The 115,343-nt window shown below is 70.5% G+C and carries 92 protein-coding genes, 8 pseudogenes and 1 riboswitch (2 of these 101 only partly in view); of the genes and pseudogenes, 50 read left to right on the top strand and 50 right to left on the bottom strand.

Annotated features, from left to right (window positions below):
- The 3 genes in view from OG390_RS43450 to OG390_RS43440 are tightly spaced (at most 13 nt apart) and all read left to right on the top strand, a layout consistent with a single transcriptional unit that may run on beyond the window.
- A protein-coding gene (locus OG390_RS43450) for a toxin-antitoxin system, toxin component (RefSeq protein ID WP_406178222.1) crosses the window boundary here: on the top strand, nt 1–498 show its 3' portion. The gene continues 33 nt to the left of window position 1, outside the view; only the last 498 of its 531 coding nucleotides appear in the window; the start codon falls outside the window, past its left edge; it ends in the stop codon at nt 496–498.
- A gap of 13 nt (nt 499–511) precedes the next feature.
- Nucleotides 512–1,747 (top strand): MAB_1171c family putative transporter, encoded by a 1,236-nt coding sequence (locus tag OG390_RS43445; RefSeq protein WP_406175682.1) that lies wholly within the window; start codon nt 512–514, stop codon nt 1,745–1,747.
- Nucleotides 1,731–3,209: an FAD-dependent oxidoreductase gene (locus OG390_RS43440; RefSeq protein ID WP_406175680.1), complete on the top strand. Its 1,479-nt coding sequence runs from the start codon at nt 1,731–1,733 to the stop codon at nt 3,207–3,209. Before OG390_RS43445 ends, OG390_RS43440 begins: the two co-directional genes overlap by 17 nt.
- Nucleotides 3,210–3,284: 75 nt before the next feature.
- On the opposite strand, the gene OG390_RS43435 is transcribed toward OG390_RS43440, so the two are convergent.
- Nucleotides 3,285–4,328, bottom strand: a complete 1,044-nt coding sequence (locus OG390_RS43435; RefSeq protein ID WP_406175678.1) for an alpha/beta fold hydrolase — start codon at nt 4,326–4,328, stop codon at nt 3,285–3,287.
- A gap of 238 nt (nt 4,329–4,566) precedes the next feature.
- Between OG390_RS43435 and OG390_RS43430 the strand changes: the two genes are divergently transcribed.
- Nucleotides 4,567–4,803: a hypothetical protein gene (locus OG390_RS43430; protein WP_189190971.1), complete on the top strand. Its 237-nt coding sequence runs from the start codon at nt 4,567–4,569 to the stop codon at nt 4,801–4,803.
- Between the two features lie 181 nt (nt 4,804–4,984).
- Here the strand turns inward: OG390_RS43430 and OG390_RS43425 are convergent, their stop codons facing one another.
- Entirely contained in the window at nt 4,985–5,674 is a 690-nt protein-coding gene (locus tag OG390_RS43425; RefSeq protein ID WP_406175676.1) for a 4'-phosphopantetheinyl transferase, read from the bottom strand.
- The gene (locus tag OG390_RS43420; protein WP_406175674.1) at nt 5,622–6,530 is read right to left on the bottom strand and encodes a metallophosphoesterase family protein; all 909 of its coding nucleotides are present in this window, start codon (nt 6,528–6,530) and stop codon (nt 5,622–5,624) included. Before OG390_RS43420 ends, OG390_RS43425 begins: the two co-directional genes overlap by 53 nt.
- Before the next feature lie 298 nt (nt 6,531–6,828).
- On the opposite strand from OG390_RS43420, the gene OG390_RS43415 reads away from it, so the two are divergent.
- The 3 genes from OG390_RS43415 to OG390_RS43405 all read left to right on the top strand — a co-directional run bounded on the left by OG390_RS43415 (nt 6,829) and on the right by OG390_RS43405 (nt 10,915).
- Nucleotides 6,829–7,968 (top strand): ATP-grasp domain-containing protein, encoded by a 1,140-nt coding sequence (locus OG390_RS43415; protein ID WP_406175672.1) that lies wholly within the window; start codon nt 6,829–6,831, stop codon nt 7,966–7,968.
- A 167-nt stretch (nt 7,969–8,135) separates the two neighbouring features.
- On the top strand, nt 8,136–9,824 hold the full coding sequence (locus OG390_RS43410; RefSeq protein WP_406175670.1) for a carbohydrate binding domain-containing protein: 1,689 nt from the start codon (nt 8,136–8,138) through the stop codon (nt 9,822–9,824).
- Nucleotides 9,825–9,928: 104 nt separating this feature from the next.
- Nucleotides 9,929–10,915 (top strand): D-cysteine desulfhydrase family protein, encoded by a 987-nt coding sequence (locus tag OG390_RS43405; RefSeq protein WP_406175668.1) that lies wholly within the window; start codon nt 9,929–9,931, stop codon nt 10,913–10,915.
- Between the two features lie 4 nt (nt 10,916–10,919).
- Here OG390_RS43405 and OG390_RS43400 read toward each other — a convergent pair whose 3' ends face one another.
- From OG390_RS43400 to OG390_RS43385, 4 genes are all read right to left on the bottom strand, one after another.
- Nucleotides 10,920–11,789 carry a sulfotransferase family protein gene (locus OG390_RS43400; protein WP_406178220.1) on the bottom strand — a complete coding sequence of 290 codons (870 nt, stop codon included), beginning with the start codon at nt 11,787–11,789 and terminating at the stop codon, nt 10,920–10,922.
- Nucleotides 11,790–11,988: 199 nt separating this feature from the next.
- A complete protein-coding gene (locus tag OG390_RS43395) occupies nt 11,989–15,045 on the bottom strand; it encodes an alpha-mannosidase (RefSeq protein ID WP_406175667.1) in 3,057 nt (1,018 codons plus the stop codon).
- A gap of 28 nt (nt 15,046–15,073) precedes the next feature.
- Nucleotides 15,074–16,411 carry a 6-phospho-beta-glucosidase gene (locus OG390_RS43390; protein WP_406175665.1) on the bottom strand — a complete coding sequence of 446 codons (1,338 nt, stop codon included), beginning with the start codon at nt 16,409–16,411 and terminating at the stop codon, nt 15,074–15,076.
- Nucleotides 16,412–16,463: 52 nt separating this feature from the next.
- Nucleotides 16,464–17,213 (bottom strand): DeoR/GlpR family DNA-binding transcription regulator, encoded by a 750-nt coding sequence (locus OG390_RS43385; protein WP_406178218.1) that lies wholly within the window; start codon nt 17,211–17,213, stop codon nt 16,464–16,466.
- A gap of 126 nt (nt 17,214–17,339) precedes the next feature.
- Between OG390_RS43385 and OG390_RS43380 the strand changes: the two genes are divergently transcribed.
- The 8 genes and pseudogenes from OG390_RS43380 to OG390_RS43345 form a co-directional block, all read left to right on the top strand.
- Nucleotides 17,340–18,386 carry a carbohydrate kinase family protein gene (locus tag OG390_RS43380; protein WP_406175664.1) on the top strand — a complete coding sequence of 349 codons (1,047 nt, stop codon included), beginning with the start codon at nt 17,340–17,342 and terminating at the stop codon, nt 18,384–18,386.
- 72 nt (nt 18,387–18,458) lie between these two features.
- The gene (locus OG390_RS43375; protein ID WP_406175662.1) at nt 18,459–19,742 is read left to right on the top strand and encodes an ABC transporter substrate-binding protein; all 1,284 of its coding nucleotides are present in this window, start codon (nt 18,459–18,461) and stop codon (nt 19,740–19,742) included.
- Complete coding sequence (locus OG390_RS43370) at nt 19,742–20,704, top strand: carbohydrate ABC transporter permease (RefSeq protein ID WP_406175660.1); 963 nt, start codon at nt 19,742–19,744, stop codon at nt 20,702–20,704. Before OG390_RS43375 ends, OG390_RS43370 begins: the two co-directional genes overlap by 1 nt.
- 12 nt (nt 20,705–20,716) lie before the next feature.
- A complete protein-coding gene (locus tag OG390_RS43365; protein WP_406175658.1) occupies nt 20,717–21,553 on the top strand; it encodes a carbohydrate ABC transporter permease in 837 nt (278 codons plus the stop codon).
- A complete protein-coding gene (locus OG390_RS43360; protein ID WP_406175656.1) occupies nt 21,553–24,570 on the top strand; it encodes a glycoside hydrolase family 2 TIM barrel-domain containing protein in 3,018 nt (1,005 codons plus the stop codon). The genes OG390_RS43365 and OG390_RS43360 overlap by 1 nt, the downstream gene beginning before the upstream one ends.
- Before the next feature lie 70 nt (nt 24,571–24,640).
- A complete protein-coding gene (locus tag OG390_RS43355; RefSeq protein ID WP_406175654.1) occupies nt 24,641–25,246 on the top strand; it encodes a LamG-like jellyroll fold domain-containing protein in 606 nt (201 codons plus the stop codon).
- 28 nt (nt 25,247–25,274) lie between these two features.
- The gene (locus OG390_RS43350) at nt 25,275–26,942 is read left to right on the top strand and encodes a histidinol-phosphatase (protein ID WP_406175652.1); all 1,668 of its coding nucleotides are present in this window, start codon (nt 25,275–25,277) and stop codon (nt 26,940–26,942) included.
- Nucleotides 26,926–27,504 (top strand): annotated as a pseudogene (locus tag OG390_RS43345) (hypothetical protein); the annotation flags it as partial. The gene OG390_RS43350 and the pseudogene OG390_RS43345, both read left to right, overlap by 17 nt.
- A 116-nt stretch (nt 27,505–27,620) precedes the next feature.
- On the opposite strand, the gene OG390_RS43340 reads toward OG390_RS43345, so the two are convergent.
- On the bottom strand, nt 27,621–28,778 hold the full coding sequence (locus OG390_RS43340; protein ID WP_406175650.1) for an RNA-guided endonuclease InsQ/TnpB family protein: 1,158 nt from the start codon (nt 28,776–28,778) through the stop codon (nt 27,621–27,623).
- Nucleotides 28,779–28,996: 218 nt separating this feature from the next.
- Between OG390_RS43340 and OG390_RS43335 the strand changes: the two are divergent.
- Nucleotides 28,997–29,284, top strand: a pseudogene (locus tag OG390_RS43335) (hypothetical protein); the annotation flags it as partial.
- Between the two features lie 3 nt (nt 29,285–29,287).
- On the opposite strand, the gene OG390_RS43330 reads toward OG390_RS43335, so the two are convergent.
- The 4 genes from OG390_RS43330 to OG390_RS43315 are packed head-to-tail and all read right to left on the bottom strand — an operon-like array spanning nt 29,288 to nt 33,119.
- Nucleotides 29,288–29,743 (bottom strand): MaoC family dehydratase, encoded by a 456-nt coding sequence (locus OG390_RS43330; RefSeq protein ID WP_406175648.1) that lies wholly within the window; start codon nt 29,741–29,743, stop codon nt 29,288–29,290.
- Complete coding sequence (locus tag OG390_RS43325; protein WP_406175647.1) at nt 29,740–31,266, bottom strand: acyl-CoA synthetase; 1,527 nt, start codon at nt 31,264–31,266, stop codon at nt 29,740–29,742. Before OG390_RS43325 ends, OG390_RS43330 begins: the two co-directional genes overlap by 4 nt.
- 51 nt (nt 31,267–31,317) lie before the next feature.
- Nucleotides 31,318–32,190, bottom strand: a complete 873-nt coding sequence (locus tag OG390_RS43320; RefSeq protein ID WP_406178216.1) for an amidohydrolase family protein — start codon at nt 32,188–32,190, stop codon at nt 31,318–31,320.
- A gap of 11 nt (nt 32,191–32,201) precedes the next feature.
- On the bottom strand, nt 32,202–33,119 hold the full coding sequence (locus OG390_RS43315) for an SDR family NAD(P)-dependent oxidoreductase (protein WP_406175645.1): 918 nt from the start codon (nt 33,117–33,119) through the stop codon (nt 32,202–32,204).
- A 319-nt stretch (nt 33,120–33,438) separates the two neighbouring features.
- Between OG390_RS43315 and OG390_RS43310 the strand changes: the two genes are divergently transcribed.
- From OG390_RS43310 to OG390_RS43290, 5 genes are all read left to right on the top strand, one after another.
- Nucleotides 33,439–33,867, top strand: a complete 429-nt coding sequence (locus OG390_RS43310) for a MarR family winged helix-turn-helix transcriptional regulator (protein WP_406175643.1) — start codon at nt 33,439–33,441, stop codon at nt 33,865–33,867.
- A complete protein-coding gene (locus tag OG390_RS43305) occupies nt 33,864–34,631 on the top strand; it encodes an IclR family transcriptional regulator (protein ID WP_406175641.1) in 768 nt (255 codons plus the stop codon). Before OG390_RS43310 ends, OG390_RS43305 begins: the two co-directional genes overlap by 4 nt.
- A gap of 85 nt (nt 34,632–34,716) precedes the next feature.
- Nucleotides 34,717–35,979, top strand: coding sequence for a sensor histidine kinase (locus OG390_RS43300; protein WP_406175639.1), 1,263 nt, complete (start codon nt 34,717–34,719; stop codon nt 35,977–35,979).
- A complete protein-coding gene (locus OG390_RS43295; protein WP_399090695.1) occupies nt 35,976–36,644 on the top strand; it encodes a response regulator in 669 nt (222 codons plus the stop codon). Before OG390_RS43300 ends, OG390_RS43295 begins: the two co-directional genes overlap by 4 nt.
- A 390-nt stretch (nt 36,645–37,034) precedes the next feature.
- The gene (locus tag OG390_RS43290; protein ID WP_406175637.1) at nt 37,035–39,230 is read left to right on the top strand and encodes an MMPL family transporter; all 2,196 of its coding nucleotides are present in this window, start codon (nt 37,035–37,037) and stop codon (nt 39,228–39,230) included.
- A 155-nt stretch (nt 39,231–39,385) separates the two neighbouring features.
- On the opposite strand, the gene OG390_RS43285 is transcribed toward OG390_RS43290, so the two are convergent.
- A complete protein-coding gene (locus OG390_RS43285) occupies nt 39,386–42,067 on the bottom strand; it encodes an FAD/NAD(P)-binding protein (protein ID WP_406175635.1) in 2,682 nt (893 codons plus the stop codon).
- 305 nt (nt 42,068–42,372) lie between these two features.
- Between OG390_RS43285 and OG390_RS43280 the strand changes: the two genes are divergently transcribed.
- From OG390_RS43280 to OG390_RS43270, 3 genes are all read left to right on the top strand, one after another.
- The gene (locus OG390_RS43280) at nt 42,373–43,659 is read left to right on the top strand and encodes an Ig-like domain-containing protein (RefSeq protein ID WP_406175634.1); all 1,287 of its coding nucleotides are present in this window, start codon (nt 42,373–42,375) and stop codon (nt 43,657–43,659) included.
- Nucleotides 43,660–43,897: 238 nt separating this feature from the next.
- Nucleotides 43,898–45,310 carry a glycoside hydrolase family 16 protein gene (locus OG390_RS43275; RefSeq protein ID WP_406175632.1) on the top strand — a complete coding sequence of 471 codons (1,413 nt, stop codon included), beginning with the start codon at nt 43,898–43,900 and terminating at the stop codon, nt 45,308–45,310.
- Nucleotides 45,311–45,325: 15 nt separating this feature from the next.
- Entirely contained in the window at nt 45,326–46,852 is a 1,527-nt protein-coding gene (locus OG390_RS43270) for a glycoside hydrolase family 64 protein (protein ID WP_406175630.1), read from the top strand.
- Between the two features lie 76 nt (nt 46,853–46,928).
- Here OG390_RS43270 and OG390_RS43265 read toward each other — a convergent pair whose 3' ends face one another.
- Nucleotides 46,929–47,816 carry an AraC family transcriptional regulator gene (locus OG390_RS43265; protein ID WP_406175628.1) on the bottom strand — a complete coding sequence of 296 codons (888 nt, stop codon included), beginning with the start codon at nt 47,814–47,816 and terminating at the stop codon, nt 46,929–46,931.
- Nucleotides 47,817–47,962: 146 nt separating this feature from the next.
- Between OG390_RS43265 and tkt the strand changes: the two genes are divergently transcribed.
- From tkt to OG390_RS43225, 8 genes and pseudogenes are all read left to right on the top strand, one after another.
- Entirely contained in the window at nt 47,963–50,050 is a 2,088-nt protein-coding gene (gene tkt, locus OG390_RS43260) for a transketolase (protein ID WP_406175626.1), read from the top strand.
- A 19-nt stretch (nt 50,051–50,069) separates the two neighbouring features.
- Nucleotides 50,070–51,239: a transaldolase gene (tal, locus tag OG390_RS43255; RefSeq protein WP_406175625.1), complete on the top strand. Its 1,170-nt coding sequence runs from the start codon at nt 50,070–50,072 to the stop codon at nt 51,237–51,239.
- A gap of 242 nt (nt 51,240–51,481) precedes the next feature.
- Entirely contained in the window at nt 51,482–53,047 is a 1,566-nt protein-coding gene (gene zwf / locus OG390_RS43250) for a glucose-6-phosphate dehydrogenase (RefSeq protein ID WP_406178214.1), read from the top strand.
- The gene (gene opcA, locus OG390_RS43245; RefSeq protein WP_406175624.1) at nt 53,044–53,979 is read left to right on the top strand and encodes a glucose-6-phosphate dehydrogenase assembly protein OpcA; all 936 of its coding nucleotides are present in this window, start codon (nt 53,044–53,046) and stop codon (nt 53,977–53,979) included. The genes zwf and opcA overlap by 4 nt, the downstream gene beginning before the upstream one ends.
- A complete protein-coding gene (gene pgi, locus OG390_RS43240) occupies nt 53,972–55,621 on the top strand; it encodes a glucose-6-phosphate isomerase (protein ID WP_406175623.1) in 1,650 nt (549 codons plus the stop codon). Before opcA ends, pgi begins: the two co-directional genes overlap by 8 nt.
- A gap of 16 nt (nt 55,622–55,637) precedes the next feature.
- A complete protein-coding gene (gnd, locus tag OG390_RS43235; protein WP_406178213.1) occupies nt 55,638–56,516 on the top strand; it encodes a phosphogluconate dehydrogenase (NAD(+)-dependent, decarboxylating) in 879 nt (292 codons plus the stop codon).
- A 5-nt stretch (nt 56,517–56,521) separates the two neighbouring features.
- A complete protein-coding gene (locus OG390_RS43230; protein ID WP_406175621.1) occupies nt 56,522–57,127 on the top strand; it encodes a histidine phosphatase family protein in 606 nt (201 codons plus the stop codon).
- A gap of 115 nt (nt 57,128–57,242) precedes the next feature.
- Nucleotides 57,243–57,416: pseudogene (locus tag OG390_RS43225) on the top strand (TerB family tellurite resistance protein); the annotation flags it as partial.
- Nucleotides 57,417–57,467: 51 nt separating this feature from the next.
- Here OG390_RS43225 and OG390_RS43220 read toward each other — a convergent pair.
- The 3 genes from OG390_RS43220 to OG390_RS43210 all read right to left on the bottom strand — a co-directional run bounded on the left by OG390_RS43220 (nt 57,468) and on the right by OG390_RS43210 (nt 60,297).
- Nucleotides 57,468–57,758 carry a hypothetical protein gene (locus tag OG390_RS43220; protein WP_406175620.1) on the bottom strand — a complete coding sequence of 97 codons (291 nt, stop codon included), beginning with the start codon at nt 57,756–57,758 and terminating at the stop codon, nt 57,468–57,470.
- 81 nt (nt 57,759–57,839) lie between these two features.
- Nucleotides 57,840–58,802 (bottom strand): hypothetical protein, encoded by a 963-nt coding sequence (locus tag OG390_RS43215; protein ID WP_406175618.1) that lies wholly within the window; start codon nt 58,800–58,802, stop codon nt 57,840–57,842.
- Between the two features lie 10 nt (nt 58,803–58,812).
- A complete protein-coding gene (locus tag OG390_RS43210) occupies nt 58,813–60,297 on the bottom strand; it encodes an APC family permease (RefSeq protein ID WP_406175616.1) in 1,485 nt (494 codons plus the stop codon).
- Between the two features lie 799 nt (nt 60,298–61,096).
- Between OG390_RS43210 and OG390_RS43205 the strand changes: the two are divergent.
- Nucleotides 61,097–63,247 (top strand): annotated as a pseudogene (locus tag OG390_RS43205) (TIM-barrel domain-containing protein); the annotation flags it as partial.
- A 17-nt stretch (nt 63,248–63,264) separates the two neighbouring features.
- Here the strand turns inward: OG390_RS43205 and OG390_RS43200 are convergent.
- A pseudogene (locus OG390_RS43200) lies at nt 63,265–64,331 on the bottom strand (4-hydroxyphenylpyruvate dioxygenase family protein); the annotation flags it as partial.
- Between OG390_RS43200 and OG390_RS43195 the strand changes: the two are divergent.
- Nucleotides 64,330–64,602, top strand: a pseudogene (locus OG390_RS43195) (hypothetical protein); the annotation flags it as partial. The pseudogenes OG390_RS43200 and OG390_RS43195 sit on opposite strands and share 2 nt — an antisense overlap.
- On the opposite strand, the gene OG390_RS43190 reads toward OG390_RS43195, so the two are convergent.
- The gene (locus tag OG390_RS43190) at nt 64,518–64,958 is read right to left on the bottom strand and encodes a PPOX class F420-dependent oxidoreductase (RefSeq protein WP_406175615.1); all 441 of its coding nucleotides are present in this window, start codon (nt 64,956–64,958) and stop codon (nt 64,518–64,520) included. The pseudogene OG390_RS43195 and the gene OG390_RS43190 overlap by 85 nt on opposite strands.
- Before the next feature lie 75 nt (nt 64,959–65,033).
- Between OG390_RS43190 and OG390_RS43185 the strand changes: the two genes are divergently transcribed.
- Genes OG390_RS43185 through OG390_RS43175 form a run of 3 tightly spaced genes read left to right on the top strand, consistent with a single transcriptional unit; the run spans nt 65,034 to nt 68,279 of the window.
- Complete coding sequence (locus tag OG390_RS43185) at nt 65,034–65,612, top strand: TetR/AcrR family transcriptional regulator (RefSeq protein WP_406175613.1); 579 nt, start codon at nt 65,034–65,036, stop codon at nt 65,610–65,612.
- Entirely contained in the window at nt 65,609–67,021 is a 1,413-nt protein-coding gene (locus tag OG390_RS43180) for an MFS transporter (RefSeq protein WP_406175611.1), read from the top strand. Before OG390_RS43185 ends, OG390_RS43180 begins: the two co-directional genes overlap by 4 nt.
- Nucleotides 67,022–67,052: 31 nt before the next feature.
- Nucleotides 67,053–68,279, top strand: coding sequence for a serine hydrolase domain-containing protein (locus OG390_RS43175; RefSeq protein ID WP_406175609.1), 1,227 nt, complete (start codon nt 67,053–67,055; stop codon nt 68,277–68,279).
- Nucleotides 68,280–68,288: 9 nt separating this feature from the next.
- Here OG390_RS43175 and OG390_RS43170 read toward each other — a convergent pair whose 3' ends face one another.
- Genes OG390_RS43170 through ribA form a run of 3 tightly spaced genes read right to left on the bottom strand, consistent with a single transcriptional unit; the run spans nt 68,289 to nt 71,175 of the window.
- Nucleotides 68,289–69,461, bottom strand: coding sequence for an NAD(P)/FAD-dependent oxidoreductase (locus OG390_RS43170; RefSeq protein ID WP_406175607.1), 1,173 nt, complete (start codon nt 69,459–69,461; stop codon nt 68,289–68,291).
- Nucleotides 69,458–70,471 (bottom strand): ornithine cyclodeaminase family protein, encoded by a 1,014-nt coding sequence (locus OG390_RS43165; RefSeq protein ID WP_406175606.1) that lies wholly within the window; start codon nt 70,469–70,471, stop codon nt 69,458–69,460. The genes OG390_RS43170 and OG390_RS43165 overlap by 4 nt, the downstream gene beginning before the upstream one ends.
- Nucleotides 70,468–71,175, bottom strand: a complete 708-nt coding sequence (gene ribA, locus OG390_RS43160; RefSeq protein WP_399090785.1) for a GTP cyclohydrolase II — start codon at nt 71,173–71,175, stop codon at nt 70,468–70,470. Before ribA ends, OG390_RS43165 begins: the two co-directional genes overlap by 4 nt.
- Nucleotides 71,176–71,214: 39 nt before the next feature.
- Here ribA and OG390_RS43155 point away from each other — a divergent pair, with 39 nt between their 5' ends.
- Nucleotides 71,215–72,024, top strand: coding sequence for a creatininase family protein (locus OG390_RS43155; protein WP_406178211.1), 810 nt, complete (start codon nt 71,215–71,217; stop codon nt 72,022–72,024).
- 137 nt (nt 72,025–72,161) lie between these two features.
- Here the strand turns inward: OG390_RS43155 and OG390_RS43150 are convergent.
- The 5 genes and pseudogenes from OG390_RS43150 to OG390_RS43130 all read right to left on the bottom strand — a co-directional run.
- A pseudogene (locus tag OG390_RS43150) lies at nt 72,162–73,046 on the bottom strand (lysylphosphatidylglycerol synthase transmembrane domain-containing protein); the annotation flags it as partial.
- Nucleotides 73,047–73,399: 353 nt separating this feature from the next.
- A complete protein-coding gene (locus OG390_RS43145) occupies nt 73,400–74,353 on the bottom strand; it encodes a class I SAM-dependent methyltransferase (protein WP_406175605.1) in 954 nt (317 codons plus the stop codon).
- Entirely contained in the window at nt 74,350–75,552 is a 1,203-nt protein-coding gene (locus OG390_RS43140; protein ID WP_406175604.1) for a glycosyltransferase family 4 protein, read from the bottom strand. Before OG390_RS43140 ends, OG390_RS43145 begins: the two co-directional genes overlap by 4 nt.
- Nucleotides 75,549–75,947, bottom strand: a complete 399-nt coding sequence (locus OG390_RS43135) for a 6-pyruvoyl trahydropterin synthase family protein (protein ID WP_406175602.1) — start codon at nt 75,945–75,947, stop codon at nt 75,549–75,551. Before OG390_RS43135 ends, OG390_RS43140 begins: the two co-directional genes overlap by 4 nt.
- Before the next feature lie 136 nt (nt 75,948–76,083).
- The gene (locus tag OG390_RS43130; RefSeq protein ID WP_406175600.1) at nt 76,084–77,064 is read right to left on the bottom strand and encodes a zinc-binding alcohol dehydrogenase; all 981 of its coding nucleotides are present in this window, start codon (nt 77,062–77,064) and stop codon (nt 76,084–76,086) included.
- Between the two features lie 106 nt (nt 77,065–77,170).
- Here OG390_RS43130 and OG390_RS43125 point away from each other — a divergent pair, with 106 nt between their 5' ends.
- Nucleotides 77,171–77,944, top strand: coding sequence for a CDP-alcohol phosphatidyltransferase family protein (locus OG390_RS43125; RefSeq protein WP_406175599.1), 774 nt, complete (start codon nt 77,171–77,173; stop codon nt 77,942–77,944).
- On the opposite strand, the gene OG390_RS43120 is transcribed toward OG390_RS43125, so the two are convergent.
- Nucleotides 77,901–78,374, bottom strand: a complete 474-nt coding sequence (locus tag OG390_RS43120) for a hypothetical protein (RefSeq protein ID WP_406175598.1) — start codon at nt 78,372–78,374, stop codon at nt 77,901–77,903. The genes OG390_RS43125 and OG390_RS43120 overlap by 44 nt on opposite strands.
- Nucleotides 78,369–78,515, top strand: a riboswitch (SAM riboswitch). It overlaps the preceding gene by 6 nt.
- Before the next feature lie 401 nt (nt 78,516–78,916).
- On the opposite strand from OG390_RS43120, the gene OG390_RS43115 reads away from it, so the two are divergent.
- The 6 genes from OG390_RS43115 (at nt 78,917) to OG390_RS43090 (ending at nt 83,686) form a co-directional block, all read left to right on the top strand.
- A complete protein-coding gene (locus OG390_RS43115) occupies nt 78,917–79,108 on the top strand; it encodes a hypothetical protein (protein ID WP_406175596.1) in 192 nt (63 codons plus the stop codon).
- 375 nt (nt 79,109–79,483) lie between these two features.
- Complete coding sequence (locus OG390_RS43110; RefSeq protein WP_406175595.1) at nt 79,484–79,801, top strand: glutathione S-transferase family protein; 318 nt, start codon at nt 79,484–79,486, stop codon at nt 79,799–79,801.
- 175 nt (nt 79,802–79,976) lie between these two features.
- A complete protein-coding gene (locus OG390_RS43105; RefSeq protein ID WP_406175594.1) occupies nt 79,977–80,855 on the top strand; it encodes a DNA-3-methyladenine glycosylase family protein in 879 nt (292 codons plus the stop codon).
- 292 nt (nt 80,856–81,147) lie between these two features.
- Nucleotides 81,148–82,308: an ABC transporter ATP-binding protein gene (locus OG390_RS43100; protein WP_406175592.1), complete on the top strand. Its 1,161-nt coding sequence runs from the start codon at nt 81,148–81,150 to the stop codon at nt 82,306–82,308.
- Nucleotides 82,305–83,015 carry an ABC transporter permease gene (locus tag OG390_RS43095; RefSeq protein WP_406175590.1) on the top strand — a complete coding sequence of 237 codons (711 nt, stop codon included), beginning with the start codon at nt 82,305–82,307 and terminating at the stop codon, nt 83,013–83,015. Before OG390_RS43100 ends, OG390_RS43095 begins: the two co-directional genes overlap by 4 nt.
- A complete protein-coding gene (locus tag OG390_RS43090; RefSeq protein WP_399090842.1) occupies nt 83,012–83,686 on the top strand; it encodes an ABC transporter permease in 675 nt (224 codons plus the stop codon). Before OG390_RS43095 ends, OG390_RS43090 begins: the two co-directional genes overlap by 4 nt.
- Before the next feature lie 50 nt (nt 83,687–83,736).
- Here the strand turns inward: OG390_RS43090 and OG390_RS43085 are convergent, their stop codons facing one another.
- Genes OG390_RS43085 through OG390_RS43070 form a run of 4 tightly spaced genes read right to left on the bottom strand, consistent with a single transcriptional unit; the run spans nt 83,737 to nt 87,952 of the window.
- Nucleotides 83,737–84,348, bottom strand: a complete 612-nt coding sequence (locus tag OG390_RS43085) for a GTP-binding protein (protein WP_399090845.1) — start codon at nt 84,346–84,348, stop codon at nt 83,737–83,739.
- On the bottom strand, nt 84,299–84,730 hold the full coding sequence (locus OG390_RS43080; RefSeq protein WP_406178210.1) for a DUF742 domain-containing protein: 432 nt from the start codon (nt 84,728–84,730) through the stop codon (nt 84,299–84,301). The genes OG390_RS43085 and OG390_RS43080 overlap by 50 nt, the downstream gene beginning before the upstream one ends.
- 58 nt (nt 84,731–84,788) lie before the next feature.
- A complete protein-coding gene (locus OG390_RS43075) occupies nt 84,789–85,262 on the bottom strand; it encodes a roadblock/LC7 domain-containing protein (protein WP_399090928.1) in 474 nt (157 codons plus the stop codon).
- 2 nt (nt 85,263–85,264) lie between these two features.
- Nucleotides 85,265–87,952, bottom strand: coding sequence for an ATP-binding protein (locus OG390_RS43070; protein WP_406175588.1), 2,688 nt, complete (start codon nt 87,950–87,952; stop codon nt 85,265–85,267).
- A 342-nt stretch (nt 87,953–88,294) separates the two neighbouring features.
- Here OG390_RS43070 and OG390_RS43065 point away from each other — a divergent pair, with 342 nt between their 5' ends.
- A complete protein-coding gene (locus tag OG390_RS43065) occupies nt 88,295–89,254 on the top strand; it encodes an ABC transporter substrate-binding protein (protein WP_406175586.1) in 960 nt (319 codons plus the stop codon).
- A 257-nt stretch (nt 89,255–89,511) separates the two neighbouring features.
- Here OG390_RS43065 and OG390_RS43060 read toward each other — a convergent pair whose 3' ends face one another.
- A complete protein-coding gene (locus OG390_RS43060) occupies nt 89,512–90,939 on the bottom strand; it encodes an MFS transporter (protein ID WP_406178208.1) in 1,428 nt (475 codons plus the stop codon).
- A 157-nt stretch (nt 90,940–91,096) separates the two neighbouring features.
- Entirely contained in the window at nt 91,097–91,225 is a 129-nt protein-coding gene (locus OG390_RS43055; protein ID WP_406175585.1) for a hypothetical protein, read from the bottom strand.
- Nucleotides 91,226–91,267: 42 nt separating this feature from the next.
- Between OG390_RS43055 and OG390_RS43050 the strand changes: the two genes are divergently transcribed.
- A complete protein-coding gene (locus OG390_RS43050; RefSeq protein WP_406175583.1) occupies nt 91,268–91,711 on the top strand; it encodes a PAS domain-containing protein in 444 nt (147 codons plus the stop codon).
- A gap of 192 nt (nt 91,712–91,903) precedes the next feature.
- Here the strand turns inward: OG390_RS43050 and OG390_RS43045 are convergent, their stop codons facing one another.
- The 12 genes and pseudogenes from OG390_RS43045 to OG390_RS42990 all read right to left on the bottom strand — a co-directional run bounded on the left by OG390_RS43045 (nt 91,904) and on the right by OG390_RS42990 (nt 105,874).
- Nucleotides 91,904–93,055: an Mrp/NBP35 family ATP-binding protein gene (locus OG390_RS43045; protein WP_406175581.1), complete on the bottom strand. Its 1,152-nt coding sequence runs from the start codon at nt 93,053–93,055 to the stop codon at nt 91,904–91,906.
- A gap of 53 nt (nt 93,056–93,108) precedes the next feature.
- Nucleotides 93,109–94,239: a 2-oxoacid:ferredoxin oxidoreductase subunit beta gene (locus OG390_RS43040; protein WP_406175580.1), complete on the bottom strand. Its 1,131-nt coding sequence runs from the start codon at nt 94,237–94,239 to the stop codon at nt 93,109–93,111.
- A complete protein-coding gene (locus OG390_RS43035) occupies nt 94,236–96,152 on the bottom strand; it encodes a 2-oxoacid:acceptor oxidoreductase subunit alpha (protein ID WP_406175579.1) in 1,917 nt (638 codons plus the stop codon). Before OG390_RS43035 ends, OG390_RS43040 begins: the two co-directional genes overlap by 4 nt.
- Before the next feature lie 242 nt (nt 96,153–96,394).
- A complete protein-coding gene (locus OG390_RS43030; RefSeq protein WP_406175577.1) occupies nt 96,395–97,234 on the bottom strand; it encodes a hypothetical protein in 840 nt (279 codons plus the stop codon).
- A complete protein-coding gene (gene fdxA, locus OG390_RS43025; RefSeq protein WP_406175576.1) occupies nt 97,231–97,569 on the bottom strand; it encodes a ferredoxin in 339 nt (112 codons plus the stop codon). Before fdxA ends, OG390_RS43030 begins: the two co-directional genes overlap by 4 nt.
- Nucleotides 97,570–97,626: 57 nt before the next feature.
- Nucleotides 97,627–98,409 (bottom strand): ABC transporter ATP-binding protein, encoded by a 783-nt coding sequence (locus OG390_RS43020; protein WP_406175574.1) that lies wholly within the window; start codon nt 98,407–98,409, stop codon nt 97,627–97,629.
- Nucleotides 98,406–99,302 (bottom strand): ABC transporter permease, encoded by an 897-nt coding sequence (locus OG390_RS43015; protein ID WP_406175572.1) that lies wholly within the window; start codon nt 99,300–99,302, stop codon nt 98,406–98,408. Before OG390_RS43015 ends, OG390_RS43020 begins: the two co-directional genes overlap by 4 nt.
- Nucleotides 99,303–99,323: 21 nt before the next feature.
- Entirely contained in the window at nt 99,324–100,736 is a 1,413-nt protein-coding gene (locus tag OG390_RS43010; protein ID WP_406175570.1) for an ABC transporter substrate-binding protein, read from the bottom strand.
- Nucleotides 100,737–100,746: 10 nt separating this feature from the next.
- The gene (locus tag OG390_RS43005) at nt 100,747–100,974 is read right to left on the bottom strand and encodes a ferredoxin family protein (protein ID WP_175436735.1); all 228 of its coding nucleotides are present in this window, start codon (nt 100,972–100,974) and stop codon (nt 100,747–100,749) included.
- 92 nt (nt 100,975–101,066) lie between these two features.
- Nucleotides 101,067–103,771 (bottom strand): annotated as a pseudogene (locus OG390_RS43000) (fumarate reductase/succinate dehydrogenase flavoprotein subunit).
- A gap of 5 nt (nt 103,772–103,776) precedes the next feature.
- Nucleotides 103,777–104,574 (bottom strand): GntR family transcriptional regulator, encoded by a 798-nt coding sequence (locus OG390_RS42995; RefSeq protein ID WP_406175567.1) that lies wholly within the window; start codon nt 104,572–104,574, stop codon nt 103,777–103,779.
- Nucleotides 104,575–104,965: 391 nt separating this feature from the next.
- A complete protein-coding gene (locus OG390_RS42990; protein ID WP_406178207.1) occupies nt 104,966–105,874 on the bottom strand; it encodes a LysR family transcriptional regulator in 909 nt (302 codons plus the stop codon).
- Between the two features lie 132 nt (nt 105,875–106,006).
- Here OG390_RS42990 and OG390_RS42985 point away from each other — a divergent pair, with 132 nt between their 5' ends.
- The gene (locus OG390_RS42985) at nt 106,007–107,098 is read left to right on the top strand and encodes a YeiH family protein (RefSeq protein WP_406175565.1); all 1,092 of its coding nucleotides are present in this window, start codon (nt 106,007–106,009) and stop codon (nt 107,096–107,098) included.
- 683 nt (nt 107,099–107,781) lie between these two features.
- On the opposite strand, the gene OG390_RS42980 is transcribed toward OG390_RS42985, so the two are convergent.
- The 3 genes from OG390_RS42980 to oxc form a co-directional block, all read right to left on the bottom strand.
- Nucleotides 107,782–108,507, bottom strand: a complete 726-nt coding sequence (locus OG390_RS42980) for a hypothetical protein (RefSeq protein ID WP_406175563.1) — start codon at nt 108,505–108,507, stop codon at nt 107,782–107,784.
- 260 nt (nt 108,508–108,767) lie between these two features.
- Complete coding sequence (gene frc, locus OG390_RS42975) at nt 108,768–110,024, bottom strand: formyl-CoA transferase (RefSeq protein ID WP_406175562.1); 1,257 nt, start codon at nt 110,022–110,024, stop codon at nt 108,768–108,770.
- 56 nt (nt 110,025–110,080) lie between these two features.
- The gene (gene oxc, locus OG390_RS42970) at nt 110,081–111,835 is read right to left on the bottom strand and encodes an oxalyl-CoA decarboxylase (protein ID WP_406175560.1); all 1,755 of its coding nucleotides are present in this window, start codon (nt 111,833–111,835) and stop codon (nt 110,081–110,083) included.
- Nucleotides 111,836–112,090: 255 nt separating this feature from the next.
- Here oxc and OG390_RS42965 point away from each other — a divergent pair, with 255 nt between their 5' ends.
- On the top strand, nt 112,091–113,686 hold the full coding sequence (locus OG390_RS42965) for a FadD7 family fatty acid--CoA ligase (RefSeq protein ID WP_406175559.1): 1,596 nt from the start codon (nt 112,091–112,093) through the stop codon (nt 113,684–113,686).
- Nucleotides 113,687–113,702: 16 nt separating this feature from the next.
- Here the strand turns inward: OG390_RS42965 and OG390_RS42960 are convergent, their stop codons facing one another.
- Nucleotides 113,703–114,635 carry a LysR family transcriptional regulator gene (locus OG390_RS42960; protein WP_406175557.1) on the bottom strand — a complete coding sequence of 311 codons (933 nt, stop codon included), beginning with the start codon at nt 114,633–114,635 and terminating at the stop codon, nt 113,703–113,705.
- Nucleotides 114,636–114,688: 53 nt separating this feature from the next.
- Here OG390_RS42960 and moaA point away from each other — a divergent pair, with 53 nt between their 5' ends.
- A protein-coding gene (gene moaA / locus OG390_RS42955) for a GTP 3',8-cyclase MoaA (protein WP_406175555.1) crosses the window boundary here: on the top strand, nt 114,689–115,343 show its 5' portion. 467 nt of this gene lie beyond the right edge of the window; 655 of the gene's 1,122 nt are visible here — the first part of the coding sequence; it begins with the start codon at nt 114,689–114,691; the stop codon falls past the right edge of the window.

Raw genomic sequence — 115,343 nt, 5'->3', positions numbered from 1 at the left:
CTCTCGCTCCCGGCGCCGGCGGAACCCGCCGACCTCTACGCGGCGCTGTGCGACGCGATGAGCAGACGCCGCGGCCGTCCCGTCCAGTTCCGTACGGCCGCGTTCCCGCCGGGCACCGCCAGCGGGCTGTGGCTCGACATGGCCGAGCAGGACCTCGTCGTCATCGAGGAACGCACCGCGCCCGACCACCAGTTGGTGATCCTCGGCCACGAGCTGTGGCACATGAAGGCCGGGCACTGCAGTCATCACGTCGAGGGCGCGGCCGTCGCGGCCCGCTTATTGAGCGACAGCGCGGATCTGCAGGCGACTGTACTGAAGGTGGCCGCGCGCACCCGCTTCGACCTCTCCGACGAGAAGGAGGCCGAGAGCTTCGGTCTGCTGCTCGCCAGCAAGTGCCGTACCTGGCTCGCCGGTTCGTCGCTGCGCGGGCCGGTGCAGCGGGAGGGTCTGGCCGGCCGTATCGAGGCGTCCCTGGGCTACCGCGGCCCGCAGGGCTGAAGGTCTCGAGGACATGGACGGATCGAGCTACTACTTCCCTGCCGTCGCCATGGGCGCAGCCATCGCCTTCAAGGGGCCCGCCCTGATTCGCGGCCGGCGCGACCCGCTGATGCGTTCCGTGGGCGTGCTCCTGGCGCTCGCGGGCCTGGTGTTCCTCTTCGCGGCCCCGCCGACCATCGCCGAGGTCAACGAACTCACCGGGGTCCCCAACATCTCGGCGCCACTGGTGTATTGCCTGCTCAGCGCCTTCAGTGCGTCCTGTCTTGTGCTGATCATCAACTGGCGCGGCGGGCCGCCCGAGGTGACCCGCCGGCTCTCGCGCCGCTGGATCGCCGGGTACAGCGTGGTGGGCGTGGCGCTGATCGTGTTCTTCGCCCTGGGAGACGCCCCCGAGGAACGCCTGAGGGACCTCGACACCTACTACGCCAACACCCCCTTCATCCGCGAGATGATCGCGCTCTATCTCGTGTCGCTCACCGTCGCGGGCGTCGCGATGAACGTCATGTGCTGGCGCTGGGCGGTCCAGGTGCACGGCTGGCTGCGGGCCGGCCTGCTGATCATCGCGTTCGGCTCGCTGTGCAACATCCCTTACGCGGCGGCCAAGTTCACCGCCGTGGTGGCCCGCTGGAACGGCGGGAACCTGGACGCTCTGAGCACCAATGTGGCGCCCGTGCTGGCCTCTGTCGGGGCACAGATCACCGCGGTCGGCTTCTGTGTCCCGCTGGCCTGCCAGCGCCTCGGGGACAGCTGGAACACCTGGTCGACGTACCGCCGGCTCGGGCCGCTGTGGCGCGAGCTGAAGCCGGTCTCCGCGCACCTGGACCGGGCGGTGCGGATCTCCTGGTGGTCCCCCGCCGAACTCCAGGTCACCCAGCGGGAGTCCGACATCCACGACGGCATGCTCAGCCTGTACCCCTACTTCGACTCCGCGGTGCGCACCCACGCCTATGACGCGGCCGTGGCGGCCGGTTCCTCGCCCGCCCAGGCGCAGGCCGAGGCGGACGCGGCGATGGTGACGGCGGCGGTGCGGGCCAGGGCCGCCGATCCCGAAGGCAGGGTCATCAGCTCGGCGGAGGCAGCCACCGCCGCGCCGGCGGCGGATGGATCCGCCGCCGCGTACGCGTACACCGATGGCCCGCGCGACCTCGTGCGGATGTCCATCGCGCTGCGTCAGTCACCCGTCGTCGCGGCTGCTCGAGGGCAGGCCCCGACCAGGTCAGAGAGCGACTTCCATGAACGAACCAGCTAGCGCCTCCCGGGACTCGGCTTCACCGGACAGATCCGCCGACGCCGCACACCATCCGGAGCCGGGCGGGGCCGCCCGGCATGCCGTCGTCGTCGGCGGCGGGCTGGCCGGCCTGCTGGCCGCGGCCGCCCTGCACGAGTACGCCGACGTCTCCGTCGTCGAGCGCGACGCGCTGCCCGAAGGGCCCGAGCCGCGCAAGGGCCTCCCCCAGGCCCGCCACGCCCACCTGCTGTGGTCCGGCGGTGTCCGCGCGATGGAGGACCTGCTGCCCGGGGTCACCGAGGCCTGGCTCGCCGCGGGCGCCCGGCGCATCCCGTTGCCGACCGGCCTCGTCTCCCTGTCGGCGCAGGGCTGGCTGCGGCGCTTTCCCGAGATGCAGTTCATGATCGCGTGCAGCCGGGATCTGCTCGACTCCGTCCTGCGCGCGCAGCTCGCCAAGAAGGAGCGCGTCACCGTTCTGCAGCGCACCGAGCTCCTCGGCCTGGAGGGCGGAGCCTCCCGGGTGACGGGCGTACGGGTGCGGACGTCCGACGGCGAGGAGCTCGTCCTGGACGCCGATCTGGTGGTGGACGCCTCGGGGCGCGGCTCACGGGCGAGCACCTGGCTCGACGCGCTGGGCGTGCCCGCGGCGCCGATGGACGAGGTGGACTCCGGCCTCGCGTACGCCAGCCGGATCTTTCGCGCGCCCGCGGGCACCGAGGACTTCCCCGTGGTGAACGTGCAGCCCGACGCGGCGCAGCCGGTGCCGGGCCAGTCCGCGACGATCGTGCCCATCGAGGGCGGCCGTTGGCTGGTGACGCTCTCCGGCACGCGCGATGGTCAACCGACGACTTCCGCCGAGGAGTTCGAGACGTTCGCGCGTGGCGTCAGACATCCCGTCGTGGGTGAGCTGATCGCGCCCGCGGAGCCACTGACGGACGTCGTGCTCAGCCGCAGCACGGTCAACCGGCGGCGCTTCTTCGAGAAGGTGAAGGACTGGCCGGAGGGGTTCGTCGCACTCGGCGATGCCGTCGCCACGTACAACCCGGTCTACGGGCACGGCATGTCGGTGGCGGCGCAGGGCGCCGTGGCGCTGCGCGGGCTCGTGGCCGAGCACGGGCTGAGGGCACCGGGGCTGGCGCGGCGGGCACAGCGTGCGGTGTCCCGGCCGGTTTCCGTGGCGTGGGACCTCGCGACGGGCACGGACATCCGTTACCCGGGAGCGATCGGCAAACAGCCCGGGGGCGCGCAGAATCTGCTCGGCCGCTATGTGAACCGGCTCATGCTGACGGCGACCGGACGCCCGCTGGTCACCCAGGCCCTGCTCACCGTGATGACGCTGTCCGGGCCGCTCCCCGCTCTCTTCAAGCCCGAGGTCGCCTTCGCGGTACTCCGCGGACCTCAACGCCCGCCGCTGGCCGGACCTCCGTTCACGGACCAGGAACGGGCCATGGTCCGCACCGAGGAGTCACCCGCCAGAGGCTGACACCGCATCGTGGGAGCGAGTGGACCTAAGAGCTGGTGTCACATCCCTGCCCGGGCACGGATGTGACACCGGCTCTCACGTCGCACTGCGTTCGCTCGCCTCCCGCAGGTCCCGTTCCACCGCGCGGTTCTGGGCGGTGTCCGGTCGGCCGGCCGCAGTGCCGGGGCGGCCGGCACGCAGCAGCTCCCGCCAGTGCTCGCGGCTCCAGTCGGCGGGGTGGGTGGTGCCGGTGAACTCCTCCACCAGGGCCAGGAAGCGCGCCGGGTCGCTGTGGAAGGGGAAGTGGCCGGCGCCCTCGAAGATCTCCAGGCGGCTGCCCGGCATCGCCTGGTGGGCCCGGTAGGCGTGGCGCACCGGCACCACGCTGTCCCGGTCGCCCCAGAGCAGCATCGTGGGCATGCCCTCCGTCAGATAGCAGCGGTCGAGCATGGTGACCGCCTGGCCGCGCCAGTCGACCACGGCGCGCAGGGTGCGGATGAAGGCGCTGCGGGAGGTCGCGTCGGGCAGCGCGTCGACGAGGGTCAGCAACTCCGGTGCGTCCTGGCCGAGATCGGTGTCGAGAAGTCTCATCAGGCGGGCGAACAGACCCACTTGGAAGCGCATTCCGGGCAGCCGCAGCATGGACAGCATGAGGTGCGCGCCGGGCAGCGAGACGGCCCGCAGTACGGGGTTGACCTCGCCCCCGACACCGCCCGCGCTGACCAGGATGAGCCGCTCGGTGCGCTCGGGGAACTGGTAGGCGAACTGCATGGCGACTCCACCGCCGAGCGAGTGCCCGACCAGGGTGGCGGACTCGATGTCGAGCGCGGCCAGCAGATCGCGTACCCCGTTGGCGTACGCGGCCACCGAGTAGTCGGCCCGCGGTTTGTCGGAGGCTCCGTGGCCGAGGAGGTCGGGCGCGATCACCGTGTGGGTGCGGGCAAGATCGGGAATCAGCTCCGCCCAGGTCGCCGAGGAGTCGCCGATGCCGTGGATCAGGACGAGCGCCGGGCCCTCGCCCGCCATCCGGTAGGCGCGCCGGTAGCCGTGCACGACGCGGTGGTGCAGGCGCAGTTCCCCGTCGCCAACCGAGCGCAGCCGAAGGGTGCGCCGCGGACGCCGAGGCGGTACGTCGACCACGGGCCCACCTCCCGTTCACCGGCCGCCGTGAAGGCGGCCCCAGCATTTCCTTCCAGCTTAGGGCCGCTGTCCCACAAGGGATTTCCGTGAGGTTTCGCCTCCGCTAAGCGGGCGAACCGACGGGCACCGAAACGGGATTGTCAGTGGCAGACGGCAAGCTGGAGTCACGTACCGCCATGCACCACTCCTTGTACCGCCATGTACCGCTTCGACAAGCCGACCCGGGGAGAGCCGTCCGATGCCGACCGCCGTACTGACCGACCACGAACGCGCCGCCGTGCAGGCCTACCTCCGTCTCCTGCAGACCGTACGAGCCGCCTTCGACAGCCCGCCGGACGGGCGCCGACCACCCATGGTGCCGCCCGCCGCGCTCGCCGAGGCGGAGCGCGCACTGGCGGCGGCCGGGCTCGCGGGCAACGAGGAGGCGTTCTTCCGGCTGCTGCACACCTGGTGCCCGGAGCCGACTCAGGCGTGAGACACGGCGATCACGACCGGACTCCGACGTGCAGCACGACGATCACAACCGGACCCCGGCATCCGGCACACCGCCCACCGCCGGACCCCGACGTGCAGCACGACGATCACAACCGGACCCCGGCATCCGGCACACCGCCCACCGCCGGACCCCGACGTGCGGCACGGTGCCCAGGGCGTACTCAGGCGTGAGGCACCGTGACCACCGTCGCGACCAACCCTCGCCGGACGGTCCAGCGGCCGTCGAAGGCTTCGACGCGCTCGCCGTCCACCAGTGGTCCCGGCACCAGGAGTCGGGCGTGGAAGCGCCCTGACCGGACGGGGCCGCCGGACGTGGGCCCCTGGACGATGTCGATGTCCGCCTCGGAGAAGTCCAGCCACTTCTTGGTCAGCGGGAACCACGCCTTGTAGACCGACTCCTTGGCGCTGAACAGCAGCCGGTCCCAGTGGATGTCGGGGATCTCGGCGCCGAGCCGGTCGAGCCTGCCCACCTCGGTGGGCAGGGCGACGGCGTCGAGGACCCCCGCCGGGAGCGCCAGGTGGGGTTCGGCGTCGATGCCGAGGGAGGCCAGATCAGAGGCGCGGGCGAGCGCGGCGGCGCTGTAGCCGTCGCAGTGCGTCATGCTGCCGATCAGGCCCGACGGCCACTGCGGCGCTCCGCGTTCGCCCGGCAGCACGGGCCCCGGGGGCACCCCGAGCTTCTCCATGGCCCGCCGGGCGCAGGTGCGCACGGCGGTGAACTCGCGGCGCCGCTTCTGTACGGCGCGCGTCAGGAGCGCCTGCTCCTCGGGGTACAGGGTCGCCCCGTCGGCCCCGTCGTCACCGTAGCTCTCCACGGCCACGACCGACTCCGGGAGCAGCTCCTCCATCACCGGCTCCGACCTCCATCGGCAGAATGCGGCGCAGCGTGCCCGGTGTTCCCGTTCGTCTGCGCCATTCACGGGGGTAACCCACCGAGACCTCTTCGAACCGGACGCCCTCGTGCCAGGTGGTCCGCGGGATGTGGAGATGACCGTAGACCATGGCCTCGACACGGAACCTGTGGTGCCAGTCGGCGGTCAGCGCGGTGCCGCACCACATCGCGAACTCGGGGTAGCGCAGGATGTCCGTCGGGTGACGGTCCAGCGGGTAGTGATTGACCGGGATCGTGGGCAGATCGTCCGGCAGTTCGGCAAGCCTGCGCTCGGTCTCGGCGACCCGGGCCCGGCACCAGGCCTCGCGGCTGGGGTAGGGGTCTGGGTGCAGCAGGTGCTCGTCGGTGCAGATCACCCCGGTGCCGTGGGCATGGGTCAGCCCCTGGTCCTTGGTCACGCAGCCCTGCGGCAGGAACGAGTAGTCGTAGAGGAGGAAGAGCGGCGCGACGACCGCCGGGCCGCCGGGTCCGTCCCAGACCGGATAGGGATCCTCGGGCGTCGTGACGCCCAACTCCCGGCACAGAGCCACCAAGTGCTCGTAGCGGGCGACCCCACGCAGCTCCACCGGATCCTTCGGGTGTGTCCACAGCTCGTGGTTTCCGGGCACCCAGATCACCTTGCGGAAGCGGCCGCTGAGCGTCTCCAGGGCCCATCGGATGTCGGCGACGACCTCCCCGACGTCACCGGCGACCAGGAGCCAGTCGTCGTCCGTCTCGGGGCGCATCTTCTCGACGATGGCGCGGTTCTCGGCGTATCCGATGTGCAGATCGCTGATGGCCAGCAGATTCCCGTGACCGCTGCCTGTCGACCGCACCCGTGACACCCCCGAAGAAGACGAATGGAAACACAAGAACACATCCGCCCCCCACGGGACAAGAACGGCCCGCCGCCGACCCGACCCGCTTCGGTTCCCGACGTCCATGACCTCTTGTCGAGCACTTCCGAAATCCGTAACACGCCCGTAGCAGCACAGGGGCCCCACGCCCCCTATGATCGCCCCAACACGGCCGCCAGGAACCTCCTTTGGCGTACGGCGGCTTGGTGTTCCTCCCACTCCCCTGGCCGGGCACGGCCTGCTCCGCCGTGCCCGCGAACCGTGAAAGGTGGCCTGCATGGGCTCTCGCGTACGCGTCTGGCTCAACCGCACGTACGCGGAGAACGTGTTCTTCATGGATCAGCTGCGAAGTAATCCGCAGCATCGCGCGGTCGAGATCCATGCCACCCACGGCGACCCCGACTCTCCCGTGCTGGCCGCCGCCGACGTGGCCTCCATGGAGCCCGAGGGGCTGTCGCCCCGCGCGTATGTCGAGTACGCCCTCGACCACTGCACTCGCCACTGTATCGACGTGTTCGTGCCGGTGCTGCACCAGGCCGCCGTCGTGGCGCAGCGCGCCGAGTTCGCCGCGGTCGGCACGGCACTGCTCGCTCCGCCCACCGAGGCCGTGGCTGTCTTCCAGGACAAGGTCACCGCCTATGAGGCGGTCCGGGAGGTGGGCGTGCCGGTGCCGCCGTGGTGGCGGGTGCGCACCGCGGAGGAGCTGGTCGCGGCGGTCGAGGCGCTGGAATCCGCGGGCCACAAGGCGTGCTTCAAGCCGGCGGCGGGGGCGGGCGGAGTGGGCTTCCGCGTGATCACGCGCGCCCCCTTCTCGCTCATGCACCTCAACGGATTTCCCAGCCCTTACGTGCCGCTGGATCTGGTCGTGGACGCGCTGCGCGACGCCGACCACCCCGTCGACTGGCTGGTGATGCCGCGCCTGGAGCAGCCGGAGGTGTCCGTCGACTGCCTCACCGGGCCCGACGGGCGGGTCCGTATGGCGGTGGGCCGCACCAAGAACGGGCGCCGCCGCGGGTTCACCCTCCACCCCTCGTGGATCGAGCCCGCGCGGCTGCTCGCGGAGGCCTTCGGACTGCACTATCTGACGAACATCCAGTTCCGCATGTACGGCGACGAACCGGTGCTCATGGACGTCAACACCCGTCCAGCGGGCGGACTGCACCAGCTCGCACAGTGTGGCATCAACGCCCCCTGGGCCGCAGTGCAGTTGGCGCTCGGCGAGGAGACGGGCGAGGTGGTTCCGCCGTTCCTCGGGCAGGACTACACCGTCGTCTCGGGCCCCCGTCCGGTACGCGCGGTGTCGCTGCCGCAGCAGCGGACCGACACACCCGCGGCCTCACTGCCCGACACGCCCGCGGCGACGCTGCCCGCCGCGCCCGCGCCGGCCACGGAACCCGCGCCTTCCCTCGCCACGTAACCCGCACCCGCACCCGCGACCGCGGCCATCGCACCGGCCTGACCCACCCTCGCCTACCGGTCTGGACCAATTCCCGCTCAGCATCTTGACAGCGAGATTGGTCCATACCAACTTGGTTGCACACCTCTCAGCACTCCCGAACATCCCCATTTCTTCAGGGAGATCGCGTGCGCATCACACACCTCAGACGTTCCAGACATCGCTTCTTCGCTCTGCTCGGCACCGCCGCGCTGGCCCTGGCCGGGGCGGTCGCCCTGCCCGGTACGGCCCAGGCGGCCAACATCCTGACCAACCCCGGCTTCGAGTCGGGCAGCCTCTCCCCCTGGACCTGCACCGGGAACCTGGGCTCGGTCGTCTCCAGCCCCGTCCACGGCGGCTCCAAGGCCCTTGCGGGGGCGGCGAGTTCGAGCGACAACGCCCAGTGCAGTCAGACCGTCTCGGTCCAGCCGAACACGACGTACAGCCTCTCCGGCTGGGTGCGCGGCAGCTACGTCTACCTGGGCGTGGACGGCGGTGCCTCGACCTGGACGACGTCCCCGTCGGCGTACAGCCGGCTGACTGTGTCCTTCACTACCGGTGCCTCGCAGACCAGCGCCAAGATCTATGTCCACGGCTGGTACGCGCAGGGCACCTACTACGCCGACGACATCAGCCTGGACGGGCCCGGCGGCGGCGGTGGCTCCGACACCCAGGCGCCGACGGCTCCGACGAACCTGACCTCCACCGGCAAGACCTCTTCGAGCGTGTCGCTGTCGTGGGGCGCGTCGAGCGACAACGTCGGCGTGAGTGCGTACGACGTCTACAGCGGCTCGAACCAGGTGCTCAGCGTGTCGGGCACCAGCGCCACGGTCAGCGGGCTGTCGCCGAGCACCGCCTACACGTTCACCGTCAAGGCGCGGGACGCGGCCGGGAACACCTCGGCGGCCTCCAACTCCGTGAGCGTCACGACGAACGCGGGCGGTGGCGGCGGCACCGGCTTCAAGCAGGCGGCGCCCTACCTCTACCTCGGCTGGGGCGATCCGCCGAGCGCGACCTCGGTGATGAGCTCGACCGGGATCAAGTGGTACACGATGGCGTTCATGCTCGACTCGGGCGGCTGCAACCCCGCCTGGGACGGCAGCAGGCCGCTGACCGGCGGCAACGACCAGACCGTCATCAACCAGATCCGTTCCGCGGGCGGTGACATCGTCCCGTCGTTCGGCGGCTGGCAGGGCAGCAAGCTCGGCGCCAACTGCTCGTCGGCGAGCGCACTCGCCGGTGCGCTGCAGAAGGTGATCGACGCCTACAGCCTCAAGGCGATCGACATGGACATCGAGAACACGGACGAGTTCGAGAACGAGGCCGTCCAAGCGAAGATCCTGACCGCGCTGAAGACCGTCAAGGCCAACAATCCCGGCCTGAAGACGATCGTCACCTTCGGCACCTCGACTACCGGCCCGACCTACTACGGAAACCGCCTCATCGAGCAGGCGCAGTCGCTGAACGCGGGCATCGACGTCTTCACGATCATGCCCTTCGACTTCGGCGGCGGCTCCGACATGTACGGCAACACCGTCAACGCCACCGAGGGGCTCAAGACCAAGCTGAAGTCGACCTTCGGGTGGGACGACGCGACGGCCTACTCCCACATCGGCATCTCCGGCATGAACGGTCTGTCCGACCAGCAGGAGAACACCACCCCGGCGATCTGGACCCAGATCAGGGACTGGGCGAACTCCCACCACATCGCCAGGCTCGCCTACTGGGCGGTCAACCGCGACCGGCCCTGCCCCGGCGGCGGCGTGGTGAGCAACTGCTCCGGTATCAGCCAGAGCAACTGGCAGTTCACCTCCATCACGGCCGGCTTCACGGGCTGAGGTACGGCTGACGGCACGACCGTGCGGTGGGCCGTCCGGGACTCCCGGACGACCCACCGCACCACCCGGTCCGCCCCAAGGACCGCGGCGGTCATACTCACGAGGTGACGACGACGCCTTCCGATCAGAGCACCCCGCCGCGCGCCCGACTGGGCAGCTGGCCCACCCCGCTCGAACCCGCTCTCCGACTGGCCCGCGCACTCGGTCTCGGCGCGGGCGACCTGTGGGTCAAGCGCGACGACCTCACCGGACTGGGCGGCGGCGGCAACAAGATCCGCAAGCTGGAGTGGACGTGCGGGGCCGCCCTGGCGGAGGGCGCCACCACCCTGGTGACCACCGGCGCGCAGCAGAGCAACCACGCGCGGCTGACCGCGGCCGCGGGCGCCCGGCTGGGACTCCGTGTCGTCCTCGTGCTCGCCGGAGCGGCGGGATCGTCGGCCTCCGGCAACCTCGCGCTCGACGGGCTCTTCGGCGCCACCGTCGTCTGGGCGGGCGACGGCGAGGCACTGGAGTCCCGGGCGCGGCAGGTGGTCGAAGAGCTGCGGCGGCGGGGCGAGGTCCCGGCGCTGATCCCCTTCGGAGGGTCCAGCGCGCTCGGGGCCCGCGGCTACGTGGAGTGTGCACGCGAACTCCTGGGACAGGCACCCGACGTGGCGAACGTCGTCGTCGCGCTCGGCTCGGGCGGCACCATGGCCGGGCTCGTCGCCGAGCTCGGCGGCGCACGCGTGCTCGGCGTGCACTGCGGCGCTGTCGCCGACCCCGCCCGGACGGTGTCGGACCTGACCGCCGCGCTGACCGGCAGGCCCTGCGCGCCGCAGGCGCTGCGGATCGGGCTCGAACAGGTCGGAGACGGGTACGGCACGCTCACCGAACCGGTGATGAGCGCCCTGACCCTGGCCGCGCGCACCGAGGGCATCGTCCTCGACCCGATCTACACCGGACGCGCGATGGCGGGGCTGGTCGCGGCCGTCGAGGACGGCGACATCACCGCGGGGCAACGCACCGTCTTCCTGCACACCGGTGGTCTGCCCGGACTCTTCGGCCACCCCACGACGCTCGCGCGAGCGGAGGCCACCCTGCTCGACGGGTGACCGGTCAGCCCGCCTGATATCCCCAGGCGCGCGCCAATTCCTCCAGCCGGGGCGGCAGTTCAACCTGGGGATCGGCGCCGCGGGCGGGCTGCACGCGGCCCGACCTGATGGTGTCGCTCCAGTCGCCGAGCTGGGGGCGGAAGGTGCCGTGGTCGTGGGTGCCGTAGTCGAGCATGCCGCTCTCCCAGGGGACGCCGAGATAGTCGCAGACGCCGCGGGTGGTCGGCTCGGGGTCGGCCGTGAGCCGTTCGTACGTGATCACATGGGCGTCGAGGTTCTGGCGGGCCTCTTCCAGCTTCTCGCTGTAGTCGAGGACCTCCGCGGTGATGGCCTCGTGGTCGGGGTCCGAGCGGCGGTCGGTCAACGAGGTGATGACCGCGCCCGGGTGGCGGAGCAGGACGATGTAGCGGGCGTTGGGCCAACATCGGTGCAGGCGGGGCCAGACGAGGGTGTTCGGCGGGGTCTTGTCGACGATGATCCGCTTGCCGCTGCGGGTGAGTTCGAGATGCAGCAGCCGGTCCCACAGGGCGTGTTCCAGTTCGTCCTTGTCGAGTTCGAGCGCCTTCATGGCATCCACGGTGAAGTCACGGGACAAGTGGACGTGGACGGTGCGCAGATGCATCTCGTGCGGGGCCCGGATCTGGCTGTGGCTGTTGAGCAGGACCCGCAGCAGCGTCGAGCCGGAGCGCACGGAGGAGAGCACGAAGACGGGCGAGTCCACCAGGCGCGGGGCGCGCGGGGCGACGTACGACCGCTCGTCGGGAGTCCCGGAACCCCGGGGCGACGGGACGCCGTCCAGGATCCGCCGCGGCGGGCGCACCGCCTCGGCCATCAGCCTCCCCCTGCGCCTCAGTCCCTTGCCGATCGCGGCCATACGCGGGTCCTGCACGGTGGCACCTCTCTTCTCTCGCGTCTCTCGCGTCTCCCCCGCATCACAGGGGGGAAGGGAGAACTCCAGGTGTCGCGCAGGAAACGTGCCGTGGTCACGGCGGGTGGCACACCCGCCGTGACCAGGCCTCTTACCGCTTTCTTAATTCTTCGTGGGAACAGCGGTCACGTTCACGGCAGCACGCTCACTTCTTCTCCACGGCCAGGCGCAGTGTCTGCACTTCAAAGGGACGCAGCGTGACCGGGAACGCGTTCCCGTCGGTGTCCGCATCCGAGAGCGGGCGCTCCAGGAGGTCGGTCACCCGAGCCCCGGCGAGCGGGAAGCCGGTGCGCAGGGTGCCGGTGGCGCGGCCGCCGCGGGACTCGTAGAGGCGTACGACGACATCGCCCGAGGCGTCGTCGGCGAGCTTGACCGCCTCGATCGTCACGCCCTCGCCGTCGACGGAGACCACCGGCTCGGCGGGACCGGCGGAATCGGCCACCCGCAGCGGCAGGTTGAGCGCGTAGCCCTCCGCGACCGCGTCCTCGATACTCGCTCCCGGGAGGAGTGCGTACGTGAAGCGATGCTTGCCCTGGTCCGCCCCCGGGTCGGGCACGCGCGGGGCGCGCACGAGCGACAGCCGTACGGTCGTCGTCGTACCGCCGTCCTCGCGGACCGTGCGGGAGACGTCGTGGCCGTACGTCGAGTCGTTGATGACCGCCACGCCGTAGCCCGGTTCGCCGATGTGCACCCAGCGGTGGCCGTACACCTCGAAGCGGGCCGCCTCCCAGCTCGTGTTGGTGTGGGTGGGGCGCTGGACGTGGCCGAACTGGATCTCGGCGGAGGAGTGCGGGGCCCTGATGTCCACCGGGAAGGCGGCCTTGAGGAACTTCTCGGCCTCGTGCCAGTCGATCTCCGTCTCGACGTCGATACGGGGGCTGCCGGCCCGGACGGTGATCGTCTGGACGATCTTCGAGCCCTTGTCGAACGACCGCTCCACGCGGATCGCGCCGAGCAGCGGGTCCTGGTCGACGACCGTGATCGAGTCGGCGTCCAGGAGGTCCGTGTAGCGGTTCTTGTAGTGCTTGTCGACGTCCCAGGCGTCCCAGTAGTTGGGCAGGTCGGTGTGCAGACGCAGCAGGTTGCCCTTGTCGGCCAGGACTTCGCGGTTCGCCGTGAGGTCGCGGACCGAGGCGAGGGTTCCGTCTTCGGCCAACTCGACGCGGACCAGGCCGTTTTCGAGGGTGCGGCCCACGACCTTCACGGGGTGCGGGGACTGTCCCGTGCCGAGGGGGGCGCTGCCGTTGGCGGGGACCTCGGTGTAGGCCAGGGTGCCGTCCGGGGCGCGGACGACCTCTGCGCGTCGACAGGGGCTGGTGTTGAAGACAAAGGCGCCGCTACCGGCGGTGGCTGCGAGCGCGGTCACCGCCTCCTGGGTGAGCACCTCCAGCTCCTGCGCCACCCGCGCGTACTCCGCCTCCGCCTCCCGGTGCACCCACGCGATCGACGACCCCGGCAGGATGTCGTGGAACTGGTGGAGCAGGACCGTCTTCCAGAGCCGGTCGAGCTTCTCGTACGGGTAGGTGTAGTCCGGCGCCTGCAGCGCGGCGGTCGTCGCCCACAACTCGGCCTCGCGGAGCTTGTGTTCGCTGCGCCGGTTGCCCTGCTTGGTGCGGGCCTGGGAGGTGTACGTGGCGCGGTGCAGCTCCAGGTAGAGCTCGCCGACCCAGACGGGGGCGTCCGGGTACTCCTCCCGGGCCTTCGCGAAGAACGCGTCGGGGTGCTCGACCACCACCTTGGGCGAGCCCTCCAGGTCGGCCAGCCTGCGCGCCCGTTCCATGATCTCGCGGGTCGGGCCGCCACCGCCGTCGCCCCAGCCGAAGGGGGCCAGGGATCTCGTGGCGGCGCCCTTCTCCTGGTAGTTGCGCGTCGCGCGGGCCATCTCCTCGCCACTGAAGCGGGCGTTGTAGGTGTCGACCGGCGGGAAGTGGGTGAAGATACGCGTGCCGTCGATGCCCTCCCACCAGAACGTGTGGTGCGGGAACTTGTTGGTCTGGTTCCAGGAGATCTTCTGCGTCAGGAACCAGTCGTTGCCGGCGAGCTTGGCGAGCTGCGGGTAGGCCGCGTTGTAGCCGAAGGAGTCGGGCAGCCAGACGCCCTTGGTCTCGATCCCGAAGTGCTCGATGAAGAACCGCTTGCCGTGGATGAGCTGGCGGGCGATCGCCTCGCCGCCTGGCAGGTTGCCGTCGGCCTCGACCCACATGCCGCCGACCGGCGCCCACTGCCCCTTCTTCACGGACTCCTGGATGCGGGCCCACACCTGCGGGTAGTTGTCGCGCACCCACGCGTACTGCTGGGCCTGCGAGCAGGCGAAGACGAACTCCTCGTACTCGTCGGCGAGCGCGGTGACGTTGGAGAACGTGCGGGACGTCTTGCGCTTGGTCTCGCGGATCGGCCACAGCCAGGCGGAGTCGATGTGGGCATGGCCCACGCCGGAGATCCGGTGGGCGCTGGCATGCGCGGGCCTGGCCAGGGCCGGGGCGAGGATCTCGCGGACAGCCGCCGCGCTGCCGGGGATGTCGTCCAGGTCCAGCGCATCGAGCGCGCGGTCCAGGGTGTGCGTGATCTCGTGGCGGCGCGGGTCGTGCTCGCCGAGTTCGAGCATCAGCTCGCGCAGCACCTGGACGTCCAGGTCGAGGTGCCAGACCTCCTCGTCGAGGATCGCGACGTCGGCCCGCTTGAAGACGTACAGCGGCTTGTCGCCGGCGGTCAGGACGTCGCCGAGCGGGGTCGGGCGCGCGAAGTCGCCTGCGAGGATGTCGGGGTTCGAAGCCGCCTCGACGAGGTAGTCGACCGATTCCCCTCCCACCACCGGGTTGCCGATCGGCACGTAGTGGTTGAGCGGGTTGACCGCCTTGAGCGGCGTGCCGTCCGTGCGGTGGACGAGGGCCTCGGCCTGGTTGCCCGGCCAGTCGCCGACGAAGCCCAGGTCGATGACTGCCTCGACACGCTTCCCCGCCCACTCGGCCGGGACCCGGCCGCGCATCCTGAACCAGGTCGTACCCCACGGCGGACCCCACGGGGTGTCCATCGCGAAGGGCTTGTAGGAGGCGGCCGCCGCCTCCTCGAACGGGACGGGCTCGCCGGGGGCCTGCCAGGCCTCGACCTCGAAGGGTACGGACGCGGCGTATATCGCGGGCTTGACGCGCTGGTCATGGATGCGCTCTACGCGCTCCTCGATCCGGCGGCGTTCGTCGTGCATAAGAAGTCTCCAGGGAGGTGGAAAGCGCTTACTCAAGGTACGTCAGGCCAGGGTGGACCGAGGTGTATCCATCGACGAGTCTGCGTGCCACGTTCACGGAGTCCACGAGCGGATGCAGGGCGAAGGCCTTCACCGCGGTCGTGCGCGAGCCCGACTCGGCCGCGGACAGCACTTCGCGCTCCACCGCCTTGACCGCGCACACCAGCCCGGTCGCGTGGTCCGGCAGCGGGTCCACCGCGACGGGATGCGCGCCGTTGGCGTCGACGAGGCACGGCACCTCGATGACGGCCTCCGTGTCGAGGACGGAGAGGGTGCCGCGATTGCGGACGTTGAGGATGAGGGTGGTGCGCTCGTCACGGGCGATGGCCCGCATCAGGGCGAGGGCGACCTTCTCGTAACCGCCGGAGAGGTCGTCCGCGTCGCGTTCGCCCGCGCCGGCCGCCTCCCGGTTCTCGGACATGTACGTGGCCTCGCGCTCGGCGCGGGTCCGGTCCCAGGCGGTCAGCGCGGCGGCGTCCGGGCGCTTCATCTCGTCGTAGAACCGGGCCTGCTGGTCGCGCAGGAACGCGCCGCGGGTCTTCTCCGCCTCCTGGTAGGCGCGCACGGCTTCGCGGTTGAAGTAGTAGTAGTGCAGGTATTCGTTCGGGACCGCACCCAGGGCCTGGAGCCACTCGGGGCCGAAGAGCTTGCCCTCCTCGAAGGAGCCGAGCAGCTCCGGGTCCGCGAGCAGCCGCGGGAGTTCGTCGCGACCCGCGACACGCAGCCCGCGCACCCAGCCGAGGTGATTGAGGCCGACGTAGTCGATCCAGGCCTCGCGCGGACTGGCGCCGAGGACCTTGGCGATACGGCGGCCGAGGCCGACCGGCGAGTCGCAGATGCCGATCACACGGTCGCCGAGGTGGCGGGACATGGCCTCGGTGACCAGACCCGCGGGGTTGGTGAAGTTGATGACCCAGGCCTCGGGGGCGAGGCGGGCCACCCGCTGTGCGATGTCGACGGCGACGGGCACCGTGCGCAGCCCGTACGCGATACCGCCCGCGCCGACCGTCTCCTGCCCGAGGACACCCTGGTCCAGGGCGACCCGCTCGTCCGCCGCGCGCCCCTCGAGACCGCCGACCCGAATCGCGGAGAAGACGAAGTCGGCGCCGCGCAGGGCCTCGTCGAGGTCGGTGGTGACGGTCACCTCGGGCGCGCCGGGCACGCCGGCCGCCTGCTCGGCGAGGACGCGGGCCACGGCGGAGAGCCGTCCGGCGTCCAGGTCGTGCAGCACGACCTGGGTGACGCGACCCTCGGCGCGGTCCCCGAGGAGCGCCCCGTACACGAGCGGGACGCGGAATCCGCCGCCGCCCAAAATGGTCAGCCTCACGCAATTACCACCTTTGCAGTTCGTGCATTGACGCAGGACGCGCAGCCAGGGCTCACGCCACGACCACTTGTACGCCCGCTTCCTCCAAGGAGGACCGCGTCGCCGCGTCCACCGGCGCGTTCGTCACCACCACGTCCAGATCCTCGGGGCCGCAGACCTTCGCCATCCCCGTCCCCGGGAACTTGGCCCGGTCGGCGAGCAGCACCACCCGCTCCCCGGCCTTGATCATGGCGCGTTTGACCGGCACCTCGACGACGGTCGTGTCCATCACCTGCCCGCCCGGCCGGACCCCGCTGGTGCCGAGGAAGAGCCAGTCCGCGTGCAATTGGCGCAGGTTGTCCTCGGTGAGGAAGCCGACCAGGGAGCGGTACTCGCGGCGGACCATCCCGCCGAGCAGCACCAGCTCTATGTCCTCGTCGTCCACGAGTTCCTCGTAGACCACCAGGTTGCTGGTGATCACGGTGATCCTGCGGCCGTGCAGCTGCCGGGCCAGCCGGTACGCGGTGGTGCCGATGTCCAGGAGCACGGACTGACCGTCCTCGATGAGGGAAGCGGCCTTCGCGGCTATGGCGTCCTTCTCGGGCACCCGCACCTCGGCGACCTCGGCGAAGGGCTGGTCGCCCTCGTCCACGACCGCGCCGCCGTGCACCCGCGTCAGCAGACCCTCCTCCTCCAACTTCAACAGGTCACGGCGGACCGTGGCCGGGCTCACGCCCAGCTGTTCGGAGAGATCGGTCACGGCCGCGGGACCGCCGGAACGCAGGGCCCGCAGGATGAGTTGATGTCGTCGCTCTGCCAGCACACCATGAACAGTACTCGTCATTCCCAATCATTTCTATGCTCAGTTCTGCTCGACTCTTGCCAAATCCCCGGGAGGCGCGCACGATCCTGTGCACCGCTTGCAGACTTTTGACGAGAGGATGCGCCCGTGGGCGACGAAGGGCCCGATGTCCTGCTGACCGGGCTGCTCTTCTACGACCTCGTCCTCACCGGACTGGGCAAGCCGCCGACGCCAGGTGAGGAGATCTGGACCGAGGGCATGGGCGTGAGCCCCGGCGGCATCGCCAACCTGGCGGTGGCGGCCTCCCGTTTCGGCCTGCGCACCTCCCTGGCCACGGTCTTCGGCGACGACCGCTACGGCGCGTACTGCCGTGAAGTCCTCGCCGACCAGGAGGGCGTCGACCTCGCGCTCTCCCGCACCGCGGACGGCTGGCACACCCCGGTCACCGTCTCGCTCGCTCTCCCCCGAGCGCTCGGCCCCGCTCGAGCAGGGGGAACCCCCTTCCACGACCGTGCCCTGGTCACCCACGGCCAGGAACCCGCGTACTCGCAGGATGTGCTGATGGGCGACCCGCCCGAGGCGCGCACCGCGCTGGTGCACATCGAGGCCGAGCCGCGCGCCTGGCTCGCCAAGGCGGCCGCGAACGGCACGCAGATCTACGCCGACGTCGGCTGGGACCCCACCCAGCAGTGGTCCACCGACCTCCTCGACCAGCTCTCCCTGTGCCATGCCTTCCTCCCCAACGAGGCCGAGGCGATGGCGTACACGCGTACCGACAGTGCGGTGGCGGCGCTCGGCACCCTCTCCGAACTGGTGCCGGTTGCCGTCGTCACGCGAGGCGGCGACGGCGCGGTGGCCGTGGACCAGACGACCGGCGAGTACGCCGACGTACCCGCACTGGACATCGATGTCCTGGACCCGACGGGCGCCGGGGACGTCTTCGGCGCGAGCTTCGTCGCGGCCTCGCTCGGCGGCTGGCCACTCGAGGAACGCCTGCGCTTCGCGGTGCTGGCCGCCGGCCTGTCCGTGCGGCGGCACGGCGGTGCGCTCGCCGCGCCCGGCTGGTACGGCGTGCACCGCTGGTGGCACTCCCTCAGCGACCCCGAACTACGGCGTGCGTACGGCTTCCTGGCCGACCGGATCCCGGCCGCCCCGGGCCCGCCCGTCCAGTACGCGCCCGTCACCCCCCGCTGAACCCCCCGATCGGTACCTCTCGCTTTCGCAGAACGTCGAAGAACGTCAAAGAACCGAAAGGCGGTGGGAGCTGTGCGGCCCTCACGAAGAAGCCTGCTGCGCGCGGGCCTGGCCGGTACGGCCGCCACGGCGCTCGGCGGCCTGGCGACCGGCTGTGCCGTTCCGACCGGTTCCACCGGCCGGAACATGGTCATGTGGTATTGGAGCGGCGGGCTGAGCCCGAAGGTCGTCCAGGACGCCAAGACCCGCTACGACAGCTCGGTGAACCTGCAGGCCATCCAGATCGGCGGGTACTACCGCTCGAAGCTGATGACCACCATGACCGGACGCGCCCACATCCCGGACATCGCCGGACTCAAGGGCGAGGACATGGCCTCGTACCTGCCGAACTCCGACCAGTTCGTGGACCTGCGCACGCTCGGCGCCGACAAGCTGAAGGACCAGTACCTGCCCTGGAAGTGGAACGAGGGCATCGCCGAGGACGGCTCGATGGTGGGCTTCCCGATCGACTGCGGTCCGGTCGCGCACTACTACCAGCCGGCCGTCTTCGAGAAGGCCGGGCTGCCCTACGAGCCGACCGACGTGTCCAAGGAGCTGGACACCTGGGAGAAGTTCCTCGCGGCCGGTGAGCAGCTCAAGCGCATCCCGGGCACGTTCATCCTCACCGACGCCCTCAGCATCTACGGCATCTCGATCAACCAGACGACCAAGCGGTTCGTCGACAAGGACCGGCACTTCATCGGCGACCAGGAGCATGTGCGCACCGCCTGGGACCGCGCGGTCGAGGCCACCCGCCGCGGCCTGGTCTCGAAGATCGTCAACGGCACGCCGGACAACATATCGGCCACCGAGCGAGGCCTGCTGCCCAGCCAGCTGAACGCCTCCTGGGCGGCCGGCGACATCAAGCTCAACACGCCGAAGACCAAGGGCAAGTGGCGGGTGGCGGCCTGTCCGGGCGGGCCGTCGAACATCGGCGGTTCGTTCCTTGCCATCACCACTGCGTGCCGGGAGCCGGAGCAGGCCTTCGAGATGATCACCTGGATGCTCGACGCGGACAACCAGGCCCAGGGCTTCGTCGACTCGGTGCTCTTCCCCTCGACCCCGGCGTCGTACGGCCTGAAGAAGCTCCGCGAACCCGACGCGTTCTTCGGCAACCAGATCACCATGGACGTCTTCGGACCGGCGGCGGAGAAGATCCCGGTCGCCTACAACAGCCCGTACGACATCGCGCTCAAGACCCCGATCGACGACGAGCTGCGGAACTTCTCCGTCCTCGGCAAGGACGAGAAGCAGGCCTGGAAGGACGCCATGAGCAAGTGCCGGCGCATCGCGGACCACCTGGGGGTGAGTTACTGATGGCTACCGCACCCGTGGTCGAGACACCGCCGGCGGTCGTGACCAGTGCCCCCGTCGTCCATCACAAGAAGGGCATCCTGAGCTACTGGCGGCTGTACGCCGCGATCTCCCCCTTCTATCTCCTGTTCCTCGCCTTCGGCCTGATCCCGGTCGGCTTCTCGCTCTACCTGTCCTTCCATCGCTGGGACGGGCTCGGCTCGATGGAGTTCGCGGGCCTGTCGCAGTACCGCTATCTGCTGGGGGACAGCCAGTTCTGGACGGCGATCGGCAACACGATCATCATCTGGGCTCTTGCCACCTTCCCCATGATCTTCCTGGCGATGGTCACGGCCGTGCTGCTGAACTCTGCGGTCCGCTTCAAGAACGTCTACCGCTTCGCGTTCTTCCTGCCGAACGTCACCTCGATCGTGGCCGTCGCGATCATCTTCGGCTCGGTCTTCTCCACCAACTTCGGCCTGATGAACGCCGTGTTGCAGGCGCTCGGCCTGGACCAGGTGGCGTGGCTGAACAGTCCCTGGGGCATCAAGGTCGCCATCGCGACGCTGATGACCTGGCAGTGGACCGGCTACAACGCGATCATCTTCCTCGCCGGGCTCCAGACCATCCCGAGCGAGCTGTACGAGGCGGCGCGGATGGACGGCGCCGGGCCCGTGCAGACCTTCTTCCGCATCACGCTGCCGCTGCTGCGTCCGGTGCTGCTCTTCGTGCTGGTCATCTCCACCGTCACCGGACTGCAGAGCTTCTCCGAACCGCAAGTGCTGCTGCAGACCACGGACAACAACTCGTCGTTCGCGGGCGGTCCGGGGCACGCGGGCCAGACGATGGTCCTCTACTTCTTCCAGCAGACCTTCGACAACAACGACTTCGGATACGGCGCCGCCGTCGCCTGGGGCATCTTCCTGGTCGTCATCCTCTTCTCGATCATCAACTGGCGGCTGGTGCAGCGCCGGGGCGAAGACTAGGAGACCGCCACCATGGCATCCATCAAGGGTTCGCGGCAGCGGGGCACAGCCCTCCACCTGGTCCTGATCGTCGGCCTGCTGCTCTCGGTCTTCCCGTTCTACTGGGCCGTGATCATGTCGACGCACTCGTCGACCGAGATCTTCTCCTACCCGCCGAAGCTGCTGCCCGGCTCGCACTTCCTGGAGAACCTCCGCCACCTCTTCGACAACGTCGACTTCTTCGGGTCGATGTTCAACTCCCTGCTCGTGGCCGGCTCGGTCACGGTCCTGGTCCTCTTCTTCGACTCCCTCGCGGCCTTCGTCTTCGCCAAGTTCCAGTTCCCCGGGCGCCGGGTGCTCTTTGCGCTGATGATGGCGATCTTCATGGTGCCGGCGCAGCTCCAGGCCATCCCGCAGTTCGTGATCATGGCGAAGCTGGGCTGGATCGGTTCGATGACCGCACTGGTCGTCCCGGCGGCGGCCAACGCGTTCGGCATCTTCTGGATGCGCCAGTACATGAAGAGCGCCATCCACGACGAACTCCTCGACGCCTCCAAGCTCGACGGCGCCGGATTCCTGCGCCAGTACTGGCACGTGGCGCTCCCGGTCGTCCGGCCCGGCCTCGCCTTCCTCGGCATCTTCACCTTCATGGGCCAGTGGAACGACTACGCCTGGCCGCTGATCGCCCTCACCAACCCGGACAACGTGACCCTCCAGGTAGCCCTGTCCCAGCTCAACGGCGTCCACGGCACCACCGACTACGGGATGGTCATGACGGGCGCGCTGCTGGCCCTCGTCCCGCTGCTGATCGTCTTCGCGATCGGCGCCAAGCAGATCATCGGCGACCTCGGCAAGGGGGCCATCCGCTGATGACCGATCCGTCGATCCGCGGACCATTGCCCGCCGATCCCCTGATCGCCCTGCGCCCCTGGGAGGCACCTGAGGTGACCTCCTGGGGGCGGTTGCCGATGAACGCCGTGGACCGACGGCCGGGCGCGCTGTCGCTGGACGGTGACTGGCGGTTCCAGCTGCTGCCGGCGCCCGACGGCTCGCTCGCTGACTGGGCCCGGATCGAGGTCCCCGGCGCCTGGACCATGCAGGGCACCGACGACCTCCCCCAGTACACCAACTTCCGGATGCCGTGGGGCGAGTTCCCGCCCGCGTCGCCCGCCGCCAACCCGACGGGCGTGTACGAGCGTGACGTGGACGTCCCCGCCGAGTGGGCCGGTCGCCGGATCGTGCTCCAGGTCGGAGCCGCCGAGAGTGTTCTGCTGGTCCATGTCGACGGGCGACCGGTCGGCATCTCCAAGGACTCCCACCTCGCGGCGGAGTTCGATCTCTCGGAGGTCGCCCGTCCCGGGCGGCGCACCACCGTACGACTCACCGTCGTGAAGTGGTCCGACGCCTCGCACATCGAGGACCAGGACCAGTGGTGGCACGGCGGGATCACCCGCTCGGTCCTGCTGTACGCCACCGATCCGCTGTATCTGGCCGACGTGACGGTGCGGACGCGGCTCGACGGGGAGTTGCGGGTGGACTGTCAGGTGCGGAGCAGTTCCGGCGCGCTGCCCGAGCGCTGGCACGTCAGCGGGGAGCTGGACGGTCAACTCCTCGCACAGGACGCGGAGTTCGACCGTTTCAACACCGCGGACGGCCGGGTCTCCGACTTCCTCGGCGAGGCACGCCTCGCCACGGCCGTCCGCGACGTCCGCCCGTGGACTGCGGAGACGCCCGCGCTCTACGGCCTGACCGTACGGCTGCACCGCGCCGACGGTTCGGTCGCCGACACCTCGTACCACCGCGTCGGCTTCCGCGAGGTGGAGATCCGCGGCCGGGACCTGCTCGTCAACGGCCGGCGGATCTACATCCGGGGCATCAACCGGCACGACTTCGATCCGCTGACGGGACGGACGGTGTCGTACGAGGACATGCGCGCGGACCTGGAGCTGCTGAAGCGCTTCGGGTTCAACGCGATCCGCACGGCCCACTACCCGAACGACCCGACCCTCCTCGACCTCGCCGACGAGCTCGGCTTCTACGTCGTGGACGAGGCGAACATCGAGGCGCACGACCACGCGCACGAGATCGCCGAGGACCCGCGCTACACCAGTGCCTTCGTGGACCGCGTCGCGCGGATGGCGCTCCGCGACAAGAACCATCCTTCCGTCGTCATCTGGTCCCTCGGCAACGAGTCCGACTACGGCGCCAATCACGACGCCGCCGCGGGCTGGCTGCGCCGCCACGACCCGACCAGGCCGCTGCAGTACGAGGGTGCGGCCAAGCTCGACTGGGCCGACACGAGCGTCGCGTCCGACATCGCCTGCCCCATGTACGCACCCATCGAGGACTGTGTCGCCCACGCCCTCTCCGGGACGCAGACCAAGCCGCTCATCCAGTGCGAGTACTCGCACGCCATGGGCAACAGCAACGGCACGCTCGCCGACCACTGGGCCGCCATCGAGTCAACCCCGGGGCTTCAGGGCGGCTTCATCTGGGAGTTCTGGGACCACGGCATTCTCCAACGCGTGAACGACGGAAGACCGGCCGGGCGCGGTGGCGCCGGGCTGTATGACAACGGTGTCGCGGCGCCGGGCCACCGCTGGGCGTACGGCGGCGACTTCGGCGAGGCGATCCACGACGGCGCGTTCATCGCCGACGGGGTCGTCTTCCCCGACCGGACCCCGAAGCCGGTGATGTACGAGCACCGGGAGATCGCGGCGCCGGTCATGCTGACGAACTTCGAGCACGAGGGGCCTGCCATCGCCAACCGCCAGCACTTCCGGGGGCTGGAATGGCTGGCCGCCGAGTGGGAGCTGTCGCTCGCGGACGGCGGCACGCTGACGGCTCCGGCCGAGCTGCCCGACGTGGGCCCCGGCGAGTCGGCCACGGTTCCGCTGCCCTTCGCGCTGCCCGACGACGCCGGCGAGGCGTGGCTGACGCTGCGCGTGACGACGGCGGACGACGAGCCATGGGCGCCGCGCGGCACAGTGGTGTGCCTGCCACAGGTGCGACTGTGGGCCGCGTCCGACAGCGGGGACGACTTCGAGGACGAGGACGTCTCGCAGGACGTCCCCGCGGCGGGCGAGCCCGTCGACATCGACGAGGACGGACTCCTCGTTCACCCGCTGCTCACCGCCGCGCCCGTGCTCTCGCTGTGGCGGACCCCCACCGACAACGACGAGCTGGGCGGCGCCGCGGTGCGCCGGCGCGCCTGGGGACTCGACACGCTCGTCCGCGAGGTCGTCGCCGTCCACCGTGACGGCGAGCGAAGCGAGATGGCGGTCCCCGGGGCCGAAGGCCGAGGGAGCGTCACCGTGCTCGCCGAGTACGACACCCGGGCAGGCATTGTGCGCCATGAGCAGGTGTTCACGCGCGTCGAGGGTGGTGTGCTCGTCGAGGAATCGGCCGAGCTGCCGGACGGCCTCGACGACGTGGCGCGGGTGGGCTCGGTCTTCGAGACCGTCGCCGGGCTCGATGTCCTGGAGTGGTACGGGCCGGGTCCCTGGGAGTCGTATCCGGACCGCTGCGCCGGCGCGCCCGTCGGCCACCACTGCCTGCCCGTGGACGAGCTGTTCACTCCCTATCTGCGTCCGCAGGAGAGCGGTGGGCGGCACGGCGTACGACAGTTCACGCTGTCGGCGCCCGACGCCACCGGTCTCTCGGTCGCACTGGACGAACCGCGCCAGGTGTCCGTGACCCGGTACCGCGCCGAGGACCTGGCCGCCGCCACCCACCACGACGAACTGGTGCCGCGGCCCGGCTGCGTCGTGCACATCGACGCCGCGCACCGGGGCCTGGGCACCGCCTCGTGCGGGCCCGACACCTCGCCCGAGTACCTCATCGACACCGGTACGCACCGCTGGTCCTGGACGCTGCGCGTGCTCTGACCTCGCTCGCATCCACCTCTCGACGCCTCCTCGCGCACCCACCTCTTCGACGCCCCTTGATGGAGCAGACGTGTGTACTTCGCATGCCCGGACGCAGGCCGATCAGACCGCCGCCCAAGCCGGCCAGGCCGATGCGGGAAGACGTAATTTCCTGCGGGCCACGGCGCTGATCGGCGCGGCGGCCACGACCGTCGCACTGCCCGCGGCCGCCCGGGCGGCAGCCCGTGAGGCGAGCCGGCGGCCCGACCCCGAGAGCCGCCGCTTCACTCTCGCCGTCATGCCCGACACCCAGTACCTCTTCGACGGCCCGAGCATCAACCCCGCGCCGATCGAGGCGTCGCTCCGCTACCTCCTGGAGCACGGCAAGGACGAGAACATCGTCTTCCTCTCACATCTGGGCGACCTCACGGAGAACGGCGGGGACGAGACGGTCCGGGAGCAGTGGTGGCACGTCGCCGTAGTCAACGACGGCTCCCACACCACGATGTACGTCCAGGGCTGCCCGGTCGCCCGCAATCCGCACGCCTCCGCCGTCGGACTCACCTCCCTCGGTCTGCCGTGGCTGCTCGGCGGCTACGAGTACGCGGGGAAGATCGACCAGATTCTGCACGGCCGGCTCGGCGACGTCCGGATCGTCGAGCGCGCCCTTCCCGTCACGTCGTTCATGAACCACTGATCCCAAGACCCGAGGGACTCACACGATCATGACCGAGCAGCAACTGCCCGCCTGGGCCGATCCGTCCGTCTCCCCCGCCGCGCTGGACCCGCAGGGCATGTCGCGGCGCGGGCTGCTGCGCCGCGCGGGCCTGTTCGGGGCGGCCTTCGCGGTGGGTTCGCTCGCGACTCCCGCGGCCGCCTCCGCCGGACGCTACGGCGGCAACGATCCGCGCCTCGCCTACCTCGTGGGCGACCACCACATCCACTCCGTCTACAGCCACGACGCGAAGTACACGTTCTCCCAACTCGCCCGGTCCGGGGCCCAGTACGGGCTCGACTGGATGGTCTTCAACGAGCACTCCAACTTCGGGCACGCCGACTACGGCGCGAAGCTGGAACACCAGGAGATCCTCAAGGCGCGCGCCCAGAACCCGCGCCAGCTGATCTTCCAGGGCCTGGAGTGGTACATCCCGGCCGCCGAGCACGCCACCGTCTTCGCCGCTCCCGGGCCGCACGAGGTGGACCTGCTCACCCAGTTCGAACTCGCCTACGACGGCAAGCTGCTGGGCTACACGGCGGGCTCCCCGACCCACCCGGACACGGCGCGCAACGAGGCGCACGCGGTCAAGGCCATCGAGTGGCTGGCCGCACAGCGCCGCACCGGATACGTCGACGACGTCCTCGTTCTCGCCAACCACCCGCTGCGCCTGGGCATCGACTCCCCGCACGAGATGCGCAATTGGCGCGACGCGGCCCCCGAGATCATGATCGGCATGGAGGGCGCGCCCGGAGCCCAGGGCGGCGGCATCCCCGGCTGGGTCGGCTCCGGCCGGCAGCGCGGCGAGTACGTCAACAAGCCGTCCGAGAACTCCTTCGCCGGGTACCCGGAGGACGCGTACGTCCTGTACGGCGGCTTCGACTGGATGACGGCGACCGTCGGCGGCATGTGGGACGCGATGCTCGCCGAGGGGCGGCTCTTCACGATCACCACCAACTCCGATGTGCACCGCGTCGTCTTCGACACCTGGACGAACGGCGACTGGGCGCCCGGGCAGAACTTCGACAACACCGGGCACATCCCCGACCCGGTGAACACCGACACGCAGCAGCCGGGCGGCGACTTCTGGCCCGGCCAGTTCAGCCGCACACATGTGGGCGTGACCCGCTACGGCTACCGCGCGGTGATGGCGGGCCTGCGCGCGGGCCGGGTCTGGCTGGACCACGGCCATCTGCTCGACGGGCTGGACGTCCGGCTGAAGCGGGACTGCGACCACGGCCCCGGGGTGACCATGGGCGGCCGGCTGCGCGTCCGCAAGGGCGAGAAGCTCACGCTGAGCGTCACCGTGACGACCGCCTCGCGCCCCAACCCCCAGGGGATCCTCCCCGAGTTGGCGCACGTCGACGTGATCCGCGGCACGGTGCGCGGCCCGGTGGCCGACCGCGACGACTGGCGGGCGCCCGACACCAGGGTCGTCCACACGCGGGACATGAGCGGCCGGAAGGGGACCTACACCCTGCGCATCCCGCTGGTCGCCGGCGACGAGTCCTTCTACGTCCGGCTGCGCGGCAGCGACGGCAACCGCAATGGTGCCGGGTATCTCGGCGCCTCGATCGACCCGCACGGCCCGATTCCGCATGTGCCCGGCGACGGTGACCCGTGGGTCGATACGTGGTTCTATGCCAACCCGGTCTTCGTCGATGTGGCAGGTGTTTGATGAGCGTCAGTTCCTTGCTCTGGCCGCCCTGTTAGGCGCCCTACGGTCGGCGTGAGTACGTCGTCCGCCGTGGCCGCTGAGCCCCACTGGCCCCAGACCGGCACGGCGTACGTCGACTCGCTGAGCGGCGGTCAGGGGCTGGCGAGCCGCGCGGACGGCTCACTGCTGTACCGTGGGCTCGCCTCCATCCCCCTCGACCTGCGGATCAAGGGCTGGAACCACGTGGGCGACCCGGACATCGCGGGGGGTATGTGTTCGACGCCTATCAGGGACTGGACACCGCGACCTCGAAGATGTTCGCCGTCACCACACCCGCCGGGAGCGCTACGAGTACGTCCACCAGCTCGACCCGCGCGAGAAGCTGAACAACTCCTTCGCCACCGTGTCGCCCGATGGGCATTGGCTGGTGTCGGGCGAGTGGGGCGACCAGAACCGGCTCCAGGTCTTCCACGCTCCCCTGCTCAATCCGTCGACCCCGCGTACCGGCGGCGCCCTGCCGGAGGTCTGGCAGATCACCCTCGACAAGCCGGTCGGCGACCTCCAGGGCTGCGACTTCGTCACCTTCTCGGCCGTGGAACGGCCGAGCTTGTACAACTCGGTCGTTCACGCCTTGTCGCGCTCCCGACTGCCCCCTACGACGGGACGGTCACGGGTCGCATCTCCCCACGTCCGGCCTGTTCAGGCCGGTGCGGGGACGGGTGCGGTGACAAACACCCACGCCGAGCGTGCACGATCGCGCACGTTGACCCCGGCGACGTGGTCGGCGGGCCCAGCGAGGCCGCACCAGCGACAGGCGAAACGGTCCCGGTCGGGCCGGTTGGCCCGACCGGTATGCCCGCAGCGTGGGCAGCGCTGCGAGGTGTAAGCCGGATCCACCTCCAGGAACGGCACCCCGGCCCGGCGGGCCTTGTAGGCGAGGTGCTGTCCGAGCTGGTGGAACGGCCACGAGGAGAACATGCCCCGCTGGTCGCGGCGAAGCCGTACCCGCTCGCAGATCCCGTCCAGTTGCTCGACGGCAATCCCGCGACCGGTGCGTTGCGCGACGGACACGATCTCCTTGCTGATGGCGTGGTTCAGATGGGTGGCATGGCGCTGCTCTCTCCTCGTGCGGCGGGCCAGGCGGCGGTTGGCCGAGCGGGTCTGCCTGGCCTGGAGTTCGGCGCGTTTGCGGGCCTGCCAGCGCCGGTAGCGGTTCAGGCCGCGGCCCTGGTAGTTGGTGCCGTCGCTGGTGGTGGCGAGGTTGACGATGCCGCGGTCCACACCGATCCAGTCCACCGGCTCGAACACCTCCGGATCGGGAAGGTCGCAGGTGGCGATCAGGAACCACTTCCCGCCACGCCGGACCAGGTCGGACTCACCCCTGCGGTACCCGGCCAGCGTCTTGAGCTGGTCCGGCGAGCCGGTGTAGCGGATGCCCCGCATCCGCCCGTCCACCGTCCAGATGGACACCGTGCGCGCATCCGTCTGCCAGGACAGACACCGGTCGTCGAACGGCTGCGCCGCCTCCGGCCGGAAGCCGACCGGCGAACCGACCGCCTTGCGGTACCGCTTCGACGACGGACCACCCAGCCGCCCGGCTTTCAGGCTCGCCGCGAGCGCACCGTAGGCGTCCACGACCTTCTTCACCACCCGCACCGCCGGCTGCGCCGACAGCCCGAACGCGGCCTTGACGTCCGCGTAGACCAGCTTCTGCAGCCCGTTGCGGTCCCTCACGCCCGTCTCGAAGGCAAGCCGGGAGACGTAGTTGGCGGCCCGGTTGCAGGCACGCAGGGTCGCCTCCAACGCCGCCGCCTGCTCCGGCGACGGCAACAGCTTCAACTGCACCACCAGCTTCACGGCCCCAAACCTAGACAGCACATCGCACACACGGGCGGACTTCACACACAGTCACCCATCCTCGCGACCATCCCGCACACACGTGCGCATTTCCCGGCTCCGCCGGACAGCGATACGGGCACTCCGTGCCGGACCTCGACGCGGTGACGCTCCGCGTCACAGGCCGGTGATGCGATTCCTCCCCGGCATGAACGCCGGGGCATCTTCGCAAGAATCAGGTGAACTCCACGCGGCTGCTGTGCGCCTCGGACGACGGCTCACGCACGCTCTTCCCCGAGGACCGCCCGCTGCTCCAGGTCGACCTGGACCGGAACCTGGACGGTCAGCCGGTCACGGGTCATGTCACCAGCCTCTTCGCGCTGCCGCAGCGCAGCCTGTGCACGAGAGGGACGTACGAGACGGAGGGCGTGGACTACGACGCCGTACACGGCACGCTCCGGGCCGAGGTGGTCTCGCCCGGAGCGTGCGCGGTGGCGACCACCGTGTACGCGTACCGCCAGGGCTAGAGGTCAGGCGTAGAAACGCGACAGGCTCTGCAGGACGGCGGCGGGCTTCCCGCCGCCGTCGATCTCTATCGTGCCGTCGACGGCGATCTGCACCCCGCCCGGCACGTCCTCGACCGAGGCGAGCCTCGCGACCAGACGGATCCGCGCACCGACCTTCACCGGCGAGGGGAAACGCACCTTGTTCAGGCCGTAGTTGACCTTCGTCGACACGCCCTCGACCTCCAGCAGCCCGGTGAAGAGCGGGATGAACAGGGAGAGGGTCAGATAGCCGTGCGCGATGGGTGCGCCGAAGGGGCCCTCCGCGGCCTTCTGCGGGTCGACGTGGATCCACTGGTGGTCGCCGGTGGCGTCGGCGAAGGTGTTGATGCGTTCCTGGGTGATCTCGATCCAGTCGCTGGTGCCGAGGTCGCTGCCCGCGAGCTTCTTGAGTTCGTCGAGGCCGTTCACGGTGGTGCTCATATGCGCTTCCCTGCTGTGGAGTTGGTGGTGCCGTACCGCGTACGGACACGGGACTTGAGGAGCTTCCCGGAGGCGGTGCGCGGGAGTTCGTCCGCGATGACGACCGACTTCGGGATCTTGTACTTGGCGAGGCGTCCGGCGAGCGACGCGAGGACGGCGTCCGGGTCCAGGTCGACCCCCTCGCGGGCGACGACGACCGCGCGCGGCACCTCACCCCACTTGTCGTCGGCGACGCCGATGACCGCGCACTCGACGATGTCGGGGTGGGCGAGGAGCAGGTCCTCGATCTCGGCGGGGTAGATGTTCTCGCCGCCGGAGATGATCATGTCCTTGATGCGGTCGACGATGAAGACATAGCCGTCCTCGTCGATCCGGGCGGCATCCCCGCTGCGGAACCAGCCGTCGGCGAAGACGGCGGCGGTCTCGTCGGGCAGGCCCCAGTACCCGGGCATGACGTGCGGGCCGCGGACGACCACTTCCCCCGTCTCCCCGACGTCGACCGGCGTGAAGTCGGGCCGTACGACCCGTACATCGCTGAAGAAGTGCGGCACCCCCGCCGAACCCGCCTTGCCGACCGCGTGTTCCGCGTCCAGGAAGAGGGTGCCGGGCGCGGCCTCGGTCATGCCGTAGCCCTGGAGGAAGGTGAGGCCGCGCTCCTGGTAGGCGGCGATCAGCGGGGTCGGCACCGGCGAGCCGCCGCAGGTGAGGATGCGCAGCGAGGACAGGTCGGCGTCGGCCCAGCGCGGGTGCCGGGCCACCTGGTCGAACATGGTCGGCACACCGAACATGAAGGTGATCCGGTGCCGCTCGATCAGGTCGAAGGTGGCCGCCGGGTCGAAGGACTCGACCAGGACGCAGATGCCGCCCTTGAGGAGCACCGGCAGGGTGAGCATGTTCAGCCCGGCCGTATGGAACAACGGGGCCGAGACCAGGGCGCGTTCGTCGGCGATCAGGTCGTGGTCGACGAGGACGTTGACCGCGTTCCAGGTCAGATTGCCGTGGGTGAGCATCGCGCCCTTGGGGCGGCCCGTCGTGCCCGAGGTGTACATGATGATGCAGGTGTCGTCGGCGGTGACGGGCTGGTCGATCGCCTCGTCGTCGGCCCCGGCGATCAACTCCTCGTAGCGGTCGCCGACTTCGACGAACGTCCGCACATCGGTGCTGCCCGGCAGGCCCGCGACGAGCCCCGCCAGCGACGGCGCGTAGACCAGGGCCTTGGCGCCCGAATCGCCCAGCTGGTAGGCGATCTCGGGTCCGGCGAGGCGGGGGTTGAGCGGCACGAAGACCGCGCCCAGGACACCCGCCGCGAAGAGCGTTTCGAGGTACGCCGGGTGGTTGGGGCCGAGATAGGCGATCCGGTCGCCGCGGCGCAGGCCCAGGGCGCGCAGGGCGTGGGCGAGCCGGGTCGTGCGGGAGTACAGCTCGGCGTAGTCGACGCTGCTGTCGCCGTGGATCAGGGCGGTGCGGTGCGGGGTCTTGCGGGCCCGGCGTGCGGGCCATGACCCCAGTCCCTCATTGCGCATCTGTCTGCCCCTGTCCGTCGTCGCACATGGGATGGCACATGGGGTGGCCCCTTACGGCGTGAGCCCGAGCAGGCGGGCGGCGTTCTCCTTGAGGATCTTCGGCTTGACCTCGTCCTTGATCGGCAGCTTCGCGAAGTCGGCGAGCCAGCGGTCGGGGGTGAGGACGGGATAGTCGGAGCCGAAGAGGACCTTGTCCTTCAGCAGCGTGTTGGCGTACTGCACGAGCTGTGGCGGGAAGTACTTCGGCGACCAGCCGGACAGGTCGATGTGTACGCCCGGCTTGTGCGTGGCCACCGCGAGCGCCTCGTCCTGCCAGGGGAAGGAGGGGTGTGCCAGGATGATCTTCAGATGCGGGAAGTCGGCGGCCACATCGTCCACGTGCAGCGGGTTCGAGTACTTGAGCCGGATCCCGCCGCCGCCGGGCACGCCGGCGCCGATCCCCGTCTGTCCCGTGTGGAAGAGGGCGATCGTGCCGGTCTCCTCGATCACCTCGTACAGGTCGTACGCCACCGAGCGGTCGTTGGGGAAGAAGCCCTGGACGCTGGGGTGGAACTTGAAGCCCTTCACCCCGTACTCCTCGACCAGTCGGCGGGCTTGTCTGACCCCCGCCTTGCCGCGGAAGGGGTCGATGGAGGCGAACGGGATCAGCACGTCCGGGTTGGCGGCCGCGGCCTCGGCGACCTCCTCGTTCGGGACGGGCTCGGTGCCGGTGGCGGACTCGGCGTCGACCGTGAAGATCACGGCGGCCATCTTCCGCTCGCGGTAGTGGGCGGCGGTCTCCTCCAGGGTCGGCTTCCGCTTTCCCTCGACCTTGAAGTAGGCACTGGAGGCGTCGTGCAGGTCCTCGCCGAGCGAGGAATGGCCCTTCGACGACACCTCGGCGTGGGTGTGGACGTCGATCGCGACGAGTTCGCTGAGGTCCATGGTGAGGGCCATCACGCCTCCGGCAGCTTCGGCGCGGGGATCCCGACGGTCTGCGGTTCGGCACCGACCGAGGTGGCCCAGGCGTCGGCCAGGGTGTCCGGGGTCCAGCCGCCGTCCGCGTACGCCGCCTTGATCTCCTGCGGATGCGACCAGAGTGCCACCTTGTCGCCGCCGATGCCGATGGCCTGCCCGGTGACCCCACGGGCGGCCTCGGAGGCGAGGAACGGGACGAGGGCCGCGCAGTCCTCGGGGGTGCCGAAGCCCTCGCCCTTGCGGAGGAAGTCGGGCAGCGGCTCGCCCTGCTTCATGGCCTCGATGTAGGGCGCGAAGGCCGGGATGGTCTCGGTCATCGCGGTCGCGGCGACCGGCACGATCGCGTTGACGGTGATGCCCGCACGGCCCAGCTCCATCGACCAGGTGCGGGCCATCGCGGCGATGCCCGCCTTCGCCGCGGCGTAGTTCGTCTGACCGAAGTTCCCGCGCTGCCCGGCCGGCGAGCCGACCAGGATCAGACTGCCGCCCTCACCCTGCTCGCGCATCCGCACGGCGGCGGCGCGGGCGCAGGTGAAGGTGCCCTTGAGGTGGGTGGTGATCACCGCGTCGAAGTCCTCGTCGGTCATCTTCCACAGGACCTTGTCGCGCAGGATGCCCGCGTTGGTCACCAGGATGTCGAGCCGTCCGAATTCCTCCACCGCGCGGGCGACGAGCCGGTCGGCGGCCTCTGAGGTGCCGACCGCGACCACCTCGGCGACGGCCTTGCCGCCGGCCTCGGTGATGGACTTGACGGCCTGCTCGGCCACGGCCTCGTCGACGTCGTTGACGACCACGCAGGCGCCGACGGCCGCGAGGGCGTGTGCGTAGGCCAGGCCGAGGCCACGGCCGCTGCCGGTGACGACGGCGACCTTGCCGGTGAGATCGATGCTGGGCACGAGGGGTCCCTTCGAAGCTTCGGATCAGCAAGCGCGGCCTGGGATGCCGAGCTGCGGCTACGAGATCGAAGCTAAGGACAATAATTGTTGACGTCAATAGTTGTTGCCGACTCATCCGTGCGTCATGCTGTGCGTAGTACGGCGTGAAAGCTGTCCGCGGTACGGCGCCGTCGTGAGCGCGGTACGGCCTCACGTCGTACAGAAGTACATCCGAACCGCCCCGCCCGGGGCCCGGCCCAGGGAGCCCGTCATCGCAGGTCAGCAGCGCGCGACAGAAATTGCCGGAGGCCCTGCCCCCATCGATGCCCAGGAACCGTGGATGCGCGGACTGCACGCGGACACCGGCTACCTCCTGTACCGGCTGGGGCTGCGCTCGGGGCAGCTGTTCAACACGTTCCTGCAGGAGTCGGGGCTCCGCCTGCGCCACTACGCGCTGCTCCGCTTCCTCGCCACCTCCGAAGGCGCGCTGCAGCGGGAACTGAGCTCGCAGCTCGGCTACGACCCGAGCGCGATCGTCGGGCTCGTCGACGATCTGGAGAAGCTCGGTTTCGCCGAGCGCCGCCCTTCACCGGACGACCGTCGCAGCCGGATCGTCGTGCTGACCGAGGACGGCCGGGCCTTCCTGCGCGACACCGACGAAGCCGGCCTGCGCGTCACGAACGATCTGCTCCAGCCCCTCGCCCCCGCCGAGCGAGCCACCCTGCACGCCCTCCTGCAACGGGTCGCGGAGACCGAACTCAACTCATGACCACCCTGTCCGCGCCCGACCGCCTGCTCGCCGTGCTCGCCGCCTTCGACCACGAGCACCCGGCCCTGTGCCTGTCGGACATCAGCCGCCGGGCCGGGCTCACCCTCACCACAGCCCACCGGCTGGTCGGCGCGCTCACCGAATGGGGCGCCCTGGAACGGGACGAGGACGGCGTCTACCACGTGGGCCTGCGACTGTGGGAGATCGCGGCGCTCGCCCCACGGGGCCTGGCGCTGCGGCAGATCGCGCTGCCGTACCTGGAGGACCTGTACGAAGCCACGCACGAGAACGTGCAGTTGGCGGTCCGCGACGGCTCCGAGGTCGTCTACATCGAGTGGCTCTCCGGGCGCTCCGCGGTCGGCGTCCGCATCCAGGTGGGCGCCCGCTGGCCGCTGCACGCCACGGGTGTGGGGCTCGCGCTCCTCGCCCACACCGAGGCGGCGCTCCAGGAGGCGTACTGCGACCGTCCGCTCGCCTCGTTCACCCCGCACACCATCACGGACCCGGCTCGGCTGCGCCGCCTGCTGGCCGAAGTGCGGCGCACGGGGGTCGCGGTGAGCAGCCGTCAGGTCACCGACGACGCCCTGTCGGTGGCCGCTCCGGTACGCGGCACGGGCGGAACGGTCGTCGCGGCCGTCTCGGTGGTCGTGCCCGAGGCCGACGCACAGGTACCGGCGTTGATCCCGGCGGTACGGCTGGCGGCGCGCGGGATCTCACGGGCGCTCGGATGGCAGCCCGAAACGCGGGCGGCGCGCGACGCGTAGGACGCCGGATATCCCTCTCATCGGTGAGGACTTCCCCGCCCGGCGGTCGGGATACTGGGACGGCCCTTGCCCTGAGGAGCCGTGTATGTCCGCTCAGTCCAGGTTCGCGCCCGCCGTCTCACGATGGCGGGCGGTGTTCTCACCCACCGCACTCCGATGGCGGTCGGTCTTCGCGCGGTTGCGCACGACGCATCCCTACGTTCTCGACACCGCGCTCGCCGCGCTGGTGCTGTTCGCCGCCTCGCTGCAGTGGATGTTCCCCGACGAGGGAGACGACCGGCTGTCCTGGCAGGGTTTCCTCCTGGCGGTCGGCACCGCGGTGCCGCTGGTGTGGCGGCGGCGGGCACCCTTCCTGTCCGCGTGCGCGGTGTCGATCTGCACGCCCGCCATGGCGCTGTATCACGCACCGCCACCGAACGTCGCCTACGGCGGACTGGTCGCCCTCTACACCGTGGCCACACTCTGCCCGCCCGCACAGCGCCGGTTCATGCTGGTGACCTGGCTGGTCGGCGCCTCACTGACGATGATGGCCAAGGAACACGCCCAGCCCTTCGAGTACGCCTTCCATCTGACGAGCTTCCTCAGCGCGTACGCGCTCGGGATCCTCACCCGCGTCCAGCGCGCGTACACCGCGGAGCTGGAGGACCGGGCCCGCCGTCTGGAGCGGGAGCGCGCCGCCGACACGGCGCGGGCGACGGCGCAGGAACGCGCCCGGATCGCCCGGGACATGCACGACATCCTGGCCCACGCGGTGAGCCTGATGGTGGTCCAGGCCGAGGCCGGCCCGGTGGTCGTGCGCAGCGATCCGGAACGCGCCGAGGCGGCCTTCGACGCGATCGCGACGAGCGGGCGCGACGCGATGCGGCAGCTGCGGCGCATCCTCGGCGTGCTCAAGGAGGAGCAGGTGAACGGGGCATCGGCCCGGTTGCCGCAGCCCGGCATCGCGGCCCTGGCCGAACTGGTCGGCCAGGTCGCGGAGTCCACCGGGCTGCGGGTGGACCTGAGCACGACCGGCGTGCCCCGTCCGCTGCCCGCGGACACCGAGGTCGCCGCCTACCGGGTGGTGCAGGAGGCCCTCACCAACACCGTGAAGCATGCGTACGCTTCCACGGCACGGGTCGAACTCGACTGGACGGAGGACGCGTTGACGCTCACGGTGACGGACGACGGGCGGGGGCCGGGTACACGTGGCCCCACCGCACCACCCGGCGGTCACGGGCTGATCGGCATCCGGGAGCGGGCCACCGCCTGCGGTGGCAGCGCGGACTCGGGGCGCGGTCCCGACGGCGGCTTCCGTGTCGCGGTACGCCTGCCCGCCACCGCCGACCGGCAGGCGGCCCTGGGGTGAGCATCCGCGTGGTGGTCGCCGACGACCAGGAGCTGGTGCGCAGCGGCTTCAGCATGATCCTGGAGGCGCAGCCGGACATCGAGGTGGTGGCGGAGGCCGGGGACGGCGTGGAAGCCGTGGCGGCGGTACGGGAGCACGCGCCCGACGTGTTGCTGCTCGACATCCGTATGCCGCACATGGACGGTCTGGAGGCGGCCCGTCTGGTGTGCGCGGAGTCCGGCTGCAAGGTCGTCATGCTGACCACGTTCGACCTCGACGAGTACGTGTACGAGGCGCTGTACGCGGGCGCGAGTGGCTTTCTGCTCAAGGACGTTCGGCGTGACGACCTGGTGCACGCGGTGCGTGTCGTCGCGGCGGGCGACTCGCTCCTCGCGCCTTCGGTGACCCGCCGTCTGGTCGCCGACATCATCCGGCGCCGCCACGCCGAGGCGGCCACAGAACCCGCGCCGGGCCGGCTGGAAACCCTCACCGCCCGCGAGGAGGAGACACTGCGGCTGCTCGCCCGCGGCCTGTCCAACGCGGAGATCGCGACGACGCTCTTCGTGAGTGAACACACCGTCAAGACCCATGTCAGCAACATGCTGGGCAAGCTGGGACTGCGGGATCGGGTGCAGGCGGTGATCTGCGCGTACGAGACCGGTCTGGTGACACCCGGCGCCTCCTAGTGCCGCGTCAGCCAAGGTTTGCCCGTCAAGGAGCGGCGTCCGGTGCGTGCTCTGGGGCCCCCGGCCGAAGGCTGGGGGAGTGCCGGCCGGAAGTCCTCGTACTGGACGTACTTGGGCTTTCGGCCGGTGCGGCGAGTGGGGACACCTCCCACGCCCTTGAGGAAGTGGGGAAGCGTGCCCGGCGTCGCGACGGGGCGAACCTCTGCTGACGCGGCACTAGGTCCTGTGCGGTGGGCGGGACCGGCTCCCTCGCAGGAGTGAGGCCGGACCCGGTATCCGTCGTGCGGGGGAGTTCCCGAAACCGCTCCCCACGGCGATCCGCCGGCCCCCTGTCCGGCGCGACGCTGAGTGGCGATGTCACCGACCGCACCCACCGCCGGGAGGCGTACCGTGCTCGCCACGATCTCCCGGGCGGCGACCCGCCGCCCGCTCACCGTGATTCTCGTCTGGCTGCTCATGCTGCTGATCGGCTTCGGCCTCGGCACGGGCGTGTTCAGCCGGCTCGTCGACTCGGTGCCCGATGTCCCGGGCACCGAGTCGGCCCGGGCCGCCGACTACCTCGACCGCGTCGACAAGAGCGGTGAGTCGATCACTGCCGTCGTCGCGGGCACCTCGGTCTCCGACCCCGGTCTGCGGTCCCAGGTCGCACGTGCGGTCGCCGATCTGCGTACGGTCTCGGGAATCGCCGACGTGCCCGACCCGTACAGCACCCACGGCCTCACCTCCGAGGACGGCAAGGCCCTCGTCATCCCGGTGACGCTCAAGGGCGACCTGAAGTTCAAGGACAAGAAGAAGGCCGTGGACACCGCGGCCGAGCGCATCCGGCAGATCGACGCGCCCGAAGTCCACGTCAGCGGCGGGCTGTTGCTCGGCCAGCAGATGAGCGGGCGCGCCCAAGGGGACGTTCAGCGGGCTGAGTTGATCTCCCTGCCGGTCGTCCTGGCGCTGCTGCTCGTCGTCTTCGGAGGGCTGCGGGCGGCCGGGCTGCCCCTGCTGATCGCGATCAGCGGAGTCGCGGGGGCGTTCCTGGCGCTCTTCGTCTTCAGTCAGTTCACCGACATCTCGGTGTACGCGATCCAGGTGACCACCATGCTGGGTCTCGGACTCGCCGTGGACTACGCGCTGTTGATGGTGGTCCGCTTCCGCGAGGAGCGACGGCACACCGACGATGTCATCGAAGCCGTGCACCGTACCGTCGCCGGCGCCGGGCGGACCGTCCTGTTCTCCGGACTCACGGTGGCCGTCAGCCTCACCGGGCTGCTGGTGTTCCCCAGCCCGTTCCTGCGCAGCATGGGTCTGGCCGTGGCCGCCGTGGTCGTCGTCGACATGCTCGCCGCGGTCACCCTGCTGCCGGCGCTGCTGGCCCTCCCCCACGCTCGGCTGCGCTCGCGCGGGGGGACCCCCACCGGCGCCCGCATCGCGCCGGCTCGCGCCCCTCATGAGGACGCCGGCTCCAAATCCGGTTCCAGGTTCGGCCTCAAGTCCGGCGCCGACCCCGACAACGAAGGCCGCGTCTTCGCCCGCCTCGCCCGGTTCGCCGCGCGCCGTCCCCTCGTCATCCTGGCCACCCTCGTCCCGGCCCTGCTGGTCCTCGCGCTGCCCGTCGCCGGAATGAAGATCAGCATCGGGGACGCGAAGCAACTGCCCTCCAACACCGAGGCACGACAGCTGTACGACATCGTGGACGCCCACTTCCCGCCCGGCACCGGGGTCTCACCGGTGACCGTGGTGGTGCGCCCCGGCGCGGCCCCGGACATGGTGGCCCGCATCCGCGCTCTCTCCGACACGACCGACTCCCGCGCCCTGCCGGGCGGCGCCACGCTGGTGCACCTCCAGCCGACCGGCAGCGTCGACGGCAAGGCGGCGACCGACCTGGTCGAGCGGGTACGGCAGGTGCGCGGGAGTGAGCCCGTCGAGGTCACCGGCGTCGCGGCCCGCCTGGTCGACTTCCGCGAGATGCTCGCCGAGCGGGCGCCCTGGGCGGCGGCCACCGTGCTGCTCGGTATCTTCGCGCTGCTCTTCGCCTTCACCGGCTCGGTCCTGATTCCGCTGCGGACCATCGCGACCACACTGCTCAGCCTGGGCGCCTCGCTCGGCGCGGTGGTCTGGGTCTTCCAGGACGGCCATCTGGCCGGGGCGCTGGGCGCCGAAGGGCTCGGCTCGCTCAGCCTGACGGCTCCGCCGCTGATCATCGCGATCGCCTTCGGGCTCGCCATGGACTACGAGCTCTTCATCCTCGCCCGGATGCGCGAGACCTGGCTGCGGACCGGCGACGCCCAGGAGGCCGTGGTGACCGGTCTGCGCCGCTCCGGACGCGTGGTCAGCTGTGCCGCACTGCTCCTCGCGATCGTCTTCGGGGCGTTCATGACCGGCGGCTTCTCCCCCATCCTGCAGATCGGCCTCGGGCTCACCCTGGCCGTCCTGATCGACGCGACCGTCGTGCGGATGCTCCTCGTACCGGCGACGATGGCACTGCTCGGGCGGCGCGCGTGGTGGGCGCCGGGCGCCATGCGACGGGCGCACGACCGGTTCGGGGTGAGCGAGGAAGCGCCGTCTCAGCCTCAGCCTCAACTGACCAGCGTCTGAGGGCCTGCCCTGTCGTCAACCTCCCTCTTGCCTGCGGGCGCACGGCGGGAGGTTGACGCCAGGGACCGGCCGAAGCACTCGGGCCCCGTCGCCGCCCGGCGACGGGGCCCGTGTCCGTCACGTGGTCGAACGAGACCCGGTACGAAACGGCCGGCTCAGCCGGGGAGCGCGGCGAGCAGCCGTCGGTCCCGTGGGGCCGCCCCGCGGTCGAGGCGGGTGTCCAACAGGCGCCGCGCCGCATCACAACGGCCCGCCGAGACAAGGGCGTACAGCAGGGTCTCCTCGACGACCTCACGCTGGGCCGCGCTGCCGCCCACCTTGCGGAGCACCGGCAAAAGCGCGTCGAGGCCGCGGGCGGCCTCGTGGAAGCGTTCCTCGACCAGGGCGGTGAAAGCCTGACAGAGCGGCACGATGACCTCGCGCTGAACGGGGTCGGCCCCTGCGGCGTGGTCGCGCAGGCGGCGCAGGGCCGCCACGTCTCCGGCGGCGGCGAGAGCGACCGCCGCGTGCAGCGCGGTGAACGCGGTCGCGGGCCGCTCGACCACCTCGCGCGCGACAGTGCCGAGAACGTCCGACGCGGGCACCTGCCCACGCCAGCTGTCGCTCAGTCGGGCCCGCCACAGCAGCGACCCGGAGTCGACCAGCGCCCGCACCCCCGTCACGCGCCCCGGCGCGAGCTGCGCGAACCACCGCTTGCGTACGGCAGCACGGTCGTCCAGGGCGAGTTCGTGCAGCGCGATGTGCCAGGAGAAGTGCGCCCGGTGGACGGCGCCCCGGCCCTGCCCGGACACCCAGGCGTCGAGCCAGTCGCGGCCCACCTCGTGCGCGCCGGACTCGTAGTGGACGTGGGCGAGCGCGTGCACGGCGTGCCCGGAGGCGGGTTCGGTGGCCAGGGCGCGGTGCGCCAGCTCGGCGGCCTCGTGGAAGCGGCCCTGTTCCTGGCGCAGGAACGCCAGCAGCGAGGTGTGGAACCAGTGCCCGTCGTACGCCGGCGAGGTGCGCTCTACCAGGCGCAGCGCGTAGGCGTCGTCGAGGTCGTTGATACCGGAGAAGGCGATGGTCGGCACGGCGGCGGCGAGCGCCAGCGCGTCGGCGGGGTGCCTGCCGAGATGCCCGAGCAGGGCGAGGGCACCCCCGTCCGAGGAATCGTCGTGGACGCGCCGCGTCACGACGTCCACGAAGGAACGTTCCCGCTCGTCGGCCCGTTCGCGCGCGGAGCGCTGCGCGTCGGCGAGGGCCCTGGGTACGTCGACGTCGGCGCCGCACTCGTGACCGAGCAGGGCGAGGGCGGCGTGCGCGAGCGCGAATCCGGGGTCGAGGGCGACCGCACGGCCGAAGGCGACCTCGGCGCCGGCCCTGACCTTGAGGACCCGGTCGAGCCCGGTGCGGTAGGCGGCGGCCGCCTCCGCGTGGGTGGACAGCGCGAGCCCGTGCCCGTCGACGGGCCGCCGGCGCACGGTGCGCCGGGGTGTCGACAGCGGCGCGAGCAACTCCTGGGCCAGGGCGGCGGCCTGGACACGGATCTCCGGGACGGCGGTGGTCTCCCACAGCTCGCCGCGGCGGGGAGCACCGAGCGTGAACAGCCGGCTTTCAACGCGGCCTTCGGCGTCGAGGAGATGGCCGTCCCGGGTCGCGGCGCCCATGCCCAGCGGGCCGCGCACCGCGGCACCGGATTCGAACAGCGAACGCCACAAGGGGTCTTCGAGACGCGGGCCGGGTCCGGTGCAGTCGATGACCCAACCCGTGCGTAAGTTCTGGCCGTCGGAGAGGGTGACCAGCACCGACCCGTCGTCCAGGACGGCGGCGTCGGTGACCGTTGCGGCATGCACCCGCAGTCGCCGGGCCGTACGGGCACGGGACACCGACTCGGCCGTCGCGGGCGCCATTCGATGGCGATGGGTGTTCCACAGCGCGCCCTCGCGCTCAAGGAACGCGACCCGCTCCTCGGGGGTGAGGCTGCGCCACAGCCGGGCGGTGTGCGGCCGCAGGCTGTCGAGCGCCGGGCGCCAGTCGCCGTGGGTACGGACGGCCCGGCCGATGTGCCGGTAGACCGTCCTGCGCAGCGCGGAGAGCGACGGCGCCTCGAGTCCGTCGGGGGCGGCCATCGTCGCGGCGGGGCCGATCGCGTGCGGCTGGGGCAGCAGGCCGCGCCGGGAGACGGCGTGCACGGTGCGCCCGGGCCGGTCGAGGCTCAGGGCCAGGTCCACGGCGGTGAGTCCCGTCCCCACCAGCAGGACATCGGCCGGTTCGGCGAGCGGACCGTCGAGGGCGCCCGGCGCCCAAGGAGACCGTATGAAGCGCTCGGACGTACGCAGTCGGGGCGGGGCCCAGTCGCCGCGCGCGGCGGCCGGCCCGGTGGCGAGTACCGCGCTGTCGGCCATCAGGCGTTCCCCACCGGCAAGTTGAAGCTCCACCCCGCCGCCGGAGGCGCGGGTACAGCTCTCCGCGCGGGTCCGCAGCCGGTGTACGGCAACCGTGCCGTGGGCGCGGACGATCGCCTGGGCCAGTGTGTCGGCCAGATAGGCGCCGTACCGGTACCGGGTGGCGAAGTCGGCGCCCCTGACGGCGGGTTCGCCGTGCCTGCACAGCCAGCGGGTGAAGTGTCCGGGGTCGTCGGGATAGCAACTCATGCCGCTCGCGGGCACGTTGAGCCGATGCCGTGGGTCGGGGGTGGCGTACGCCGTGCCGCGTCCGGCCTCCGGGGCCGGGTCGACCAGGACGAGGTCGAGGGGCGCCCGGCGACGCGCCGCCGTCTCGCACAGCTGGACGGCGGTCAGCGTGCCGGCCGCGCCCGCTCCGACGATGGCCACGGTGTGCCGCTTGGGGGCTGGAATCACGGATACCTCCGGCGGGGGTGTGCTGCGGGACCGGTAAGCGGAACTCCTTCTTCACTATTCCGACCGGAGAGGTGGGGAACGGTCCCCCGGGGCGTGCTCTCACCGGAAACTCAGGGCGCCGGTCGGCTGCTTCATACTCTGTTCACAATCCACCGCGGCCCGACAACCGTGGTTTCAGGCCGTCCCTCAGGGCGTCTTCACAGGAATCTCAGGTTGAGCCCCTCGGATTCAAAGATTCAACCCATGGAAGGGGCGCAGTATGCACCCGCAGTGGTGGTGATCGAAGAACCCAGGAAAGGCGTGCCGTGGGCGTCCCTCAGATATCGAACCGGTCCGGGCAGACAGCGAACCGGTCCGAGCCGGCACGGGGCGGGTCCGAGCGGCCGGCCTGGTCACGGCGCGGGATCCTCACCGTGCTCGGCGCCGTCCCGGCAGTCGCGCCGACGGGCTGCAGCGGCTCGGCGGACGCCTCGGAGGGGACGGGCGCGACGGCGGCCGCGGGCGCAAAGACCCAGGCCAAGGCCAAGGTCAAGGAACCCACCGTCACCGTCACCCCCGCCGACGGCACGAAGAAGGCCGATTTCACGAGCCCGGTCGAGGTCGCCGTGGCGAACGGCACCCTTGCGAGCGTCGGCGTCACCGGCAACGACGGTTCCACTCTGGCCGGTTCCTTCAACGACGCCCGCACGAAATGGACCTCCACCAGGAATCCGTACTCGGGCACCAAATACACGGTCACAGCGACACCACAGGGCGCCGACGCGCACACCGCGACCTTCGTCACGAAGTCCCCCGGCGAGACCTTCGTGGGCTATTTCACTCCCGAGGCGAATGCGACCTCCGGTATCGGCATGCCCGTGTCGATCAACTTCACCCAGGCCGTCAAGGACCGCGCCGCCGTCGAAAAGGCGATCACGGTGACGGCCGAGCCCGCGGTCGAGGTGGTCGGCCACTGGTTCAGCGACACCCGGCTCGACTTCCGGCCCGAGGCGTACTGGGCCGCGGGCACGAAGATCACGCTGAGCCTGCGGCTCAAGGACGTCGAGGGCGCGAACGATGTCTACGGCGTCCAGTCCAAGGACGTCACCTTCCACATCGGCCGTCGCCAGATCAGCACGGTCGACCTGCCGAAGAAGACGATGACGGTCGAGCGGGACGGATCGACGCTCGCCACCTACCCGGTGACCGGCGGCGACGCCGAGCACACCACCTGGTCCGGGATCATGGTGATCAGCGAGCGGTTCCGGCAGACCCGCATGGAGTCCTCGACGGTCGGTCTCGGTGACGAGTACGACATCCCCGACGTCCCGCACGCCCAGCGGTTGACCACCTCCGGCACCTTCATCCACGGCAACTACTGGGCCCCGACGTCGGTCTTCGGCACCAGCAACACCAGCCACGGCTGCATCGGCCTGCACGACGCCAAGGGCGCGAACGACACCTCCGTGCCGGGCTCCACGTTCCACAACAGCTCGACGCTCGGCGACGTGGTGATCGTCAAGAACTCGGGCGAGAAGACCGTGGACCCCGCCAACGGCCTCAGTGGGTGGAACCTGTCCTGGGCGGACTGGAAGGCGGGCAGCGCTCTGTAACGGTTTCACCGAAGGGGCGGGTATCGGCGGATCGCCGTGACCCGCCCCCTTCGCATGCACCGCCCTTCTTTCACGGCGTGAACTCCCATGCGCCCAAAAGACTTTCTCGGCTTCACCTCTTGACGGCCGGAGTGACGGAGAGCACATTGTCCGCGCAGCTGCTTTGAGAGCGCTCTCAAATCGCGTGGGAGCGCTCCCCACTTCACCGCGCACCCCACTCCGTACCGAAGAGGCACCCATGAGTGAAACTTCCGGCACACCCGGCGCATCCGGCAGACGCCGCCCTCTGCGGCGCGTACTCATCGCCGTGTTCAGCACCCTCGGCCTGGCGGCCGCCGCCGCCACGGCCGCCACCCTCCCCGCCAACGCCTCCGCCCCCACACCCCCGTCCGGCTGGTCCCAGGTCTTCCTCGACGACTTCAACGGGGCCGCCGGATCCGGCGTCAACACCGCCAACTGGCAGTACACGACGGGCACGAGCTACCCCGGCGGGCCCGCCGGCTTCGGTACCGGCGAGGTCGAGACCATGACCTCCAGCACCAACAACGTCTCGCTCGACGGCGCAGGAAACCTCCGGATCACCCCACGGCGTGACGCCGCGGGCAACTGGACGTCGGGCCGCATCGAGACGAACCGCTCCGACTTCCAGCCGCCCGCAGGCGGCAAACTCCGCGTCGAGGCCCGGCTCCAGATGCCGAACGTGACCGGCGCCGCCGCCAAGGGCTACTGGCCCGCCTTCTGGATGCTGGGCGCGCCCTTCCGTGGCAACTACTGGAACTGGCCCGGCATCGGCGAGCTGGACATCATGGAGAATGTCCAGGGGCTCAACACCGAGTGGGCCACCATGCATTGCGGCACCTCGCCGGGCGGCCCCTGCAACGAGACCTCCGGCATCGGCGGCAACACCCCCTGCACCGGGACCACCTGCCAGGCCGGCTTCCACACGTACGCCGTGGAGTGGGACAAGTCCACGAGCCCCGAGGAGATGCGCTTCTACCTCGACGGCGTCAACTTCCATACTGTACGGGCGAATCAGGTCGACGCGACCACCTGGGCGAACGCCACCAACCACGGCTACTTCCTGATCCTGAACGTGGCGATGGGCGGCGGCTTCCCCGACGCCTTCGGCGGCGGCCCGGACGGCGGCACGGACCCCGGCCACCCGCTGGTCGTGGACTACGTCCAGGTCCTGCAGTCGACCGGCGGCGGTGGCGGCACGACCCCGCCGCCCTCCGGCAACCGTGACGCCTACAGCGCCATCCAGGCCGAGTCGTACGACACCCAGGCGGGCGTGGGCACCGAGACCACCACCGACACCGGCGGCGGACAGAACATCAGCTCACTCGCGAACGGCGACTACGCGCTCTACAAGGGCGTCGACTTCGGTTCCACGGCGGCGCATCAGTTCTACGGCCGGGTCGCGAGCGGCGCGGCGGGCGGCGTCAGCGGACTCGTCGAGGTGCGTCTCGACAGCCGTACGAGCGCGCCGATCGGCAGCTTCGCGGTGGCCAACACCGGTGGCTGGCAGGCCTGGCGAACGGTGCCCGCGAACATCAGTTCCGTCACCGGAACCCACGACGTCTATCTGACCTTCACCAGCGGTCAGCCGGCGGACTTCGTGAACGTCAACTGGTTCGACTTCGGCCACTGACACGGGAGTTGACGAATGATCACATACTCCCCGGCCAGGTCCAGAGTGCCACGCCCCGAGGTCAGGCGGCTGGTGACGGCCGTCCTGACCGCCCTCCTCACGGTGCTGGCGCTCGGCCTGGCCGGGGCGGTGCCTGCCAGCGCCGCCGCCGACTACACCCAGGGCGTCACCTCGACCGGCTCCGGTTCGGTCCAGATCTGGTTCAAGCCGACCACCCCAGCGTCCCTGGTCGATGTGCACTACCTGTCCCCCAGTGCCGGTCAGCAGAACTTCCGGATGGCCAACAACGCGGGGATCTGGCAACAGAACGTCGGCGGCCTGCCGAGCGGCTTCACCCTGGAGTACTGGTTCACGTACGAGAAGGGCGGACCGCTCTACGACACCCCGCATTTCACCTACACCGTCGGCAGCGGCGGTGGGGGCGGTGGCGGGGGCGGCACCGGCAGCTTCCCGATCACCTTCCAGAACAACACCCGTGGGACGTACGCGAATTCACAGATCTACGTCACCGTGCTCGGTCAGGTGACGCCCGGTCAGTGGTCGTACATGAAGTCCGACGGGACCATGACCCGCATCAACCACCTGGACGCGAACGCGCCCGGACACCTGACCAAGAACGGCGTGAACTACCCCAACATGTCGTTCACGCTCGCCCAGTCGGGCGGCTCGGTCCCCTCCCCCACGTCGATCCGGGGCGGCCGGATCTACGTCTCCCTCGGCTCGCCCCTGTACATCCCGGTCTCCCCGGACGACCAGGGCTGGGGCGGCCCCGACCTGCGCAACCCCAACGACCCCAACACCGACGTCTACTACGACTGGTACGAGTACACGTACGTCTTCGGGCAGGTGGCCTTCGGCGGCAACACCACCCAGGTCGACCAGTTCGGCTTCCCGATGACCTCACGGCTGACGCAGGCCTCCAGCGGCTACGACACCACGCGGGGCATCACGCTGACCCGCGCCCAGGTCATGTCCCAGTACGCCGCCTCGGTGGGCGCGGCCTTCAAGCCGCTGCAGAACACGTACCGGATCACCGCCCCGCGCTCCTCCAACCTCTTCCTCGCGGGAGGCTCCCAGGCGAACTACCTCCAGTCGTACGTCGATCAGACCTGGTCGTACTACTCCACCCATCCCTTCAAGCTGACCCGGCTCGGTGAGACCTTCTCGGGACAGGTCTCCGGGAACACCCTCACCTTCACCAAGAACGGCGCCGGTCCCTACACGCTCCAGAAGCCGTCCTCCCCGGACGTCGTGGCCTGCGCGGGCGCGCTGGCCTCGGGCAGTGACCCGGAGAAGCAACTCGGCGCGGAGTTCTGCGCCGCGTTCAACCGGGGCGTGGCTCTCGACACCTCGGCCTGGTACACCCCGTCCGCCTACTACACCGGAGGCATCAAGAACGACTACGCCGCGTTCCTGCACACCGTTGGTCTCGACAAGCGTGCCTATGCCTTCCCCTACGACGACATCAACGACCAGTCGTCGGTGCAGATCCTGGGCAACGCGAACCCGCCGACCGGGCTGACGCTCGGCATCGGCTGGTGATCCACACTCGGTGAAGAAGTAAAGAGGGGGCGGGCCCGACGGCCCGCCCCCTTTCGGCGCGGCAACGCCCGCCCCCTCAGCGCAGCTCCGCCCGGAACGTCGCCGGGGTCGTGTCCGTGTGCTGATGGAAGAACTTGGAGAAGTTGGCCGAGTCGGGGAAGCCCACGGCGACGCCGATGCGGCCGATGGGCATCTCCGTGTGGGCCAGGAGCCGTTTGGCCTCCAGGATCACCCGCTTGTCGATGAAGCCCTTCGGGGTCTCGCCGGTGGCCGCGCGCACCGCGCGGACAAGGGTGCGGCGGGAGTAACCGAGGGCGTCGGCGTACGCGCTGACGCTGTGGTTGGTGGCGAAGCCCTTCTCGACCGCGTCCCGGAAGCGGGTGAAGGTGGTGTCGGTCCGCTCGCGCGCCGCCTCGGCGGAGCTCGCCGCGAGATGGGCGAGGCGCAGCAGGAACGCCGTCAGGGAGTGCCGGAGTACCGCGGTGTGCAGACTGAGCGGCAGCGTGGTCGTGTCGTTGTACTCGCGCTCCAGTTGGGCGAGGGAGTCCTCCAGGGCGGAGACCTGGGCCGCGTCGGGGTGCAGCAGCGGGGGCTGGTCGTAGCGGTAGAGGCCGGTCGCCTCGACCGTGGCGCGGGGCAGGAAGCCGGGCTGCATGATCAGGGCGGTCCCCGCGTACTCGCCTCTCCTGGAGAAACGGTGGACCTGACCCGGCCGGATCCACAGCAGATCGCCGGCCGTGACCTCGTACTCGGTGAAGTCGACCATGTGCGTCACCGGGCCCCCGCGGAACAGCATCACCACGTGGAAGTCGATGCGGTGCACACGGTCCAGCGGTGCCTCCTCGGCCCAGGCGCGGTCGGGCTCCATCGGTCGGACCTGCATGCCGACGCCGCTCACGCTCAGGTCGATGGGGAAGGGAAACGTTCTGATCCCGTCACCGTCTTGGGTTGTTCTGTCTGCCATGTCCTTCTCGCGTCGGCTCGGTACGGCGCTGCGTGTCCCACTTTCACCGAAGGCTGACACACGGGCACCTTCCCCGGCAAAAGTCAGACTTTTAGTTTTGAACACGTCCGAGCACTTACCCCGCTCCTATCGAGGACTTCTTGAAGATGAGCACGCAGACACCCGACAGCTTCTCCGACGGATTCGAGTGGTCCGAGCTGGACCGGCGTGCCGTCGACACCGCCCGCCTCCTGGCGGCCGATGCCGTACAGCAGGTCGGAAACGGCCACCCGGGCACCGCGATGAGCCTGGCACCGGCCGCGTACACGCTCTTTCAGAAGGTGATGCGTCACGACCCCGCCGACCCGGAGTGGACCGGCCGCGACCGCTTCGTCCTCTCCCCCGGCCACACCTCGCTGACCCTGTACACCCAGCTCTTCCTGTCGGGCTACGAGCTCGGGCTCGACGACCTGAAGGCGTTCCGTACGCACGGGTCGAAGACGCCGGGGCACCCGGAGTACGGGCACACGGCGGGCGTCGAGACGACGACCGGCCCGCTCGGCCAGGGTGTCGCCAACGCAGTGGGTATGGCGATGGCCGCCCGCTACGAGCGCGGCCTCTTCGACCCCGAGGCCCCCGAGGGTGAGTCCCCGTTCGACCACACCATCTGGGCGATCGTCTCGGACGGCGACCTGGAGGAGGGCATCTCCGCCGAGGCCTCGTCCCTCGCCGGCCACCAGAAGCTCGGCAACCTCGTCTTCGTCTACGACGACAACCACATCTCCATCGAGGGCGACACGGCGACGGCGTTCTCCGAGGACGTGCTGAAGCGCTACGAGGCGTACGGCTGGCACGTGCAGCGGATCGAGCCCGCGCTGGGCGGCGACATCGACGTCCACGCGCTGTACACGGCTCTCAAGACGGCGCAGGCCGAGACCGAGCGCCCCTCCATCATCGCGATGCGCACGATCATCGCCTGGCCCGCGCCGAACGCGCAGAACACCGAGGCCTCCCACGGCTCCGCGCTCGGCGCCGAGGAGATCGCGGCCACCAAGCGGATCCTGGGCTTCGACCCCGAGCGGACCTTCCAGGTGGACGCCGAGGTCCTGGACCACGCCCGGACCGCCCTCGACCGGGGCGCCGAGGCGCACGCCTCCTGGGACAAGCAGATCGCCGAGTGGCGTACCGCGCAGGCCGAGCGCGCGGGGCTCTTCGACCGTGTCGTCGCCGGTCAACTGCCCGAGGGCTGGGAATCCGCGCTGCCGGTCTTCGAGGCGGGCACGTCCGTGGCGACCCGCGCCGCCTCGGGCAAGGTCCTGCAGGCACTCGGCGGTGTGCTCCCCGAGCTGTGGGGCGGCTCCGCCGACCTGGCCGGCTCGAACAACACCACGATCGACAAGACCTCCTCCTTCCTGCCGAAGGGCAACCCGCTGCCGGAGGCCGACCCCTACGGCCGCACCGTCCACTTCGGCATCCGCGAGCACTCCATGGCCGCGGAGATGAACGGCATCGCGCTGCACGGCAACACCCGCATCTACGGCGGCACCTTCCTGGTCTTCTCGGACTACATGCGCAACGCCGTGCGCCTGTCCGCGCTGATGCAGCTCCCGGTGACGTACGTGTGGACGCACGACTCCATCGGCCTCGGCGAGGACGGTCCGACGCACCAGCCGGTCGAACACCTCGCCTCGCTGCGCGCCATTCCCGGCCTCAACATCGTCCGCCCGGCCGACGCCAACGAGACGGCGATCGTCTGGGCCGAGATCCTCAAGCGGCACGCCCTCAACCCGGCCCCGCACGGCCTCGCGCTCACCCGTCAGGGCGTGCCCACCTACGAAGCCAACCCCGAGGCGGCGAAGGGCGGTTACGTCCTGCGCGACTCCTCCACCCGGACGCCGGACGTCGTTATCGTCGCCACCGGCTCCGAGGTACAACTCGCCGTCGCCGCGCGCGAGCGGCTGGAGGCCGAGGGCGTGGGGACGCGTGTCGTGTCGATGCCGTCCGTGGAGTGGTTCGAGGAGCAGTCCGCGGAGTACCGCGAGAGCGTCCTTCCGCCGTCCGTGAAGGCCCGCGTGGCGGTCGAGGCGGGCATCGGTCTGACCTGGTACCGGTACGTCGGTGACCACGGACGCATCGTTTCTCTGGAGCACTTCGGCGCCTCCGCCGACGCCAAGACCCTGTTCGCCGAGTTCGGCTTCACCGCCGAGAACGTCGCCGCCGCCGCGCGGGAATCTCTTACCGCAGTCCGCGGTTGATCCGATCGCACAAAGGAAGATGATCACTGTGACCGAAGCAACCGCGACCGCGGTAACCCTGAAGCGCCTCTCCGAGGAAGGTGTCTCCATCTGGCTCGACGACCTCTCCCGCAAGCGGATCGCGTCCGGCAACCTCGCCGAACTCATCGAGACCAAGCACGTGGTGGGCGTCACCACCAACCCCTCGATCTTCCAGGCCGCCATCGGCTCCGGAGAGGGGTACGAGGAGCAGCTGGCCGATCTCGCGGTGCGCGGCGTGACGGTCGACGAAGCCGTCCGCATGATGACGACCGCGGACGTGCGCGCCGCCGCCGACATCCTGCGCCCGGTGTACGACGCGACCGGCGGCCGTGACGGCCGGGTCTCCATCGAGGTCGACCCGCGCCTCGCCCACCGCACCGGGGCGACCGTCGCCGAGGCCAAGCAGCTCGCCTGGCTGGTCGACCGCCCGAACGTGATGATCAAGATCCCGGCGACGCGGGCCGGTCTCCCGGCGATCACCGAGGTCATCGGCCTCGGCATCAGCGTCAACGTCACGCTGATCTTCTCGCTGGAGCGCTACCGCGAGGTCATGGACGCCTACTTGGCGGGCCTGGAGAAGGCGCAGGCGGCCGGGATCGACCTGTCCACCATCCACTCGGTCGCCTCCTTCTTCGTCTCCCGCGTCGACAGCGAGATCGACAAGCGGCTGGCTAAGGTCGGCACGGACGAGGCGCTCGCCCTCAAGGGCAAGGCCGCGCTCGCCAATGCCCGGCTCGCGTACGAGGCCTACGAGGACGTGTTCGGCTCTGCCGACAATGCGGCACAGCGCGGTGTCGGCTGGACCGCCCTCGCTGCGTCCGGCGCCCACAAGCAGCGTCCCCTGTGGGCCTCGACGGGCGTCAAGGACCCCGCGTACAAGGACACGCTGTACGTCGACGAGCTGGTCGCGCCGGGCACGGTCAACACCATGCCGGAGGCGACGCTGAACGCCACCGCCGACCACGGTGACATCCACGGCGACGCGGTGACCGGCGGCTACGCCGGGGCCCGTGCCGACCTGGCCGCAGTCGAGGCGCTCGGGATCTCGTACGACGAGGTCGTGAAGCAGCTGGAGGACGAGGGCGTCGCGAAGTTCGAGGCGGCCTGGCTGGAGCTGCTGGAGGCCGTCGCGACCTCACTCAGCGGCAAGGGAGTCGAGGGGGAATGACCAGGAATGAAGCGCTTCCCGACAGCGCCGCGCAGAATGCGCCCGCCGCGGCGAAGGGACTGGGTGACACGGCCGTGGAACCGGCTGCGGTGACGGCGGGATCCGACGAGGCGCACACGGAACCGGCGGGTTCCGGCGCCGCGAGCGCGGCGACGGCCGACGTGCCGGGCCCCGGTCACGCCGGCCCGGAAACGGCCGACGCGACATCGGTGCCCGGGCACGCGAACGCCGAGTGGGCCGACATGACGCCGCAGGCCCTCGCCGAGGCGCTCGGCCTGCCGGTGTCCGACTGGGACAACCCCCTGCGCGACCCGCGCGACCGCCGCCTCCCCCGCATCGCGGGCCCCTCCGGCCTGGTCATCTTCGGCGTCACCGGCGACCTGTCCCGCAAGAAGCTGATGCCGGCCGTCTACGACCTCGCCAACCGCGGTCTGCTCCCGCCCGGCTTCTCGCTCCTCGGCTTCGCCCGCCGCGAGTGGGAGGACCAGGACTTCGCGCAGGTCGTCCACGACTCGGTGCGCGAGCACTCCCGTACGGAGTTCCGCGAGGAGGTCTGGCAGCAGCTCGTCGAGGGCATGCGGTTCATCCCGGGCGACTTCGACGACGACACGGCGTTCAAGCAACTGCGCTCCGCGGTCGATGAGTTGGACTCCTCGCGCGGTACCAGCGGCAACTACGCCTTCTACCTCTCGGTCCCGCCGAAGTTCTTCCCGAAGGTTGTCCAGCAGCTCAAGAAGCACGGTCTCGCGGACGCGCCGGAGGGCTCGTGGCGGCGCGCGGTCATCGAGAAGCCGTTCGGACATGATCTGGCGAGCGCGCGTGAGCTCAACAAGATCGTGCACGAGGTGTTCGACCCGGACCAGGTGTTCCGTATCGACCACTACCTCGGCAAGGAGACCGTCCAGAACATCCTGGCGCTCCGCTTCGCCAACCAGATGTACGAGCCCATCTGGAACCGGTCGTACGTCGACCACGTCCAGATCACCATGGCCGAGGACATCGGCATCGGCGGCCGGGCGGGCTACTACGACGGCATCGGCTCCGCCCGGGATGTGATCCAGAATCACCTCCTCCAGCTGATGGCCCTGACCGCCATGGAGGAGCCGGCCGCCTTCGACGCCGAGTCGCTGCTCACCGAGAAGCTCAAGGTGCTCAAGGCCGTGAAGCTGCCGGAGAACCTCGGCGAGCACATCGTGCGCGGACAGTACGCGGCGAGCTGGCAGGGCGGCGAGAAGGTGCGCGGCTATCTGCAGGAGGACGGCATCGACCGCGAGTCGACGACCGACACCTACGCTGCCGTCAAGCTGGAGGTCGACAACCGCCGTTGGGCGGGTGTCCCCTTCTATCTGCGCACCGGCAAGCGCCTGGGCCGACGGGTGACGGAGATCGCGGTGGTCTTCCAGCGCGCGCCCCACTCGCCCTTCGACTCGACGGCCACCGAGGAGCTCGGCGCGAACGCGATCGTCATCCGCGTCCAGCCCGACGAGGGCATGACGGTGCGCTTCGGATCCAAGGTGCCGGGTACGTCGATGGAGATCCGGGACGTCACGATGGACTTCGCCTACGGCGAGTCGTTCACCGAGTCCAGCCCGGAGGCGTACGAACGGCTGATCCTGGATGTCCTGCTCGGCGACGCCAATCTCTTTCCCCGTCACCAAGAGGTGGAAGAGTCCTGGAAGATCCTCGACCCGATCGAGGGGTACTGGGAGACGCACGGCAAGCCCGCGCAGTACCCCTCGGGCAGCTGGGGCCCGAAGGAAGCCGACGAGATGCTCGCACGAGACGGACGGAGCTGGCGCAGGCCATGAAGATCGACCTGACCGACACCACGGCAAGCAAGATCAACAAGGCGCTCGTGCAGGGGCGCCGGGCCATCGGCACCCCCGCCGTGGGCATGGTCCTGACGATGGTCATCGTCACCGACGAGGAGAACGCGTACGACTCGATCAAGGCGGCCGAGGAGGCCTCGCGCGAGCACCCCTCGCGCACCCTGGTCGTCATCAAGCGCGTCGCCCGCACCCCGCGCGACCGTACCCACTCCCGCCTGGACGCGGAGGTGCGCGTCGGCTCGGACGCGGGCACCGGTGAGACGGTCGTGCTGCGGACCTACGGCGAGGTGTCCGACCACGCCGACTCCGTGGTCCTGCCGCTGCTGCTGCCCGACGCCCCGGTCGTCGTCTGGTGGCCGGTGGACTCGCCCGACATCCCGGTCAAGGACCCGCTGGGCGCCCTCGCGCAGCGCCGGATCACCGACATGTACGCCGTCGAGGCGCCGCTCCTGGCCCTGGAGGCCCGCGCCGCGTCGTATGCGCCCGGCGACACCGACCTCGCGTGGACGCGACTGACGCCATGGCGCTCGATGCTGGCCGCCGCACTCGACCAGGCCCGTACGCAGGTGACCTCGGCCGCCGTCGAGAGCGAGGCCGAGAACCCGAGCGCCGAACTGCTGGCCCGCTGGCTGGAGGCCAGACTGCGGGTCCCGGTCGAGCGGGTCGTCACCGCGGGGCCCGTCGTGACCGCCGTACGGCTCGGCACCGCGAACGGCGAGATCGTGATCGACCGCCCCGAGGGCCCGTTGGCCACGCTGTCCCTTCCCGGGCAGCCCTCCCGGACCCTCGCGCTGAAGGTGCGCTCCACCTCCGAGCTGATCTCCGAGGAGCTGCGCCGCCTCGACGCGGACGAGATGTACGCCGTCGCCCTGCGGGGCGAGGGCACCAAGGAGACCCCCCGTCATGTCTGACTCCCCCAAGCTCACGCGGCGTCCGGAGTGGGTGGCCCTGGAGGACCACCGCGCGGTCGGCCTGCTCCACCCGCGGCTGCGTGAGCTGTTCGCCGCCGACCCCGCGCGCGCCGAGCGCTATGTCGTGCGGGTCGGCGACCTGCGGATCGACTACTCCAAGCACCTGATCACGGACGAGACCCTCGCCCTGCTCCAGGAACTGGCCACCGCCACCGACGTGTTCGGGCTGCGGGACGCCATGTTCCGCGGCGAGAGGATCAATGTCACCGAGGACCGCGCGGTACTGCACACCGCGCTGCGCGCCCCGCGCGACGCGGTCATCGAGGTCGACGGCGAGAACGTCGTCCCCGCGGTGCACGCGGTGCTGGACAAGATGGCCGACTTCGCCGAGCGCGTCCGTTCGGGTGCGTGGACCGGACACACCGGCAAGCGCATCAGGAACGTCGTGAACATCGGCATCGGCGGCTCCGACCTCGGCCCGGCGATGGCGTACGAGGCGCTGCGGGCGTTCACGGACCGGTCGCTGACCGTGCGGTTCGTGTCCAACGTGGACGGGGCCGACCTGCACGAGGCCACGCGCGACCTGGACCCGGCCGAGACGCTGTTCATCATCGCGTCCAAGACGTTCACGACGATCGAGACCATCACCAACGCGACCTCGGCACGCTCGTGGCTGCTCGCCGGCCTGGACGGCGAGGACAAGGCGGTCGCCAAGCACTTCGTGGCGCTGTCGACGAACGCCCAGAAGGTGTCGGACTTCGGCATCGACACGGCCAACATGTTCGAGTTCTGGGACTGGGTCGGCGGGCGCTACTCCTTCGACTCGGCGATCGGTCTGTCTCTGATGATCGCCATCGGTCCGGACCGCTTCCGGGAGATGCTCGACGGGTTCCATCTCGTCGACGAGCACTTCAAGAGCGCTCCCGCCGAGGCCAACGCGCCTTTGCTGCTCGGCCTGCTGGGCGTCTGGTACGGCAATTTCTTCGACGCCCAGTCGCACGCCGTACTCCCGTACTCGCACTACCTGTCCAAGTTCACCGCGTACCTGCAGCAGCTGGACATGGAGTCCAACGGCAAGTCGGTGGACCGCGACGGCCACCCCGTGGAGTGGCAGACGGGCCCTGTGGTGTGGGGCACGCCGGGCACCAATGGACAGCACGCGTACTACCAACTCATCCACCAGGGCACGAAGTTGATCCCGGCCGACTTCATCGGCTTCGTCAACCCGGTCGACGAGCTGAGCGGCGAACTCAAGGACCAGCACGACCTGCTGATGGCGAACTTCTTCGCGCAGACCCAGGCGCTGGCCTTCGGCAAGACGCCGGCCGAGGTGCGCGCCGAGGGTGTGGCCGAGGAGCTGGTGCCGCACAAGACGTTCAAGGGCAACCACCCGACGACCACCATCCTCGCGAGCGAACTGACGCCCTCCGTCCTCGGCCAGCTGATCGCGCTGTACGAGCACAAGGTGTTCGTACAGGGCGCGATCTGGAACATCGACTCCTTCGACCAGTGGGGCGTCGAGCTCGGCAAGGTCCTCGCCAAGCGCGTCGAGCCCGCTCTCACCGAAGGCGCGGACGTCCCCGGCCTCGACCCCTCCACCGCCGCCCTCGTGGCCGCTTACCGCACTCTCCGGAAGAAGTGAATCTGATATGACCGCGATACAGCTGGGTCTCATCGGCCTCGGCAAGATGGGCGGCAACATGCGCGAGCGGATACGCCGCGCGGGCCACACCGTCGTCGGCTACGACCGCAATCCCGACCTCGCCGACGTGAGCAGCCTCGCCGAACTCGTCGGCAAGCTCGAAGGTCCGCGCGTGGTCTGGGTGATGGTGCCGGCCGGTGCCCCCACCCAGTCCGTCGTCGACGAACTCGGCGACCTCCTGGAGCCCGGCGACACCGTCGTCGACGGCGGCAACTCCCGCTGGACCGACGACGAGAAGCACGCCGAGGAACTCGCGGCCAAGGGCATCGGCTTCGTCGACGCGGGTGTCTCGGGTGGCGTGTGGGGCCTGCAGAACGGCTATGCCCTCATGGTCGGCGGCGACGCCGAGAACATCGCGAAGGTCCAGCCGATCTTCGACGCGCTCAAGCCCGAGGGCGACTTCGGTTTCGTCCACGCGGGCAAGGTCGGCGCGGGCCACTTCTCCAAGATGGTCCACAACGGCATCGAGTACGCCATGATGCAGGCCTACGCCGAAGGCTGGGAGCTCCTGGAGAAGGTCGACTCCGTCACCGACGTCCGGGAGGTCTTCCGCTCCTGGCAGGAGGGCACGGTCATCCGCTCCTGGCTGCTCGACCTCGCCGTCAACGCGCTGGACGACGACGAGCACCTGGACAAGCTGCGCGGCTACGCCGAGGACTCCGGCGAGGGCCGCTGGACCGTCGAGGCGGCCATCGACAACTCCGTCCCGCTGCCCGCCATCACCGCCTCCCTCTTCGCCCGGTTCGCCTCCCGTCAGGACGACTCCCCGCAGATGAAGATGATCGCGGCGCTGCGCAACCAGTTCGGCGGCCACGCCGTCGAGTCCGCGAAGTAACGGCCATGGGTGACCTCCTGCTGGTCCGCCACGGTGAGACCGAGTGGAGCGTGTCGGGCCGGCACACCAGCTGGACCGACCTTCCCCTCACCCAGCACGGCGAGGAACAGGCCAAGTCCCTCGCCCCGCTGCTCGCCGGACGGGGCTTCGCCCTCGCGCTCACCAGCCCGCTCGGCCGCGCGGTCCGCACCGCGGAACTCGCGGGCATCTACGGGGCCGTACCCGATCCCGATCTGCACGAGTGGGACTACGGCGCGTACGAAGGCATCACCACCGTCGAGATACACCGCACCCGGCCCGACTGGTACCTGTGGAACGACGGGGTGCCGCCCGGTCCGGCCGGTCACCCGGGCGAGTCACCGGCCGAGGCGGGGCGGCGCGCCGACCGCGTGCTGTCCCGGATCGAGAGCGCGCTCGGCGGCGGTGACGTGATCCTGGTCGCGCACGCCCACTTCCTGCGGGTGCTCACGGCCCGCCGGCTGGGACTTCCCCCGGCGGACGGGCGGCTGTTCCAGCTCGCCACGGGCACGGTCAGCCGGCTCTCCACCGAGCACGGGCGTCCCGTGATCGCCGAGTGGAATGCCGGCGGAACTTCTGCTGCCGTCCGCTAGTTTCTCCGGTGCTGTAGAAACCGAAGAGGTTCCGGTCCGCCCGCTCGGGCGGACCGGGCCTTCGACTACGTATGGAGTTCTCCTGGCCCTGTGGGACTGCATCAAGGAGTCCGCGTCGACGATGCAGACCCAGCTCGTGGCGAAGAAGAGGCCCGCCGAGGCCCGTGCCGTCATCCAGATCGGCATCGTCATCGGCGGCGCCGACGGCGACTTCGACAAGACCGAGCAGGACGTCGTGCGGGAGGCGTGCTTCGCGCTCGACCTGCCACCGCACGAGTTCGACCTGTAGCAGTCCTTCCGCAGCGACATCTCTGCTTGACACGGCCCCGGCTGCAACACGTCACCGAACTCGCTCAACACCCCTGGCGGGGCGAGCGCGTTGACGTAGCCGCGTGGCGAAGAAGGCGAGGGGCGCCACCACGGCGAGGCCCGCGAGGCTGTCCATCTGCGGATAGTGCGGGCCCGGTTCGGTGTTCTCGCTCCAGCCGTCGACACGCGCGCCCAGCAGCGGGCGCAGCGACCGCCGGAGGGACTCGCTGACACGGACGCCCAGTTCGTACGCATCCGTACTAAGGAAACGACCGATGACCGGCGCCGCCTGACCGTCACTCAGATCTCGGGTTGCCGTCACCGACCACCCAGAGCCGGCCGACCTGCGGCGCCCCGGAGCACCGCGGGCACGCCCGGCTCCGGGACACCTGACGACCGCGGCTCACACCCCGCGCGAGGTCCGTTTGCGCCATTTCACGAACTCCTTCTCCGGGTCACCGGTGTACGACCACGGCGTCCGGCCGGCCCGCCGCCCGATCATCCCGAACAGCGCGGTGGCGATGTCCGCCGTGCCGGCGTAACAGGCGGCGTGCGTCAGATAGTTGAGGTCGCGCACCTCCCAGGGCGCCACGAGGCCGTCCGGGCGCGCCGTGATCCAGCGCTGCCAGGTGCGCCGTACGTCGCTGACGGCAGCGTCGTGGTTCCAGTGCTGGCCGAGCCCGACGACGGCTTCCCGCTGACCCTTCGCTCCGTCGAGGATGTAGCGGTACTCCTCGACGCGGGCGAACTGCACCAGGACGGGCAGCGCGCAGCCCGGCGGCGCCACACCGGCCGCGTCGCGGGCGAAGTCGTACATGAGGCCGTGCGTGCCGTGCCAGCGCGACGAGTAGTAGTGCAGGATCTGGAGATGGCCCTCCATGCTGTACGGGTCGCGGCCGTGCAGTTCGTCCCACCAGCGGCCGAGTTCCTGGCGGCGTACACCGGTGGGATAGAGCCGGGCGACGGAGATCAGGGAGATCCAGGGCGTGGGGTCCTCCGGGTGGGACTCGGCGGCCCGGAGGCAGGCGATCACCGCCCGGTCGATGCGGTTCTGGTCGATGGGCACGCCCCGGCCCGCGGCGATGGCCAGGTTGAAGGCCCGGGCCACGTCGGTCGCGGCTCGCAGCACCAGCGCGTCGGCGCTGCGGGGTTCGGCGGCCAGCCAGGACTCGACCGTGGAATTGCCCGCGCAGGCCGGTGCGAGCAACCGGATCCGGTGGCTGCGCACGGACCAGTCGGCACTGTCGGCCCGCAGCAGCTCGCGCAGGCCCTGCCAGCGGCCGATGACGATGTCCTGGCGGGCCGAGGTGAGGGGTCCGTCCCCGCAGTCGGGGTCGAAGTCGGGGGTGAAGCGGTCTCCCGCCATCGGGTCCCTCTCAGAAGTCGGTGGGGAGACCCTCGTGGACGCGGGACCGTTCGGTCGCCGCCGCGGTGGCGTAGCCGTCGGGGATGTAGTCGGTCTCGACGACCTGGGTGGCGTCGAGCTTGGCGGGCCGGTAGTAGTCGCTGCCCTGCTTCCAGTACCAGAGCATGGGGATCAGGCCGACGGCGATGCCGCCGATGCCGATCGCGATCGACGCGCTGCTCAGGTCGCCCAGCGACTCGACGAAGATCCAGAACATGAACAGGGCGCCGAGCAACGGCCACAGCCCGCCGAAGAAGAAGTTGGCCGGGGACTTCAGCAGCGTCTTGCGGTAGGCGACGACCACGGCGATGCCGGCGAGGCCGTAGTAGACGGCGATCTGCAGGCCGATCGCGGCGATGGCGTCGGAGAGGATGTCACCGACCGAGCCGAGGGCGTTGGAGGTCACGAACATCACCAGGGCGACGGCACCGACCACGACGATGGCGACCCACGGGGTGTTCCACTTGCGGTGCACGCGGCCCAGCGCGGTCGGCATCGTACGGTCGCGGCCCATCGCGAACAGTGAGCGGGTGACCTGGATGAGCGTGGTCTCCAGGGTGGCGATGGTGGACAGCATCACGGCGACGATCAGCAGCTTGCCGCCCCAGCCCGGCCAGATCTCCTCGCCCAGCACGCCCAGGACGTTGGCGTCGTTGTCCTGGATCTGCTGGTCGGTGAGGATGACGTTCACCGCGATGGTGAACACCTCGAAGAGCAGGAAGACGATGCCGACGCCGATCAGGCCCGCGAGTCCCGTGGTGCGGCGGCTGTCGCGAGTCTCCTCGCTGAGGTTGCTGGTGACGTCCCAGCCCCAGTAGTAGAAGGCGGCGATGAGGGCGCCGGACGCGAAGCCGCTCACCCCGTCGAAGTGGCCGAAGCCGAGCCAGGACCACTCGAAGGAACGGGCGTTGCCGCTGTGCAGCAGGGCGCCGACCGCGAAGACGGCCAGAATGGCGAGCTCCACACCGGACATGACGAGCTGCGCGCGCACGGTGAGCCGGGCGCCGCCGAGCACCACGAACAGCATGACCAGGAACCAGGCCGCGCCGACCGCCGTGGCCAACGCGGTGTTGTCCGCGAGCCCTTCGTCGAAGAGGGAGAGGGTCATCGCGCCCGCGGGCAGCGAACCGGCGACCATGAAGATCGTCGCGGAGATGACCAGGGCCCAGCCGCTGATGAAGCCGAGGAAGGGGTGGAGCGTGCGGCCGACCCAGGAGTAGCTGGCGCCCGCGTTGACGTCGATCCGGCCGAGGTAGCTGAAGGCCAGCGCGATGCCCAGCATGGGTATCGCGCAGTACAGGAGTGCCGCGGGACTGGCAAGGCCCACCGCGCCGACGAGGACCGCGGTGGTCGCGGCCAGCGAGTATGCGGGGGCGCTGCCCGCGACCGCCATCACAACCGTGTCGAACGTACCGAGGGCATTGGCCTGAAGCCCTCTGCCCCTGTTGTTGCTCATGCTCGCGCTGCTTTCCGTCCTGCACGGCGCGCGGGCGGGCACGCCCGACAACGCCATGTGTTCAGTGGGGGGTGTGAAGGTCGATGCCGTACAACCGCCGTCATCGGGCAGAGGGTCGCTCCGCAGGTGAGGTGATGATAGCGGTGGCGGTTCGCCTTTCAATCTCAACTGGCCGGTAATTTGCGGCCGTCCACGGCGCCGGCCGCGGCGACACCTCAGGTGAGATCCATTGACATGAACCTGCACGCGCGGCCACTCTTCATGCTTGAACATGCACGATCCGACGCGATTTCAAGCACCTGCAAACACAGCACCGTTGGTTTGAGTGGAGATGCGTACCGTGCGAAGACTCCGACACCGTTCCTGGGCCATGGCGGGGCTCGCCACCGCCCTGGCCGTCACCGTGCTGAGCGCCCCGGCGCGGCCCGCGCTCGCGGCGACCGGACCGAGCGCCGTTCTCGACGACACACACCGGAGCGTCAGCTGGCAGAGCCCCGTCTACGCCAAGGGCACGTCGGGCGGTGCCGAGAGCTGCCCGTCCGCCGCCGACGACCCGGACAACAAGGTCTGCGACCGCTTCGATGTGAACGTCTCGGTACCCGAGGGGTATTGGGCCGACAACCCCGAGGGCGGCGTACCGATCTCGATCGGGTGGCAGCACCCCACCGACGACTTCGACCTGTACGTCTACGACGACGTGGGCAAGCAGGTCGCCTCCAGCGCGGGCACCGCCGACCCCGAGGCCACGGTGATCCCGAACGCGTCGGGGACCTACCACGTGCTGGTCGTGCCGTACGACGTGCACGACAACTCCTTCACCGGCAAGGCGTATCTGCCCGAGACGACGGACGCGGGAGATCTCACGTCCTTCAGCGGCCGCGACGGCAGCTACACCATCGAGGCCGGGCAGCTCAGGGCGCAGGCCGACTTCCTGGCCGATGGCCAACTGCGCCTCCGGGCCGACCCGTCCGGATCACTCTCCGACCCGGCGGGCACGGCCATCGTCCGCAAACAGCCCGCCGCGCAGAAGCACACGACGTCCTTCGACGCGGGCGCGTACTACGGCATCCGCTCCCCCGACGCGGTCCTGCGGGTCTACAAGAAGCCGCTGCGCTTCGGCCTCTACAAGGCCGACAACCGCACCCCCGTCTGGCAGGAGGACAAACCTCTTCGCTGGTCGACGAGCGGGATGCGGCAGAGCCTGGCCCGCGGCGCGGACGAGCAGTTCTTCGGTGGCGGCGAGCAGAACGGCAGCTTCGCGCACCGGAACCGGACGATGTACGTGGCCAACAATTTCGACTGGAACGAGGGCGGTTACAACAACTCGCAGCCCTTCTACCTCTCCAGCGCGGGCTACGGAGTCTTCCGCAACACCTTCGCGCCGGGCGTCTACGACTTCGGCTCACCGGTGCGGACCGGACAGCAGGAACGGCGCCTGGACGCCTACTACTTCCTCGGTGACGCGAAGCAGGTGATCGGCGAGTACACCGCGCTGGTGGGCAAACCGTTCATGCCGCCGGTGTACGGGCTCGAACCGGGCGACTCCGACTGCTACCTGCACAACGCCAACCGCGGCGAACGGCACACCCTCGACGCGCTGAAGATCGCCGACGGCTACACCTCGCACGACATGCCGCTCGGCTGGATGCTCGTCAACGACGGCTACGGCTGCGGTTACGAGAACCTCGCCGAGACGGCCAAGGGCCTCCAGGACCACCAGGCCCAGCTCGGCCTGTGGACCCAGGACGGCATCGACAAGCTCGCCGACCAGGTGAAGGCGGGCCAGCGCGTGGCCAAGCTGGACGTGGCCTGGGTCGGCAACGGCTACGGTTTCGCACTCGGCGCCTGCGACAAGGCCAAGGCGGGCATCGAGGAGAACAGCGACGCGCGCGGCTTCGTCTGGCTCCCGGTGTCCTGGGCGGGCGCCCAGCGCTGCGGCGTCCTGTGGAGCGGCGACCAGAAGCTGTCGTGGGACTACATCCGCTGGCAGATCCCGACGTATGCCGGGGCCACCATGTCCGGCATCGCGTACAACACCGGTGACGTGGGCTCGATCTACCGCCACGACGCCAAGATGTACGCCCGCGACCTGCAGTGGAAGGCGTTCCTGCCCGCCATCATGACCATGGACGGCTGGGCCTCCGACATCGCCATCGGCAAGCCTGCCGACCAGCAGCCCTGGCTGGACGGCGAGCCGTACACGTCCATCAACCGCAAGTACCTCCAGCTTAAGGAGCGCCTGCTCCCCTACATGTACACGCTCTCCGCCGAAGCGTCGAAGACGGGCGTGGGCGCGGTCCGTCCGCTGTGGCTGGAGTACCCGGACGACCCGAACACCCTGGGTGCGGACGCCAAGTACGAGTTCCTCGCGGGCTCCGACTTCCTGGTCGCCCCCGTCTACAAGGACTCCGAGACCCGCGACGGCATCTACCTCCCCAAAGGCACCTGGACCGACTACTGGACGGGCCGCACCTACCGGGGCCCGACGACGGTCGACGGCTACCACGCGCCGCTCGACACCCTTCCCCTGTTCGTGAAGGAGGGCGCGATCGTCCCCATGTGGCCCAAGGGCACAACGAGTTGGCAGACCCGCGATCGGCACGAGCTGGACTGGGACCTCTACCCGAGGGGGAACAGCAGTTACACGCTGTACGAGGACGACGGCGTGACACGTCGGTTCACAACGGGTGCGTCGGCGACGCAGCGCGTGACGGTGAACTCCTCCTCGCGGACCACTGAGGTCAACGTCGGTGCGAGCGTGGGCAGTTATCAGGACAAACCGGCAGCCCGCTCGTACCGCTTCACGGTGCACGGCGAGTCCGCGCCGCACCAGGTGCTCCTCGACGGGCGACCGTTGCCGCGGGACGCCTGGTCGTACGACAGGGTCACCGGGGTGACGACGGTCGGGACTCCCAGCCTGTCGCTGGACCGCGCGTTCTCCCTGCGGCTCACGCGGTAATCCCGCGCTCAACGCCCCGGTCGCACCGCGTGCTGCACGGCGAGGCGGACCGGGGCGTTCTGCGCGCCGTAGCCGCGGTAGCCGCCGTCGCGCTGGACGAGTTCGAAGAAGACGCGGCCGATCGTCTCGGTGGAGCAGTGGCGGAACTCGCCGTCCTGGTCGCGGTCGTAGAGGATGCCGAGTTCGCGGTTCGTCTCCAGCTCGCCGTCGGCGAACTCATACCGTGCGGCCAGGTCGTCGTAGTAGTTCGCGGGCGTCGGCAGCAGGCGACCGCCCGCCTCACGGAAGCGGCGCGCCGCGGTGACGACGTCCTGCGTGGCGAGGGCGATGTGCTGGGCGCGGCCTCCCTCGTCGGTGGGGGCGGGGCCGACGCCGAGGGCGATACGGACGCTGCCGTCGGCGTTGGTGACAGCACGGCTGCGGTGCAGCCCGTACGGGTCGGCGACGTCCACACTCTCCTGTGCGCTCAGCCCGAGCACGCTGTGGTGGAAGAGGGCGGCCTCGTCGAACTGGTGCCAGGGCTGGGTGAGCGCCAGGTGGTCGATGCGGGTCACCCGCCACGGGTCCCGGGCGTGCTCGACCTGCCGGAAATCGCTGGTCCAGCTCGGGAGTCCGGCTCGGTCGGTCGCGCAGAAGAACAGTTCGGTGCCGTCGGGGGCGGCCACCGCGTCGAGGGGCGCGTCCTCGAGGGCACGCCGGCGCGGCAGTACGGGGGCGAGCAGGCCTTCGGCGCGCCGGGCCGCGGCGGCCGGGTCCGGTGACTCCAGGCCGACGGCGGCGAGTGAGGTGCCGTCACGGCGTGCGCCCGGTCCGTCTTGACGAGGACGCGCGCCTCGCCCTGCTGCCAGAGGTCCACCGGCTTGCTGCGATGGCGGGCCGTACGCGTGAAGCCGAGGGCCCCGAGCAGCGCGGTGACGGGGGCGACGTCGGGGGTGACGAGTTCGGCGAAGGCGACACCGGTCGGCACCACGGGGGCGGGCGGGCTCGCGAGGCCGGTCGGCTCCTGGAGCAGGGGTCCGGTCGCCTCTTGCAGGACGAGGAGGGAGCGCCGGGCGTCGACGGCGGTCGGCCCGGCCCAGAACGTCCTGATGAACAACGAGTTGATCGCCGAGGCCGCCCGGCGCGCGGGCCTGGCCTCACCCCTGCTTGACGCCTGTCACGCCCTCTTCACGGAGACCGTGACGCTGGGACACGGCGGGTCCGACATGGTCGCGGTCCTCCATGCCATCGAGGCACGCACGGACACCGGCACCGGCATGGCTCAGCGTCCCCGGGGAATGCCGTACGCCCGGTCCACGTGCAGCCGTAGGACGAGCCGACGGTCGCGGACCATGGCGGCCCGGTAGTCGTCCCAGTCGGGGTGCTCGCCCAGGACGTCGCGGTAGAGCCGGATCAGCTCCTCGACCGTCTCGTCGTGCGGGTCCTCGGCCACGGGTGTCAGCTCGGCCGTGCCCTCGGCGACCGTGTAGGCCCAGCGGTCCTCGCTGGTCACGTGGTACGAGGCCCGTGGGTCCCGGCGCAGATTGCGGGTCTTGGCGCGGTCGTCGGTGAGCGAGACCCGGACGATCCGCTCGTCGGGGTCGTAGGCGTGGCTGACGTTCGACAACTGGGGCCGCCCGTCCTTCTTGAGGGTGACGAGCACCCCGCCCTTGTACTCGGAGAGCAGTTTGAGCAGTGCGTCCTGCGTCGCGTCCTGAGTCATGTATCGACCAACCTCCGGAAGGCAGCCCCCATTCCCGCGTAGACACTGTCTACGATCAGGTGGTAGACAGCGTCTATGAGTGAATCGGAGAAAGGGCTGCGGGACCGGCTGGTCGAGGTCGGTGTCGACCTGGTGACCAGGGAGGGCGCACAGGTCCTGACCCTGCGGGAGATCGCCCGGCGCGCCGGTGTCTCGCACGGAGCACCGCGCCGCTATTTCCCGACCCACCTGGACCTGCTGTCGGCCATCGCACGCCGTGGCTTCGCCGACCTGGGCGCCCGCGCCGCGACGGCCGTCGGCGACGGCGAGGCAGGCCCTCGCGACCAGCTCGTGACGCTGGGGAGGGCCTACCTGGACTTCGCGCTCACCCAGCGCGGAATGTACGAGCTGATGTTCCGTCACGATCTGCTGGAGAGCGGACAACTGGGGCTGCGCGAGACGAGCCTTCCGCTGTTCGGTGTTTTGGTGGACCTGGTCGGCCGGGTGCGGCCCGAGGCCGATGCCCCGGTCGTCGCGGGCGCACTTTGGGCGAACCTGCACGGCATCGCCCAGCTCTGGGGCTGGGGCAGCCTCCAACTGGCCACGGGAGCCGACGACTTCGCACCTCTGTTGCTGACCGCGCTGGACGCGCACCTCGGGACGGAGGAGCGGTGAAGTCACCCGGCTCGGCGGCCCATCGCCGGCTCACCCTGGCGAGCAGCGTGCTCGGTGCCGTGATCGTGGCCCTGGACGGAACCGTGCTCACCGTCGCGCAGCCCACGCTGCAACGCGATCTGCACGCCTCGTTCGCACAGGTCCAGTGGACGAGCACCGGCTATCTCATCGCGGTGGCCGGCCTGTTGGTGTTCGCGGGTCGGCTCGGGGACCGGTACGGCCATCAAGTGGTCTTCGCCGTGGGCATTCTGGGCTTCGGCGCCACATCGGCGGGGATCGGTCTCGCGCCCGGCATCGGCTGGGTGATCGCGCTGCGCGTCGCGCAGGGCGTGTTCGGCGCGCTGCTGCAACCGGCCACACTCGGGATGCTGCGCGCCGCGTACCCTCCCGACCGGCTCGGGATGCCCATCGCGCTGCGCGCGAGCGCCATCGGCCTCGCGGCCGCGGCCGGTCCGCTGGTCGGCGGCGCGCTGGTCACCCATCTCGGGTGGCGGGCGGTCTTCTTCCTCAACGTGGTGCCCGCACTCGTGATGGGGGCACTGGCGCTCGCCGTCCGTGGTCCGGCCCGGGGCAGGGCCCCGGCGGCCGCCGGGCTCGACCTGCCCGGCGCCTGCCTGCTCGCGGTGGCCCTGGTCGGCCTGGTGCAGACGCTGGTCGAGATACCGGAGGTGGGCTGGACCGCGGCAACCGTGCTCGGGCTGCCCGTCGTCGCGGCCGCGGGAGCCGCGTTCGTACGCCATGAACGCCGAACCGCGAGCCCACTGGTCCCGTCCGATGTCCTCGGCTCGGCAGCCATCGGCGCGGCGCTCGGCATTCTGGTGGCCGCGTCGGCGTCGATGCTGGGCGCACTGTTCGTCGGCAGCTACTTCCTCCAGGAGACCCTGGGCCTGGACCCGCTGCAGACCAGCCTGAGAGCACTGCCCGGCGCCGTAATGGTGGTGCTCGGCGCTCCCGTCTCCGCCGTACTCCTGCGCAGGTTCGGCGCCCGCCGGACGACCGTGGCGGGGACGGGCGTCCTCACACTGGGCGTCATTGTGTTGTCCCGGCTCGACGAGGCGTCGACCGCGGTGCCGATCGGCACCGGCTTCCTGCTGCTGGGCGCCGGCTTCGCCACGGTGATGGTCACCGCGACGGCGGTCGTCGTACGGCACGCCTCGGCGGAGTCGGCCGGCGTGGCGGGCGGACTCCAGCAGACGGCGATGAACGTCGGGCCCACGCTGGGCGTCGCGGCGGCGGCGACGCTGATGACGCTCACGAGCGGTGTCGCGATGGGTCCCCCGCTGACGGCACTCGCGGCGGTGTCCGCGACCGGTGTGCCGCTCGCCCTGAGACTTCCCGGGCGCGCGGGTGTCGTGACCGCCGATCAAGGTCTCCCGGGGGACGCTTCACCCCTCCGTACGAGACCATGAGGATAGGAGCGCCGTAGCCCGAAGGAGACTCATGGGAGACCTGCGACAGGAGGTCGAGCCGCGCGAGGCCGGCCTCGATCCGAAGGCCCTGGCCCGTCTCGACCAGCACTTCGCCCACTTGGTGGACGACGGCCGACTGCCCGGCTACCTCGTGTCCGTGGCCCGGCACGGCCGTGTCGCGCACCTCACCACGTACGGCTGCCGTGACCGCGCGGCCCGGCTCCCCGTGGAGAGCGACACCTTGTGGCGGATCTACTCCATGACCAAGCCGGTCACCTCGGTCGCCGCGCTGATGCTCCTCGAAGAGGGGCACCTCCGACTCGACGACCCCGTGGCCGACTTCCTTCCCGCGTTCGCCGACCCGCGGGTCTACGTCAGCGGATCCGGCCCCGATCCGACGACCCGCCCGGCCGGACAACCGGTCCTGCTCCGCCACTTGTTGACGCACACCGCGGGCCTGACCTTCGGCTTCTACCACTCCCACCCCGTCGACGCGCTCTACCGGGACGCCGGTATGGAGTCGTCGGTGCCGCCGGGCGCGAACCTCGCCGAGGCCATCGACGTGTACGCCTCCCTGCCGCTGCAGTTCGAGCCGGGCAGCCAGTGGAACTATTCGGTCGCCACCAATGTCCTCGGCCGTGTCATCGAGGTGGTGTCCGGCCGGGATCTCGACGACTTCCTCCGCGAGCGGATCTTCGCCCCGCTCGGGATGGCGGACGCCGGCTTCTGTGTCACCGACGAGCAGGCCGGCCGGCTCGCCGAGCTGTACGGGGAGGACGACAAGGGCGGGATCACCCCGATCGCCGGGCTCCCGCTGCACGGCCGCCCCCGCTTCCTGTCCGGCAGCGGCGGCATGGTGGCCACCGCCCACGACTACCACCGCTTCACGGACATGCTCCGCCGCCGCGGCGAACTCGACGGAACCCGCCTGCTGACCCCCGAGACCGTGGACACCATGGTCTCCAACCACCTCCCCGGCAACGCCGACCGCCGCACCTTCGGCAGCCCCGTCCACCAGGAACCCGGCAACGCGGGCCTCGGCTTCGGCCTCGGCGTCTCGGTCGTGGTGGACCCGGGCATCACCCGGTCCCCCGCCGGCGAGGGCGCGTTCGGCTGGAGCGGAGTGGCCAGTACGACGTTCTGGGTGGACCCGCGCCGCGACCTGACCGTGCAGTTCTTCACCCAGGTCCGCCCGACGACGTCCAACTCGCTCTTTCCCGAACTCAAGCGGCTCGTGCACGAGGCGGTGCTCGACTGACCCGGCGGGTCACACGAGGTTGACCTCAGGGCGCGGGGCGTCGGCGGCGAAGCGGTCCGCGCTCAGGGGGCCGATGTCGACGAAGGGGGCGCGGCCCAGATACAGATCGCGGACGACCTCGCCGACGGCCGGGCCCTGCAGGAACCCGTGGCCCGAGAAGCCGGTCGCGTACAGGAAGCGCGAGCATGAACTCGCCTCGCCGATCAGCGCGTTGTGGTCCGGGGTGATCTCGTACAGGCCCGCCCAGCCGCCCGTCCTGCGCAGGTCGAGCAGGGCGGGAGCGCGCCGCTCCATCGCCGCGGAGAGGTGCGGGATCCAGCGGTCGTGCGTCTGCGTGGAGAAGCCCGGGGTCTCGTCGGGGTCGGACATACCGAGGAGGAGACCGGGGCCCTCGCGGTGGAAGTAGAGGCTGGTCGTGAAGTCGATGGTCATGGGGAGGTCGGGCGGCAGGCCCTGGACGGGTTCGGTGACGGCGACCTGGCGGCGCAGCGGCTGCACCGGGAGGTCCACGCCGGCCATCGCGCCGACGGCCCTCGACCAGGCGCCCGCCGCACAGACGACCGCGTCGGTGGCGATCCGGCCCCGGTCGGTGACCACGGCCGTGATGGTGTCGCCGTGCGTCTCGATGCCGGTGGCCTCGCAGTGCCGCAGCACCGTCGCGCCATGACGCCGCGCCCCGGCCGCGTAGCCCTGGACCACGGACTCGGGCGTGCAGTGTCCGTCGTCCGACGAGAAGGCCGCGGCCAGCAGCCCGTCGGTGATGATCAGCGGTGACAGTCGGCGCGCCTCGGCCGGGTCGATCATGCGGCTGGGTACCCCGAGCGCGTTCTGCAGCCGCACCCCGGCCTCGAACGCGGCGACCTCCTCGGGCGTGGACAGCAGGAACAGATAGCCGACCCGGTGCAGCCCGATGTCCTGGCCCGGTTCCTCGCCGAATCGGGCGAACGCCTCCAGACTGCGGGCGCCGAGCTGGATGTTGAGCTCGTCGGAGAACTGCGCCCGGACCCCGCCCGCCGCTCGCGACGTCGACCCGGAGGCGAGTTCGTCGCGCTCCACGAGCACCACGTCGCACACCCCGGCGCGGGCCAGGTGGTAGGCGATGCTCGTGCCCATCACGCCGCCGCCGATGACGACGACCCGCGCGGTCCTGTCCACCGGCGCGTCCGTCCGGCTCGGGCTCATCGGTGTGCCCCTCGCGCCCGGGCCGCGTCGATCACGGCCCAGGCCGCGGCGGCGTCCTGGATCCCGAGACCGACGCTGTTGTAGAAGACGATGTCGTCGGGGCGCGTACGAGCCGTGTGCCGGCCGGTGAGCACGCCGCCGAGCGGGATCAGGTCCTCTCGGGCGAGCCGCCCGTCTCGCAGCGCGTCGACGACCGGCCCGGCGTGCTCCGCCGCGGTCTTCGGGTCGTCGACGACCACCGCGGCGGCCCGCCGTACGACCTCCGCGTCGACCTCGCTGCGCGTGGGCTCGAAGGAGCCGACGCTGACGACCGTGCAGCCCGCCGCCAGCCACTCGCCACGCACCACGGGCGTGGGGCTGAGGGTGCAGGCCGCGACCATCGGAAGGCCGACCACGGCTTCCTCGGCCGTGTCGACGGCCTTGGCGGCGACGCCGAGTTCGGCGGCGAGGCGCTGCGCCGCGTGCGCCCGTCGTCCCGGGTTCGGGCTCCACACCCGTACGGATCTCAGTTCCCGGACCCGGGCCACCGCCCGCGCGTGGGCGAGGGCCTGGGTGCCGGAGCCGAGGAGACCGAGTTCGGTGCTGTCGGCGGTGGCCAGCGCGTCGAAGGCGACGGCGCTCGCCGCGGCCGTGCGCAGGGTCGTCACCGCGGTGCCGTCCATGACGGCGGCGAGCTGCCCGGTGACCGGGTCCAGCGCGTTGATCACCGCGTGAATGGTGGGCCGCCCGGCCGCCGCGTTGCCCGGATTGACGCTGCCGATCTTGGCGACCGCCCCGGTGTCCGCGGACAGCCGCGCCAGATACGCGAAGACGACGCTGTCGTCGAAGCGGCTGGGGTGCATGATCTTCCCCGGGAGCTCCGCGGTGCCGTCACCGAGCGCGGTGAAGGCCGCCCGCTGCGAGGCGATCGCCGCGTCGGTGTCCAGCAGCTCCCCGACCTGCTCACCCGAGAGGTACAGCGGGCCGACGGCGTCTTCGCCGGGTCCCTCGCATACGTAGTCTTCGGTCACTCCTCAGTGATAACCGTCTTCGACGATCCGCAAAAGATCGCCTGCGCCCAATCGCCGCCGTCCAGGTGGGGCAGGTAGTGGTCCAGGCGCTCCCGCTTGGTCAGCAGATAGCTGAGGTTCTCCTCGCACGGCGGGATCAGCAGCGGCACCTGCTCGGCGACCTTGATGCCGTTGCGCAGCAGCGACTCCCGCTTGCGCGGGTTGTTCGACAGCAGCCGTACGGACCGTACGCCGAGGTCGTGCAGAATCTCCGCCGCCACTCCGTAGTCGCGGGCGTCCACCGGGAGGCCCTGGGCCAGGTTCGCCTCGACGGTGTCCAGGCCCTCCGCCTGGAGCTTCATCGCGCGCAGCTTGGCGAGCAGGCCGATGCCCCGGCCCTCGTGGCCCCGAAGGTAGACGAGGATGCCTCGGCCCTCGGCGACGATGGCGCGCAGTGCGGCGGCGAGTTGGGGGCCGCACTCGCAGTGCGTGGACCCGAAAGCGTCTCCGGTCAGGCATTCCGAATGGAGCCGGGTGAGCACGTCGCCTTCCGCAATGGCGTCCAAGTCCCCGTACACCAGGGCCACTTGTTCCTCGCCCCGATCGTGGTCGAGGTAGCCGACGGCGTGGAAATTGCCGTACTTGGTGGGCAGGGGGGCAATCACGACTCGTTCGACACCTGTGTGGTGGGCATTCCCGCCGAGTACGCCAAAGTTATCTGTCATGATCTGGTTCCTAAGCAGAGTCGAAAGGGCCGTGAAAACATGAGTAGTTCGGGAACGCGCTCGGCGGTATCCGGTCTGTTGCCGTTGGACACCACGGAGGATGTACGGGAGCGGGGGGCCGGTGTCGCCCGTCAGGTCGCCGTCCTTCCCGTCGGCAGCTTCGAACAGCACGGTCCGTTCCTGCCCTTGGCGACCGACACGCTCGTCGCGTGCGCCATCGCGCGGGAGGTTGCCGCCGCGTATCCGGTCCATCTCCTTCCTCCGGTGACGATCTCCTGCTCGCACGAGCACGCGGACTGGCCGGGGACGGTCAGCATTTCCTCCGTCACGCTTCACGCGGTGGTACGGGACATCGCCGACTCGTTGCGCGCGTCGGGCGTCGACACCCTGGTGCTGGTCAACGGGCACGGCGGAAATTACGTACTGGGCAATGTGGTTCAGGAATCCGTCGGCAGCGGTACCCGTATGGCGCTTTTCCCGGCCATGGAGGACTGGGAAGCGGCGCGTGAACGAGCCGGTGTACAAACCTCGTTGCTCAGCGACATGCATGCGGGAGAAATCGAGACCTCCATTCTTCTGCATGCCCACCCGGAATTGGTCAAAGCCGGTTACGAGACCTCCGATTTCCTTGCCGACGACCGGCGGCATCTGCTCACCCTCGGCATGTCCGGCTATACCGAGTCCGGTGTCATCGGCCGTCCCTCGATGGCTGCCGCCGAGAAGGGGAAGGAGCTGCTGGCGGCGCTGACCGATTCCTTCGGGGCGTATTTCTCCCTGGTGACGGCCGAGACACTGCCTTCGCGAGCCTCGGATGCGGGAACCTCGCCGGTCGTTGATCGTCGGCATTGATCGTGCCCTCCTGCGCTCTCCTCGCGAGGGCGCCGGAGCGCCGCGCACCACCGGACGACCAGGACAACGGCGCCGGGCAGGCTCGCCGCGAAGCTGAGCACTCCGTAGACCACGGCGACGGTCAGGCCCATGCTCGCGCCGAGCCCCGCGGCGCCGAACGCCCAGGCGGTGACGCCCTCCCTGGGACCCCAGCCGCCGACGTTCAGCGGCAGCCCCATGGCGAGCAGGGCCAACAACGCCAGCGGCATCAACTGGGCGACGGACGCGGTGGATCCGGCGACCCGGGCGGCGAGCACGAACATGGCCAGGTGGCCGGCCAGCACCAGCACCGACGAGAGCAGCACGCCGGGCCAGCTGCCACGGGCGAGCAGCGCGCCCCGCGCCTCGGTGAGCGCGGCGCGCACGGCTCCGTACCGTGGGGAGCGGCCGGGCGCCCGGCCCCTGCGCACGGCGCTCACCGTCACGACTCCGCACACCGAGACGCTCGCCAGGATCACCGCGAGCTGCCGGGTGTCGGCGAGCACCGGCGACGGCTGCGTGAGCAGCACGGTCGCGCCGACGGCCACCAACACGGCCTGCCCCGCCGTCCGTTCGAGCACCACCGCGCGCACTCCACGCCCCATGTCCCCCGCGCTCTGTCCGTGCCGTACGGCGCGGTGCACATCGCCGAGCACCCCGCCGGGCAGCGCCGCGTTCAGGAACAGCGCCCGGTAGTAGTCCGCGACGGCCGACCCCAACGGCAGCCGGATGTGCAGCCCACGGGCCACCAGGCTCCACCGCCACGCGCTCAGCACCGTGGTGAGCAGCCCGAGCCCGAGCGCCGCCAGCAGCGTCGCACCGTCGATCCGCCGCAGCCCGTCCAGAAAGACCCCGGTGCCGAGCCGCCAGAGCAGCACCCCGAGGATGACGACACCGGCGGCGGTGCCGAGGTGCGTACGGACCTTGCGCGAGCCGAGCCGGGCCCGCAGGCCTGCTGCGGGCCGCGTACGGGCCGGGGCCGCCTCGCTGTCGCCGACGCCCATCGCAGCCGCCGTGCTCCGGGCCCGGGCCTGGGCCGCCGCACCGCGAGTGGGAGCCTGGTCTGCCGCGCCAGGGACAGGGGTCGTGCCCACTGCGCTGAGGGCGGCGGCCGGTCCCGCCCCGCCGTCGGCCCGGACCGGCTCCGCCGCACCCCGCGCGGCATCCTGGCCCACCATGCCGCGTGCCGGGGTCGGTTCGGCTTCGCCGCGGTTCCTGACGGCGGCCGCCTGGCCGAGGGTGCGGATCACGCCCGGCCGGGCACCGTTCCCGCGCCTGCGGGCCGCGACCGCGCTCGTGTCCTTCGTGCGTGTACGGACGGCGCTCGCGTCCACCTCCACTGCTTCCGCCCCCGCGCTCACGCGGCATCACCTGTCGGCCCGGGCAGCGCCAGCAGATCGCTGTGGTGGACCACCGCCCGCAACTCGCCCGCGGCACACGCCGTCAGGCGGGAGTGCAGATACGTCTCCGCACTCGCTGCGAGGTCGGGCCGGTGCTCGCAGGCCGCGCCGACCCAGCCGCGCAGCCACTCCTCGGTGAGCGCGGCGTCCTCGGGGCCGAGCCGCCAGGGGCTCGGATGCACCCGTACGGTCGCGCCGTACCGGCCGAAGGCCTCGCCGGCCGCCGTGATGGCGTCGGGGCCGAGCAGCTCGCCGCGCCGCTGGTGGGCGTTGAACGCCTCGGCGAACTCGGCGTCGAGCGGGTCGGCCGGCGCGAGTTCGATCCGCCCCACGACGGACAGCGTCAGCAGGGCCGGGACCCCGGCGCCGGCGCAGGCCGCCGCCAGCCGGTCGATCTCCTCGCCGGTGAGCACGTCGAGCAGCGCGGAGGCGGTCACCAGCGAGGCCCCGGCCAGGGCGTCGGCGGTCAGCCGGCCGATGTCGCCGCGCTGCGTGGTGACCGTGACAGGGCTGCCGTCGGCGGCCGCCCGGGGCGCCCCCACCGTCGCGAAATGCAGCAGATACGGGTCCCGGTCGTGCAGGATCCAGTGCTGGGCGCCGTCCAGACGAGGCGCGAGCCAGCGGCCCATGGAGCCGGTTCCGCAGCCGAGATCGTGAATCACCAGGTCGCCGCCGCGCCGCGGCCGGTTCGCCAGCCGGATGCGCAACGGGTCGAGCAGTTCGGGCGCCCGCGCGCCGGCGTCGGCGCCCTCCCGCAACTGGAGCCACTGGGGGGCGTAGCGGGGCACGTCGTCCGCCTCGGCCGCACCGACTCGCTGACCAGGCACACCAGTCCTCACAATCTTCCCGGAGCCGCCGGGCACCGCCGGACCGTGTCCGGGTACCCCCGCAGGAGTCGTAGCCGTACTCACGCCGCCCTCCGAGGTTCCCGGGGCAGTCGGCCCAGCACGCCGGCGAGGCTGCGGGCCGTCGTGGCCCAGCCGTCCAGTGCGGCGCGGCGGCCCCGCGCCGCCGCCTTGAGGCGGCGGCGTACGTCGGCCTCGCCGAACCAGCCGCGCAGCTCCGCGGCCAGGGCCGCCGGATCCTCCGGTGGTACGAGGATGCCGGGCACCCCGCCGTCGGGTGCCCGCCCGACCGCCTCGGGAAGGCCGCCGACGTCCGTCGCCAGGACGGGGATCCCGCGGGCGAGGGCCTCGGTGACGGCCATGCCGTACGTCTCGGCGTAGGAGGTGAGGACCATGAGGTCCGCCGCGGCGTAGCTCGCGTCGAGTTCGGCGCCGGCCTGCGGTCCGGCGAGGTGCAGACGGTCGCCGAGGCCGTGCTTCTCGATCAGGGCGCGCAGCCCGGCGACGTAGGCCGGATCCTGGCCGAGTCCGCCGACGCAGACGCAGCTCCAGGGGAGGTCGGTGACGGTCGCCAGGGCCTCGACCAGCCGATGCTGTCCCTTGCGTGGGGTGACCGCCGCGACGCACAGCAGTCGCGAGACGCCGTCGGTGCCGGAGGCGAGCGGCGCGATGTCGGCGCCGGGCGCTGCGACATGGACGCGTTCGGGGGCGAGCCCATGGTGGGCGACGAGCCGGCGGACCGCCCAGTCGCTGGTGGCGACGACGGCCGACACGGCCTGCAGCGTCGTACGTTCCCGGGCGTCCAGGTCGGCGGCCACGGCGGGTGCGAGTCCCGTCTCGTCGCCGAGCGGCAGATGCACCAGGACGGCGAGGCACAGCCGTTCGGCCTCGGGGACGATGATCTCGGGGACGCCGCAGGCGACGAGTCCGTCGAGCAGGACGACGGTGCCGTCCGGCAAGTCACGGAGCGTACGGGCCAGTTCCGTACGGGCGGCGGATCCGGGGCTGGGCCAGCTGCCCGCGACGGCGTGCCGCTGGACCTGCCAGCCGAAGCCGGGCAGGTCCAGGCAGAGTCGCCGGTCGTAGGCGTTGCCGCCGCTCGGCGCGGCCGGGTCGTCGACGCCGCCCGGCATCACGAAGTGCACGGAGCGCAGGGACATGGGGATGATCTCGGCGTTCTTGAGGGCCTCGTTCTGTACGGGCACGTAATTCAGGGAGGGGTGGCCCCTGTTCAGGGACGCCTGGTCCATGGTCGTGTCGGTCACAGCGCACGCTCGTAACTCGCCCACGCGATGTGCGACTCGTGCAGCGTGACCGTGATGCCGGAGAGGCCGTGGGCGCCTTCACCGAGTGCCCCGGCGTGCACACGGTCGGCGAGTCGGTCGGCGATGACCTTGGCCAGGAACTCGGTCGAGGTGTTGGTGTCCTTGAAGTCCGACTCGTTGTCGAGATTGCGGTAGTTCAACTCGCTCACGACGGCACCGAGTTCCTGGGTGGCCAGACCGATGTCGACGACGATGTTGTCGTCGTCCAGCTCGGCGCGCCGGAAGGTGGCGTCCACCAGGAACGTCGCCCCGTGCAGGCGCTGCGCGGGGCCGAAGACCTCGCCACGGAAGCTGTGGGCGATCATCAGGTGATCGCGGACGGTGATGCTGAACAACGGACGACCCTCCAGGTGCGGCGCGTCTGATCCCCTGCCGGGGCACGCCGTGTAGTACGGCTGCCCCGTTCTCCTTGTTCAGCTGCCTGTTCCCCTTTCTTTGCAGTCGTTGGAGGTCAGGCAGCCTGTTGCGTGCTCAAACGTCGTCGTAGACCACGCGGTGGCACAACCCGGGTATCGATCCGGAGGCGAGCTTCGCCATCACGTCCGGCAGTTCCTCGAAGCCGCACTCGCCGGTGATCAGCGCATCGAAGGCAGGTTCGGCGAGGAGTTCGAGGGCGAGCGCGAGCCGGTCGGCATACGCCCTGCTGTCCCGGCGTGCCGGGGAAACGGAACCCACCTGGCTGCTGCGCACGACAAGGCGGCGGGAGTGGAAGGCCTCCCCCAGCGGCAGACTGACGCGCCGGTCGCCGTACCAGCTCAGTTCGAGCACGGTCCCCTCCGGGCGGAGGAGTTCCAGCGACCGGGTGAGGCCGGCCTCGGTGGCGCTCGCGTGCACGACGAGGTCGCACTCGCCGGCGGCGTCCTCGGGAAGCGCGAAGTCGACGCCGAGGGCCCGGGCGATGTCGCCGCGTGCCGGATCCGCGTCGACCAGCTGGACACGGACGCCCGGGAAGCGGGCGAGGAGCGCGGCGACGGAGCAGCCGACCATGCCGCCGCCCACCACGGCGATCCGGTCGCCGATCAGCGGGGCGGCGTCCCACAGGGCGTTCACCGCGGTCTCGACGGTCCCGGCGAGCACGGCGCGCGAGGCGGGCACCGAGTCCGGTACGACCGTGACAGCGCTCGCCGGGACCACGTACCGCGTCTGGTGCGGATACAGGCAGAAGACGGTCCGCCCGCGCAGCGACACGGGTCCTTCTTCCACGTGGCCGACGCTCAAATAGCCGTATTTGACCGGTGCGGGGAAATCCCCGTCCTGGAACGGTGCACGCATCGAGGCATGCTGACTTTCCGGAACACCCCCGCGGAAGACGAGTGTCTCGGTGCCCCGGCTCACCCCGGAGCAGAGCGTGCGCACCAGCACCTCCCCCTCGGCGGGTGCCGGAAGGGCGACTTCCCGTATCTCGCCGTGCCCGGGCGTCCGGAGCCAGAAGGCGCGAGCTGTGAGTTCCATGAGCGTCCCCCTGAACGATTCAGCAGATCTTCACGTACGGAGCGGTGACAAGCCGCGCACTGTACGCGGCGTTGATCGACTCTGTCATATGGCCGGAGGATGTGCGGTGGCCCTGAACAACACTTACGACGCGAGGCTCCTGGCGCAGGAGACCACGGTGGGAGCGGGTGTGCAGCTCCTGTTGCTGGCTCTGCTGGGCACGGCGATCGGGATGGGGCCCGCGGGCTGGCTGACCGGCCTGGCCTTCGCGATCGCCACCTGGGCGGTCCTGACCCGCGCCCTGCGCCGCTCGCAGCCCCGCTCGTTCGGTCCCGCCAATCGGGTGACGCTGGGCCGGGCGATCCTGGTCGGCGGCGTCACCGCCCTGGTCGCGGACTCCTTCCAGAGTTCGCCCCCGGTCACCCTGCTGGTCGGTCTGACGGCGGTCGCCCTGATCCTCGACGGCGTCGACGGCAAGGTCGCCCGCCGCACCGGAACGTCCTCGGCGCTGGGTGCCCGCTTCGACATGGAGGTCGACGCGTTCCTGATTCTGGTGCTGAGCGTGTACGTCGCGATGTCGCTCGGCCCGTGGGTGCTGCTGATCGGCACGATGCGGTACGCCTTCGTGGCCGCCGCGCGCGTGCTGCCCTGGCTGAACGCCGCGCTGCCGCCGAGCATGGCGCGCAAGACGGTGGCGGCCCTGCAGGGCATCGTGCTGCTGGTCGCGGGCGCCGGGATCCTGCCGCACGCGGCGACCGTCGGGGCGGTGCTGCTGGCCCTCACGCTGCTCGTCTGGTCGTTCGGCCGCGACATCACGTGGCTGTGGAGCCGGGGCGACCGGAGGCCCGCTGACTACATCAGCCCGTCGTCCCTGCCGGTACCGGCGCGTTCCGAGGGTTGATCACGTGCCGGTGCAGGTCGGCTCCTTCGGTTTCGGACGGCATGTGGTCCGCGGTGGACCGGTACAACGGGGCGCCGTCGTACGTCACCCGGGCGCCGCCGTCGGGCCGTGTGACGGTGCCGAGCGTGCCCGCGATGCCCGGCGGCAGCCGCAGTTCGGCGCCGGGCGGATTGAGCAGTGGCTTATGGGTGTCCGTGCGGGGGCCGACACAGCCGACGGTCCCGGCGCGCTGGAGGTCGTAGCGGTAGAGCGTGCGCCCGTCCGGTGTCGTTGTGGTCGTGGGTCGGGGCGTTGCGGGGCTGAAGAAGTCCCGCGCGGACAGCGTGCCGTCGCTGTTGACGCCGAGGCGGACCATCACGGCCGAGGTCAGCCGTACTTCTTCCTTCTTGACGGCGTCACGGAGCGCACTGACACTGACGAGGGCGGTCACGATTGTCAGCGCCTCGTCACGTGGGCTTGCCTGCACGATGCGGTGATCGGCCCCGGCCCGCTGACAGGCAACCCTTCCACCGCGACGGGGTGCCCCGGGTGACGACCGGGTCCCGCCGGTGCGGCGGGACAAGCGTGGTCTCGCGACTCGCGGGCCCTGAAGGCGGGACCGGCGGGAATGCCCAGGAACGACCTGACGAGACGGCTGCACATCGATTTGCAGCGGGTCTCCAGCGCGTACCAGTCCGGCCGCTCCGAGCCGGTGCACAAGCGCAGTCACTCCGTTCCGCCGCTGCCGCCCAACAGGCGGCCGGGGCTTCGTCGTTCCCCTGGAGAGTCATGCCCAAGACCGTTTCGCGCGCCTCGAACACAGGTACTTCAGGCACGTGCGCCACCAGCGCACCCACCACCAGCACCCACGCCGCAACCGTAGGCACGTGCGCCCCCACCGCAGTCACCTCGGGCGTCCACGCCTCGACGTCCCGCGTTCCGGGCCCAGTGGTGTCCGGTCCAAGCACTCGCCCCGCAGGCGCCGGACCGTCCGTGTCCCCTCGCCCGCACGGCATCCGCAGCCGCATCGGTGTCGGTGCCGCCGGTGGCTTCTACCCTGCGCCGCACCGCTATCAGCTCTATCTGTCCCAGGGCTGTCCGCGTTCGCTGCACCTTTCGATCACCCTCGATCTGCTCGGCCTCAAGGACTCGGTGGCCACCACGATCCTGGCGCACCCCGCCTAGATCCGGACTTCGCAGGTCGCTGAAAAGGTTCGACGCAGCAGCCTCTCAGCGTCCGCGAGTGACCGGGGCAGCCCTTCGTCGGCGGCTCGCGGCCGATCCCGCCCGCCGGACGATCGAACCCGACCTGTTGATCTTCACGATCGGGTGACCTGCGAAGTCCGGGCCTAGACACCCGACGCGTTCGCCTCGCTCCGCAGTGCCTACGAGGCCACCTGGCACCACTACGAGGGCCCGCTGACCGCGCCCGCGCTGTGCGACCGCCGGAGCGGACGCATCGTCAGCAAACACACCCTCGACATCCTTCGTGACCTCGCGGGCCAGCTGTCCTGTCATGACGGAGCATGCATCCCCCTGCTGCACCCGCCGGCCCTCGCCATGGACATCGACGCCCGGCGCGAACTCCTCGACCGGGACGTCACCTCGACGGCACGGCCGGAAGCCCGTGCGACGACTCTGGATCTGATGGACCATCAGCTCGCCACGCGCACCTATGTGTTGGGCGAGGAGCTGACAGCCGCCGACGTGGACATCTGGGTGGCGCTCACCCACCTCGACACGGCCGACCCCCTCTCCCGGCACACCCACCTTCGCGCCTACGTGCGCCGCCTCGACGAGCATCCCGCGTTCCACGGCGCCCGGTCCCTGCGCGCGTGGCACGACCGATCCGGGACAGGCGCGATCCGACCCGACTGACCGTCGGAACGGGGGGCCGCGCCGCTGGGCGTCACCCATCCGGGGTCCGGGCGGACCTCGCCAAAATACTTGACAGACTCTGTCAGGTATTAAGGCCAAGGTGGTGTGCACAGACAGCGGCGCCGGGCCTCTCGGCCCGTCCACGAGTGCCGGTGTCCCGAGCGGGAGGTCGGACATGGTGCAGCACGCGGTCGAATTCGAGGTGGCCGGTCCTTGGTCGCTGGACAGGAGCCGGGAGTTCTGGGAGGAGCTCGCGCCGCTGGCGCCGGCCTCGGCGGCGGGTGCCGCCGAGCAGGTGCGCACCGTCTTCCACGCCGACGCCGACTGGCGCCGCGTCGCCGCGGAGGTCACCCAGTACGGCAGCACGGCCCGGGTCGTGGTGGTCGGCGACGGCGATCTGGACGCCGCCGCCGAGCAGGTGCGCCGCTTTCTGTCCCTGGACGTCGACGCCCGCGGCTGGCCGACGGTCGCCGAACGCGACCCCGTGATCGCCGACGTCCAGGCCAGATGGCCGGGCCTGCGGCCGTGCGGTTTCCACTCGCCCTACGAGGCCGCCACCTGGGCGGTGCTGACCCAACGCACGGGGATGACTTCGGCCAGGCGCATGCGCGACGACCTCGTCTCGCGCTACGGCACAGACGGCGCGTTCCCCTCCCCCGAGGCGCTGCTCGGCCTGGACTTCGAACTGCCCTGGCGCAAAACCGAGTACCTGCACTCCGTGGCCGACGCCGCGCTCGACGGGCTCCTCGACGGCGCCCGGCTGCGCGCCCTGGGCCCGGCGGCGGCGGTGCGGCAGGTCCAGCAGGTCAAGGGGCTGGGCGTCTTCTCCGCCGAGCTCGTCGTCCTGCGCGGCGCCAACCACCCCGACACACTGCCGACCCAGGAGCGCCGATTGGAGGCGGAGATCACCGAGCGGTACGGGCCCGGTCGGGGCCTCGCCGAGGTTTCCGAGAACTGGCGGCCCTACCGTACCTGGGCCGCGCTGCACCTCCGCGTCCTGCACGGCGAGCGGATGGGTCCGACCGCCGCCCGCCCCGCTCGCGCCGACCGGTGAGACCGTGGTTCCCGCGCCTGCTTGCGCAGAAGGCGTGAGTCACGGTGACAGGAGCGACCCGACCTCGTCCGCAGCCGCAGCCGCACCCGCACCCGCACCCGCACCCGCACCCGCACCCGCACCCGCACATCCTCACCCATGCCGTGGCTCACGTGTGCATCACGACACCGGGCCACTCTCGGATCCGTAACCTGCGGCCACCGCGATCGAACATCAACTGGCTAGACTACGCACCCTCGTGCACGCGATCGCGCCACGTACGAGCAAAGCCGTTCCCGAAGGGTTTCGACGCTTGATAGCCATCGAAGAGGTCAGCAAGCGATACGCCGACGGCACGGTGGCCGTCGATCGCCTGTCTCTGCAGATACCGAACCACTCCATCACCGTTCTCGTCGGACCCTCGGGCTGCGGCAAGACCACCACGCTGCGCATGATCAACCGCATGGTCGAGCCCAGCAGCGGCACCATCCGGGTCAACGGCGAAGACATCCTGCGCCAGCCGGTCAACGCCCTGCGCCGCTCCATGGGTTACGTCATCCAGAACGCCGGGCTGTTCCAGCACCGCACGATTCTCGACAACATCGCGACGGTGCCGCGGCTGCTCGGCTGGTCCAAGCAGCGCGCCCGGGCCCGTGCGGCCGAGCTCATGGAACGGGTCGGCCTCGACCCGGCCATGGCCCGCCGCTATCCGTACCAGCTCTCCGGTGGCCAGCAGCAGCGTGTCGGCGTCGCCCGCGCACTGGCCTCGGACCCGCCGATCCTGCTCATGGACGAGCCGTTCTCCGCGGTCGACCCGGTCGTCCGCCGTGGTCTCCAGGAGGAGTTGCTCCGCATCCAGGGCGAACTCGGCAAGGCGATCGTGTTCGTCACCCACGACATGGACGAGGCCATCACGATCGGCGACCGCATCGCCGTGATGCGCACCGGCGGCAAACTCGCCCAGTTCGCCGCCCCCGACGAGCTGCTGTCGTCGCCCGCCGACCCGTTCGTCGAGGAGTTCCTCGGCGCCGACCGGGGCATCCGCGGTCTTTCGTTCCTGTCCACCCGCGACCTCGAACTCGACCGCTCCCGTGTCTTCCCGGTCGGCTCCGACTGGCAGGAGATCGCCGGGCGGGACGCGGAGCGGGCGCCGGTCCTTGTGACCGACGCCGACGACAGGCCGCTTGGCTGGGCCGACCTCGCGGTGTGGGGCGGTGACATCAAGGCTCTGGAACCCTACGGGCAGAGCTTCGAGGTGGGCCGGGACTCGCTCCGGGTCGCCCTGGACCGGGCCGTGCTGGCGCCGACCGGTCAGGCGGTCGCCGTGGACGGCACGGGGCGGGTGCTGGGGATCGCCGGGCAGGAGACGGTCGCCGCGGCGATCCGCGCGGCCCGGCAGCGGCGGGCCGCGGACTCCCCGCAGGGCCCGTCGGACTCCCCCCAGGGCCCGTCCCAGTTGAAGGCCGCGAAATGAACGGCTTCTTCGACATACCCAGCGACCTCCAGAACAGCTATCTCGGCCTGATCTCCTGGCACATGCAGGAGGCGTTGATCCCGGTGCTGATCGGTCTGCTGCTGGCGCTGCCCATCGGTCTGCTGTGCGTCCGCTTCAACTGGCTCTACCCGCCGGTCCTCTGGACCACCACGGTGCTGTACGCGATCCCGTCGCTGGCCTTCTTCGTGGTGCTCATCGACTACACCGGGCTGAGCCGGCTCACCGTGATGATCCCGCTGTGCCTGTACAGCCTGGTGGTCCTCGTCCCGGCGGTCGTCGACGGCGTCCGCTCGGTCCCCGAGGAGACGAACGCCGCCGCGGCGGCGATGGGCATCGGTTACGTACGCCGCTACCTCCAGGTCCAACTGCCCATCGCCGTACCGGCGATCATGGCGGGGCTGCGGGTGGCCACCGCTTCCAGCATCAGCCTGGTCAGCGTCGGCGCACTGATCGGCAACCAAGGAGCCCTGGGCAATCTGCTGACCACCGCGATGCTGTACCACCGGCCCGTCCTCGCGGTGAACTCGGTGGTCACCACCGCCGTCCTCGCGGTGCTGATCGACGCCCTGCTCGTGCTGCTGCGACGGCTGCTGACCCCCTGGCAGCCGCCCTCCGGGCGCAAGGCCGGCCGCCGCCGTACGTCCACGATCGCGGGCCCCACCCGCACCCCGGAGAGCGTCTCGTGAACGTACTCAACTACATCCAGTCGTTCCTCAGCGACGGCTCCCACTGGCACGGCTACGACGGCATCCCGCAGCGCGTCTGGGAGCACCTCCAGTACTCCACCGAAGCCCTCGCGATCGCCGCGGCCATCGGCCTGCCCATCGGTCTGGTCACCGGACACACCGGCCGCGGTGGCGACGCGCTGGCCTTCGTGTCGGCGGGGGCCCGGGCTCTGCCCACGTTCGGGCTGCTGGTGCTGATGTTCGTCTGGCTCGGCATCGGCATCCTGCCCGTGATGATCCCACTCGTGGTGCTGGCGATCCCCCCGGTCCTCATCACCTCCTACGAGGCGATCCGCAACGTGGACCCCTCCCCCGTCGACGCGGCCCGCGGCATGGGCATGTCCGAGGGGAAGATCCTGCTCCAGGTCGAGGTCCCCGCGGCGCTGCCGCTGATCCTCAGCGGTCTGCGCTCGGCGGCGATCCAGATCGTGTCGACGGCGACGATCGCGGCCTATGTGAGTCTCGGCGGAGTCGGCCGCTACATCGTGGACGGCCTCTACCAGCGCAATTACGAGAAGGTGGTCGGCGGGGCCACCCTCACGGCCGTCCTCGCGCTGCTCGTCCTGGTGCTCTTCTGGGCCGTGGCCCGGGTGACGGTGTCCCCAGGTGTGCGCAGGCGCCGGGCGGCCTGAGAACCATGAGAACCATGCCGAGGGGGACGGGCGCCCGGCCCGTCCCCCCTTCACCGCTCGGCGGTGGCCAGGGCGTGTTCGAGAACGACGAGCAGCGCGTCGCGTACGGAGCCGCGTTCGCGTGCGTCGAAGACGGTGAGGGGCACGTGGTCGGCGACGTCGAGGGCCCACCGTACGTCGTCCAGATCGTGTTCGACCTTGCCGTCGAAGGCGTTGACGGCCACCGCGAAGGGGATCTCGCGGTGCTCGAAGTAGTCGACGGCCGCGTAGCAGTCGTCGAGCCGGCGGGTGTCGACGATGACGAGCCCGCCGAGCGCGCCCTCGACGAGGTCGTCCCACATGAACCCGAACCTCTCCTGACCGGGCGTCCCGAACAGATAGAGCTTCAGTGTCGGATCGAGGGTGACGCAGCCGAAGTCCATGGCGACGGTCGTCGTCATCTTCTCCGGGGTGTGCGTGAGGTCGTCGACACCCGCCGCGACCGAGGTGATGGACGCCTCGGTGGTCAGCGGCTCGATTTCGGATATGGCGCCGACCGTGGTCGTCTTGCCCACGCCGAAGCCGCCGGCGATCACCATCTTCACCGGCAGCGGTGGCCGGGGCCCCTCGGCGTCAGCCCTCACGGATCGCGCCCCGGGAGTCGGGGATAGCTCGGAGACCATCGATAACCCTTCGCAATACGGTGGCATCGCGGGCGGAATCGGCCTGCGGTGCGTACAAGGCCAGTTGACCGTCGGCACGCAGATCGTCGGCGAGCACCCGGATCACATTCAAGTGCATCCGCAGTTTCGCCGCGATCTCCGCCAGCGACTGCGGCCGGCGGCAGACCGTGATGATGTCGCGGTGCTGTTCGAAGACGAAGGCGTCGAGCGCGGCCAGCCCCAGATCGGTCGCGACCACCTGGGTCTCGATCGGGATCGGCGGTACGAGACTGTCGCCGCCGGCGATCCTCCCCGCGGTCAGCAGGAAGGGCCGGACGACGGACGCGGGGGTCTCCACTCCCCACCCTGCGTCGTCGGTGGCTGATGGCTCGCCGGCCGTCATCACGTCCTCCCCCTTCGCTTCGCGGACCGTCACCGGTCATGTGACGCCCCGTCGGGCGTCAACCGGTCGGGGCGATGCCCACGGTGTTCTTGAGCTCCATGACCAGCTGCGGGCTCAGGACGGCACCGGCGCGGTTGGCGAAGAGGGTCATCTCGTACGCGATGTTGCCGAGCTTCGCCTCCTTCGAGGCGACCACGCCGAGCACCGCGCCCGCGCCGAGCGCCGACACCAGGACGTGTCCCTCCTCCAAGTCGATGATGACCTTGTTCAGAGCGCCGAGGCCGTAGTTGCCGGACGCGCCCATGGCAAGGCTGGTGATGCCGGAGACGATCGCCGCGAGCCGCTCCGAGTCCGCCTGTCCGCGCAGTTGGGACACCGCGATGAGCAGTCCGTCGGAGGAGACGCCGATGACGTCGACGACCCCGGCCGTCTCGGTGGCGAATCGATTGAGCAGCCAGTTGAAGTCGGCAGCGGCCGCCTTCACGTCCGTCACCTGTTCCACGGCTCCGGACTCCGGCTCGCCTGTCCACATGGTCACTTGCTCATGCCTTCCGGGGATGAGAGTCTGCTGTTCTCTGTGCTGGATTCGGTCGGGGCGCCGGGCCGGCCCCCCGGTCGGGTCGCCCCGGTGGTCCGGCCCTCGGTCGCGCTCTCGCGCTGGGCCCGCCGGACGGCGGCCTCGAAATCGTCGATCTCGGATCGGGCCGCCTCCGCGTCCGTGGGCTGCCAGGCGGGCGGCCGCGGCTTGTTCGTGACGGTCCGTTCGGGCAGCCGGCTCGACGCGGTGGTGGCCGACAGGGTCGCACCGCGCACCCGGCGCCGCAGCGGACCGGCGTCGCCGGGTCGCGCGGGAGCCGCCGGTCCGGAGCGGGGGTCCGCTGCACTGCCGGACCGCGAACCGAACCCGTCGGCCGCACCCGGGGCCGTACCGCGCCCGGCTGCCTGACGCGACCCGACGCCCGTATTCGGCACGGAAGTTCCCGGGTTGCCGCCCTGCCGGGGCCGGGACCCGCCGGGTCCGCCCGCCGGGTGGGCCATCACGTCCTCGCCGACCGTGCCCCGCGCGGCCTCCGTGCGACGGGCGTGGCCGGGGGAATCCTCGCCCCGGGAGCGTGCGGGAATCCTGCGGGGCAGGCCCGAGGGGCCGGGCGGGGACTCGACCCTCGCGTGGCGCGGCTCGCTCCCGGCGGAATGACGGGCGGGCGGCAGGATGTGCGGGGCCCGGGCCGCGGACTGTGCCGGATCGGTGAGCAGGAGCTGCGACGAGGGGACGGCAACGGTGGCGGTGACGCCACCGCCCGGGGTGCGGGACAGGACGACTTCGATGCCCCAGCGCCGGGACAGTCCGCCGACCACGAACAGGCCGAGGACCTCCGTCGGCGCCAGGTCGAGCCGTTCGCGGCGGATCAGGCGGGCGTTCTCCTCCGCCAGCCGCTCCGGGCTCATTCCGAGCCCGTGGTCGATGATCTCGACGAGGGCACCGCCGGTTCCGTGCCGGGGGCGCAGGACCACCTCGACGCCGCTGGTCGCAGGGGAGAACATCACCGCGTTCTCCAGCAGTTCGGCGAGCATCAGCGTCAGATCGCCGACGATGTCGGGGGCGACGGTGACATCGCCCTCGGCGTGCGGAGTGACACGCTGGTAGCCCTCGATCTGGCCCAGCGCAGCGCGCACGATGTTGCTGAGCCGCATGGGTTCGGTGTTCAGGCCCGTCTCGCTGATCCCGGCGAGCAGCATCAGGCTGTCGGCGTTGCGCTGCAGACGTACGGCGATGTGGTCGATGCGGTAGAGCCGGTCCAGTACCTCGGGGTCGGTCTCGCCGCGCTCCACCGAGTCGATCAGCGCGAGTTGACGTGCGGTCAGGTTGCTGACGCGGCGGCCGACGTTGCCGAACATCTCGGCGATGTTGCGGCGGCTGATGACCTGGCGCTCCAGCAGGGCGGTGGCGGTGACCTGAACCTGGTTGAAGGCTTCGGCGAGTTCACCGATCTCGTCGCGCACCGGTACGGGCACGGCTTCGAGGCGCGGCGGGCTCGCGTCGTCGGCGTCGTCGTCGGCGACCCGGGCCAGCTCGGTCTGAGCCGCGGTGGCCACATGCTGGGCCGCCGTGGTGAGGCTCCGCACGGTCCGCACCACGGAGCGGCGCATCAGCACCGAGAACAGCAGCCAGGCGCCGAAGGCGAGCAGGGTGCCGGCGATCAGCCAAGCCACCTGCCACCAGGCGCTGTTCGAGGCACCCTGGGTGTCGGCGGCGATCTCGTCGATGAGCCCCTGGACGATCTTCAGCCGGTTCTGGGCCTGGCGCTCGTAGGTGGGGTCGGCCGTCAGCGCGTCGTCGAGCGCGGCACGCAGCTGCGCCGAGCTCGCGGCGACCAGAGCGCCGGGGTCGACCCGGAGCGCGGCCCAGTGCTGGGAGATGACGCTCTGGTACGGGCTGTGTTCGATCTCGGCGAGATCGCTGCCCTGTTCCTGAGTGGCGAACCGGGTGAACCGCTCGGCCTGGTAGGTGTACTGGTCGTAGTCGCCGACCGCTCCGGTGAACTCGATGAGCGCGTTGGGGTCCCGGGTGCGGGCCGCGAAGACGCTGGTCTCGAACGACGCGTGGGCCGTGTCGGCACGCAGCAGCGCATCGAGCAGATTGCCCGCGGACGACGAGGACTCGCTCCCCGACCGGCCGAGGCCGAGGCCGTTGATGAGTCCCTCGATCACCGATCCGTACGCGGGGTCGATGTTGTCGGCGGGTATCGGGCCCTGTTCGACGGTCTTGCGGAGGCTGTCCAGGCCCTCCAACTCCTTGAGCGCCTGGACCTCGGCTTCGGGCAGCCGGTCCCCGTACACCGACCGGACGGCCTCGATCTGGGAGCCGACCTTCTGCTGCGCCTGAAGATACGCGGAGGTGTCGGGCGGGCTGTCGGCGGAGCGGGCGGCCTCGTGGCGCAGGGAGACCAGGAGTGCCTGCCGGTGCTCGGTCTGTACGCCGTCGATGAGTTGGGTCACCTGCGCGCTGTCCCGCACGAGTCGGGCGGTGTCGGCGGCGGACCGGGCGCGGTCGACCTGGCCGTAGACGACATAGGAGAGCATCACGGAGACGACCACGAGCGGCACGATCACCAGGACGTTTAGTTTCCGGCGGAAGGGCCAACGGTCGAGGAGGGACGGCGTTCGGCCTGTTCCTGCAGCCGTGGTCGGCAGCCCCGGGGCGACCTTTCTGTGCGCGGGCACCCAACCTCCTCGACGTTGTTCCCCGTGGAAGCCCTTGCCCGGGCTGCGTGGTTCAGCAATCGCGACAGCGCGCTCAGGCCGACAAGTGGAACAGGGCCCTCGACGCGGCCAACATTAGCGGCTGCCGCAAGAGTACGGCCATGATCAACCAAAAAGTGGCATGTGGAGACGCCGGATTCGCGCGCATATTGGCCGCGTTGCGCATACGGGGTGCAGCCGCGCGGTCCCCATCGGTGATCTATTCGTGTCTTGACGGTCCGTGACAGGGCTAGATTGGATCGGTCTGGACCGTCACCACCCGCGCCTTCCGGCCACCACCGCCCCACCCGATGCCAAGTCTGGATGACCAACGTGACCATCGCCAGAAGCACCAGAACGTCCGCAACGTACGCTGTTTCCCTGCTGGTTGTGGCCGCGGCCGCACTGACGGGCTGCGGTTCCTCCGACGACTCCGGCAAGAGCGACCCGTTGAAGGGGGACACCGCCAAGGGCGGTACGGTCGTTGTCGGTTCGAACAACTTCCCCGAGAGCATCCTGCTCGCCGACATTTATGGTGAGGCCCTCAAGTCCAAGGGCATCAAGGTCAGTTACAAGCTGAACATCGGCAGTCGCGAGACCACATACGGCCTGATCAAGAACGGTACGATCACGGTCCTGCCCGAGTACAACGGGGCCCTGCTCGCCTATCTCGACGCCAAGGCGGCACCGACGACCGTCGAGGAGACCAGCAAGGCCATATCGGCCAAACTCGATGCCAAGCTCAGCCTGTTGACCCCGTCCCAGGCCCAGGACAAGGACGCGATCGCCGTCAACGAGGCCACGGCCAAGAAGTACAACCTGACGGACAAGTCGACGATCGCGGACCTCGCCGACTCGGCGAAGGACCTGGTCATCGGCGGCTCGCCCGAGTTCCAGACCCGGCAGCAGGGACTGAAGGGCCTCAAGTCCGTATACGGCCTCGAATTCAAGTCCTTCAAGGCGCTGGACGCGGGTGGTCCGCTGACCGTCGCGGCTCTCAAGGGAAACAACATCCAGGCCGCGGATATTTTCACGACGGACCCGGGAATCAGCAAGAACAAGTTTGTGGTCCTGCAGGACCCCAAGAATCTCTTCGGCTTCGAGAATGTGACGCCGCTGGCATACAAGAGCGGTCTCTCGTCTGCCGGAGTTTCCGTACTCAATGGCATCTCGGCGAAGCTCGACACGGAAACCCTGGTCAAGCTCAACAGCCAGGTGCAGAACGACAGCAAGGACCCGCTGGACGTCGCCAAGGCGTGGCTGTCCTCCGCCGGCCTGAGCTGACGGGCGGTACTGCCCACCGGGCCGGGGCGGGCATCCGCTCCGGCCCGGTGGGCCGCGCGCAGGCTGTCGGCGGAGGGCGCCCGGCTGCACGGGCGCAGCACCCGCGTCGGAGCGCACCCGGGGCGTTGCCATCAAGGAGCACGACGGCGCCGGTCACCGACGGCGTGACCGACGCCGCAGCTCCCCTGGACGAGTTCGCCGCACTCACCGCAGGGTGTTGATCGGGCCGGACTCCGGATCCGGAACCGCCGCGCCCCTCAGCTCCGCGCCCCGGGCGTGACGGCGCTCGGCTCCGTACGGGACGAGTCGAAGGAAGCGCGGGGCGTGCCGGAGATGCGGCCCGCGCGCTGGACCGGGACGAGCAGTGCGGCCAGTGCCGCGGCGAGGCAGAGCAGCGCGAGCAGGCTGAAGCCATGGGTGTACCCGGACGCGTACGGCAGGCCCGAGGGCTGGAGGCGGCCGGTCACCAGGACGCTGGTCACCGCGGCGCCGATGGACCCGCCGATGGTACGGATGTTGGCGTTCATGCCGGTCGCGGCGCCGGTCTGCTCGGCCGGGACACTGCCGACGATCAGGTTGGCCATCGAGGCGAAGGCCAGTCCGATGCCGAGGCCGAACACACCCGCTGCGAGGGCCACTTGCCACTGCTGGTCGTGCCAGAGGGCGAGGATGCCGCAGGCGACCGCGCCGAGCGCGGAACCGGCGATGAGCAGCTTCTTGGCACCCAGGACGGGCTCCAGCCGGCCGCTCAGCACACCCGAGCAGAACATCGCGATCAGCATCGGCAGCATGAGCAGTCCGGCCGCGGTGACGCTCGCGCCGAAGCCGTAACCGGCCGAGCTGGGTGTCTGCACGAAGCCGGGCAGGAAGGACCAGATCGCGTACATGCCCGCGCCGAACAGCAGCGCGGCCGCGTTCGTGGTCCACACGGCGGGCAGCCGCATGATGCGCAGATCGATCAGGGGGTTGTGGGAGCGCGCCTCGACGAACAGCCACAGCGCGAACAGCGCCACGGCGGCGACGAACAGAGCGATCACCCTGCCCGATCCCCAGCCCCAGTGGCTCGCCTGGCTGAGCGGCAACAGCAGAGCCACCAGCCAGCCCGACAGCAGGACGGCGCCGAGCCAGTTGACGCTCCCCTCGGCCCGGCGGGGCGACTCGGGGACGTACCGCAGAGCGATCAGTGTGGTGACCGCGACGATGCCGACGGGGAGCCAGAACAGCCAGCGGTAGTCGAGCGCGGTCACGATGGGACCGGCCGCCACGATGCCGACACCGCCGCCGGCGGCGATCACGGCGGACAGGTTGCTGATGCTGCCGCTCACCTGCGACGGGGCGAACTCGTCCCGGATGATGCCGAAGGACAGCGGGAACAGCGCGCCGCCGATGCCCTGGACGACCCGGGCGACGATCAGTACGCCGATGGTCGGCGCGAGCGCGGCGAGCAGACAGCCGATGGTCACGATCACCAGGACGGCGACCAGGGTGCGTTTCTTGCCGATCAGGTCACCGACCCGGCCGAGGATCGGGGTGAAGACCGAGGCGGACAGCAGATAGGCCGTCATCACCCAGGTCGCGGTGGACTGCGAGGTGTGCAGCGCGTGCTGAACGGTCGGCAGGGCCGGCGCGATCAGCGACTGCAGCATGGCGAACACGCCGGCACCGGTCGCGAGGCCGCGCCCCACCGGAAAACCGATGCCCTCAGTCCGCCACTGGCTCCCGCCTCCGCTCAGGGCGGCGGGACGATGAGGCGCGCCGTTCGCCGTTTGCACGTGGGCCACTCCTGGTCGTAGCTCAGCTCGACCGCCTCGACGAGGGTCGTACACGCGTAGCACTCCGACATCACCCGTCGCCGTTGACCGCGTCCTCACCCTCGACCTCGACCACGCCCTCACTGTCGCGCTCGACGACGTCCGCAGCGCGCACTGCGGCAACCGCCCTTGTCCGCAAGGGTTCTTGCGGGCACTGCATTCTGTATACTGTCGCCACCAATGGCCCCGGCTCGGAGGCGACATGGAAAATCTTGATCCCGAGGTGGTGCTGGGAACGGCCGCCCAGGCACCCGACGGCATAGTGATCATCGACGGCGAAGGACTGATCCGCTATTGGAACCGGGGTGCGGAGCGCATCTTCGGGTTCTCGGCGGCCGATGTCGCCGGTCGCAGTCTGGACGTCATCATCCCGGAAAAGCACAGGAAGCGTCATTGGGACGGTTTTCGGACGGCCATGGACCGAGGAGCCACCAAGTACGGGGAGGCCGACCTCCTGACAGTTCCCGCGCTGGCGGCGGACGGCAGCACCCTGTCCATCGAGTTCAGCGTGGTGCTGCTGGCCGCTCCCAACGGCGGCGGCGCGCACGTCGGAGCGGTCATCCGGGATGTCACCGCGCGACGAGCGCGGGAGCGGGAGATGATGCGGCGGCGGGCCGAGGCGACCGCGGACCGCACAACGGTCTGAAAAGCGCTGAGCAGTAAAGTGCTCGCCTCCGCAGGTGACAGTGCCTGTAGTTGCGGCGTCCGGCCGGCAGGCCAGCCAACGACGAGGGCCTTGCTCTCGACGACGGTCTGCCGGGGCCGGCCAGGTGCCCCCAAGACGCTCACAGTTAGTGCGGCGGTCCCCCGGTCATCGTCGTCGCCGTATCCCTCAGCTCTAGGACGGGCTGACCGGGAGCAGGCAACCAGCCAGGCCGCGTGGGCGTGCGGCGAGGCTTTCGGCGATGGCGCGCAGGGTCATCGCGGCTGGAGCCTGCGGGGTCTTCAGTACCAGCGGGGTGCCGGCGTCGCCCGCTTCGCGCAGGCGGGGGTCGAGAGGCACCTGGCCGAGGAGGGGGATGTGAGCGCCGACCTTGCGGGAGAGCGAGTCGGCGACCGTCTGACCGCCGCCGGAGCCGAAGAGTTCGGTGCGTGAGCCGTCCGGCATCAGGAGCCAGGACATGTTCTCCACCACGCCGGCCACTCGCTGGCCCGTCTGCAGGGCGATGGCGCCGGCCCGCTCGGCGACCTCGGCGGCGGCGGACTGCGGGGTGGTCACCACCAGGAGTTCCGCGTGGGGAAGCAGTTGGGCGACTGAGATCGCGATGTCGCCGGTGCCCGGCGGCAGGTCGAGGAGGAGGACGTCCAGGTCGCCCCAGTAGACGTCGGCGAGGAACTGGCGCAGTGCGCGGTGCAGCATCGGACCGCGCCAGACCACGGGGGCGTTGCCCGGGGTGAACATTCCGATGGAGATCACCTTCACGCCGTTGGCGCGTGGCGGCATGATCATCTTTTCGACCTGTGTGGGACCGGTCCCGGCGCCCAGCATCCGCGGGACCGAGTGGCCGTAGATGTCGGCGTCCAGCACGCCCACCGACAGGCCGCGGTCGGCCATCGCCGCGGCCAGGTTCACCGTGACGCTGGACTTGCCGACCCCGCCCTTGCCGGAGGCCACGCAGTACACCCTGGTCAGTGAGCCGGGTTCGGCGAACGGGATGGCCGGTTCCGTCGCGTCGCCCCGCAGGCTTCGGCGGAGTTCGGTGCGCTGCTCGTCGTTCATGACGTCGAGTTCGACGCGCACTGTGCGCACGCCGGGCAGCGCGGACACGGCTGCGGTGGTGTCCGCGGTGATCCGGTCCCTGAGCGGGCAGCCGGAGACCGTCAGATAGATGCCGACCGTGACGGTGCCGTCGGGGCCGACCGTGACGTCCTTGACCATCCCGAGGTCGGTGATCGGCCGGTGGATCTCCGGGTCGAGGACCCCCGCCAGGGCCTGGTGGATGTCGGCGACGGCGGGTGTGAGTGCCGGGGACGGGGTGGTCGTTGTCATGGGAGCTCGCAATCCGGTGGTGGTGCGTGGCAGTGGCGGCGGGGCGGCAGGTCTCAGCCGGTGACGGTCCAGGTGTCCTTCCCAGTGAGCAGCGCCTGGAGGTCGGCTGGGGCGGCGGACCGGGCGCGGTCGGTCTGGGCGCGCACCTGGTCGTCGTAGGCAGGGCGGCTGACGGAGCGGAAGACGCCGGTGACGCAGTGGGTGAGGTCCTGGGCGGACAGCCGCGACAGGGCGAAGGCGGGGGTCGGGTCCTCGCACGTGGCGTCGTGCGCCACCAGGGTCTCCTCGCCGGCCTCGGCGACCTTGGTGGTGGTGAGGCCGCCCGAGCCGGTACGGCTCACGCCGTACTCGCCTTCGGCGCCGAAACGGATCGGTTCACCGTGGCGCAGGGGGACGATGCGCCGCTCCTTCTGTCCCGGCTGCCGGAGCATCTCGAAGGCCCCGTCGTTGAAGATCGGGCAGTTCTGGTAGATCTCCACGAGCGCGGTGCCCCGGTGCTCGGCGGCGGCCGTGAGCACTTCGGTGAGTCCCGCGCGGTCGGAGTCCAGGACGCGGGCCACGAAGGTGGCTTCGGCGCCCAGGGCGAGCGAGACGGGGTTGAAGGGGGCGTCGACCGAGCCGACCGGCGTGGATTTCGTGACCTTGCCGGTCTCGGAGGTGGGGCTGTACTGGCCCTTGGTGAGGCCGTAGATCCGGTTGTTGAACAGCAGGATCTTGAGGTTGACGTTGCGGCGCAGGGCGTGGATGAGGTGGTTGCCGCCGATGGACAGGGCGTCGCCGTCGCCGGTGACCACCCACACGGACAGGTCGGGGCGGGCTACGGCCAGGCCGGTGGCGATGGCGGGGGCGCGGCCATGGATGGAGTGCATGCCGTAGGTGTTCATGTAGTAGGGGAACCGGCTGGAGCAGCCGATGCCCGAGACGAAGACGATGTTCTCGCGGGCCAGGCCCAGCCGGGGCATGAAGCCCTGAACGGCGGCCAGTACCGCGTAGTCACCGCAGCCGGGGCACCAGCGCACCTCCTGGTCGGACTTGAAGTCCTTCGGCGCGAGCTTGATGTCGGAGGCCGGTACCAGGGCCTGGCCGCCGAGGCCGGTCGGCAGGCCGAGGTCCGGCACATCGGGGCCGGGCAGGCCAGGGCCCGGCCCATGGGGACGGGGCAGGCCGAGGTCAGTGGTGGTCATGTCCGGACTCCTTCGATCACGTCGGTGAGCACCCCTTGCAGTTCCTCCGCCCCGAACGGCAGACCGGCGACCTTCGTGTACGACACCACGTCGGTCAGATATCTCGCCCGCAGCAGCGTCGCGAGCTGGCCGAGGTTCAGCTCGGGGACGACGACCCGCTCGTAGCGGGAGAGGACCTCGCCCAGGTTCGCCGGGAAGGGGTTGAGGTGACGCAGGTGCAGGTGGGCGACGGCACGGCCGGTCCTGCGGACGCGGCGTACCGCGGCGCCGATCGGCCCGTACGAGGAACCCCAGCCCACCACGAGAACCCCGGCCTTCCCGGACGGATCGTCAACCTGCGTGTCCGGCACAGTGATGCCGTCGACCTTGGCCTGGCGCAGCCGCACCATGCGGTCGTGGTTGTCCGGGTCGTAGGAGATGTCGCCGGTGCCGTCGGCCTTCTCAAGGCCGCCGATGCGGTGTTCGAGACCGGGGGTGCCGGGTACCGCCCAGGGCCGGGCGAGGGTCTCCGGGTCGCGCAGGTAGCCCCAGAAGCCCCCGGATCCGTCGGGAGCGTTGGGTTCGGTGGTGAACTGGACGCTGAGATCGGGAAGTTGAGCGGCATCGGGTACGAGCCAGGGTTCCGATCCGTTGGCGATGTGTCCGTCGGACAGCAGCAGCACCGGGGTTCGGTAGGCGAGGGCGATCCGGGCCGCGTCGAGCGCGGTGTCGAAGCAGTCCGCCGGGGTGGAGGGGGCGAGGACCGGCACCGGGGACTCGCCGTTGCGGCCGAACATGGCCTGGAGCAGGTCTGCCTGCTCGGTCTTGGTGGGCAGTCCGGTGGACGGTCCGCCGCGCTGTACGTCGATCACCAGCAGTGGCAGTTCCGTCATCACGGCCAGGCCGATGGTCTCGCTCTTGAGGGCGAGGCCGGGGCCGGAGGTGGTGGTGACGCCCAGTGCTCCACCGAACGCCGCGCCGAGGGCGGCGCCGACGGCGGCGATCTCGTCCTCCGCCTGCAGGGTGATCACGCCGAAGTTCTTGTGCCGGGACAGTTCGTGCAGGATGTCGCTGGCCGGGGTGATGGGGTAACTTCCCAGCACGACCGGCAGTCCGGACCTGACCCCGGCGGCGACGACGCCGTACGCCAGGGCCGTGTTGCCGGTGATCTGCCGGTACTCGCCCGGCGGCAGCGTCGTCGCCGGGGCGACCTCGAACGTCACGGCGAACGACTCGGTGGTCTCGCCGTAGTTCCAACCGGCCCGGAACGCCAGGACGTTCGCCTCGGCGATGTCGGGTCTCCGCGCGAACTTCTTCCGCAGGAACCGCTCGGTCCCCTGCGTCGGCCGGTGGTACATCCAGGAGAGCAGGCCGAGGGCGAACATGTTCTTCGCCCGCTCCGCGTCCTTCTTGCCCAGGCCGGTGGCGGACAGGGCGCCGCGGGTCAGTGTCGCCATGGCCACCTGGTGCACCTGGTAGGAGGACGCGGCGTCGTCCTCCAGGTCCTCCAGCGGGTTCGAGGCGTATCCGGCACGGGCCAGGTTCCGCGGCGTGAACTCGTCGGTGTTCACGATCAGCGTCCCGCCGGGCGGCAGGTCGGCGAGGTTGGCCTTCAGCGCGGCCGGGTTCATCGCCACCAGCACGTCCGGGCGGTCGCCTGCGGTGAGGATGTCGTAGTCGGCGAAGTGCACCTGGAAGGAGGAGACGCCGGGGATGGTGCCCTGCGGGGCGCGGATCTCCGCCGGAAAGTTCGGCAGCGTGGCCAGGTCGTTCCCGAAGGCCGCCGCCGCCGAGGTGAAACGGTCCCCGGCGAGTTGCATGCCGTCGCCGGAGTCCCCCGCGAACCGGATGACCACGCGGTCGAGCCGCTCGGTCCGGGTGGCGGGAGCGGTTCCGGGAGTACGGGTGGCGGGGTTGTCGTGGGTGTCGGTCATGGTGCTGCTTGCTCCTTCGCATGGATACCGCTGTCGCGCGGTGCCCGGGGTGACGTCTGCTGTCCGCGGCGGCAGGTGGCGGGTGGCTCGCGAGCGTGGGGCACCGGGGCAGGGGACGGCAGGCCAGCGGCCTCTCGTCCTGCTCACTCGAGCCGGACGAACTCAGGGCGCGGGGGTACGGGGGGGGCGGGCGCGGTATCCCGGGCATGGCCGGCCGTACCGGACGCCGGACCAGGAAGCGGTCAGCCAGGCAGAGCTCGGGCCGAGCCCGGTGCTGGTACGAGGTCCTGCACGGCGCGCAGGTACAGCGCGAGGCGGAGCCGGGTCCGTTCCGCTGTGGCGGCGGCAGGTGACGACGGCGGCAGGCTCCGTGCCAGGCCGTCCGCTCCGGCCAGCGCCCGGCGAAGGACCTCGGCGACGTGCCCGGGATCACGGACGGCCACTCGGGCGGACTCCCCCTCCGACTGGCCGGCCGCCGATGCCGGACCGGCGCACGCCGACACCGCTGGCCCAGCGGACGGCCAGGTCACCGGACCGAGGGACGCCGACGGCGCTGCACCACCGAACCGCCGGGCCGTCGAGCCGGCAGACTCCGAGAGTGCCGGCCCGGCGGGTGGCAGGGCCGGGAGGGGCCGCAGCTCGGCCCCCCGCAGTGCTGTGAGGACGGCCTCGGGCGAGCCGGTGTTGCCGAGGTCGTCGAAATCCTGGCGCAGGATCCAGTCGCCGTCCGGGCCGAGCAGGCCGAGGCCGTCGAGTGTCCGGCCCGACGCCTCGTCCCACGCGTCCAGTTGCCGGGCGACCGTCTCCACCGCCGTCTCGGGCAGCCACCGGAAGGGCAGCCGCCAGACCGCGGCGATCGCCTCCCGCGCTTTGGGAGTCTCCGCGGCCAGCAGCAGCACTTCGGCGCCGCCGGCCGCGAGGCGGGGGGCGAGGCTGCGGACCGTACTGGCCAGTCCGCAGGAGTAGGGCCAGTGACCGCCGCGGAGGGAGACCACGAGCACCGCCGCGTCAGGGGAGGTCCGCGCCGCCAGCACCGTACCGGCGGAGCGGAGGGCACCCGCGGCGGTCACCGGGCCGCTCATGGTCGGGTGTAGCTCTGGACGAAGGGCGTGTCGACGCCGATCGGTCCGAGTGTCTCCGCACCGCCGGGCGTGCCCAGCGGCTCGGCCCGTCCGGGCAGCACCGAGGTGAAGAAGCCCGCGTTCTCCGCAACGAACGCGGCCTGCTCCGGCGGGACTTCGTCCTCCATGGTGATCGCCTCGACCGGGCATACAGGTTCGCAGGCACTGCAGTCGATGCATTCCTCGGGGTTGATGTAGGCCATGCGCTCCCCGACGTAGATGCAGTCCGCCGGGCATTCGTCGACGCAGGCGCGGTCCATGACGTCGACACACGCGGCCCCGATGACGTAGGTCATGACGAGGTCACTCCTTTTGCGGTGAGGTGGTTCGGTGAGCGATCCGGGCAGGCAGGTTCAGGCACTGTCGATCGAGAGAGCAGCGGCGGTGGGGGCCGGGGCCTCGCCCATCGAGGCGAGGATCTCGTAGCGGCGACGGGTGAATTCGGGCTCGAACTGCGCGCCGGGTCGTCGCGGGTTGGGAATGTCGACGACCTTGCTGACTTTGGCGGGGCGTGGGGTGAGCAGCACGATGCGGTCGGCCAGCAGCAGCGCCTCGTCGACGTCGTGGGTGACGAACAGGATCGTGGTCTCGTACTGCTGCCAGACGGAAATCAGCAGTTGCTGCATCTCCGAGCGGGTCTGGGCGTCGAGCGCGCCGAACGGCTCGTCCATCAGCATCACTTGTGGGCGGGTGGCCAGGGTCCGGGCGAGTTGGACGCGTTGCCTCATGCCGCCCGACAGCTGGCCGGGCAGGTGGTCGGAGAAACCCTCGAGTCCGACCTGGGCCAGCAGGTCCTCTGCCTGTCGGCGTCGTTCTCTGCGCGGTACGCCGCGCAGTTTCAGGGCGTACTCCACATTGCGTACGGCAGAGCGCCAGGGCAGCAGCGCGTCCTCCTGGAAGACCATCGCGCAGGGCGCGTCGGTCCCGCCCACGAGCTTCCCATCGACCTCGGCGCGTCCGGCGACCGGCTGCAGCAGCCCGGCCAGCGCGCGCAGGATGGTCGACTTCCCGCAGCCGGACGGGCCGAGCAGGACCACGATCTCTCCCGGCTCCACGTCGAGGTCGACGTCGGCGGCCGGCATGTCGCCGAAGGCGAGCCGCAGCCCCTCCAGCCGGATCCTCGCCCCGGCGCTCACCGGGCGGCCCTCGGCAGCCAGCGGTTGATGCGGGATCCGAGCCGTTCCACGAGCCAGGCGGTTCCCCAGCCCAGGATCCCGATCGACAGCATGCCGACGACGACACCCGCGTAGTCGAGCAGTCCGTACGACTGCCAGGTGTAGTAGCCGATGCCGAACTGACCGGAGATCATCTCGGCGCTGATCACGCAGATCCAGGCGACGCCCATCGAGACGGACAGCCCCGAGAAGATGCCGGGCATGGCCCCGGGGAGGATCACGTGCGCAAGCACGGACACCCGGCCGGCGCCCATGGTCCGGGCCGCCTCCTCCCACACCTTGGGCAGGGTCTTCATCGCGTGGATGGTGCTCACCACGACCGGGAAGAAGGCCGCGAAGAAGGTGATGAAGACGATGCCCTGTTCCCCGGTGGGAAACATCAGGATCGCCAGGGGCACCAGCGCGATCGCGGGAATCGGGCGGGCGACCTCGATGAGCGGCCGTACCAGTGCCTGGACGAGACGGGAGCGGCCCACCGCGATGCCGATGGCCACGCCGCTCACCGCGGCGAGCCCGAAGCCGATCAGGATGCGGCGCAGGCTGGCCAGCAGGTCCAGGTAGTAGGTGCCGGAGGCGAGTTGGATCCGCAGGGTGTCGTACACCTCGACGGGGCCGGGGAGCTTGTCGAAGCGCAGCCACAGCACGACGTCGTTGGCGGTGAGCAGGTACCAGAGCAGCACGGCGGCGGCCAGCGGAAGCGCGGCCAGGGCGACGGCGGCCGGCCGACGCAGCCATCCGCCGGCCGGTGTGCGCGGGCGGAGGGCGCTGCGCAGTCCGTTGCGGGGACGGGGCGGTACGGCCGCCGGGGCACCGGTGTCGGTCAGAGGTTGGGTGGAGACGGGAGTCGTTGTCATGGGTCCTCTTCCTCCGCTCTCTCAGGCAGCGGCGAGTGCCGCGGCGTATTCCAGTTCGCGGGCGCCCTTGTGGCCCGCCAGGTAGGAGTCCGCGTCGGTGGTCACCGCGAAGGGCAGCAGCCGGGAGTTGGCGCTCTTCGCCGGGTCGAGCACCCAGGTCGCGGAGCCCGCGAAGATCCGGGTGCCGGTCTCGGTGTCCGGCACGTAGGCGGCTCGGACGCCGCCGTGGTGGGCGGCGATCTGCTTCAGCAGGCAGGTCGGGGTGGCGGCGACCTTGGTCGAGGTCGCGCCCTTGAACCACACCTCGGACGCAGTGCGCGGGTCGTCCACCGCGGTGTGGCAGACCGGGTCCTGGCCGCTGAGCCGGTCCGGGTTGGTCAGCTTCGCGGTGGCGGCGGCGTAGGAGGAGCCGTAGACCTGGCGCAAGTAGGTGTCGTTGACGAACTTCTTCAGATCCAGGGACTTGACGGAGCCGAGGTCCTTGAGGAACGGCAGGTCGGTGGCAAGGGCGTCGACCAGGGGCTTCTTGATCGTCGGGTCGAAGGAGACCAGGCCGTTCGGTCCGTTGTAGAGGTAGATCACCTCGGGGTCGATGCCGGTGATCTTGGAGACCCGCTCGGCGGCGGCGAGCGGGTGGCGGTTGAGGTAGTTGGTGGTGTCCCGCTGGGCCTCAAGGAAGGCGCGCATCACCTCGGGGTGCGCCTTGGCAAAGGACGAGCGGGTAACGACGGCGTGCAGGGTCGCGACGCCGTTGCTTCCGCCGTCGTAGAGCAGCCGGCCCTGCCCCCGGAAGACCATCAGTTGCGGCCAGGGCACGAACTGGGAGAGCGCGGCCACCTGCTTGCCCTCCAGCGCGGAGGCGCCGACCGACGGGTCCTGGTTGAGCAGCTTGACGTCGTCCGGGCTCATGCCGTTCTTGTCCAGCGCCTTGACGAGCATGCCGTGCCCGGCGGAGCCGATGCTGGTGGAGACGACCTTGCCGCGCAGGTCGGCGAGGGTCTTGGCGGAGGAACCGGTGGGCACGACAACCTGGTTGAGCGATCCGCGCAGGTTGTAGCCCGTGACGGCGACCATCTCGGACGCTGCGTCGGAGTACGGGGCGCTCTTCGACCCGTTGACCAGGAGCGGGTAGTCGCCCATGGACCCGATGTCGACCTTGTCGCCGATCATCTGCGCGGTCAGCGGCGGGCCGGACGGGAAGTCCTTCCAGACCACCTTGTACTGGATGCCCTTCGCCTTGCCGAGAGTTCGGAGCTTGGCTTCGAAAGTGCCGCGGTCGCGCAGGAGCGTGCCGGCGGTGACGGTGTTGATGGTCTTGGACTGGTAGCCGATGGTGACGACGACGGTGGAGGAGCCCGAGCCGGTCTCGGTTCCGCAGGCGGCGGCCCCGAGACCGAGAACGGTGAGGACCGCGAGAGTGGCAGAAGTTCTCATAGTCTCCGCCTCAGCGCAGCAGGAAGGGGATGTCGACCGTTACCGCGTCGACCGGGCAGCGGGCGGCGCAGGGTCCGCAGTACCAGCATTCGTCGACGTGCATGTACGCCTTGCCGGTATCGGGGTGGATGGCCAGGGAGTCGAGCGGGCACATGTCCACGCAGAGCGTGCATCCGTCGATGCACTTGGATTCGTCGATCGTGACGGGTACGTCCACCCGGTTAGCTGCTTGCGCCATCTGGGATCTCCTTCAACGGGTCGTTCTCAGGCATCTGTTGGTCCGTGGGGTCCATGGGGTTCGTGGGTGTCCAGCGGCCGGAGCCACCGGCATCACTCGGCGTCGGAAGCGGCAAGGCTCATGCGGGCGTAGGCACGGACGTCGGCGTCCGCGTCGTCCATGGCCGCTTCCAGGGCCGCCCGGATCTCGGGGCGGCCCGGCAGCCGGGAGCCGAGGGCCCGGACCGCCGCCTTGCGGACGTCGAGATTGGTGTCGCGGGTTGCGGTGATCAGCGGGGCGACCGCCTCCTGCGGGTCCGCCACGGACAGCGCGGCGGCCGCTCCCTGACGGACCTGCCAAGCGGGGTCGGTCAGCGCGGCGGTGGCCACGGCCGCGGCCTGTTCGGCGCAGCCGGTGTGGGCCATGGCCGACAGGGCCGCGGCCCGGACCAGGACGTCGGCGTCCTCGGCCAGCACGGTCAGGGTGGTGGCCCCGCGGGGGTCGCCGACCGATCCCAGCCCCCTGGCGACGGCCAGCCGTACCGCCGGTGCCGGGTCGGCGGCGGCCTCGCCCAACGCATCCAGCGCGTCCAGCGAGACGAGCCCGAGCACCACCTCGCAGCGGACGGTCTCCACGGAGTCGGGCAGCAGCGCCGCCAACTCTTCGGTGGTGCACAGCCGGTGGCGCCACAGGGCGCCCACGGCGGCGACGCGGACACCGGCGTCCTCGGACCGGCTCGCCTCGCGCAGGGCTCGGGTGAACCGCTCGCCGATCACCAGCACCTCGCGCAGTTCGCTCAGCAGTTCGACGGCTGTACGGCGCACCGCCGCGTCCGGGTCCAGCAGGGCCGTCGCGAACACCGCCGAGGGCTCGTTCCACTCCTCGGCCGCCTCGCTGAGCACGGTCAGCGCCGTGCGCCGCACGCCGGCGTCGGGGTCGGTCAGGAACTCGGCGAGTTCATCGGTGGTCGGGGACTCCTCGGCGAGCTCCAGGAGCGCGAGGATGCGACGGGAGCCCTGCGTACCCGCCTGATGGCCCTGCGTACCCGTTGTCATCCCCACACCGCCGCGAGATCGGCACCGGCCGGTGCGGGCACGTCGGCCACCCCGTCCGGGCGGACGAAGCCGGGAACCGGGACGATGTACGGCGCCACGGGGCGGGTGAGCGTCTCCATCTCCCCGCCGGGGCTCTTGCGCAGGTTGAGGTGACGGAACCAGGTGGCGTCGTCCTGCTCGGGCCGGTCGGCGCGCTGGTGGTACAGGCCCCAGCGGCTCTCGGTACGGGTCAGCGACGCCCGGGCGGCCATCTCGGCGCAGTCCCGGATGAAGGTGACTTCGGCACAGCGCATGAGCTCGTGCGGGGTGTGGGCCCCCATGCCGGCGATCTCACGGCGCATCCGGTCGAACGCCTCGAGACCGAGGGTCAGATAGCGCTCGGTCTTGGGGGGTTGGAGATAGTCGTTGACGAAGCGGCGGAGCTTGTACTCCACCTGCGGCTGAGGGGGACCGTCCGGGTTGGACAGTGGACGGTAGACCAGTTCGTGGGCCGCGGCGATCTGGTCCTCGGGCAACGCGGGACGCCCGGCCGAGGCGGCGAAGGCGGCGGCGTGCTCGCCCGCGATGTCGCCGTAGACGAAGGCGCCGATCATGTAGTTGTGGGGCACGCAGGCCATGTCTCCGGCCGCGTACAGCCCGGGAACCGTGGTCGCCGCGTGTTCGTCCACCCACACGCCGGAGGCCGAGTGCCCGCTGCACAGTCCGATCTCGGAGATGTGCATCTCGACGTCCCGGGTGCGGTAGTCGTGCCCGCGTCCGGCGTGGAAGGTGCCGCGGGTGGGGCGTTCGGTGGTGTGCAGGATGCCCTCGATCTGGCTGATCGTGGCGTCGGGCAGGTGGCTCAGCTTCAGGTAGACGGGGCCGCGTGCGCTGTCCAGTTCCCGCTTGACCTCCGCCATCATCTGGCCCGACCAGTAGTCGCAGTCCACGAAGCGGTTGCCGTCGGCGTTGACCTGGTAGCCGCCGAAGGGGTTGGCGACGTAGGCGCAGGCGGGGCCGTTGTAATCCTTGATGAGCGGGTTGATCTGGAAGCACTCGATGCCGGACAGCTCCGCGCCGGCGTGATAGGCCATCGCGTAGCCGTCGCCGGCGTTGGTCGGGTTCTCGTACGTGCCGTACAGGTAGCCGCTGGCGGGCAGGCCCAGGCGTCCGCAGGCCCCGGCGGCCAGGATCACCGCGCCGGCGGAGATGGTGACGAACTCCCCGCTGCGGGTGTCGAAGCCGACGGCTCCGATGGCGTGGCCGTCCTCGGTGAGCACCCGTACCGGCATGATCCGGTTCTCGATGGTGACCCGGGAACGCACGTGACGGGCACGCAGAGTGCGGTACAGGACCTTCTTCACGTCACGGCCCTCGGGCATCGGGAGCACGTAGCTTCCCGAGCGGTGCACCTTGCGCACGGCGTACTCGTTGTGCTCGTCCTTCTCGAACTTGACGCCGTAGCCCTCCAGGCGCTGCACCATGCCGAAGCCACGGGTCGCGGTCTCGTAGATGGTGCGCTGGTTGACGATGCCGTCGTTGGCGAGGGTGATGTCGGCGACGTAGTCCTCCGGGGTCGCCTTGCCCGGGACGACGGCGTTGTTCACGCCGTCCATGCCCATGGCCAGCGCCCCGGAGTGACGTACATGGGCCTTCTCCAGCAGCAGGACGTCGGCGCCGTTCGCCGCCGCGGTCAGCGCCGCCATCGTGCCGGCGGTGCCTCCGCCGACGATGAGGACGTCACAGGCGAGTTCGCGCCGCTCGGACAAAGGTGGGATCTGCACGGAAGTCAGCCCCTTTCTTGAGAAGGGTGGTGGTTCAGCAGCGGGTGCGTGGGGTCGGGGGTGCGTTGGAGCCAGCCGGCCAGTGACGTCCGGTCTCCGCGGAAGCGGACGAACTCGAGGTCGATGGGCCGGCCCTCGTCGGTGTACGTCAGCCGTTCGAGGAACAGCAGGGGAAAGCCGTCGGGCACGTGGAGGAGGTCGGCGACCGTGCGGTCGGCGGCGATCGCCTCGATGGACAGCGCCGCGGCGCCCAGCGGCAGGCCGAGTTCGCCTTCGAGCAGTCCGAAGACGTCGTGCCGCGCCAGATCCATCTCCAGCAGGGGCCGCCCGACGTCCGCCGGCAGGTAGCTGGCGTCCAGGGACAGCGGGTGCCCGTCCAGTAGCCGTAGCCGTTCCAGGGCGATCACTTCCGTGCCCGGATCGAGCGACAGCCGCTCGGCCACCGTGGGGGTGGCGGGCACGGTGTCCGCCAGCAGGACGTGGTTGACCACCCGGTCGCAGCCGGTGTCGAAGCTCTCCGCCAGCCCGCGCAGGCGATCCAGCCCCTGCACGGCCTTGCCGGCGACCACGAGCGTCCCGACTCCGGGGATACGGTCGACCAGCCCCTCCTTGCGCAACAGCGCGAGGACGTCCCGCACGATGTTGCGACTGGCCCCGAACTCCGCGGCCAGCGCTGTTTCCGAGGGCAGCGGCCGGGTGCCGTATACGCCCGCCAGAATGCGGGTGCGCAGCACGTCCCGGATACGCCGTACTGGTGCGACACGGCTTCCTGTCACCCGGCCACCAGCGATGATCCCTGTCATGGCCGGAATGCTCCGGAGCGCTTGTTACGCGTACCGGTGGCTGGAATTGCGCGCTTGTTACGCCAGTCTCGCCGTGTGGCGGCGTGCCGTTGACCTGGGGTGACGGGCTGCTGCCGGGTCGTATCGCCACGTCGGCCGCGGCGCGACGCGCTTGCGAGCACCACCGATGAGGGGCGCGGGCTCCGGCTCCGGCAGTCGGCCAGGGGCCGTGTTCCGTCGGCGGTCGGCCGGGATCTCCTGGGCGGCAGAGGCCGCCGACGAGGTGCCGCGCTGACCGCGGGCGCTACCGGGATGTGGCCAGGGACCGCGGGCGCGTCCCGCCCCCGGCCGAGGCCGCGGCCAGGACACGAGCATTACGTGTACGCGGGCCGAGGCAACTCACCGACCACGATCACTGCCCGCGGGTGGCAAGGGCCAGCAATGTCGCCGCCGGGCCGGACGGAGGCGTCTCATGGAGCCAGACAGCACGGAACTTCCGGCGTAGCAGGCGGGGCCCTTCCAGCGGCACATTGATGAGCCGCCGGTCATGGAGTTCGGCGGACAGCGCGAGACGGCTCAGGACGGCGGGCGCCTCCCCGGTGGTCACGGCCGACTTGATCGCGGTGGTGGAGCCGAGTTCGGCGGCGGGGGGCGCGAGTTCACCGGCCTCCCGGAGGAATTCGCGTAGCGCGTCACGGGTGCCCGAACCCTGTTCGCGCAGGATCAACGGGGTGGCGGCCAGCATCCGCAGCGGCAGGGGCGTGCGGCGTTTGGCCCACGGGTGTCCCGGTGCGACCACCACGACCAGTTCGTCGTCGTCGATCGCCCGGCTGCGCAGGCCGCCCGGTGCGTGCGGGCCCTCGACGAATCCCAGGTCGGCCTCGCGGCTGCGGACCATGTCAGCGACCTGTGACGAGTTGCCGACCCGCAAGGCGACTCTGGTCTCCGGGGCTCTGCCGTGCAGGGTGATCAGCCAGCCCGGCACCCGGTGATCGGCGATCGTCATCGAGGCGGCGACCCGCAGTCGGCCCTGCTGGTCTGCGTGCAGCGCGGCGACCCCGCTGACCAGGGCCCGGGCCGCGTCGAGCACCGGCCGTGCCCAGTCGACGACGGCGGTTCCGGCCGGGGTGAGCCGGGACCCCGTGGGGCCTCGTTCGAGCAGCACCAGCCTGAGCTGGCGCTCCAACGCGCTGATCCGCATGCTCGCCGCCGGCTGGCTGATCCCGTGCCGCCCGGCGGCCTGGCCGAGACTGCCCGTCTCCGCCACCGACACCAACAGATCCAGCACCTTCAGCTCCGGCGTACCCGGCGGCAGCCCCATCAGCACGGCTTATGACCTCCTCTGAATTCGGTCTCTACCGGAGCCCGGCCGAACACGGCGATCGTGCGGTGGGGCAGGCGCGGACTCGAAGGTCCGCGGGCCGGCGAAGGAGACGTGACGTAAGGAGACGCAATGGAATCGTCGTACGCAGTGCCGGTCAAGCCACCACCGCAGGGCGCCCCCGCCCGCGCACGGCGTCTGTACCGGGCGGTGGGCGACACGCTCCCCGGGCTGGTCGTCGCGGCGGTGCTCGCACTGCCGGCCACCTGGCTGGGCACGCTGGTCCCGACGGTGGGCGGCCCGGTGCTGGGGCTCGTGGTCGGCGTCGGTGCCGGAGTTCTGCTGAGACGGGTTCCGGCGACCGCGGCCGTCGAGCGGCTGCGCCCGGGATTCGCGATGGCCGCCCGGAAGGTCCTCCAAGCGTCCATCGTCGTCCTCGGAACCGGACTCCCGCTGAGCGAAGTGCTGCGGGTGGGGGCGGGTTCGCTGCCGGTCATGCTGGGCACCCTGGCGGTGGCGCTGAGCGGCGCCTGGTTCGTCGGCCGCCTGCTGGGCATCCACCCGGAGGCCCGGCTGCTGATCGGGGTGGGAACGGGTATCTGCGGAGCGTCGGCGATCGCCGCGGTCACCTCCGTCGTGAAGGCGGCGGAAGCCCGGGTCGCGTACGCGATGGGCACCATCTTCACCTTCAACATCGCCGCGGTCCTGCTGTATCCATCCCTCGGCCACCTGCTCGGACTGTCCCAGCAGGCATTCGGACTGTGGAGCGGCACCGCGGTGAACGACACTTCCTCGGTGGTTGCCGCCGCCTACGCCTACGGGACGCCGGCCGGAGCGTATGCCGTCGTGGTCAAGCTGACCCGCAGCCTCATGATCGTGCCGATCTGCGTGGTCCTGCAGGTGTGGCAGTCCCGGCGCCGACGAGCCAACCGGTGGGAGACCCACGACGGCGGTACGGCTTGGCGGGCGTTCCCGCTGTTCATCGTCGGCTTCCTGGCCGCGTCGGCGACCGCCACCGTCGGCGTGATCCCCGGCTCATGGCATCCGGCCCTGTCAACTGCGGGCACTTTCATGATCACGACGTCGTTGGCGGGTATCGGTCTGTCGCTGAACCCGTCGCAGATCCGCGCCGCCGGGCCACGGCCACTGCTCCTGGGCGCGGCGCTGTGGGCCGGCGTCGGCGCCACATCCCTTGGCCTCCAGGCACTCACCGGCCGACTCTGACCGCAGCCCCCGCACCACCGACGCGGTGACGTCCTTGGAGAGTGGGCCACTACCCTGAGGAACTGACCGAACGGCACTCTTCTCGCCATGCCTGAGGCCTCCACCCCTGCAACGCCCACTCCGCACTTGGTGGTGCCCTGGCAGGCCGCCTTGCCGGCCCGCTGGGCGACCTCGGCGGGGTCGGCGCCCGCGCACAGCCAGGTGGACAGCGCCGAGTGCCGCAGATCGTACGGGCGTTTCGCGAGCGGGGTGCCGGAGAGGGCGGGCGGCAGAGCCAGGTCACGGGCTTCGCGCCAGACCCAGTGGTAGGCGCTGTAGCTCAGGATGCCGCCGCGTTCGCTGAAGAACAGCCGTCCGTCGTCGGCGGTGCCGAACGAGGTCACGCTCTCGCGCCACAGCGCCACCAGATGCGGTGGCAGCGGCACCACCCTCGTCTCACCGGGCGGGCGGTTCTTCAGGCCCCGCTCGTCGTGGAACTGGCCGGTGTCGGTCCACCGCTTGCCCGCCTGCGGCAGCGTGCGGTGCACGATCATCCGTCCCCAACCAGTGCTGGGCAGACGGCAGTCCGGCAAGGCGACAGCGATAGCCTCTTCCGGTCGCAGACCCGCGTAGTACATACCCGCGAACAGCCCGACCAGCCGACGGCCACGGGCTCGCCGGTAGCCACCCACGTAGGAGACGACTCAGCAGATCCCGTGCCTGATACGGGTTGGCCACCACCCGCGGATCCACCCCCACCGCCGGCTTGGGCACCCCCACCGGACCTTCGCCAGCGGGTGCGTGCTGAACTCGCCTCTCTCCACGGCGTAGTGGAGCGCGTGCACCAGCACCTTGCGCTTGCGGCGCATTGTCTCCACCGCCGCCTCACCGCCATCCAGCTTGCGGCGCAGCGACTCCAGCACATCCCGCGCCAGCACCGGATCGTGCAGGTCGACCAGAGGCCGGGACGCCTTCGCCACCCACTGCAGCAGCAGCCGGTCCTCCGCCGGCATCTCCCGCTGCTCCGGCCCAAGTACGACGAAAGCCCAGTGGCGCAGGGCACGGCGCAGCAGCTGCTCCTTCGGCCGGCCAGGGAGGTCCCAGCACATCGCCAAAGTGACGGCGGTCAGCGCGTCGCTGACCTCGTCCCGGGTCTTCGCTGCCCTTCCGGGCCAGTGCGCCCGGGCGTACTCGGTCGCGAAGGCGTACCAACTCAGCTGGGACGGGCCCCGTGCCCCGTAGGCGGAGCTGGGTCCCTGGGCCAGCCCCGTGCGGATGGCCCGCACCAGCTCCGCGCCGAGCTCGCCCGCCAGACCCGCGACCATACTGTCGCGGTCCTGCCGTCCCTCCCCATGCGGCTGCGCCGGGGAGCGATCCGCCGGCTGTTCGGCGTCCGAAGTAGCGTCATCGTGATGCCCATTCAGGTCCATGCCCGCCTCCTTCTGATCAGCGGGGACATGACATGACTGCCTCACACATCCGCTCGAACATCCCCCGGTACGAGGGCACTCGGGCAGCAACCTGTTGACGAGCGTGGATTGTCGGACGGTCTGCACGGCGTCCAGTGCCTCGAAGAACCTCGCCCTCAGCACCTCGAAATCCACGATCCCCGCAATTCCCTGAACTCCAGGGTGTTGCGGGGATCAATAGAACCCGCCGGACCGTACGCGGGGCACCGTGGTGTTCCGGGTCAGGCGACGACCTGGCCCTCGTGCAGCTTGCGGATGTCGGCCGCGTCGTAGCCGAGGTCCGCGAGCACCTCGTCGGTGTGCTCGCCGAGCAGCGGCGCGCCCTTGATGTCGGGCTTGAAACCGGAGAACTTGATCGGGCTGCCCACGGTCAGGTAGGTGCCGCGCTCCTTCTGCTCGACCTCGACGATCGTGCCGCTCTTGCGCATGTCGGGGTCCTCGGCGAGCTCCTTCATGCTGAGCACGGGGGCGCAGGGCACCTCCCACTCACGCAGGATGTCGACCGCCTCGTACTTGGTCTTGTCGGCGAGCCACTTCTCGATCTCGCCGAAGATCTCCATGATGTGCGGCTGGCGGGCCCGGGCGGTGGTGTACTCCGGGTCCTCCTTCCACTCCGGGTGGCCGATGGCCTCGCAGGTGCGCGCCCAGTTCTGCTCCTGGACCGTGAAGTAGATGTAGGCGTTGGGGTCGGTCTCCCAGCCCTTGCACTTCAGGATCCAGCCCGGCTGACCGCCGCCGCCGGCGTTGCCGCCGCGAGGCACCGTGTCGCCGAACTCGCCGTGCGGGTACTGCGGGTACTCCTCCAGGTAGCCGACCTTCTCCAGGCGCTGCTGGTCACGGAGCTTGACGCGGGTCAGGTTGAGGCAGGCGTCCTGCATGGACACCGAGACCTTCTGGCCCTCACCGGTCTCGTTGCGCTGGATGATCGCCGCAAGGAGGCCGATCATCAGGTGCATACCGGTGTTGCTGTCACCCAGGGCCGAGCCGCTGATGGTGGGCGGGCCGTCCCAGAAACCGGTGGTCGACGCGGCGCCGCCGGCGGCCTGGGCGACGTTCTCGTAGACCTTCAGGTCGTTCCACTTCGAGTCGTCGTTGAAGCCCTTGACGGAACCGAAGATCAGCCGCGGGTTCAGCTCGTGGATGTAGTCCCACCCGAGACCCATGCGGTCCATGGCGCCCGGTGCGAAGTTCTCTACGAGGATGTCGGACTCGCGGATCAGCTTCTCCATGACCTCCTTGCCCTCGGGGGTCTTGGTGTTGATGGCCAGCGAGCGCTTGTTGCTGTTCAGCATGGTGAAGTACAGGGCGTCGAGGTCGGGGATGTCCCGCAACTGCTTGCGGGTCACGTCGCCGCCGTTGATGCGCTCGACCTTGATGACGTCGGCGCCGAACCAGGCGAGCATCTGGGTACAAGCGGGACCGGCCTGGACCCCGGTGAAGTCGATCACCTTGATTCCGGCGAGCGGCTGTTCACTCATGTTGGTTTCCTTCTCGTGAATGATCTGGTGCGGGGCGGACTGCGGGGTGAAGGCGGTCACTTCTTCGCCGGCGTGATGTTGCCGACGGTGATGCCCTTGGGGTTGAGGTGCGAGATGTGGCCGCTCTCGGTGCCGGCCGAGGGGTCGATCACACAGTCGATGAGCGCCGGGCCACCCGAGGCCAGCGCCTCGGTGAGAGCGGCGGTGACCTCGGCGGGCGTGGTCGCGCGGTAGCCCTTGCCGCCGAACGCCTCGATCATCAGGTCGTGGCGGGCCGCGAGCATGAGGGTCGTCGGCGACGGGGCGTCGTCGAGCGGATTGACGTCGTCGCCCCGGTAGACACCGCCGTTGTTCATGATGATCGTGACGACGGGCAGTTTGTAGCGGCAGATCGTCTCCAGCTCCATGCCGCTGAACCCGAAGGCGCTGTCGCCCTCGACGGCCACGACCGGAGCGCCGCCGCTCTCGACGGCGGCGGCGATCGCGTAGCCCATGCCGATGCCCATGACGCCCCACGTGCCGCTGTCGAGGCGGTGGCGCGGTACGTGCATGTCGATCACGTTGCGCGCGATGTCCAGGGCGTTGGCGCCCTCGTTGACGATGTACGTCTCGGGCCGCGCGTGCACGACGTCACGTACGGCCTTCAGGGCGCCCGTGAACTGCATCGGATGGGGGTCGGCCTTGAGTCGCTCCGCCATCTTGGCGACGTTCTGCGCCGAGCGCGCCGCCAGCTCCTCCCGCCAGGCGGCGGGGGCCGCGATCCGGCCCGGCTTGGTCCGCTCGGCGAGCGCGTCGAGCACCGACTCGATGTCTCCGACGAGCGGGGCCGCGATGGGCTGGTTGCTGTCCATCTCCTTGGGCTCGATGTCCACCTGGATGAACTTGGCGTCGGGGTTCCACTGCGGTGCCTCGCCGTGGTTCAGCAGCCAGTTGAGGCGGGCGCCGACGAGCATGACGACGTCGGCCTTCTTCAGCGCCAGCGAACGGGCGGTGGCCGCCGACTGCGGGTGGTCGTCGGGCAGCAGCCCCTTCGCCATCGACATCGGTACGTACGGGATGCCGGTGGACTCGATGAACTCACGGATCCTGGCATCGGCCTGCGCGTACGCGGCGCCCTTGCCGAGCACCACCAACGGCCGCTCGGCGCCTGCCAGGAGCTCGATCGCGCGGTCCACGGCCTCCGGCGCGGGCAGTTGGCGCGGGGCGGGGTCGACGAGACGGCTCAGCGTCCTGGCGCCCGCCTCCGCGTCCATGATGGAGCCGAGCACCGCGGCGGGAACGTCGAGGTAGACCCCGCCGGGTCGCCCGGAGATGGCGGTGCGCAGCGCGCGGGCGATGCCCCGGCCGATGTCCTCCACCCGGCTCACCCGGTACGCGGCCTTGACGAACGGCTGCGCGGCGGCGAGCTGGTCCATCTCCTCGTAGTCGCCCTGTTTGAGGTCGACGAGGTGGCGCTCGCTGGAGCCGGAGATCTGGACCATCGGAAAGCAGTTGGTGGTCGCGTTCGCCAGCGCGACAAGCCCGTTGAGAAAGCCCGGTGCCGACACCGTCAGCGCCACGCCCGGCTTCTTCGTGAGGTAGCCGGCGGCCGCGGCCGCGTGTCCGGCGTTGCTCTCGTGACGGAAGCCGATGTAGCGGATGCCCTGTGCCTGCGCGAGGCGGGCCAGGTCGGTGATCGGGATGCCGACCACCCCGTAGATGGTGTCGACGTCGTTCATCTTGAGCGCGTCGACGACCAGGTGGTACCCGTCGGTGAGCTCGGTCGGAACGTCGGCTGCTGCCGCGGTCTCCATTGTCGAGGGTGCGGTCATGGTCCGAGGTCCTCCTTGGGCAGGTCATGCCGGTGCGGCTACTTCTCTCACCTTCCGCAGCCCGCCCGCCCGCGTCCAAGACCCATCGACGACCAGCCGATAAACAACATCTATCGATGGCTGGTGGAGGCGTCGCAACTCCCTTGATAGACGGCTGCTATCGGCCGTTCGCCAGTACGTATTGGACGCGCCCCGCGCACCGCCGCAGGCTCGCAGAGGAGTGCTTCATCGGACTTGGCGCGAGGAGGTGGGGTCATGGCCGTTCCGGCCGCGGCATCCGTGCGCGACGCGAACCGGTACCGGCCCCCGGCGATCACGGGTCTCGTCGATCTCCTCGACCGGCAGGTGCGCGAACGTCCGCGCGCCCGGGCCCTCGTCGTCACCGGGGAGCGGGTGCAGCTGTCCTACCGGGCCCTCGCGGCCCTGGCGGACGACGTGGCCACCCGTCTCGGCGGCACGGGGCTGCACCGCGGCGACGCGGTCGGCCTGATCGGCGCCAACACCGCCGAGTTCGTCGTGGCGCTGCTCGGCGCGGCGCGCGCCGGTCTGGTGGTCGCTCCGCTGGATCCCGCACTGCCCGAATCGCAGCTGTCCGCCCGGCTCGAAGCGCTGGGCGCGCAGGCGGTCCTGCTCGGTCCGCCCGCGGCCGACGCCCCGGCGATCGCACCGGTTCGGGTCCCGGCCTGGGCCCTGCGCGTGGACGTCTCCCGTGCCGGGACGGCCGCGGTCGCGCTCGACACCGGCGCGGGTGCGGTGCGCCATGTCCGGGGCGCGGCAGCCGAGCTCGTCCCCGAGGACGCCCTCGTCCTGTTCACCGCCGGAACCACCGACCTGGCCAAGATGGTCCCGCTGACCCACGCCAACGTGGCGGCGTCCGTGCGGAACATCTGCGCCACCTACGAACTGGGTCCCGGGGACGCGACGGTCGCGGTGATGCCGTTCTTCCACGGCCACGGGCTGTTCGCGGCGCTCCTGGCCTCCCTGGCCAGCGGCGGCTGTGTGCTGCTGCCCGAGCGGGGACGGTTCTCGGCCGGTACGTTCTGGGACGACATGCGCGCCGCGGCCGCCACCTGGTTCACCGCGGTCCCGACCATCCACGAGATCCTGCTGGACCGCTCGGAGGTCGACTACCCGGGCCCGCCGGTGCCGCCCCTGAAGTTCGTCCGCAGTTGCAGTGCCCCTCTCAACACGGCCACGCAGCGGGCGCTGGAGCGCACGTTCGGCGCGCCACTGCTGTCCGCGTACGGCATGACCGAGTCCACTCACCAGGCCACCAGCGAGCCGCTGCCGCAGCGGGGATCACTGAAGCACGGCTCGGTCGGCCGGGCGACCGGAGTGGACCTTCGCGTGGTCGACCCGAACAGGCGCGTGTGCCCGGTCGGCGTCCAGGGCGAAGTATGGGTGCACGGTCCCACCGTCGCCCGCGGCTACCTGGCCGATCCGGCCGAGACCGCGCACGGTTTCGCCGACGGTTGGCTGCGCACCGGGGACCTGGGCTCGCTGGACAAGGACGGGTACCTGTCCCTCACCGGGCGCATCAAGAACCTCATCAACCGCGGCGGCGAGAAGATCTCACCCGAGTACGTCGAGGACGTCCTCGCCGGCTGCCCCGGAGTCTGCGAGGCGGCCGTGTTCGCCGTCCCCGACGCGACGTACGGGCAACGGGTCGGCGCCGCCGTGGTCGTCCGCGCGAACGAGAGCATCGGAGCCGAGGAGATCCTGCAGTACTGCCGTGACCGGCTGGCCGCCTTCGAGGTGCCCGACCGGCTCGAACTCGTCGCCGCTCTGCCGCACACGGCCAAAGGAGGGCTGGACCGGCCGGCGGTGGAGGCGCGGTACGGGCAGCGGTGAGCGGGCGGGGCCCCGCTCACCGCACGCGATGCTCGGTCGGCAGGGGTTGGCCGAAGAAGTCGTCCAGCGACAGGCCCGTCGCCGCGTTGACGAAAGCCCGGGCGGCGACCGAGCCGGGGGTCGCCGCGTGGATCGCCACCGAGACCTGGGCCCCGGCCTCCGGGTCGACCAGGGGCAGCGCTCTCGTCCTGCCGACCACCGGCATCGCGCGCAACCACGTGTGCGGCACGATGCTGGCCCATTCGCCGCCGCCCACGTGGGCGTAGAGGGAGGCGATCGAGTCCGTCTCCACCTGCGGGGTCACCACGAAGCCCTTCTCCGCGAACACGGTGTCGACGATCTGGCGGATCCGCATGTCGGGTGTCAGCAGTGCGAGCGGCAGCTGGGCCGCGTCCGCCCACGTCATGGTGGAGGCCTGGGACATCAGCTGGTCGTCGGACACCAGCAGCATGTACCTCTCCTGGTACAGGGGAACGACCTGCAGTCCCTCCTGGTCGCCCGGGTCGAAGTGGGCGATCGCCACATCCAGCTCGAAGTCGCGCAGCTGGCGGTGGAGTTCCTTCGTCGACAACCGCGAACGGACCTGCACCTTGGCCAGTGGGTGCGCCGCACAGAACGCGGCCACGGGAAGCGCCAGCGTCGTCGACGCCGTGGGGTCCGTCCCGAGCCGCAGCGTCCCCGTGATGCCCGACTGCACGGCGGCCACCTCGGCCTTGAACGCGTCCTGCTCGGCGAGGATCCGCTTCGCCCACACGACCAGGCGCTCGCCCTCCGGGGTGAGGCCCTGGTAGTTGTGCCCGCGGTTGATCAGCGTGACGTTCAACTCCCGCTCCAGCTTGGCGATCGCCGCCGAGAGCGCGGGCTGGGACACATAACAGGACTCCGCCGCCCGGGCGAAGTGCCGCTCCCTTGCCACCGCCACGAAGTATTCCAGCTGCCGGAACAGCATGACCGACTCCTCTCTTCCCGGGGCCGCGCCAGCGCTACGAACGGAAGAGCTGGATGCCATGTGATCAGCCGAAGCCTACCCAGCGCGGCAAGCGGCCCCTTCTTCCGGTCGCAGGTCAGCGCGTCAGGCGGGCACCGGCCCCTCGGCCCGCGAATCCGCCGTGGCGCGTCGCGCCAGGAGGTCGGTGGCGGCATGGACCGCGCGCAGCGTGGGCGCTTCGGCGCCGGAGATGTCGGCCATCTCCACCACCGCGGTCACGATGGCGTCGAGTTCCCGAGGAGGGCCTGCGATGGCTCCCCAAACCGGAGTTGCTCACCGACGACGAGATCGTGCGACTGGTCTCCATCGCGGTCTCGGAACTGGGCATCACCGAAGTCCGCTTCACCGGAGGTGAACCGTTGCTCCGCCCCGGGCTGGTGAGCATCGTCGAGCGCTGCGCCGCCCTCGCCCCACGCCCCGAGCTCTCGCTGACCACCAACGGCATCGGTCTCGCCCGTACCGCCGAGGCCCTGCGCACCGCGGGCCTCGACCGGGTCAACGTCTCCTTCGACACGCTGCGTGCCGAGGTCTTCCGCACCCTCACCCGCCGCGACCGACACCACGACGTCATCACCGGTCTCACCGAGGCCCGCGATGCCGGACTCGTGCCGGTCAAGGTCAACTCGGTCCTCATGCGCGACATCAACGACGACGAGGCCCCGGACCTGC

Source organism: Streptomyces sp. NBC_00996, assembly GCF_045162675.1.
GTDB lineage: Bacteria > Actinomycetota > Actinomycetes > Streptomycetales > Streptomycetaceae > Streptomyces.
Note: the sequence above shows the minus strand (reverse complement) of the source record. Positions and strands in the feature narration are given on the sequence as shown.

What these genes read in the sequence shown, in the direction of transcription:
- OG390_RS42965 (WP_406175559.1), top strand. Translation starts at nt 112,091, where the DNA reads ATGGCCGTTCCGGCCGCGGCATCCGTGCGCGACGCGAACCGGTACCGG.
- OG390_RS43065 (WP_406175586.1), top strand. Translation starts at nt 88,295, where the DNA reads ATGACCAACGTGACCATCGCCAGAAGCACCAGAACGTCCGCAACGTAC.
- OG390_RS43270 (WP_406175630.1), top strand. Translation starts at nt 45,326, where the DNA reads ATGATCACATACTCCCCGGCCAGGTCCAGAGTGCCACGCCCCGAGGTC.
- OG390_RS42960 (WP_406175557.1), bottom strand. Translation starts at nt 114,635, where the DNA reads ATGCTGTTCCGGCAGCTGGAATACTTCGTGGCGGTGGCAAGGGAGCGG.
- OG390_RS42985 (WP_406175565.1), top strand. Translation starts at nt 106,007, where the DNA reads ATGGAATCGTCGTACGCAGTGCCGGTCAAGCCACCACCGCAGGGCGCC.
- OG390_RS43005 (WP_175436735.1), bottom strand. Translation starts at nt 100,974, where the DNA reads ATGGCGCAAGCAGCTAACCGGGTGGACGTACCCGTCACGATCGACGAA.
- OG390_RS43110 (WP_406175595.1), top strand. Translation starts at nt 79,484, where the DNA reads ATGGACATCGACGCCCGGCGCGAACTCCTCGACCGGGACGTCACCTCG.
- OG390_RS43085 (WP_399090845.1), bottom strand. Translation starts at nt 84,348, where the DNA reads ATGGTCTCCGAGCTATCCCCGACTCCCGGGGCGCGATCCGTGAGGGCT.
- OG390_RS43265 (WP_406175628.1), bottom strand. Translation starts at nt 47,816, where the DNA reads ATGGCAGACAGAACAACCCAAGACGGTGACGGGATCAGAACGTTTCCC.
- OG390_RS43350 (WP_406175652.1), top strand. Translation starts at nt 25,275, where the DNA reads ATGACCGAGCAGCAACTGCCCGCCTGGGCCGATCCGTCCGTCTCCCCC.
- OG390_RS43275 (WP_406175632.1), top strand. Translation starts at nt 43,898, where the DNA reads ATGAGTGAAACTTCCGGCACACCCGGCGCATCCGGCAGACGCCGCCCT.
- OG390_RS43130 (WP_406175600.1), bottom strand. Translation starts at nt 77,064, where the DNA reads ATGGAACTCACAGCTCGCGCCTTCTGGCTCCGGACGCCCGGGCACGGC.
- OG390_RS43325 (WP_406175647.1), bottom strand. Translation starts at nt 31,266, where the DNA reads ATGCGCAATGAGGGACTGGGGTCATGGCCCGCACGCCGGGCCCGCAAG.
- OG390_RS43395 (WP_406175667.1), bottom strand. Translation starts at nt 15,045, where the DNA reads ATGCACGACGAACGCCGCCGGATCGAGGAGCGCGTAGAGCGCATCCAT.
- OG390_RS43095 (WP_406175590.1), top strand. Translation starts at nt 82,305, where the DNA reads ATGAACGGCTTCTTCGACATACCCAGCGACCTCCAGAACAGCTATCTC.
- OG390_RS42995 (WP_406175567.1), bottom strand. Translation starts at nt 104,574, where the DNA reads ATGACAGGGATCATCGCTGGTGGCCGGGTGACAGGAAGCCGTGTCGCA.
- OG390_RS43030 (WP_406175577.1), bottom strand. Translation starts at nt 97,234, where the DNA reads ATGAGCGGCCCGGTGACCGCCGCGGGTGCCCTCCGCTCCGCCGGTACG.
- OG390_RS43215 (WP_406175618.1), bottom strand. Translation starts at nt 58,802, where the DNA reads ATGGCGGGAGACCGCTTCACCCCCGACTTCGACCCCGACTGCGGGGAC.
- OG390_RS43360 (WP_406175656.1), top strand. Translation starts at nt 21,553, where the DNA reads ATGACCGATCCGTCGATCCGCGGACCATTGCCCGCCGATCCCCTGATC.
- fdxA (WP_406175576.1), bottom strand. Translation starts at nt 97,569, where the DNA reads ATGACCTACGTCATCGGGGCCGCGTGTGTCGACGTCATGGACCGCGCC.
- OG390_RS43040 (WP_406175580.1), bottom strand. Translation starts at nt 94,239, where the DNA reads ATGACCACCACTGACCTCGGCCTGCCCCGTCCCCATGGGCCGGGCCCT.
- OG390_RS43305 (WP_406175641.1), top strand. Translation starts at nt 33,864, where the DNA reads ATGACCACCCTGTCCGCGCCCGACCGCCTGCTCGCCGTGCTCGCCGCC.
- OG390_RS43330 (WP_406175648.1), bottom strand. Translation starts at nt 29,743, where the DNA reads ATGAGCACCACCGTGAACGGCCTCGACGAACTCAAGAAGCTCGCGGGC.
- pgi (WP_406175623.1), top strand. Translation starts at nt 53,972, where the DNA reads ATGTCTGACTCCCCCAAGCTCACGCGGCGTCCGGAGTGGGTGGCCCTG.
- OG390_RS43035 (WP_406175579.1), bottom strand. Translation starts at nt 96,152, where the DNA reads ATGACCGACACCCACGACAACCCCGCCACCCGTACTCCCGGAACCGCT.
- OG390_RS43175 (WP_406175609.1), top strand. Translation starts at nt 67,053, where the DNA reads ATGGGAGACCTGCGACAGGAGGTCGAGCCGCGCGAGGCCGGCCTCGAT.
- OG390_RS42990 (WP_406178207.1), bottom strand. Translation starts at nt 105,874, where the DNA reads ATGGGGCTGCCGCCGGGTACGCCGGAGCTGAAGGTGCTGGATCTGTTG.
- OG390_RS43310 (WP_406175643.1), top strand. Translation starts at nt 33,439, where the DNA reads ATGCGCGGACTGCACGCGGACACCGGCTACCTCCTGTACCGGCTGGGG.
- OG390_RS43320 (WP_406178216.1), bottom strand. Translation starts at nt 32,190, where the DNA reads ATGGACCTCAGCGAACTCGTCGCGATCGACGTCCACACCCACGCCGAG.
- OG390_RS43210 (WP_406175616.1), bottom strand. Translation starts at nt 60,297, where the DNA reads ATGAGCAACAACAGGGGCAGAGGGCTTCAGGCCAATGCCCTCGGTACG.
- OG390_RS43190 (WP_406175615.1), bottom strand. Translation starts at nt 64,958, where the DNA reads ATGACTCAGGACGCGACGCAGGACGCACTGCTCAAACTGCTCTCCGAG.
- OG390_RS43430 (WP_189190971.1), top strand. Translation starts at nt 4,567, where the DNA reads ATGCCGACCGCCGTACTGACCGACCACGAACGCGCCGCCGTGCAGGCC.
- OG390_RS43080 (WP_406178210.1), bottom strand. Translation starts at nt 84,730, where the DNA reads ATGACGGCCGGCGAGCCATCAGCCACCGACGACGCAGGGTGGGGAGTG.
- ribA (WP_399090785.1), bottom strand. Translation starts at nt 71,175, where the DNA reads ATGACAGATAACTTTGGCGTACTCGGCGGGAATGCCCACCACACAGGT.
- OG390_RS43050 (WP_406175583.1), top strand. Translation starts at nt 91,268, where the DNA reads ATGGAAAATCTTGATCCCGAGGTGGTGCTGGGAACGGCCGCCCAGGCA.
- OG390_RS42980 (WP_406175563.1), bottom strand. Translation starts at nt 108,507, where the DNA reads ATGGACCTGAATGGGCATCACGATGACGCTACTTCGGACGCCGAACAG.
- OG390_RS43105 (WP_406175594.1), top strand. Translation starts at nt 79,977, where the DNA reads ATGGTGCAGCACGCGGTCGAATTCGAGGTGGCCGGTCCTTGGTCGCTG.
- OG390_RS43075 (WP_399090928.1), bottom strand. Translation starts at nt 85,262, where the DNA reads ATGTGGACAGGCGAGCCGGAGTCCGGAGCCGTGGAACAGGTGACGGAC.
- OG390_RS43400 (WP_406178220.1), bottom strand. Translation starts at nt 11,789, where the DNA reads ATGGCCGCGATCGGCAAGGGACTGAGGCGCAGGGGGAGGCTGATGGCC.
- OG390_RS43370 (WP_406175660.1), top strand. Translation starts at nt 19,742, where the DNA reads ATGGCTACCGCACCCGTGGTCGAGACACCGCCGGCGGTCGTGACCAGT.
- OG390_RS43440 (WP_406175680.1), top strand. Translation starts at nt 1,731, where the DNA reads ATGAACGAACCAGCTAGCGCCTCCCGGGACTCGGCTTCACCGGACAGA.
- OG390_RS43045 (WP_406175581.1), bottom strand. Translation starts at nt 93,055, where the DNA reads ATGACAACGACCACCCCGTCCCCGGCACTCACACCCGCCGTCGCCGAC.
- OG390_RS43015 (WP_406175572.1), bottom strand. Translation starts at nt 99,302, where the DNA reads ATGACAACGACTCCCGTCTCCACCCAACCTCTGACCGACACCGGTGCC.
- oxc (WP_406175560.1), bottom strand. Translation starts at nt 111,835, where the DNA reads ATGACCGCACCCTCGACAATGGAGACCGCGGCAGCAGCCGACGTTCCG.
- opcA (WP_406175624.1), top strand. Translation starts at nt 53,044, where the DNA reads ATGAAGATCGACCTGACCGACACCACGGCAAGCAAGATCAACAAGGCG.
- OG390_RS43230 (WP_406175621.1), top strand. Translation starts at nt 56,522, where the DNA reads ATGGGTGACCTCCTGCTGGTCCGCCACGGTGAGACCGAGTGGAGCGTG.
- OG390_RS43300 (WP_406175639.1), top strand. Translation starts at nt 34,717, where the DNA reads ATGTCCGCTCAGTCCAGGTTCGCGCCCGCCGTCTCACGATGGCGGGCG.
- OG390_RS43155 (WP_406178211.1), top strand. Translation starts at nt 71,215, where the DNA reads ATGAGTAGTTCGGGAACGCGCTCGGCGGTATCCGGTCTGTTGCCGTTG.
- OG390_RS43445 (WP_406175682.1), top strand. Translation starts at nt 512, where the DNA reads ATGGACGGATCGAGCTACTACTTCCCTGCCGTCGCCATGGGCGCAGCC.
- OG390_RS43010 (WP_406175570.1), bottom strand. Translation starts at nt 100,736, where the DNA reads ATGAGAACTTCTGCCACTCTCGCGGTCCTCACCGTTCTCGGTCTCGGG.
- tal (WP_406175625.1), top strand. Translation starts at nt 50,070, where the DNA reads ATGATCACTGTGACCGAAGCAACCGCGACCGCGGTAACCCTGAAGCGC.
- OG390_RS43185 (WP_406175613.1), top strand. Translation starts at nt 65,034, where the DNA reads ATGAGTGAATCGGAGAAAGGGCTGCGGGACCGGCTGGTCGAGGTCGGT.
- tkt (WP_406175626.1), top strand. Translation starts at nt 47,963, where the DNA reads ATGAGCACGCAGACACCCGACAGCTTCTCCGACGGATTCGAGTGGTCC.
- zwf (WP_406178214.1), top strand. Translation starts at nt 51,482, where the DNA reads ATGACGCCGCAGGCCCTCGCCGAGGCGCTCGGCCTGCCGGTGTCCGAC.
- OG390_RS43055 (WP_406175585.1), bottom strand. Translation starts at nt 91,225, where the DNA reads ATGCAGTGCCCGCAAGAACCCTTGCGGACAAGGGCGGTTGCCGCAGTG.
- frc (WP_406175562.1), bottom strand. Translation starts at nt 110,024, where the DNA reads ATGAGTGAACAGCCGCTCGCCGGAATCAAGGTGATCGACTTCACCGGG.
- OG390_RS43365 (WP_406175658.1), top strand. Translation starts at nt 20,717, where the DNA reads ATGGCATCCATCAAGGGTTCGCGGCAGCGGGGCACAGCCCTCCACCTG.
- OG390_RS43170 (WP_406175607.1), bottom strand. Translation starts at nt 69,461, where the DNA reads ATGAGCCCGAGCCGGACGGACGCGCCGGTGGACAGGACCGCGCGGGTC.
- OG390_RS43415 (WP_406175672.1), top strand. Translation starts at nt 6,829, where the DNA reads ATGGGCTCTCGCGTACGCGTCTGGCTCAACCGCACGTACGCGGAGAAC.